The sequence below is a fragment of the Citrobacter sp. Marseille-Q3906 genome, assembly GCF_916618775.1.
Lineage (GTDB): Bacteria > Pseudomonadota > Gammaproteobacteria > Enterobacterales > Enterobacteriaceae > Citrobacter > Citrobacter murliniae.
In genome coordinates this window covers 2,242,626-2,357,968 of the sequence record NZ_CAKAKA010000002.1, presented here as the reverse complement: position 1 = coordinate 2,357,968, position 115,343 = coordinate 2,242,626, and the positions used below count along the sequence as shown (strand labels likewise).

At 48.7% G+C, this 115,343-nt stretch carries 107 protein-coding genes and 1 tRNA gene (2 of these 108 cut by a window edge); 66 read left to right on the top strand and 42 right to left on the bottom strand.

Annotated elements, in window-relative coordinates:
• The 3 genes in view from LG384_RS15535 to LG384_RS15525 are tightly spaced (each overlapping or abutting the next) and all read left to right on the top strand, a layout consistent with a single transcriptional unit that may run on beyond the window.
• Positions 1-1,066: the 3' portion of a heme lyase CcmF/NrfE family subunit gene (locus LG384_RS15535; RefSeq protein ID WP_048221011.1), read on the top strand. Its footprint begins 890 nt before the window's first position; 1,066 of the gene's 1,956 nt are visible here — the last part of the coding sequence; the start codon falls outside the window, past its left edge; its stop codon occupies positions 1,064-1,066.
• On the top strand, positions 1,063-1,620 hold the full coding sequence (gene dsbE / locus LG384_RS15530) for a thiol:disulfide interchange protein DsbE (RefSeq protein ID WP_045445352.1): 558 nt from the start codon (positions 1,063-1,065) through the stop codon (positions 1,618-1,620). The genes LG384_RS15535 and dsbE overlap by 4 nt, the downstream gene beginning before the upstream one ends.
• Positions 1,617-2,666 carry a cytochrome c-type biogenesis protein CcmH gene (locus tag LG384_RS15525; protein WP_045445349.1) on the top strand — a complete coding sequence of 350 codons (1,050 nt, stop codon included), beginning with the start codon at positions 1,617-1,619 and terminating at the stop codon, positions 2,664-2,666. Before dsbE ends, LG384_RS15525 begins: the two co-directional genes overlap by 4 nt.
• Before the next feature lie 88 nt (positions 2,667-2,754).
• Here LG384_RS15525 and narP read toward each other — a convergent pair whose 3' ends face one another.
• Positions 2,755-3,402, bottom strand: coding sequence for a nitrate/nitrite response regulator protein NarP (narP, locus tag LG384_RS15520; protein ID WP_045445346.1), 648 nt, complete (start codon positions 3,400-3,402; stop codon positions 2,755-2,757).
• A gap of 266 nt (positions 3,403-3,668) precedes the next feature.
• Positions 3,669-4,565, bottom strand: coding sequence for a helix-turn-helix domain-containing protein (locus LG384_RS15515; RefSeq protein WP_071828996.1), 897 nt, complete (start codon positions 4,563-4,565; stop codon positions 3,669-3,671).
• Between the two features lie 526 nt (positions 4,566-5,091).
• Here LG384_RS15515 and LG384_RS15510 point away from each other — a divergent pair.
• The 20 genes from LG384_RS15510 to LG384_RS15415 all read left to right on the top strand — a co-directional run bounded on the left by LG384_RS15510 (position 5,092) and on the right by LG384_RS15415 (position 22,801).
• Positions 5,092-5,643, top strand: coding sequence for a fimbrial protein (locus LG384_RS15510; protein ID WP_225761196.1), 552 nt, complete (start codon positions 5,092-5,094; stop codon positions 5,641-5,643).
• Between the two features lie 77 nt (positions 5,644-5,720).
• Positions 5,721-6,272 (top strand): fimbrial protein, encoded by a 552-nt coding sequence (locus LG384_RS15505; RefSeq protein ID WP_225761195.1) that lies wholly within the window; start codon positions 5,721-5,723, stop codon positions 6,270-6,272.
• 47 nt (positions 6,273-6,319) lie between these two features.
• Positions 6,320-8,824, top strand: coding sequence for an outer membrane usher protein (locus LG384_RS15500; RefSeq protein WP_225761194.1), 2,505 nt, complete (start codon positions 6,320-6,322; stop codon positions 8,822-8,824).
• 60 nt (positions 8,825-8,884) lie between these two features.
• Complete coding sequence (locus LG384_RS15495; RefSeq protein ID WP_200010149.1) at positions 8,885-9,619, top strand: fimbria/pilus periplasmic chaperone; 735 nt, start codon at positions 8,885-8,887, stop codon at positions 9,617-9,619.
• Between the two features lie 18 nt (positions 9,620-9,637).
• Complete coding sequence (locus tag LG384_RS15490; protein WP_225761193.1) at positions 9,638-10,132, top strand: fimbrial protein; 495 nt, start codon at positions 9,638-9,640, stop codon at positions 10,130-10,132.
• Positions 10,133-10,233: 101 nt separating this feature from the next.
• Entirely contained in the window at positions 10,234-10,719 is a 486-nt protein-coding gene (locus LG384_RS15485) for a fimbrial protein (RefSeq protein WP_144243077.1), read from the top strand.
• On the top strand, positions 10,716-11,204 hold the full coding sequence (locus tag LG384_RS15480; RefSeq protein ID WP_225761192.1) for a fimbrial protein: 489 nt from the start codon (positions 10,716-10,718) through the stop codon (positions 11,202-11,204). Before LG384_RS15485 ends, LG384_RS15480 begins: the two co-directional genes overlap by 4 nt.
• Positions 11,205-11,211: 7 nt before the next feature.
• Complete coding sequence (locus tag LG384_RS15475) at positions 11,212-11,736, top strand: fimbrial protein (protein ID WP_048221017.1); 525 nt, start codon at positions 11,212-11,214, stop codon at positions 11,734-11,736.
• 20 nt (positions 11,737-11,756) lie between these two features.
• Positions 11,757-12,596: a hypothetical protein gene (locus LG384_RS15470; RefSeq protein ID WP_225761191.1), complete on the top strand. Its 840-nt coding sequence runs from the start codon at positions 11,757-11,759 to the stop codon at positions 12,594-12,596.
• A gap of 252 nt (positions 12,597-12,848) precedes the next feature.
• Positions 12,849-14,510 carry an O-antigen ligase gene (locus tag LG384_RS15465; protein WP_225761190.1) on the top strand — a complete coding sequence of 554 codons (1,662 nt, stop codon included), beginning with the start codon at positions 12,849-12,851 and terminating at the stop codon, positions 14,508-14,510.
• Positions 14,510-14,869, top strand: coding sequence for a cupin domain-containing protein (locus tag LG384_RS15460; RefSeq protein ID WP_136345345.1), 360 nt, complete (start codon positions 14,510-14,512; stop codon positions 14,867-14,869). Before LG384_RS15465 ends, LG384_RS15460 begins: the two co-directional genes overlap by 1 nt.
• Positions 14,847-15,644, top strand: coding sequence for a glycosyltransferase family 2 protein (locus LG384_RS15455; RefSeq protein WP_223307005.1), 798 nt, complete (start codon positions 14,847-14,849; stop codon positions 15,642-15,644). Before LG384_RS15460 ends, LG384_RS15455 begins: the two co-directional genes overlap by 23 nt.
• On the top strand, positions 15,641-17,350 hold the full coding sequence (locus LG384_RS15450; protein WP_225761189.1) for a hypothetical protein: 1,710 nt from the start codon (positions 15,641-15,643) through the stop codon (positions 17,348-17,350). Before LG384_RS15455 ends, LG384_RS15450 begins: the two co-directional genes overlap by 4 nt.
• A complete protein-coding gene (locus LG384_RS15445; protein WP_225761188.1) occupies positions 17,347-17,829 on the top strand; it encodes a hypothetical protein in 483 nt (160 codons plus the stop codon). The genes LG384_RS15450 and LG384_RS15445 overlap by 4 nt, the downstream gene beginning before the upstream one ends.
• Positions 17,829-18,845 carry a WavE lipopolysaccharide synthesis family protein gene (locus tag LG384_RS15440; protein WP_225761187.1) on the top strand — a complete coding sequence of 339 codons (1,017 nt, stop codon included), beginning with the start codon at positions 17,829-17,831 and terminating at the stop codon, positions 18,843-18,845. Before LG384_RS15445 ends, LG384_RS15440 begins: the two co-directional genes overlap by 1 nt.
• Positions 18,846-19,673: an ABC transporter permease gene (locus LG384_RS15435; RefSeq protein WP_075261761.1), complete on the top strand. Its 828-nt coding sequence runs from the start codon at positions 18,846-18,848 to the stop codon at positions 19,671-19,673.
• A complete protein-coding gene (locus tag LG384_RS15430) occupies positions 19,670-20,383 on the top strand; it encodes an ABC transporter ATP-binding protein (protein ID WP_225761186.1) in 714 nt (237 codons plus the stop codon). Before LG384_RS15435 ends, LG384_RS15430 begins: the two co-directional genes overlap by 4 nt.
• 19 nt (positions 20,384-20,402) lie before the next feature.
• Positions 20,403-21,035: a phosphodiesterase gene (locus tag LG384_RS15425; RefSeq protein WP_225761185.1), complete on the top strand. Its 633-nt coding sequence runs from the start codon at positions 20,403-20,405 to the stop codon at positions 21,033-21,035.
• The gene (locus LG384_RS15420) at positions 21,032-21,664 is read left to right on the top strand and encodes an HAD family phosphatase (RefSeq protein WP_225761184.1); all 633 of its coding nucleotides are present in this window, start codon (positions 21,032-21,034) and stop codon (positions 21,662-21,664) included. The genes LG384_RS15425 and LG384_RS15420 overlap by 4 nt, the downstream gene beginning before the upstream one ends.
• A gap of 489 nt (positions 21,665-22,153) precedes the next feature.
• Complete coding sequence (locus tag LG384_RS15415; protein WP_045445298.1) at positions 22,154-22,801, top strand: helix-turn-helix domain-containing protein; 648 nt, start codon at positions 22,154-22,156, stop codon at positions 22,799-22,801.
• A gap of 271 nt (positions 22,802-23,072) precedes the next feature.
• Here the strand turns inward: LG384_RS15415 and LG384_RS15410 are convergent.
• The 3 genes from LG384_RS15410 to LG384_RS15400 all read right to left on the bottom strand — a co-directional run bounded on the left by LG384_RS15410 (position 23,073) and on the right by LG384_RS15400 (position 25,243).
• Positions 23,073-23,149 (bottom strand) — tRNA-Pro (locus tag LG384_RS15410).
• 74 nt (positions 23,150-23,223) lie between these two features.
• Positions 23,224-24,984, bottom strand: a complete 1,761-nt coding sequence (gene yejM / locus LG384_RS15405; RefSeq protein WP_045445137.1) for an LPS biosynthesis-modulating metalloenzyme YejM — start codon at positions 24,982-24,984, stop codon at positions 23,224-23,226.
• Positions 24,985-25,015: 31 nt separating this feature from the next.
• Positions 25,016-25,243, bottom strand: a complete 228-nt coding sequence (locus LG384_RS15400) for a YejL family protein (protein WP_003027506.1) — start codon at positions 25,241-25,243, stop codon at positions 25,016-25,018.
• 134 nt (positions 25,244-25,377) lie between these two features.
• Here LG384_RS15400 and yejK point away from each other — a divergent pair, with 134 nt between their 5' ends.
• Positions 25,378-26,385, top strand: a complete 1,008-nt coding sequence (gene yejK, locus LG384_RS15395; protein ID WP_005129293.1) for a nucleoid-associated protein YejK — start codon at positions 25,378-25,380, stop codon at positions 26,383-26,385.
• A gap of 110 nt (positions 26,386-26,495) precedes the next feature.
• Here the strand turns inward: yejK and rplY are convergent, their stop codons facing one another.
• Entirely contained in the window at positions 26,496-26,780 is a 285-nt protein-coding gene (gene rplY, locus LG384_RS15390; protein WP_045445132.1) for a 50S ribosomal protein L25, read from the bottom strand.
• A 124-nt stretch (positions 26,781-26,904) separates the two neighbouring features.
• The gene (locus tag LG384_RS15385) at positions 26,905-28,665 is read right to left on the bottom strand and encodes a DEAD/DEAH box helicase (RefSeq protein WP_045445129.1); all 1,761 of its coding nucleotides are present in this window, start codon (positions 28,663-28,665) and stop codon (positions 26,905-26,907) included.
• A gap of 152 nt (positions 28,666-28,817) precedes the next feature.
• Here LG384_RS15385 and rsuA point away from each other — a divergent pair, with 152 nt between their 5' ends.
• The 3 genes from rsuA (at position 28,818) to LG384_RS15370 (ending at position 31,410) form a co-directional block, all read left to right on the top strand.
• Complete coding sequence (gene rsuA / locus LG384_RS15380; RefSeq protein WP_045445126.1) at positions 28,818-29,525, top strand: 16S rRNA pseudouridine(516) synthase RsuA; 708 nt, start codon at positions 28,818-28,820, stop codon at positions 29,523-29,525.
• A 15-nt stretch (positions 29,526-29,540) separates the two neighbouring features.
• Complete coding sequence (locus LG384_RS15375; protein ID WP_045445122.1) at positions 29,541-30,737, top strand: Bcr/CflA family multidrug efflux MFS transporter; 1,197 nt, start codon at positions 29,541-29,543, stop codon at positions 30,735-30,737.
• A 328-nt stretch (positions 30,738-31,065) separates the two neighbouring features.
• Positions 31,066-31,410 (top strand): YejG family protein, encoded by a 345-nt coding sequence (locus tag LG384_RS15370; protein WP_045445119.1) that lies wholly within the window; start codon positions 31,066-31,068, stop codon positions 31,408-31,410.
• Between the two features lie 3 nt (positions 31,411-31,413).
• On the opposite strand, the gene yejF is transcribed toward LG384_RS15370, so the two are convergent.
• The 9 genes from yejF to LG384_RS15325 form a co-directional block, all read right to left on the bottom strand.
• Positions 31,414-33,003: a microcin C ABC transporter ATP-binding protein YejF gene (gene yejF, locus LG384_RS15365; protein WP_225761183.1), complete on the bottom strand. Its 1,590-nt coding sequence runs from the start codon at positions 33,001-33,003 to the stop codon at positions 31,414-31,416.
• Between the two features lies 1 nt (position 33,004).
• The gene (locus LG384_RS15360) at positions 33,005-34,030 is read right to left on the bottom strand and encodes an ABC transporter permease (RefSeq protein ID WP_045445114.1); all 1,026 of its coding nucleotides are present in this window, start codon (positions 34,028-34,030) and stop codon (positions 33,005-33,007) included.
• Positions 34,030-35,124 carry a microcin C ABC transporter permease YejB gene (locus tag LG384_RS15355; RefSeq protein ID WP_045445111.1) on the bottom strand — a complete coding sequence of 365 codons (1,095 nt, stop codon included), beginning with the start codon at positions 35,122-35,124 and terminating at the stop codon, positions 34,030-34,032. Before LG384_RS15355 ends, LG384_RS15360 begins: the two co-directional genes overlap by 1 nt.
• Complete coding sequence (locus LG384_RS15350; RefSeq protein ID WP_045445108.1) at positions 35,125-36,939, bottom strand: extracellular solute-binding protein; 1,815 nt, start codon at positions 36,937-36,939, stop codon at positions 35,125-35,127.
• Positions 36,940-37,051: 112 nt separating this feature from the next.
• Complete coding sequence (locus LG384_RS15345; protein WP_045445105.1) at positions 37,052-38,608, bottom strand: cyclic di-GMP phosphodiesterase; 1,557 nt, start codon at positions 38,606-38,608, stop codon at positions 37,052-37,054.
• A 184-nt stretch (positions 38,609-38,792) separates the two neighbouring features.
• Entirely contained in the window at positions 38,793-39,362 is a 570-nt protein-coding gene (gene mepS / locus LG384_RS15340) for a bifunctional murein DD-endopeptidase/murein LD-carboxypeptidase (RefSeq protein WP_045445102.1), read from the bottom strand.
• A gap of 413 nt (positions 39,363-39,775) precedes the next feature.
• The gene (locus LG384_RS15335) at positions 39,776-40,489 is read right to left on the bottom strand and encodes a phosphatase PAP2 family protein (RefSeq protein WP_045445099.1); all 714 of its coding nucleotides are present in this window, start codon (positions 40,487-40,489) and stop codon (positions 39,776-39,778) included.
• Between the two features lie 33 nt (positions 40,490-40,522).
• A complete protein-coding gene (locus LG384_RS15330) occupies positions 40,523-41,509 on the bottom strand; it encodes a GTP-binding protein (RefSeq protein ID WP_225761182.1) in 987 nt (328 codons plus the stop codon).
• A 267-nt stretch (positions 41,510-41,776) separates the two neighbouring features.
• On the bottom strand, positions 41,777-43,243 hold the full coding sequence (locus tag LG384_RS15325) for a mannitol dehydrogenase family protein (protein WP_225761181.1): 1,467 nt from the start codon (positions 43,241-43,243) through the stop codon (positions 41,777-41,779).
• Between the two features lie 202 nt (positions 43,244-43,445).
• Here LG384_RS15325 and uxuA point away from each other — a divergent pair, with 202 nt between their 5' ends.
• The gene (gene uxuA / locus LG384_RS15320) at positions 43,446-44,636 is read left to right on the top strand and encodes a mannonate dehydratase (RefSeq protein ID WP_048221030.1); all 1,191 of its coding nucleotides are present in this window, start codon (positions 43,446-43,448) and stop codon (positions 44,634-44,636) included.
• 42 nt (positions 44,637-44,678) lie between these two features.
• Here uxuA and LG384_RS15315 read toward each other — a convergent pair whose 3' ends face one another.
• On the bottom strand, positions 44,679-46,154 hold the full coding sequence (locus LG384_RS15315) for a PLP-dependent aminotransferase family protein (RefSeq protein ID WP_045445087.1): 1,476 nt from the start codon (positions 46,152-46,154) through the stop codon (positions 44,679-44,681).
• 166 nt (positions 46,155-46,320) lie between these two features.
• Here LG384_RS15315 and torC point away from each other — a divergent pair, with 166 nt between their 5' ends.
• Genes torC through torD form a run of 3 tightly spaced genes read left to right on the top strand, consistent with a single transcriptional unit; the run spans position 46,321 to position 50,584 of the window.
• The gene (gene torC, locus LG384_RS15310) at positions 46,321-47,460 is read left to right on the top strand and encodes a pentaheme c-type cytochrome TorC (RefSeq protein WP_045445084.1); all 1,140 of its coding nucleotides are present in this window, start codon (positions 46,321-46,323) and stop codon (positions 47,458-47,460) included.
• A gap of 3 nt (positions 47,461-47,463) precedes the next feature.
• On the top strand, positions 47,464-49,962 hold the full coding sequence (torA, locus tag LG384_RS15305; RefSeq protein WP_225761180.1) for a trimethylamine-N-oxide reductase TorA: 2,499 nt from the start codon (positions 47,464-47,466) through the stop codon (positions 49,960-49,962).
• Positions 49,952-50,584, top strand: a complete 633-nt coding sequence (torD, locus tag LG384_RS15300; protein ID WP_200010121.1) for a molecular chaperone TorD — start codon at positions 49,952-49,954, stop codon at positions 50,582-50,584. Before torA ends, torD begins: the two co-directional genes overlap by 11 nt.
• 55 nt (positions 50,585-50,639) lie before the next feature.
• Here torD and yeiP read toward each other — a convergent pair whose 3' ends face one another.
• Positions 50,640-51,212 carry an elongation factor P-like protein YeiP gene (gene yeiP / locus LG384_RS15295; protein ID WP_045445067.1) on the bottom strand — a complete coding sequence of 191 codons (573 nt, stop codon included), beginning with the start codon at positions 51,210-51,212 and terminating at the stop codon, positions 50,640-50,642.
• Between the two features lie 281 nt (positions 51,213-51,493).
• On the opposite strand from yeiP, the gene LG384_RS15290 reads away from it, so the two are divergent.
• Positions 51,494-51,748 (top strand): YkgJ family cysteine cluster protein, encoded by a 255-nt coding sequence (locus tag LG384_RS15290; RefSeq protein WP_045445064.1) that lies wholly within the window; start codon positions 51,494-51,496, stop codon positions 51,746-51,748.
• 19 nt (positions 51,749-51,767) lie between these two features.
• On the opposite strand, the gene setB is transcribed toward LG384_RS15290, so the two are convergent.
• Positions 51,768-52,949, bottom strand: coding sequence for a sugar efflux transporter SetB (gene setB, locus LG384_RS15285; RefSeq protein WP_048221037.1), 1,182 nt, complete (start codon positions 52,947-52,949; stop codon positions 51,768-51,770).
• Positions 52,950-53,317: 368 nt separating this feature from the next.
• On the opposite strand from setB, the gene fruB reads away from it, so the two are divergent.
• From fruB to fruA, 3 genes are read left to right on the top strand one after another with little or no spacing between them, the layout of a single operon-like run.
• Positions 53,318-54,448: a fused PTS fructose transporter subunit IIA/HPr protein gene (gene fruB / locus LG384_RS15280; RefSeq protein WP_048221038.1), complete on the top strand. Its 1,131-nt coding sequence runs from the start codon at positions 53,318-53,320 to the stop codon at positions 54,446-54,448.
• On the top strand, positions 54,448-55,386 hold the full coding sequence (gene fruK / locus LG384_RS15275) for a 1-phosphofructokinase (protein WP_003027446.1): 939 nt from the start codon (positions 54,448-54,450) through the stop codon (positions 55,384-55,386). Before fruB ends, fruK begins: the two co-directional genes overlap by 1 nt.
• A 16-nt stretch (positions 55,387-55,402) precedes the next feature.
• On the top strand, positions 55,403-57,091 hold the full coding sequence (gene fruA, locus LG384_RS15270) for a PTS fructose transporter subunit IIBC (protein ID WP_045445055.1): 1,689 nt from the start codon (positions 55,403-55,405) through the stop codon (positions 57,089-57,091).
• A gap of 109 nt (positions 57,092-57,200) precedes the next feature.
• Here the strand turns inward: fruA and LG384_RS15265 are convergent, their stop codons facing one another.
• Both LG384_RS15265 and LG384_RS15260 read right to left on the bottom strand, forming a co-directional pair.
• The gene (locus LG384_RS15265) at positions 57,201-58,499 is read right to left on the bottom strand and encodes an anaerobic C4-dicarboxylate transporter (protein WP_225761179.1); all 1,299 of its coding nucleotides are present in this window, start codon (positions 58,497-58,499) and stop codon (positions 57,201-57,203) included.
• 77 nt (positions 58,500-58,576) lie between these two features.
• The gene (locus LG384_RS15260; protein WP_045445049.1) at positions 58,577-59,296 is read right to left on the bottom strand and encodes an aspartate/glutamate racemase family protein; all 720 of its coding nucleotides are present in this window, start codon (positions 59,294-59,296) and stop codon (positions 58,577-58,579) included.
• 339 nt (positions 59,297-59,635) lie between these two features.
• Here LG384_RS15260 and hypT point away from each other — a divergent pair, with 339 nt between their 5' ends.
• Positions 59,636-60,541, top strand: coding sequence for a hypochlorite stress DNA-binding transcriptional regulator HypT (gene hypT / locus LG384_RS15255; protein ID WP_075261762.1), 906 nt, complete (start codon positions 59,636-59,638; stop codon positions 60,539-60,541).
• Between the two features lie 47 nt (positions 60,542-60,588).
• On the opposite strand, the gene nfo is transcribed toward hypT, so the two are convergent.
• Together nfo and LG384_RS15245 are read right to left on the bottom strand one after the other, a co-directional pair.
• Entirely contained in the window at positions 60,589-61,446 is an 858-nt protein-coding gene (nfo, locus tag LG384_RS15250) for a deoxyribonuclease IV (RefSeq protein ID WP_048221041.1), read from the bottom strand.
• Between the two features lie 65 nt (positions 61,447-61,511).
• A complete protein-coding gene (locus tag LG384_RS15245) occupies positions 61,512-62,561 on the bottom strand; it encodes a YeiH family protein (RefSeq protein WP_048221042.1) in 1,050 nt (349 codons plus the stop codon).
• 131 nt (positions 62,562-62,692) lie between these two features.
• Here LG384_RS15245 and yieE point away from each other — a divergent pair, with 131 nt between their 5' ends.
• Both yieE and lysP read left to right on the top strand, forming a co-directional pair.
• A complete protein-coding gene (gene yieE / locus LG384_RS15240; protein WP_045445036.1) occupies positions 62,693-63,574 on the top strand; it encodes a DNA-binding transcriptional regulator YeiE in 882 nt (293 codons plus the stop codon).
• A 207-nt stretch (positions 63,575-63,781) separates the two neighbouring features.
• A complete protein-coding gene (lysP, locus tag LG384_RS15235) occupies positions 63,782-65,251 on the top strand; it encodes a lysine-specific permease (protein WP_045445033.1) in 1,470 nt (489 codons plus the stop codon).
• Between the two features lie 106 nt (positions 65,252-65,357).
• Here lysP and LG384_RS15230 read toward each other — a convergent pair whose 3' ends face one another.
• Both LG384_RS15230 and fghA read right to left on the bottom strand, forming a co-directional pair.
• Entirely contained in the window at positions 65,358-67,343 is a 1,986-nt protein-coding gene (locus tag LG384_RS15230) for a ligand-gated channel protein (RefSeq protein WP_225761178.1), read from the bottom strand.
• A 460-nt stretch (positions 67,344-67,803) separates the two neighbouring features.
• Complete coding sequence (fghA, locus tag LG384_RS15225; RefSeq protein WP_045445026.1) at positions 67,804-68,640, bottom strand: S-formylglutathione hydrolase; 837 nt, start codon at positions 68,638-68,640, stop codon at positions 67,804-67,806.
• 321 nt (positions 68,641-68,961) lie between these two features.
• Here fghA and folE point away from each other — a divergent pair, with 321 nt between their 5' ends.
• From folE to mglC, 6 genes are all read left to right on the top strand, one after another.
• Entirely contained in the window at positions 68,962-69,630 is a 669-nt protein-coding gene (gene folE, locus LG384_RS15220) for a GTP cyclohydrolase I FolE (protein WP_043000121.1), read from the top strand.
• A 15-nt stretch (positions 69,631-69,645) separates the two neighbouring features.
• Positions 69,646-70,803: a DUF418 domain-containing protein YeiB gene (yeiB, locus tag LG384_RS15215; protein ID WP_225761177.1), complete on the top strand. Its 1,158-nt coding sequence runs from the start codon at positions 69,646-69,648 to the stop codon at positions 70,801-70,803.
• Between the two features lie 144 nt (positions 70,804-70,947).
• Positions 70,948-71,970 carry an HTH-type transcriptional regulator GalS gene (galS, locus tag LG384_RS15210; RefSeq protein WP_045445018.1) on the top strand — a complete coding sequence of 341 codons (1,023 nt, stop codon included), beginning with the start codon at positions 70,948-70,950 and terminating at the stop codon, positions 71,968-71,970.
• 296 nt (positions 71,971-72,266) lie between these two features.
• The gene (gene mglB / locus LG384_RS15205) at positions 72,267-73,265 is read left to right on the top strand and encodes a galactose/glucose ABC transporter substrate-binding protein MglB (RefSeq protein WP_045445015.1); all 999 of its coding nucleotides are present in this window, start codon (positions 72,267-72,269) and stop codon (positions 73,263-73,265) included.
• A gap of 195 nt (positions 73,266-73,460) precedes the next feature.
• The gene (mglA, locus tag LG384_RS15200; protein ID WP_045445012.1) at positions 73,461-74,981 is read left to right on the top strand and encodes a galactose/methyl galactoside ABC transporter ATP-binding protein MglA; all 1,521 of its coding nucleotides are present in this window, start codon (positions 73,461-73,463) and stop codon (positions 74,979-74,981) included.
• A gap of 15 nt (positions 74,982-74,996) precedes the next feature.
• Positions 74,997-76,007: a galactose/methyl galactoside ABC transporter permease MglC gene (gene mglC, locus LG384_RS15195; protein ID WP_003027393.1), complete on the top strand. Its 1,011-nt coding sequence runs from the start codon at positions 74,997-74,999 to the stop codon at positions 76,005-76,007.
• 59 nt (positions 76,008-76,066) lie between these two features.
• Here mglC and preA read toward each other — a convergent pair whose 3' ends face one another.
• The 7 genes from preA to LG384_RS15160 all read right to left on the bottom strand — a co-directional run bounded on the left by preA (position 76,067) and on the right by LG384_RS15160 (position 81,998).
• Positions 76,067-77,302: an NAD-dependent dihydropyrimidine dehydrogenase subunit PreA gene (gene preA / locus LG384_RS15190; RefSeq protein WP_200012777.1), complete on the bottom strand. Its 1,236-nt coding sequence runs from the start codon at positions 77,300-77,302 to the stop codon at positions 76,067-76,069.
• The gene (locus LG384_RS15185; RefSeq protein WP_225761176.1) at positions 77,296-78,537 is read right to left on the bottom strand and encodes an NAD(P)-dependent oxidoreductase; all 1,242 of its coding nucleotides are present in this window, start codon (positions 78,535-78,537) and stop codon (positions 77,296-77,298) included. Before LG384_RS15185 ends, preA begins: the two co-directional genes overlap by 7 nt.
• Positions 78,538-78,782: 245 nt before the next feature.
• Positions 78,783-79,022: a DUF2542 family protein gene (locus LG384_RS15180; protein WP_048221049.1), complete on the bottom strand. Its 240-nt coding sequence runs from the start codon at positions 79,020-79,022 to the stop codon at positions 78,783-78,785.
• 2 nt (positions 79,023-79,024) lie between these two features.
• Complete coding sequence (gene sanA, locus LG384_RS15175) at positions 79,025-79,744, bottom strand: outer membrane permeability protein SanA (protein ID WP_045449709.1); 720 nt, start codon at positions 79,742-79,744, stop codon at positions 79,025-79,027.
• A gap of 130 nt (positions 79,745-79,874) precedes the next feature.
• Positions 79,875-80,759, bottom strand: coding sequence for a cytidine deaminase (gene cdd / locus LG384_RS15170; RefSeq protein WP_045444996.1), 885 nt, complete (start codon positions 80,757-80,759; stop codon positions 79,875-79,877).
• Between the two features lie 148 nt (positions 80,760-80,907).
• Positions 80,908-81,603 carry a CidB/LrgB family autolysis modulator gene (locus LG384_RS15165; RefSeq protein WP_045444993.1) on the bottom strand — a complete coding sequence of 232 codons (696 nt, stop codon included), beginning with the start codon at positions 81,601-81,603 and terminating at the stop codon, positions 80,908-80,910.
• On the bottom strand, positions 81,600-81,998 hold the full coding sequence (locus LG384_RS15160) for a CidA/LrgA family protein (protein WP_045444991.1): 399 nt from the start codon (positions 81,996-81,998) through the stop codon (positions 81,600-81,602). The genes LG384_RS15165 and LG384_RS15160 overlap by 4 nt, the downstream gene beginning before the upstream one ends.
• A 217-nt stretch (positions 81,999-82,215) precedes the next feature.
• Here LG384_RS15160 and dusC point away from each other — a divergent pair, with 217 nt between their 5' ends.
• Positions 82,216-83,154 carry a tRNA dihydrouridine(16) synthase DusC gene (gene dusC, locus LG384_RS15155; protein WP_225761175.1) on the top strand — a complete coding sequence of 313 codons (939 nt, stop codon included), beginning with the start codon at positions 82,216-82,218 and terminating at the stop codon, positions 83,152-83,154.
• A 122-nt stretch (positions 83,155-83,276) separates the two neighbouring features.
• Here dusC and yohP read toward each other — a convergent pair whose 3' ends face one another.
• Both yohP and LG384_RS15145 read right to left on the bottom strand, forming a co-directional pair.
• Complete coding sequence (gene yohP / locus LG384_RS15150; RefSeq protein ID WP_015572324.1) at positions 83,277-83,360, bottom strand: small membrane protein YohP; 84 nt, start codon at positions 83,358-83,360, stop codon at positions 83,277-83,279.
• A gap of 71 nt (positions 83,361-83,431) precedes the next feature.
• On the bottom strand, positions 83,432-84,166 hold the full coding sequence (locus LG384_RS15145; RefSeq protein WP_225761174.1) for a class I SAM-dependent methyltransferase: 735 nt from the start codon (positions 84,164-84,166) through the stop codon (positions 83,432-83,434).
• Between the two features lie 169 nt (positions 84,167-84,335).
• Here LG384_RS15145 and mdtQ point away from each other — a divergent pair, with 169 nt between their 5' ends.
• Positions 84,336-85,775, top strand: coding sequence for a multidrug resistance outer membrane protein MdtQ (gene mdtQ, locus LG384_RS15140; protein ID WP_200012774.1), 1,440 nt, complete (start codon positions 84,336-84,338; stop codon positions 85,773-85,775).
• A gap of 37 nt (positions 85,776-85,812) precedes the next feature.
• On the opposite strand, the gene LG384_RS15135 is transcribed toward mdtQ, so the two are convergent.
• Complete coding sequence (locus LG384_RS15135; RefSeq protein ID WP_225761173.1) at positions 85,813-86,382, bottom strand: DedA family protein; 570 nt, start codon at positions 86,380-86,382, stop codon at positions 85,813-85,815.
• A 163-nt stretch (positions 86,383-86,545) separates the two neighbouring features.
• Between LG384_RS15135 and LG384_RS15130 the strand changes: the two genes are divergently transcribed.
• Complete coding sequence (locus tag LG384_RS15130) at positions 86,546-87,133, top strand: Yip1 family protein (RefSeq protein ID WP_225761172.1); 588 nt, start codon at positions 86,546-86,548, stop codon at positions 87,131-87,133.
• 179 nt (positions 87,134-87,312) lie between these two features.
• Complete coding sequence (gene pbpG, locus LG384_RS15125; protein ID WP_045444975.1) at positions 87,313-88,260, top strand: D-alanyl-D-alanine endopeptidase; 948 nt, start codon at positions 87,313-87,315, stop codon at positions 88,258-88,260.
• Between the two features lie 66 nt (positions 88,261-88,326).
• Here the strand turns inward: pbpG and dld are convergent, their stop codons facing one another.
• The gene (gene dld / locus LG384_RS15120; protein WP_225761171.1) at positions 88,327-90,066 is read right to left on the bottom strand and encodes a D-lactate dehydrogenase; all 1,740 of its coding nucleotides are present in this window, start codon (positions 90,064-90,066) and stop codon (positions 88,327-88,329) included.
• Positions 90,067-90,297: 231 nt separating this feature from the next.
• On the opposite strand from dld, the gene bglX reads away from it, so the two are divergent.
• From bglX to LG384_RS15095, 5 genes are all read left to right on the top strand, one after another.
• Positions 90,298-92,595 (top strand): beta-glucosidase BglX, encoded by a 2,298-nt coding sequence (gene bglX, locus LG384_RS15115; RefSeq protein WP_225761170.1) that lies wholly within the window; start codon positions 90,298-90,300, stop codon positions 92,593-92,595.
• A gap of 197 nt (positions 92,596-92,792) precedes the next feature.
• Complete coding sequence (locus LG384_RS15110) at positions 92,793-93,710, top strand: ABC transporter substrate-binding protein (protein ID WP_225761169.1); 918 nt, start codon at positions 92,793-92,795, stop codon at positions 93,708-93,710.
• A 72-nt stretch (positions 93,711-93,782) separates the two neighbouring features.
• Entirely contained in the window at positions 93,783-94,892 is a 1,110-nt protein-coding gene (locus LG384_RS15105; RefSeq protein ID WP_200012780.1) for an ABC transporter permease, read from the top strand.
• Positions 94,885-95,832 carry an ABC transporter ATP-binding protein gene (locus LG384_RS15100; RefSeq protein WP_225761168.1) on the top strand — a complete coding sequence of 316 codons (948 nt, stop codon included), beginning with the start codon at positions 94,885-94,887 and terminating at the stop codon, positions 95,830-95,832. The genes LG384_RS15105 and LG384_RS15100 overlap by 8 nt, the downstream gene beginning before the upstream one ends.
• A complete protein-coding gene (locus LG384_RS15095; protein ID WP_225761167.1) occupies positions 95,816-96,547 on the top strand; it encodes an ABC transporter permease in 732 nt (243 codons plus the stop codon). The genes LG384_RS15100 and LG384_RS15095 overlap by 17 nt, the downstream gene beginning before the upstream one ends.
• Here LG384_RS15095 and LG384_RS15090 read toward each other — a convergent pair.
• Together LG384_RS15090 and mlrA are read right to left on the bottom strand one after the other, a co-directional pair.
• A complete protein-coding gene (locus tag LG384_RS15090) occupies positions 96,528-96,635 on the bottom strand; it encodes a protein YohO (protein WP_003027354.1) in 108 nt (35 codons plus the stop codon). The genes LG384_RS15095 and LG384_RS15090 overlap by 20 nt on opposite strands.
• Before the next feature lie 51 nt (positions 96,636-96,686).
• Positions 96,687-97,418: an HTH-type transcriptional regulator MlrA gene (mlrA, locus tag LG384_RS15085; protein ID WP_045449701.1), complete on the bottom strand. Its 732-nt coding sequence runs from the start codon at positions 97,416-97,418 to the stop codon at positions 96,687-96,689.
• 225 nt (positions 97,419-97,643) lie between these two features.
• Here mlrA and LG384_RS15080 point away from each other — a divergent pair, with 225 nt between their 5' ends.
• Genes LG384_RS15080 through LG384_RS15070 form a run of 3 tightly spaced genes read left to right on the top strand, consistent with a single transcriptional unit; the run spans position 97,644 to position 100,562 of the window.
• The gene (locus LG384_RS15080) at positions 97,644-99,329 is read left to right on the top strand and encodes a sensor histidine kinase (protein ID WP_225761166.1); all 1,686 of its coding nucleotides are present in this window, start codon (positions 97,644-97,646) and stop codon (positions 99,327-99,329) included.
• On the top strand, positions 99,326-100,045 hold the full coding sequence (gene btsR, locus LG384_RS15075) for a two-component system response regulator BtsR (protein WP_045444954.1): 720 nt from the start codon (positions 99,326-99,328) through the stop codon (positions 100,043-100,045). The genes LG384_RS15080 and btsR overlap by 4 nt, the downstream gene beginning before the upstream one ends.
• A 46-nt stretch (positions 100,046-100,091) precedes the next feature.
• Positions 100,092-100,562: a DUF1456 family protein gene (locus LG384_RS15070; RefSeq protein WP_045449699.1), complete on the top strand. Its 471-nt coding sequence runs from the start codon at positions 100,092-100,094 to the stop codon at positions 100,560-100,562.
• 66 nt (positions 100,563-100,628) lie between these two features.
• Here LG384_RS15070 and metG read toward each other — a convergent pair whose 3' ends face one another.
• Entirely contained in the window at positions 100,629-102,662 is a 2,034-nt protein-coding gene (gene metG, locus LG384_RS15065; protein WP_225761165.1) for a methionine--tRNA ligase, read from the bottom strand.
• 164 nt (positions 102,663-102,826) lie between these two features.
• On the opposite strand from metG, the gene apbC reads away from it, so the two are divergent.
• The 6 genes from apbC (at position 102,827) to LG384_RS15035 (ending at position 109,529) form a co-directional block, all read left to right on the top strand.
• Entirely contained in the window at positions 102,827-103,936 is a 1,110-nt protein-coding gene (gene apbC, locus LG384_RS15060) for an iron-sulfur cluster carrier protein ApbC (protein ID WP_200041992.1), read from the top strand.
• A gap of 261 nt (positions 103,937-104,197) precedes the next feature.
• Positions 104,198-104,479 (top strand): DUF2574 family protein, encoded by a 282-nt coding sequence (locus LG384_RS15055; protein WP_045444945.1) that lies wholly within the window; start codon positions 104,198-104,200, stop codon positions 104,477-104,479.
• A gap of 274 nt (positions 104,480-104,753) precedes the next feature.
• On the top strand, positions 104,754-105,290 hold the full coding sequence (yehD, locus tag LG384_RS15050) for a fimbrial protein YehD (RefSeq protein WP_225761164.1): 537 nt from the start codon (positions 104,754-104,756) through the stop codon (positions 105,288-105,290).
• Positions 105,291-105,355: 65 nt separating this feature from the next.
• On the top strand, positions 105,356-106,036 hold the full coding sequence (locus LG384_RS15045; protein WP_045444939.1) for a fimbrial assembly chaperone: 681 nt from the start codon (positions 105,356-105,358) through the stop codon (positions 106,034-106,036).
• 14 nt (positions 106,037-106,050) lie between these two features.
• Entirely contained in the window at positions 106,051-108,534 is a 2,484-nt protein-coding gene (locus LG384_RS15040) for a fimbrial biogenesis outer membrane usher protein (protein ID WP_045444936.1), read from the top strand.
• A gap of 11 nt (positions 108,535-108,545) precedes the next feature.
• Positions 108,546-109,529 (top strand): fimbrial protein, encoded by a 984-nt coding sequence (locus LG384_RS15035; RefSeq protein WP_225761163.1) that lies wholly within the window; start codon positions 108,546-108,548, stop codon positions 109,527-109,529.
• Positions 109,530-109,596: 67 nt separating this feature from the next.
• Here LG384_RS15035 and LG384_RS15030 read toward each other — a convergent pair whose 3' ends face one another.
• Both LG384_RS15030 and tdcA read right to left on the bottom strand, forming a co-directional pair.
• Positions 109,597-109,929: an RcnB family protein gene (locus LG384_RS15030; RefSeq protein ID WP_144243075.1), complete on the bottom strand. Its 333-nt coding sequence runs from the start codon at positions 109,927-109,929 to the stop codon at positions 109,597-109,599.
• 170 nt (positions 109,930-110,099) lie between these two features.
• Positions 110,100-111,038 carry a transcriptional regulator TdcA gene (tdcA, locus tag LG384_RS15025; RefSeq protein WP_045444927.1) on the bottom strand — a complete coding sequence of 313 codons (939 nt, stop codon included), beginning with the start codon at positions 111,036-111,038 and terminating at the stop codon, positions 110,100-110,102.
• 288 nt (positions 111,039-111,326) lie between these two features.
• Between tdcA and LG384_RS15020 the strand changes: the two genes are divergently transcribed.
• The 3 genes from LG384_RS15020 to LG384_RS15010 are packed head-to-tail and all read left to right on the top strand — an operon-like array spanning position 111,327 to position 113,782.
• Positions 111,327-112,163: a DUF3100 domain-containing protein gene (locus LG384_RS15020; protein ID WP_045444924.1), complete on the top strand. Its 837-nt coding sequence runs from the start codon at positions 111,327-111,329 to the stop codon at positions 112,161-112,163.
• A gap of 2 nt (positions 112,164-112,165) precedes the next feature.
• On the top strand, positions 112,166-112,624 hold the full coding sequence (locus LG384_RS15015; protein WP_225761162.1) for a hypothetical protein: 459 nt from the start codon (positions 112,166-112,168) through the stop codon (positions 112,622-112,624).
• Between the two features lie 18 nt (positions 112,625-112,642).
• Positions 112,643-113,782 carry a M20 family metallopeptidase gene (locus LG384_RS15010; RefSeq protein WP_048221063.1) on the top strand — a complete coding sequence of 380 codons (1,140 nt, stop codon included), beginning with the start codon at positions 112,643-112,645 and terminating at the stop codon, positions 113,780-113,782.
• Positions 113,783-113,891: 109 nt separating this feature from the next.
• On the opposite strand, the gene LG384_RS15005 is transcribed toward LG384_RS15010, so the two are convergent.
• The gene (locus tag LG384_RS15005; protein ID WP_225761161.1) at positions 113,892-114,779 is read right to left on the bottom strand and encodes a hypothetical protein; all 888 of its coding nucleotides are present in this window, start codon (positions 114,777-114,779) and stop codon (positions 113,892-113,894) included.
• Between the two features lie 471 nt (positions 114,780-115,250).
• Between LG384_RS15005 and LG384_RS15000 the strand changes: the two genes are divergently transcribed.
• On the top strand, positions 115,251-115,343 hold the beginning of the coding sequence (locus LG384_RS15000; protein ID WP_225761160.1) for a glycogen synthase. 114 nt of this gene lie beyond the right edge of the window; the window shows 93 of its 207 coding nt (coding positions 1-93); it begins with the start codon at positions 115,251-115,253; its stop codon lies off the right edge, out of view.

Below are 115,343 nucleotides of genomic sequence, written 5' to 3'. Positions count from 1 at the left end.
CGTACTGGTGTCGGTACATGCATTCGCCTCCGATCCGTCGCGCGGGATGTTCATTCTTGCCTTTATGGTCATGGTGATCGGTGGATCTCTGCTGCTCTTTGCCGTGCGTGGTCATAAAGTTCGCTCCAGGGTGAATAACGCCCTCTGGTCACGTGAATCGCTGCTATTGGGGAACAACGTTCTGTTGATTGCCGCCATGCTGGTGGTGCTGCTGGGCACATTGTTGCCGCTGGTGCATAAACAGCTGGGGCTAGGCAGTATTTCGATTGGTGAACCGTTCTTCAATACCATGTTCACGTGGCTGATGGCACCGTTCGCACTGCTGTTGGGGATTGGACCGTTGGTTCGCTGGGGTCGTGACAGACCGCGTAAACTAAAAACATTGCTGATTATCGCGTTTGTCACCACATTTGTACTGTCGCTGCTGCTGCCGTGGCTGCTTGAAGACCGCATTGCCGCGATGACGGTAGTAGGTCTGGCAATGGCATGCTGGATATTTGTGCTGGCGATGTCTGAAGCATTCTTGCGTATTTCACGCGGAACGAAGTTGACGCCAAGTTACTGGGGGATGGTGTCAGGCCACGTGGGGCTGGCGATTACTATCGTGGGGATTGCCTTTAGTCAGAACTACAGCGTTGAGCGTGATGTGCGTATGAAGGCTGGCGATAGCGTGAGCATACATAATTATCAGTTTACATTCCGTGAAGTTAAAGATATCACCGGGCCTAACTACCGTGGTGGCGTGGCGATTATTGGTGTAACACGTGACGGTAAACCGGAAGCGACGCTGCATGCGGAGAAACGTTTTTATAACAGCACCAGTTCCATGATGACCGAAGCGGCAATTGACGGTGGTTTTACGCGTGACCTGTATGCTGCGTTAGGCGAAGAGCTGGACAATGGCGCATGGGCCGTGCGTCTGTATTACAAACCGTTTATTCGCTGGATTTGGGCCGGAGGGTTGCTGATGGCGCTGGGCGGATTGTTCTGCCTGTTTGATCCACGCTATCGCCAGCGCGTGCGTCCACGCACAGCTGAGCAAAAAAACGCGCCGGAGGCTGTATGAAGCGCAACGCACTCTTAATCCCTTTTATTATTTTTCTCGTTATTGCGGCAGCGCTGCTGTGGCAACTGGCGCGTAACGCCCAGGGAGATGATCCCACCAATCTTGAATCGGCATTGATCGGTAAACCGGTACCGACGTTCCGCCTTGAGTCGCTGGAGAATCCGGGGCAGCATTATCAGGCCGATGTACTAACGCAGGGTAAACCGGTGTTGCTCAACGTATGGGCGACATGGTGTCCGACCTGCCGTGCTGAACACCAGTATCTGAATCAGCTGTCTGCAGAGGGCGTGCGGGTGGTCGGTCTGAACTATAAAGACGATCGTCAGAAAGCGATTGTCTGGCTGAAAGAACTGGGTAATCCATATGCGCTTAGCCTGTTTGATGGCGATGGCATGCTTGGATTGGATCTGGGCGTATATGGCGCGCCGGAAACTTTCCTGATCGACGGTAAGGGAATTATTCGCTACCGCCACGCTGGCGATTTGAATGCCAGAGTGTGGGCAAGCGAGATCAAACCGTTGTGGGATAAGTACAGTAAGGAGGCTGCGCAATGAGATTTTTACTGGGCGTATTGATGCTGGTGATCTCTGGTTCGGCGCTTGCCACCATCGACGTAATGCAGTTCAAAGACGAAGCGCAGGAGCAACAGTTCCGCCAGCTTACTGAGCAATTGCGCTGCCCTAAGTGTCAGAACAACAGTATTGCCGACTCTAACTCGATGATTGCTACCGACCTGCGTCAGAAAGTCTATGAGCTGATGCAGGAAGGGAAAAGCCAGAAAGAGATCGTCGATTATATGGTGGCGCGCTACGGCAACTTCGTCACTTACGATCCGCCGCTGACGCCGCTGACGGTTCTGTTATGGGTGATGCCCGTCGTGGCGATCGGCTTGGGGGGCTGGATTATTTTTGCCCGCTCACGCCGTCGTATACGATTGAAACAGGAAGAATTTCCAGACGATATCACTCCGGATGGAAAACGTGGTGGATGGTGGCTGTATGTGCCAGGCGTTGTAGTCGCATTGGTGGTTGGCGCGGTGAGCTATTATCAAACGGGTAATTACAAGCAGGTTAAAATCTGGCAACAGGCTACAGCACAAGCTCCGGCGTTGCTGGAACGGGCACTGGATCCGAAGGCTGAACCACTGAATGAAGAGGATATGACACGCCTTGCGCTGGGACTGCGTACGCGACTGCAGGCCGATCCTGGAAACGTTGAAGGCTGGATTATGCTCGGACGCATTGGAATGGTATTAGGTAATGCCAGCACGGCGACAGAAGCCTATGCCAACGCCTACCGACTGGATCCTAAAAATAGCGATGCGGCGCTGGGTTATGCGGAAGCGTTGACCCGTTCCTCCGATCCAAATGATAACCGTCGGGGAGGGGAGTTATTGAGTCAGTTGGTCAGGGGCGATCATGCTAACGTGCGTGTACTGAGTATGTATGCTTTTAACGCCTTTGAGCAGCAGCGCTTCGGTGAGGCGGTTGCGGCCTGGGAGATGATGCTGAAGTTATTACCCGCCAACGACACTCGCCGGGCGGTGATTGAACGCAGCATTAAACAGGCGATGGAGCAGTTGTCGCCGCAGGAGAAATAAGAGCGGAAGATGCCGGATAGCGACCCTAAGAGTCTTATCCGGCCTGCGCATAAGCCCGATAGCATAGCGCTACCGGGCATTCTGCGTATTACTGTATTCCACGCGTTTGCAGAAACAGGATGGTGGCGGCAACACGAGAGCGCACGTTGAGCTTGCGCAGCAGGTTGCGAATATGCACCTTCACCGTTTGTTCCGAAATATTCAGTACGGACGCAATCTGCTTGTTTGACAAGCCCTGAGCCAGTTCATGTAAAACATCCAGCTCGCGTTCGGTAAGTATACTGAACGGATCTTCTTCCGCACCAAACAGTTCACGCTCTCGCAGGTATTCGCTGACGCGTGCGCTGAAGGCTTTACCGCCTTTAGCACCACTGCGAATGGCTTCAAGCAGAACTTCTGGGTCGCTGTCTTTCAACAAATAGCCATCAGCGCCGGCATCAATCAATGCGTATACATCGCTTGCGGAATCTGACACGGTAAGAATGATGATTTGCGCAGTGATGCCATCCCGGCGCAGCGCATTCAGGGTATCAAGTCCGCTCATTCCCTTCATATTGAGATCCAGCAGGATCACATCAAGGTCAAGACGGTTTGCCAGATCGATTGCACTTGCACCATCACCCGCTTCGGCGACGACTTCAAATGCGCTATCCAACTGTAGCAACTGACTAATTCCTCGTCGCATCAGTGGGTGGTCATCGACAATAAGCACCTGAAAAGGCATTGCTTCAGGCATACTATTCTCCTGAGTATTTATTAGTATCATTATTGTTTTCAGCACGTAAATCGTCCAGATTCATCGAGCTGATGAGAGAATAAATTTTACCCTAATTTGTGCATGGGTAAGTAGCAAAACCGTCAAAGTTTAAAACGGGCAGGGGTGGGAGAGAGATGAGGTCTACTGCCAGGGCGCTGCTATAAAGACCAACTGCATGGCAAAATGAACATACCACTGGCCAGTGGCTATGTAAGCAGCTCCCTTGCTGGACATCCCTCATCGAGCTAGGAGGGTTCCGACGTACGAGTTAACAGCATATCAATCAACTTTTCATCGAACAGAACAGGGACATAGACAGTGTGAGTATATTCTAAAGCATCAGGAGGATGTGTGTATTCAAAAAGCTCAATATCATGGCCGTCGCGTCGGGTGATGCAGTGTTGGGCCATGTATTGCTTGTAGACGTAGAGTATTCTGTCTGATGTCGAACCCACTTTTTTAGTAAATGTAAAACGCAGATAATCCCCGGAGATAACCGGTAAAGCGGGTAGTTCTTTCTCCTTGCTAAACTCCGCAGTGACACCAATGTGGTAGTCGAAACTAATTTTATCACATTTCAAATTTACGGGTTTGCACAATGTATAAACCTTGTCGGGAATAGTGAGGAGCAAACTGGAGAATGTTTTTTCAAGTTCTGCTCTCTGCATGGTATGGGCTTTACCGATGTGATAAAAATCACATTCATACTTTCCAGAGACGCCATAGAGTTCAAGGTGCGGAATGTAAATATAACTCACGTCCAAATCCATGAGTGCGCCGTTTACTTTATGACCCCAGGCCGGAATTTTTCCAAATATAACTTCACTGTTGCTTCTGAATTCAACGGGCGTTGTACCAAAGCACTCTTTGAAGTATCGAGTGAAAGCTTGTTGGCTTGAGTAAAAGCAAAGCTCTGATATTTTTTTCACGGAGAGACCGGAGAATTTTAGGGCGAGTGAACACCGGTACATCTTGATCCCCATAATATAGTTTTTGATAGAACACCCCATCCTGGATCTAAATATCCTGTGGAGTTGAGCACTGCTGTAGCCTGAGCGAGATATAATGGAGGGGATGCTGATATTCTCATCCTGGCCTTCATCGATAAGCCTGAGCAGTTGCGTTATAAATTCATCGCTCAAAGGTCCTCACTTACATCTGGTTATAGCGAATCAAGTATAAGATCCTGTTTTAGAATATTACATTCAGATAATCAATAGCATAATCACAGAGTGATATTATTTGGTGGTAATAATCCAAAAAAAGAGTAATAAAGATAACTCGTTACAATTAATTAACGCAGATGGCGTTGCTGAGCGTAAAATTACTGGAAAACGCTGTGCAAATAATAACGTCTGGTATTATACTCGCCGTGAGTTTACTGGCACCATGATAACGCTGATGAATGATTATTGATTGCTTTATACAAATAAATAATTTAATTAAATTTTATTTGTTATGTTTTTGTTGTTTTTGTTTATTTATTCTCATGATTGTTTATTTGAATTGCGCTCTAAAGTTCGTTGAGCTGATAATCTTACGGTAACGCGCTGGTGCTATAAAAATGTCATGAGTAGATACTCTCTATATATGCCGATGTTTCTCAAGACACCTGCCGTTGCGCTTATATATTCAATATTAAGTCATTTTATTTTAGGAACGGAATAAATGAAATTAACAAAAATTGCAGCGGTGGTTATTCTGGCTGGCACTCTGTCTTCATTCGCACAGGCGGCCACGCCAGCACCAACTGATTCGGGCCATGGTTCTGTCACCTTTACGGGGTCAATTATTTCTGCAGCGTGTTCTATTGCGAATGATAAGCAGGATGTTTATCTGGGGGAAATCTCCAATGCGGCGTTGGAGGCGGATGATAACTCGGGAAGATCAACACCGGTGAATTTCACCATTAATCTGCAAAATTGCGATACCGGTCCCGGTAATAGTACTGTATCTACAACGTTTACTGGCGCAACTGATGCAAACGATCCCGATGGCGCACGCCTGGGTATCACAGGTACGGCTTCCGGTGCGGGTATTGTATTAACTGATGGTGCGGGCAAACCTATTGCCTTAGGTACTGCGACAGATCCTCAGGGCATTCAGGATGGTAACAATAGCCTGTTGTTCTCTGCGTACCTGCAGGGTGATGGTGCCTCTGCCACCATAGTCCCTGGGGAATTCACTGCGATTGCAGACTTTACCCTGGCTTATAATTAATCATTCCCTGGTATAGTGCCTGTTACTGTACGCCCGCCTGTGCGGGCGTATGGTGGTCAATTTGCTGAAGTGAGTTCATGATTGGAATAATACGTTATACCTGTATTTTTATTTTTCTCTTAGCATATTGCTCTATCGTTACTGCGGGCAGCGTCCGGTATAACAGAATGCATTTTCATGGGGTTATTAAAGCACGGGCATGTAATATTTTCATGGCAGGAGGGGAACAGCAGATTGATATGGGGGAGTTAATTGAAAAACAGCTGGAATATAATAAAAAAACTCTTTCAGAGCGATTCTCTATTCATCTTGAACATTGCGTATTTGATGTTAACTCAAAAAATGATACGCCATGGCAGTATTTCCGCGTTACGGTAGATAGCGTTGATGCAGACAATTTTGCTGAACCGGATGCCAACGCGGGAAACATTATCTTGCAATTATTAAATAAAGGTATGCGAGCAAGTAATAAGGGTGAAAAGGTTGGTAATTACACAAAAGTAAGCAATACAGATATGCGTCTTGACTATGCCTTATCGTTTAAAGAGAGAAATGTCTTTGGCCCTGCGGATAACCTGCCATTGATACCTTCTTCATTTATCGTTGAATATAAGGTGAGTTACTTTTAGTTTTTTATAAATCATTCGCAAGAATAACTGACAACGATGGAACTGGAATGTATAGCTCTATAATGTTGCCGTTAACCAGGCGCATAATTTTTGGCATGTGCTTGTCTTTTGTTTTTTTACAGTGCGGTGTATACGCGGCTGATTATGTTGATTTCAATACTGATATTCTGGACGTTAATGATAAAAAAAACATCGACTTCAGTCGTTTTGAAAGCAGCGGGTATATTATGCCGGGAGATTACAGCTTTAAGTTAAAAATCAATCAGAATGAAATAGATGAACAGCCTATATCTGTTTATAACAAAGATGATGATAAAAAAGAGACAGAAGCTTGTTTCAGTAGTGAGCTGGTGAAGCAATTCGGGCTAAAAGAAGAGTTCTTACAAAAAATTAGCATGTGGCACCAGGGTCAATGTGCTGATATTACTTCGCTGGAAGGCGTAATTGTCAGCCCTGATATGGGGGCTGCGGTGTTGAATATCAGTATTCCCCAGGTCTATCTGGAGTATGTTTCCAACGACTGGGTGCCAATCAGTATGTGGGATGAAGGAATTCCTGGGTTGCTAACAGATTACAACCTCAACTTTCAGAGCAATACACAGGAGAGTGAAGGTAGCACCGATCGTACGTTGTCGGGTAACGGAACGAGTGGATTAAATATTGGGGCATGGCGAGCACGCGCAGACTGGCAGACGAATTACGCTAGCGGTTCAAGCGGAAATAGCGGAAGAAAAAAATGGGCATGGGATCGCAGCTATGTCTATCGTGCTATGCCTAAATTAGGCGCTAAGCTGACATTAGGTGAGGACTATATGAATTCTGATCTGTTTGACAGTTTTCGCTTTGTTGGCGCCAGTATGATATCTGATGACAATATGCTGCCACCCAATTTACGTGGCTATGCGCCAGAAGTCTCTGGTGTGGCAAAAACGAACGCCAAGGTGACTATTTCACAACAGGGGCGAATTATTTATGAAACGCAGGTCGCTGCCGGCCCTTTTTCAATACAAGATTTAAACAGCGCTGTATCAGGAACGCTGGATGTGCGCGTTCAGGAACAGGATGGATCGGTGCAGCAATATAAAGTCAGTACCGCATCAATACCCTATTTGACACGCCCTGGAAGTATCCGTTTCAAGGTTTTTTCAGGTCGACCGACCAATGAAAGTCACCAGGCAACAGGTGAAACTTTCAGTTCTGGTGAAATGTCATGGGGGATTAATAACGGATGGTCGCTTTATGGAGGATCCACAGTTAGTGATAGCTATCGTTCACTGGCTGTTGGCGTCGGGCGAGATCTTATGATGTTGGGGGCGCTCTCATTTGATGTTACACGTGCAGATGCCAGGCTAAATAACTATCAAAGCGAAGATAAAATAGGGCGTTCCTATCGCCTGAGTTATTCGAAACGATTTGACGACACAGGGAGCGAGATCACCTTTGCGGGATATCGTTTTGCAGAAAAAGATTTCATGAGTTTTAGCGATTTTCTTAATTATGTATCAACAACGGATGCATTTCAGGAAGATAAAGAAATGTATACGGTGACGTTTAGCCAGCAGTTTGTTGATTCAGGAACGAGTCTGTATGTGAACTACTCACACCAGACCTACTGGAATAGCCCAGAAGAAGATCGCTATAATCTCTCGTTGTCGCGTTTTTTTGATATGGATAAGTGGAAGAATATTAATATTTCATTGACGGCATATCGGAATAAATTTGAAGGCAATAATGACGATGGCGCTTATATATCGGCGTCAATACCGTGGGGCGACACCGCAACCGTAAGTTATAACTCAACGTTTAGTGATTCGAGTAACTCGCATCGTATTGGCTATTATGACCGTCTGGAAAATGGCGATAATTACCAGATTGCTACCGGGAGTGGTAACGAAGGGATGAATGTGAGTGGCTATTATGATCATTCTGGAGATTTATCAGATGTCACTGCAAACCTGGATTATGAGCAAAATCAGTATCGTTCAGCTGGCTTAACGTTGCGGGGAGGCATTACTGCCACAGCCAAAGGCGCTGCGTTGCACAGAGTGAATTCACTTGGTGCTACCCGTGTACTGGTCGATACCGTCGATGCTGCAAATGTCCCCGTCCATGGTTATGGCGATACGGTATTAACGAACCATTTTGGGAAAGCGGTTATTACAGATGTTACACAATATATCAAAAATAATTTAAGTATCGATATCGACAATATGCCGGATGATGCGGAAGCGACGTATTCTGTTGCATCGGCAACATTGACTGAAGGGGCAATTGGGTATCGCAAATTTAACGTGATATCGGGTATGAAAGCATTGGCTGTTATACGCCTTGTCGATGGTAGTTTTCCACCCTTTGGTGCCAGCGTACACAATGACGGGAATCAGGAAGTTGGTATTGTTGGCGGAGATGGTCAGGTTTATCTGAGTGGTTTAAACCCAGGAGCCAGCCTGCAGGTAGTATGGAGTGAGGACGACAGTTGTAAAGTAGTGATTCCGGAAAAACTGGGGCAATTGGATCTTACCGATACATTGCTTCTACCGTGTATCCATTAGAGATAAATAAATTTCGTTAATTTAAATTGGGTTGAGAAGATGAAGAGATCAAGATGTAGAATGTATTTTGCCGTTACGTTAACGGGTATCGCCTGTTCAATGCTGTCATCATATGTAAATGCGGCTATTTCACTGGATCGAACCCGGGCGATTATTAATGGTGATGATAAATCCATCAGCCTGAGTATTAGCAATGAAAATAAAAACCAACCTTACCTGGCTCAGGCATGGATTGAAGATCGGCAAGGGAAAAAGATTTCTTCTCCTTTAATTGTGTTACCTCCTGTTCAGCGTGTGGAACCTGGTGCGAAAAGTCAGGTAAAAATTCAAGCCTCTCCTGCATTGGCACAATTACCCCAGGATCGGGAATCGCTGTTCTATTTTAATCTGCGTGAAATACCGCCGCGCAGTAAAACACCGAATACATTGCAAATTGCGTTGCAAACCAGAATCAAGCTTTTTTACCGACCAAAAGCGATCGCCATGGATAAAACCCAGGCAGCGGATGGTGATTGGGTAGAGAGCACAACTCTGCAGCGTCAGGGGGACAAATTTATTTTGAATAACCCCAGTCCTTATTTTTTAACAGTGGTTATTGCTCAACCTGGTGTAAAAGGGAAAACGGTTAAATTTAAACCAACAATGATTGATCCACATGGACAGGCAACGCTGGAAGCATCGGCCAGTGAGTTGGGAAACCATCCGGTATTGACCTATATTAATGATTACGGTGGACGTCCGCAAATTCAGTATACCTGCAGTGGCAATACATGCCCGGCAAAATTATTGAAATAAATGCCACAGAAGGGAGTTATGGAGAAAATTCGACTCGTTGTAATTTTTATTGTCTTTTTAATAATGAACTCGGCGTATGCGGATCGATATACCACAATGATAACGGTTTCGGTTAAAGTTGTAGAACCGGCATGTGTGGTGAATGAAAACAAACCGATCAACGTGGATTTTAGCGATCATGTTGCTGTGACAGATGTCGCGGCAGGTTTGGCCGTAAAAGACATTGAGTACACGCTGCAGTGTTATGATGCAAATCCGTCGTCGGTGCCTGTTAATATGTATATTAATGGTTACGCGCAAGGATTTGATAAGGGTAGCGTGCAGACATCACTAAATTATCTCGCAATAAAGATAAAAGCGGATGGTGTGGATTTTCCATTAAATACAGATTTGACTATTAATTCCGGTGGTCCTTATCCTAAGTTGACGGCTACCTTAATTAAGGCGCCGAATCATGACCTGCAGACGGGTGAATTCACCGCTGAGGCAACAATGGTAGTCTATTATCCATAATACGATTCACCATGTTGGTAAGTAAAAGCAGGTACCAGTTTCTGATATTTAACTGAGGATCAGAATCCTTTATTTGTGTCACCAATAAATGTAGGCGATAAGTGAAAATAAATATTTGGCTGTTCGGTATAGCGCTTTGTGCAAGGGGCGGTGTGGTGAATGCTGATAATAATGTACACTTTACTGGTGCATTAATATCAGAACCTTGTGAAATTAATGGCAACCAGCAGATTAATGTTGATTTCGGTGATAATGTTATTACAACAGATGTCTCTGCTGGTCTGGTAACGAAAGATATTACTTACACCTTGGACTGCAGTAATGCTGGCTCCACGAGCAATTTAAGCATGGAAATATCAGGGACAATTGTTGATTTCGATCAGTATGGCGGAAGCCTCGAAACATCAATTCCAGAGCTGGCGATTAAGCTAAAACATGATGGTGCAGATTTTCCGCTTAACAAGAGTCTGCCTTTTACTGCAGGTAGCCAGCCTGTTCTGTCAGCATTGTTGATTCAGGAACCTGGTTCACACCTGCCTACAGGCCAATTCAGCGCATCAGCAACAATGACGGTAGACTACCCATGAAATTTTCTCTGTTACTCTTATTATTCTTTGTTCTCCAGCCCTGGGGAATGGCTCAGGCCGCTGGCCCTAATATGTTTTTCAGCGGGACCCTGGTGATGCCCCCTTGTACCATCAGTAAGGGCGCAAAGGTAGAAGTTGATTTTGGTGAGGATCTGGGGGTCAATAAAATTGACGGCGTGAATTATACCAAGACTGTTGATTATACGGTGGACTGTGACGAGGATTATGTGGCTAACCAGTTGGCGATCGTTATCGAGACGACGAGTCCAACCATTTTTGATCCGTCGGCAGTTGCAACTGACAAAAACGGGCTTGGCATCAAGGTGATGATCGGCACGCAACCAGTTACTTTTGCCCAACCAATTGCTGTCGACGATCCCACATCCCCGCCGGTTATCAGTGTCGCTCCGGTTAAAGATCCCGCTATTACGCTGGAGGAGGGCGCCTTCGAAGCTTTCATGACTCTACGCACGGATTACATATAGGTAAGCCATGAAGCTCAATATTCTTCTGTTCAGTGTGCTTTTACTGTTGAAATACAATCCGCTCTATGCTGATGGCAATGTCCATCTTTCAGGGGCGCTGGTTTCGGAACCATGTACGCTGCCTGACGGTAGTGACAATATTCCGCTTAATTTCGGGACCGTGGTGGATAAAGATCTCTACGCGCACGAGCGTACTGATAGCAGTGCGTTTACGATTCATTTGGCAGATTGCGATCCGTCTGTATTGTCGACGGTCAGCGTTACGTTTCAGGGAACAGAAGAAACAGAGTTACCGGGTTTGCTGGCGATAGATCCCGCCAGTACGGCAAAGGGTATTGCGATTGGTATTGAAGGCGATAATGGGACATTACTGCCTTTGAGTACGGCGAGTCCCTACGCTAACTTGATACCGGGAAATAACGATTTAAATTTTCAGGCGTTTGTCCAGGCCACGCCGACAGCGATGGCTAATAAAGCCCTTGTTGTCGGTGAGTTTTCGGCGACAGCCACCTTTGTTCTGGGTTACCAATAAATATTATCGTCGAGGTTTAAATGCGCTATTTATTATCCAGCCTGTTGTTAATTATCTCTTCAGCGACGGCAAGCCAATACCCGGTGATAAGTTCTATCACTACTGATACACAGGACGCTGAGCATATAGTTTACCATATTACTCAGCATTTAATTAATTACCCGGACCCTGCGATTGATGCGATACCGCCTGCGGGCTATATGTATGCAACTTTGGCAATGAAGCATCCAAAATATATCTATGATGGTAACCCTCAGACATTAGTGATGCCGGGTTATGTAAGAACATCGAGTAGCAAAAGTTACAGCGAATCAGCGCTGGAAGCATACAATAGTCAACAAGGTATCACTACGTTTATTTCACCGTCGGTATCCGAACCGTTAAAACCGGGCCAGGATTGTATAGGCTATTTCTTTACTCCGTCTTTAGACCCGAATATGGGCTCGTCTGCGATTAAAGCGCCTGCAGGGTGTGTGGGCATACCGCCTGCACAAGAGTGGTGTAAGATAGTAACGCCAGAACTGGTATTCGATCACGGGGTAGCTACGTTGGAAGATGCTGAAGATAACAACATAGCTGATAAAACGGCAAATCTTCGAGTGAGTTGTACTGCCGATATGCAGGTGACTTTTAACCTGATGAATACGGATACTGGTGGCTATGAATCTGAGTCGATTAATTTAACTCCATCTGGCAGAGCATTTATTTCTGTTGATAATAAGGCGCTTAATAGCACTCGTAATATTCCTATTTCTCTAAAGGCTGGAAATAATGACCTGCCAGTAATTAGCCGAATATCTGATATTAACGCCACTGGCGTTTATTATGGAAGCAGTGTGTTGATAATGGAACCATATTAACTCTATTTGTTTCTGAAGTGTTAATAATTATCTTTTTATATCATGGCCTGATGATTATATAGATTCTGTTTGCGGGTGCGGATATCCTGTAGCATATAGGGCTATCGCATCTTTATTATTTATTAATATTGTTTTTTATTACTGTGAGCCAGTATGAACTCTCGCACGATTGTAAAATTTTCCCTACTGATGCTATTTATTCTTTTTGTCGGAATTTTATCATGGCCATGGAAAACGCTCTCTGGATACGGAATGGATATCACGCTCAATATTCTGGTCTGGATCTGGGTAGCTCTGTGGGGAGCTGCTCTTTCAATTCTGCTATGGCGTAAGAATATTAAGGGGAGTCTGCCTTTGGTACTTCTGCTCGCGGGCGCGATCCTGATGAGTTTACCACTGGCATGGACACCAATGAGTTCATGGGGAGAATCACTTACCCGTCTGGGGGGGATCTGGGCAATGGCTCTGCTAATGGGGCTACTTTTACAGTTTCCCCTGCGGGGACGCGAACGTCAGTGTATTTATATGATTATTATTGCAGCAGGGATTATTCAAACAGGGATTTCCTGTTGGCAAATTCTGGCACCGGAAAATGCTGCTGCCTGGACGGAGTATTCCTTTGCCGGCCAAAATGGCCGTCCTGCAGGCACGTTTCTGCAAATCAATCTGTTAGGTTCTTTTTTAGCAACCGCTTTCCTGTGTGCACTGTGGCTAATGTCTTCAGGACTGACGCCAGGTTTGCGCAAAGCATCCATGCTGTGTTCTGTGCTGTTGTGTGCCGGTGTCATTATTACTCAGTCCCGTTCAGCGCTGCTCAGTGCCATAGCAGGTGGTGTTTTGATGTGCATTTTTAATCGCAAGAAGCCTTTTATTCTTGCGGTTTTGGTGGTGACTTTGCTGGGGTCATTCGTGGGTGAGGCAACTCTCAATCAACGCGTCAAGCTGTTACCGCAAACACTAGATACCGCTATGGGGAATTTAACGGGGACAAACCACGACGAGCGTCCTCGTGATATCGACTTGAGAACAGACTGGAATCGCCAGCATTCTGATGCTGAACGTTTCACTTTACTCAAAGGCGGGATGGCGCTGATTTATTCGCATATTTTTAAGGGGAGCGGACTTTCTTCTTTTGAAACTGCTTTCCCCAAGGCTTTGGCCAGTGAGGGAATAACCAATCCTTTTACTGTGACGGTTCGTTACCCACATAACGAATTAATTTATGTCTGGTGCGAAGGCGGAATACTGGCATTAACAGGGATCTTACTTTGGTTGTCTCTTGTGATTGCGCCGTTTCGGGCAATTAAAGCACGTAATGTCTGCTCGCGTGGGGCATTACTATTACCTCTGTTGCTACATATTATGACGGAGTATCCCTTGTATTTATCTGCTGTACATTGCGTGTTATTGGTTATATTGCTGTGGCTGGCACTTCCAGTGACGATCAAAAACAGTGAGAAACGCTGGCAACCTTCATTTCCATTACGCTTGGGAATACAGGCAGCAAGTTATGTTCTCTGTCTGTCAGGCACCCTATTTATGGTGACCGCACTGCAGTCTGCTAAACAACTGCGTCAGGCAGAGGATTTTTGGTTAAGCGATCCTTCATTATTGGCCGTTTCTGGTAATGATTATGCACAGGCAGACCATTTGTTGTTTGATCGGGCAGCTAGCGACCTGGCGCTTTTCAATATTAATTCTGATGTCTCGTTACTTATACAGTTTCAGTCTCAGGCCGGAGAGTGGCTGAAGTGGCATAACGATTCAAACATGATGGACTCAATGAGAAAAATTGCCTTGTATTTTAATAATTCACCACAAGCGCAATACTGGAATTATCGTGGTTGTTTGAGTTTTCCACAGGATACTCGCTTTTCATGTACAACATCTGTAATGCAAGGGAAACCACAATAATGAATGAGTCCAAAGCGCTACAACCCGTATCAGCGGTGCAAATTACTCATCTGGATGAAATGGTTGGCGGCTGGTTTATTGGTGCATTTACACCTGCTGCTTATTCGACGAATGATGTTGAAGTTGCTGTAAAACATTTTCCTGCTGGAGTGGTTGAAAAGGCGCATGTCCACCGGATTGCTACAGAAATAACATTGCTGCTACAGGGACGAGCACGGATGGCTGACAGGGAACTGAACGCAGGCGATATTATCACTCTGGCACCGGGAACCGCCAGTGCATTCGAGGCTCTGGAAGCGTGTATTACCGTGGTAATAAAACATCCCGGTGCGCTTAATGACAAATATTTTGAGAGTTAATGTGATGCTGAATATTGTGATTCCAATGGCAGGTCGTGGAAGCCGGTTTGCGCAGGTGGGTTTTACTGATCCAAAACCCTTCATCTCCATTGCCGGTGTGCCGATGATTGAACTGGTTATTAATAATTTACGCCCGAGCTGCCCACACCGGTTTATTTTCATTTGTCAGCAAGCACATCTGGAACGCTATGATTTTGCTGCGCGTCTGGAAAGTCTGGCTCCAGACTCTCTGGTTATCAGCGTCGCTGATATTACTGATGGCGCACTTTGCTCTGTTTTGAGTGCCGCAGCGTTAATTGATAACAGTTCCCCTTTGATGATTGCCAATTCCGATCAGTGGGTAAATATCAATATTGACGACTATTTAGCAGAAATCGAACGCCGCGACCTCGATGGCTTTATTATGACAATGTCGGCAACTGATTCTCGTTGGTCGTATGTTAATTATGATGAAGAAGGGTGGGTATCTCAGGTCGTCGAAAAAGAAGTTGTTTCCAGTGAGGCGACTGTTGGCATCTATAATTTTCGCTCTGGTCGTGATTTCTGCCGTCTGGCGCGATCGATGGTTGCACGCAACGAACGCAGCCAGGGGGAATTTTATGTCGCCCCTGTGTATACCCATATGTATCGTGAAGGGTTATTTCGTATCGGTACTTATAATATTGGCTGCAATGGGAAAGGGATGCATGGTCTGGGTACACCTGAAGATCTTGCGCAATTTATGAAGAGTAAGGCCCTGAAAAATGCCCTGGAGAAATGTGAGGCAACGGTATGAGACTTATTGCCTGCGTACACCGGAGAGGATTACGTTGGCCTGTATGCCGGGTATTGCAGGATCCTGAACGCTGTTTTTCCCGACTTCCTGATAATACAACTGTCATTACATTTGCGCGGGTTAAGAGTGCTCCAGTACATAAACTGACAGCAGTAGATCGCTTTTTAGACATCACTAGCGCTAATGTTGTTTGTTCACACTGGGATTTTTCCCCATTGGCGGCTCAGTTACTATGGGATACTGCACATCTTATTCCTGTGGGTGGTTGTCTCTATTTACTTGAATCGGAAGGCGTAGGGGAATTACTCTCCAGGTCCTATTATAAAAATAGATTCGTTGAGATCACATCAGCAATCCCGGGTATTCGTTGTTTCCAAAAAAAGAGTCTATTACCAGCCGAAAATGATCGTGGTCTGGATGCCTGGAGTTTCTGTATTCCGGTTGGTGGCACCGATGCAGACATGTTAAATGCTTGTGTGGAACGGATTCTCTCTTTGGGGGTGAAGCAACAAGAGATCATTCTATGTGGCCAGGTACCTGAAGACTTTAGCTATTTTAGTAAAGTGAAAATTATTGGTGAAGCATTACCCGAATATCCAATACATATTACCAAAAAGAAAAATATGCTGGTAAAAGCGGCTACTTTACCTAATTTATGTATTCTTCACGATCGTGTTCTGTTGCCCGTTAACTTCAAAGACGCAATCAAGCGTTTTGGTGATAATTATCCCTTCGTTGGTTTTCAGTCATTCTGGTTTGCTGATCAGTGGCAGGCTACACCGCGTCGTTATTCCGACTTTGGTACGATATCGTCAGTACCTGAGGCTTTAATAAAAGCTGAGCGTTTACGTCGCACAGAAATTAAAGAATTTAACCCGATGAAAATGGCTGCGCAACATCCCGTTCGCTCTCATTTTGGTCATGATTATCTGACCGGCAGCCTCTATTTGTGTAAGCGAAGCGTTTGGCATTGCTTGCCACAGAATGAGAACCTGTTCTGGGGGGAGTTTGAAGACGTAGAGCAGGGAATTCAAGCGGCAGTAGCTGGTATACCTTCTCGTGTAAATCCTTATTCACTGACAGAATCGCAGCGCTATCGCAGCATAATGCATGGATATGGCGTGCTATCTGGAGTGGTGAAAAATGGTTGTATCAGACAAGAACGATCTCCAATGGAATGGTGGGGATTTACACGCAAACCTGCACTGGATATTACTCATCAGGAAGGGATAAAGCGTCTCGCGGCTTTTGCTCAACGCTATACGGGAAGCGATATTCTGGTTCGTCAGATACAACATCGCCCCTTAACCGGAGTGCGTCGCTTTTGTCTGATAGCGAAATTATTGTGGCAAACGCAAGGTAATACCAAACATCTGGTAGAAGATTGGTTCAAGGAGGTTTTATGTGAATCTTATGATCCGGTCTCGAGAGAATCATTTCAGTTTGTACTGAATAGTGCAGCAAGTGTCGCGGATAAAAAGCTTTTTTTCCTTAAGCATATTAGCCTGACGCGCCAGTTATTTAATAATTTTTTCTCTTCACCTTTCATTATGCCCGATAAAACTCAAGAAAAAACAGGGATCAATAAATTTATAGGAACATTCATTGCCGCAGTCTGGTTGAAGTTCTTTAGTCGACATACGGCTTTCCCTATATCGTTACTGCAGCTCTGGCGTATCTTACGCAATCACAGAGGTGTTGTATGACACAAATTAATGTACTGAATGCACCGCTTACCACCGTACATTCATGGGCAGAAGGAAATAGCGAAGCGCTGTTATCATTATCTGGCATTAATGATACTTGTACTGTCTGGATTACACTGTGTGATGACCGGATAGTTGAAACCAGAGAAATGACGGAAGCCGGGCCTACATATCCGCTGGTTTTCATTATTTATCAGAATGGGATGCAGGAAGCACCAGAAAAGATTTGGCCAATGTGTCTCCATTATATCAATGCGGTCGCGCGCAATACACAGCAAGTGGATCTCATTCTCACAGGCGAAATGATCTCTCATCGGTATGCTGCGTGGGTAAACTGGTTGAATTTTGTTTCTGATACACCATTACCATTGCGTCGGCTGCTCCTCTTAAGTGTTTTGAAAATAATAGCCTATGGCAATGGGTTTTTTATTCAAAATAGAGCCGTACAATTTGTATCCCGCTTATTCAGGAAAATGTAATGAAACAACTAAGCCTCGTTATTCAGGGGCCTGTGCAAACTAAAGAACAAACTCTTGAGCAGTTTTTATGGCAGCTGCAACGAGTGCGGGATACATTTCCTTTAGCTGAAATTATTGTTTCATCCTGGGATATGGCTGATGCCGGGAACGAGTTTCTCGCCGACTTGTTATCACATATGGATATTACGTTGGTTCTCAGTGACGATCCTGGTCCCATTATCGGCTGGGAGTCAGCAGGTAAGCATTTGACAAATGTTAATCGCCAGCTAGTTTCTACTCGCGCGGGGTTGAATGCTGCAACCCGGGAACTGGTAATTAAGCTACGTACTGACTGTTATCTCACCGATCGATCTATTGTGAGGTTACTGGAACAGCATGTTGCTGCGGATGATGGCTTCATTCGTGATAATACGTTTAGTGTATTTTCTCAGCGCGTTATTACTGCCAGTTGGATCGCTCGTGATGCCAGAGGGAGCCTACCTTTTCTGTTTCATCCGGGTGATATTTTTCTTGCAGGACGCACGGAAGATATTAAAGTATTTTTTAATTCACCACTAGCCACTCGAGATCTCTTCATGCCCACTATATTTCCTGGGGGCCTGTGGTGCGCATGGCGTTATGTACCTGAGCAATGGCTGTGGGTTCATGCCATTAAAAAAGTTACGGGTAAATCTGTTTTTGATGGCAATTCCCAGCGCTCGGAACAATTAATATCTCTTTCGGAACAATATTTTCTGGCAAATTTTATCGCTTTTAATCCTGAACACCTTGGGTTGCGTTGGCCTAAGTTTCAGAGAAAATATAAATGGCGAGGTGCCTTCAGTGTTTATTCTTATTCACGATGGTTACGTTTATATAAACGCTATAATGGAGTGAAGGCATTTACTCCTCGAGCGCTTGTCAGTTATCTTATAACACGGGTATGGCGTTGGGGATATATTATACGTGCAAGGTTGCTTTGCTGCGAAGCAATACGTCGCGTAGTCTTATCTGTCTTTATTCATCGGAGCGAATAGATGAGTATCGTTAATGGTTTTATTTCTGATGTAAACAGGAGAGCGACGATATATGAGGTCTGGCAGTCGAGGCACCTGATTGTACAACTAATAATACGTGATTTATCCGTTCGCTATAGCCAGACTCTGTTGGGATGGCTATGGGCATTTTTAAATCCAGCCATGAATATGGCAATGTATTACGCTATTTTTGGGGTGATGGTACGGTTTTCACCACCAGAATATCAAGTATCTTATAGCTGGGTGCTGTTATGTGGGTTGATTTTATGGATGCTGTTTGCCTCCACGCTTAATGCCGTATCCGAATCTCTTATTAATAATATACAATTGGTTAAGAAAGTGTATTTCCCGCGGGTTGCACTGACATTTTCTTGCATAGGTGTTAACAGTATTGATTTTCTCATTACTATGTTCTGGTTAATTTGTATGCTCCCTTTTTTAGGGACTGACTGGTCTGTCTATCAATTGCCATTATTGTTTATTTGTAGTGGGGTGATGGTGCTAACCGGGTGGGGAGTAGGGTGTTTGATGGCGATACTTAGAACTCGTTTTCGCGATTTTCGCCATATTATCCCCCTGTTAACTCAGTGCTTGTTTTACGCAACACCTGTTGTCTGGACGCCTGGTTTACTGCCTGAACGTTTTTACTTTCTGACAGTATTAAACCCACTGAGCGGTATTATTTCTCTTTTTCGTTATGTCTTACTTGGCGGGGCTTGTCCTTCCTTTATCTTGTTGATTATCAGTTTTTCGGGGTGCGGATTAATCATTCTGGCGGGTTATTTTTGTTTTAATCACTATGAAGCATTAATTGTGGACAGAGAATGATCAGATTCGAAAATGTCAGTAAATGTTATCTCCGACATCAGCTACAAGGAAACTCGCTGCGTACGGCACTGGCGTTCCAGCGCAATAACGAGCATGAGTATTGTAATGCGTTAACCAGCGTCAGCTTTAATCTGGTGCAGGGTGAGTCTTTAGGTGTCCTGGGACGAAATGGTTCAGGTAAATCAACCTTGTTAAAACTCCTGACGCGAGTGACTCGCCCTTCGTCAGGACGCATTTTTGTTCGCGGACGTCTGGCCTCTCTTTTGGAGGTTGGTGCTGGATTTCATCATGACCTGAGTGGCCAGGAGAACATTTTCTTGGCAGGGGCAATTTTAGGTATGCGTAAATCGGAAACGCAAAAAAAAATCAAAGAGATTGTCGAATTCGCAGACATTAATGATGCACTTTACCAACCAGTGAGAACATATTCTTCGGGGATGTTTTTACGTCTCGCATTTTCGGTTGGTATCCATTTGGACTGCGATATTTTAGTTATTGATGAAGCGCTGGCCGTAGGGGATATGCAGTTCCAAAAACGTTGTCTTGAGAAGGTAAAAAGCTTCCAGCAGGAAGGGGGAACCTTAGTGTTAGTCAGTCATGATGCTGAGCAATTACGTGCAGTATGTCAGCGGGGTCTGGTCCTTGAGAAGGGATATCTGCTACATGATGGCTCCTTATCTGACGCTTTGAAATATTACTCAACGTTATAAAGAGATTAAGGATATTCACATGCAAATTTTGGCTCATCGAGGGGCCTGGCTCACATCCACAGAAAAAAACTCCCGCGGAGCGTTAGTGTATGCGCTTAAGTCAGGATGGGGAATTGAGACAGATATTCGTGACTTAGACGGAGAGTTGGTGATCAGCCATGATATGCCCCGACGAGGGGTATTGCCTCTGGAAACGTTATTTAAAGATTATGTGAATAATAGCTGTTCAGGCACACTGGCTTTAAATATGAAGGCTGATGGCCTGGCGAATGAATTGAAAGTATTGCTGACCCGGTATCAGATTACACGTTATTTCTGTTTTGATATGTCTGTGCCGGACTCTATGGACTATTTTTCAGCAAATATGATCACCGCTGCGCGTCTTAGTGAATATGAACCTGAAGGAGAACTGAGCCAGCGTGCGTCGGTTTTATGGGTGGATGGTTTTAGCTCTAATAAAGTCGAAATTGTTCTTATTAAAAGATGGCTGGCGTCAGGAAAGAGCGTGAGTTTTGTTTCACCAGAACTACATCAACGTGATCATGAATATTTTTGGCAAAGTCTGAGATCATTGCCTGAAGAATTGCTCAGTCACCCTAACATGATGTTGTGTACCGATTTCCCTGAGCAAGCAGAGGCATTATTAAAATGACACAGATTCGCGCCGTAGTGTTTGACATGGATGGGGTGCTAATTGATGCCAGGGATTGGCATTACCAGGCATTGAACCAGATTTTAGCGATGTTTGGGGTGGCGATTAACCATCAGGATCATCTGCTTGAATTTGATGGTTTACCGACTAAAGATAAACTGACTTTGCTGACAAAACGTTATGGGTTACCTGAGTCATTGCATCCTTTTATTAATGAGATGAAACAGCGTTATACCATGCAATTGATTCATCAACATTGCTGGCCAGTGTTTGAACACCAGCTCACGTTAGCCTGGCTTAGGCGTCAGGGTTATCAGGTGGCTGTTGCGTCTAATTCTATTCGCGACAGTATTGAAACAATGATGAGGAGAGCCCAGCTTTTACCCTATCTGAATTTTTTTCTGTCAAATGAAGATGTTACCTGCGGAAAGCCTGATCCGGAAATTTACAACAAAGCCTTTCAGATTTTAGGGATTACACCCGCGGAGTGTGTCATTGTCGAGGATAATCCACACGGTATTATGGCTGCGAAAGCTTCGGGGGCGCACGTTTTAAGCGTTAAAGAACCAAAAGATGTTACTCGAGATCTGGTACGTAACTTTATTAATCAATGTGAGTCTATAAGATAATGAAGCCTATTTTATTATGTATTAACACCGTCGCTATGAATAGTGAAGATATATTTTCTTCGATTATTAACTGCGTGTTTCAAACTGGAGTACACCATAAGAATATAGATAACATATGTTATCTACCATCAAATAATATGACACCGCTATGTCAGGCGCTGTATGCTGCAGCCGATATTCCAGACCATGTGCCTGTACTGATAACAACAAGTGAACGCCTTCCGGGTTTCTTTCCTGCAGAGATATCATTATCTGGATTAGTTGCAGGGGATGACGGGTGGCTTTTTTTTCATCGAGCCGATTTTTTTCGTCATTGCGCTATGAATGCTATTCGGGCTTATGACCCAACCAGCAATATAATAACTCTGACGGATTGCTGGAATCAGGCTCTGCTCTCTACCGAATATCATTTATAGCCACTGTTATATCGACTCTTTATCTAAATGACTAATGTACTAGCGTTATTATTTCCATTATCTGGAGGTGGTTATGCCACATTTCACTGATGAATTTCATTTGCTGTATGCATCTCAAGTCAGTTCTCTTATAGGTGAGTTATCTTTGTTTGGGGTAACAAAAAAGATTAAACGAGAAGAGATTATCAGGTTTTCTCAGCCGGGACGTTCCGTTGTATTATTAATATCTGGATTTTTTTCAATCTATCATATGCAGGACAATCTGTTTATAGCTTATCAGTCCCCGCAGTCCATTTTCGGTTTGTTGGGGTTAGTTACGGATGTTGACAGTATCTATCTGAAGGCTGAGACGGATGCAGAAATAGTTTTAGTTGATGTTGATGTTGTGCGTGAAAAAGTGGAGGAGAAAAAGTTGTGGAAAGCAGTAGCCATTAATCTTGTCCACATGCTCGCTTTAGCGATTCATCGTGATAGCAAGACGCTCAATAAGACCACCTATCAGCGAGTTTGCTTATCAATTTTAGAGTATGAAAAATTACCTTCAGAAATAAAAAAAAGAGTCGTGCTCAGCAAATATATTATTACGCGAACAACATTATCTCGTTCGTTGGTGATGAGTATTTTAGCAAGACTAGCTAAAGAGGGACGCGTTATGATAAAACGTGGACGATTGCTTTATGTTGACTCTTGTTTAGCGAATTTAAGGGAGTGCAGACACTAATTTATTTGTCAGGTATGTAACGCAGTATCACCCTTCATTTTTCTCGTATGCACGAGGGAGGACGATGATGCAGACATCAAAGAACTCTCTTAAGAAAGGCTCTTCCAAAATTTTTCTCAGGTACACCCCAACAGTTGAGGGATGCTCTTACATCAACTGGAAATAATGAGCGTTTGATATGGCTATAGGCAACAAAAAGCAGCGAGTTTTGCAACTCGCTGCTTTAGGGGGGCTATGAACGAGTTTTGATGACTTGTTCATAAAATTTGATTGGTCGGCACGAGAGGATTTGAACCTCCGACCCCCGACACCCCATGACGGTGCGCTACCAGGCTGCGCTACGTGCCGACGCTATGGCTGCTAATACTACTGCTTTCCACCACGAATGCAAGGGGAGACCTTGCTAACTGATTTATAATTAATCAGTTAGCAATAAATCGTTTCTCATCCGTCAATACCTGCAGCAGCAGACTTAGCTGTGGTTTCTGATCTTTGATTTTCTCGCCGTGCAAATTATACGTCTGGTAATTACCGTTGCTGTTGAGCACCAGCGTCATCTCCGGTGTGGTAATCGCCAGCGTATTGCCGTCGGCTGCTGTTACCCAATAATGGCGGCGCGTGGCATTGAACAGATCCTGCCCCTGAGAATATTCGTTCGCAGGCGTACTGACGTGCAGCAGGCGTTGCATGAGCGTGGTCATCAGGTCGGTATGATCGGTCAGGCTATTAATACGCTGTGCGGGTGTACCAGGCCAGTGAATCACCAGCGGAACCTGTAGATGACCACGAGACCAGTCGAAGTTGTTCTCTTCCTGAGACAGCGGTACACCGCGACCCGCGGTAATGATGACAACCGTATTGTCCAGCTTACCTGATTCACGCAGGGCGCTAAGGATACGGTTAATGTTCGCGTCTACGTCCTGAGCCGCGTTGGCGTACCGTTTAACAAAATTCTTCTGGTTGCTGTCGTCAATGTTGGTACCGTTAAAGGAGACCCATGAGAACCAGCGGTTATCTTCCTGCGCGTAGCGGCCCAGCCAGTTGATCCATTGGTTTGCCGTTTGTTCGTCAGATTGTGTTTGCACGCTCGGCATGGAGAAATCCGACAGTAGCGCCTGACGATAAAGCGGGCTGGTGAAGCCATCAGAAGAGAATAACCCCAACTGATAACCTTGTTGATTCAGCGCGGAGATCAGAGCAGCAGGCGTTCTGGTCGCCAAAATGCCATCCATATAGCTTGGCGAAACGCCATAAAACAGGCCAAAGATACCGTTATCCGAGGTGTTCCCTGAACTCATGTGGCGCGTGAAAGAGATATTCTGTCCGGCGAATTCAGCCAGTGCTGGCATCTGCTTTTCAAAGCGTGAGTAGTTCAGGCCGTCGACAGTGATCAGCAGGACATTCTGGCCGGTTCCCATATCACGATAACGTAGTTCGCTAAGTGGATACTGCACAGAAACAGCTTCCGGGTTTCCTTGCTCGATCAGACGGCGCTGATACTCTTGCGCGTCCAGCAGACCATGTTTTTCCAGAAACTTACGCGCTGTCATCGGATAGGAAAGTGGCAGGTTAGCGCGCTGCATGGTAATTGGGCGATAGAAGTTAGCATCTGCCCAGATATACACCACATGGGAGGCGATAAATGAAACGAAAAAGAATGCTGCTAACGGCTTAGCGAAATGACGGCGACGCGTCAGACTGCGCAGCTTCTGCCAGCTCCAGGTCGCAAACAGCATTTCTATTAGCAGAATTATCGGCACGCTGATAAACATCAGCTGCCAGTCGCGTGCAGCTTCGTTCTGGTCAGGGTTAATGACCAGTTCCCAGACAATGGGATTGAGGTGCAGGTGGAAACGAGTGAAAACTTCGCTGTCAATTAACAGCAACGTCATACCTACCGTTGCCAGGATGGCTGATAAGAATCGCATCAGCCTCTGGGACATGACGATAAACGTCAGGGGAAACAGTATCAGCAGGTAGGTGGCAAACACCAGGAAGCTAAAATGCCCGACAATGCTCAGGTAAGAATAGACACGACCTGCAAGCGTAGTCGGCCAGTCGGCGACAAACAGGTACCGACTACCGAGCACCATGGCCAACAGAATGTTGAACAGGGCAAACCAGTGTCCCCAGCTAACCATCTGGGAGACTTTCTCACGGTAGCGCTGACGATGAGTTAGCATAAACTGTTGTTCGTTTCCCCGGAGCAGGCTCTCAATGCGCTTGGTCGTCGTTTACCGAAGACTGTAATGCGCGGGCAAAAGAGTTTGCAATCGCCTGGCGCTGGGCCGGAGCGATGCTTGTATTGATAAGGTTAGTGACCATGTTTCCCAGCACCATCAGGGAAAGATCGGTCGGCGCCTTATGTTTTTCCAGTACGTTGAGCATCTCATTCAACAATTGTTCAACGTGTTCATCACTATAGCGGGAAATTTGTGGCATAAATCGAAATCAGTCTGTTCATGAAAGGGCAACATATTACCGTAGCGACAGTTTTTTTTCTGCTTTTTTATCTTCTATTGCGTCACTGCCCGGCAGGTGGTTGAATACCGCCCGGTCTTAAAGGAGAGTTTATCATGAGTCTGGATATCAACCAGATTGCCCTGCACCAGCTTATCAAGCGTGATGAGCAGAACCTTGAGCTGGTCTTGCGCGATTCATTACTGGAACCGACAGCGACCGTTGTCGAGATGATGGCTGAACTGCATCGGGTGTACAGCGCTAAGAACAAAGCGTATGGCCTCTTTAGCGAAGAGAGCGAACTGGCGCAAACCTTGCGTTTGCAGCGCCAGGGAGAAGAGGATTTTCTAGCGTTTAGTCGTGCTGCGACGGGGCGTTTGCGTGACGAACTGGCGAAATATCCGTTTGCCGACGGTGGGATCGTACTGTTCTGCCATTATCGCTATCTGGCGGTAGAGTACCTGCTGGTCGCAGTGCTGAACAATTTGAGCAGCATGCGCGTCAATGAAAACCTGGATATCAACCCGACGCACTATCTGGATATCAATCATGCAGACATCGTGGCACGCATTGATTTAACCGAGTGGGAGACTAATCCCGAGTCCACACGCTACCTGACTTTCCTGAAAGGTCGGGTAGGGCGTAAAGTTGCTGATTTCTTTATGGATTTTCTTGGTGCCAGCGAAGGGCTGAACGCCAAAGCGCAAAACCGAGGCTTACTGCAAGCTGTGGATGACTTTACCGCCGAAGCTCAACTGGACAAAGCCGAGCGCCAGAATGTGCGTCAGCAGGTTTACAGCTACTGTAACGAGCAGCTCCAGGCGGGTGAAGAGATTGAGCTGGAGTCACTGTCGAAAGAGCTTTCCGGCGTCAGTGAAGTCAGTTTCAGTGAGTTTACTGCTGATAAAGGGTATGAGCTGGAAGAGAGCTTCCCGGCGGATCGCAGTACACTGCGCCAGTTAACCAAGTTTGCCGGGAGCGGCGGTGGGTTGACGATTAACTTTGATGCCATGCTGTTGGGTGAGCGTATCTTCTGGGATCCGGCAACGGATACCTTAACCATCAAAGGTACTCCACCGAATCTGCGCGATCAGCTACAGCGTCGGACTTCGGGCGGAAAATAAGTGGATGCCGGGCTGTGATGTAAACATCTCCCCGGCCTGTGTCATCATCGTTCACAAGATGCCATAAAAAAACCCCGCCGAGGCGGGGTTTTTCTTCAACTTGTTGGCGATTACGCGCGAACGAAGTCGATGTGAGCCAGTTTTGGCTTGAACGGATGACGCTGTACTGCCTGAGCTTTAACTTTAACTTCTTTACCGTCAACAACGATGGTCAGAACTTCGCTGTAAAATTCAGCTTTAGCTTGCATGTTCATGATTGAATCGTGATCCAGTTCGATAGCAATCGGGGCTTCTGCGCCACCGTAGATGATTGCCGGGAACTTGTTAGCGGTACGCAGGCGGCGGCTCGCACCCTTACCCTGCTCTTTACGTACTTCTGCATTGATAGTAAACATTTAAATCTCTCTTAATTAAGTCCTGTTACAGGCGACCCAGCAACAGGTAAGTGATCTGCTTTGCGTATGCAAAAGCGGGCGAGATTCTATACTCAAACGGCTGGTACATCAATCAAAAGTACAATTAACCACGTAATTCATGTGCTCGCCGGAAGCGGCCTTCATAATCGAAGACCTTTTCTCGGACTTGCCAGTACTGACCTTTCATGCGTGCGACCACAAAATCGGGATACCGTAACAGGGCCTGTTGCGCAAGAATATCGGCGGCGGTTATCCAGCGTAATGGAATACCCGGTGTTCGGGTGTGAGGGCGAATAAATAGCTGCTCAAACGCAGTGCGTTGAGCGGGAGTGTGCAAGCGAAAGCGCTCGCTGACATCTGCGCCATCTTCATCGTAATAGGTGATTTTCAGCCATTCGCCTTTGTCATCCTGACCATTCTGTAGCACCATTCCGCTACAACGCAGGACCAGCGCATCTTTGAGCCTCAACGCCGCCTTTAGCATATCATCCGGGTCGACCAGGACGGTATCGCACTCACGACAGCGCCGGGCGGCGATGTCATTTTCAGCATTGCATTGCGGACAATTTTTAAAGCGGAAACGAAAATCGCACTGTTCACGATGGCCATCATCATCTTCAAACCAGCCCTGACAGCGTCGGCCAAAATGTTCAATCAGCGTGCCATCGGCGGTCATCTTTCCCCAGAAGGTGTTTGCAAACCCGCAGGCTGGACAGAAAACCTGTACCGGGACATTGTCGCTTTTCCCTTTCGGCGCGCCGACTTCCGGGGCGTACAAATCGTGTGGATTACCTGCGTAGTCGAGGATCAGACAATCGGTCTTGCCTGGTGCCAGTCGTAACCCGCGCCCGACAATCTGTTGGTAAAGACTAACTGACTCGGTAGGGCGCAGGATCGCAATGAGGTCGACGTGCGGGGCATCAAATCCGGTGGTTAATACCGCCACGTTGACCAGGTAGCGAAAGCGTTGTGCTTTAAAGTTTTCAATAAGTACGTCGCGCTCGCTTCCTGGTGTATCGCCAGTAATGAGAGCAGCATCGTCAGCAGGTAACAGCCCGAGAATCTCTTTAGCGTGCTCAACGGTGGCGGCGAAAATCATTACCCCTTTGCGCGTCTGGGCAAACTCAATAATCTGGCTGATGATATGCGGCGTTATTCGCTGCTGCTTTTTCAGCTCCCGGTTAAGGTCAGCTTCGCTAAACAAGCCATTACTCTGCGCCTGCAGGCGACTAAAGTCATACTGGACTACTGGCATATCAAGGCGTTCTGGTGGCGTCAGATAGCCATGTTTAATCATGTAGCGCAGCGGTAATTCGTAAATGCAGTCACGAAACAGCGCCTTTTCATCTCCGCGCACCATGCCATGATAATGAAAATGGTAAATCCAGCCTTTACCGAGACGAAAAGGTGTGGCGGTAAGACCGAGCAGGCGCAAGTGAGGGTTTACTTTGGTCAGGTGAGTAAGGATTTGCTGATACTGACTTTCTTCATCATCACCGATGCGATGGCACTCATCGACGATTAACAGGGAAAACTCAGCCTGAAACGCCTCAAGATTGCGTGCGACTGATTGCACGCTACCGAAAACCACTTTTCCATGACTCTCTTTACGCTTCAGACCCGCGGCAAAAATATCAGCTTCCAGCCCTAGTGCGCAGTACTTTGCGTGGTTTTGCGCGACCAGTTCTTTTACATGTGCCAGCACTAACACGCGCCCACGCGCCACGCGAGCCAGTTCGGCAATCACCAGACTTTTACCGGCTCCGGTTGGCAGGACGATTACCGCAGGTGTGCGGTGGTGACGAAAGTGGTTGAGCGTGGCATCCACGGCTTCTTTTTGGTAGGGACGAAGTGTAAAAGTCATGGTCTCACTGTGATAAATGGTAACGATGAATAGTATGCCACGAATCTTTTTCCCTTGAGGGAAGTTGTTAGCTCGTTATACTGGGCGGAAAACGGCTCCACTTTTCGGGCATAACGCTCGATTTCCGTATTGTTACAGGCAAAATCACACTCATGCGACTTGATAAATTTATCGCTCAGCAACTCGGCGTCAGCCGCGCTATTGCCGGGCGTGAAATCCGTGGTAACCGTGTTACCGTTGATGGTGAAATCGTCAGAAATAGCGCGTTTAAACTGCTGCCAGAACATGACGTTGAATATGACGGCAATTCCCTGGTTCAACAAAATGGCCCGCGCTATTTTATGCTTAATAAACCTCAGGGCTATGTTTGCTCAACGGATGACCCGGATCATCCGACGGTGCTCTATTTCCTTGATGAGCCTGTTGCCTACAAACTGCATGCGGCAGGGCGTCTGGACATTGATACCACCGGGCTGGTACTGATGACCGATGATGGACAGTGGTCACATCGCATCACTTCTCCGCGTCACCATTGTGAGAAAACCTATCTGGTGACGCTGGAGTCGCCGGTGGCAGAAGATACCGCCGAACAGTTTACCCGGGGTGTTCAACTGCATAATGAGAAAGATCTCACTAAACCGGCGGTGCTGGAAGTCATTACGCCTACGCAGGTCCGTTTGACCATCAGTGAAGGGCGCTATCATCAGGTTAAACGTATGTTTGCTGCCGTGGGGAACCACGTTGTGGCGCTGCATCGTGAGCGAATCGGTGCCATCAAGCTTGATGACGATCTTGCGCCTGGTGAGTACCGTCCATTGACCGAAGAAGAAATTGCCAGCGTTAACTTAACCCCTCGTTAATTTCAGGAGCTAAATGTGACCACCCGGCAGAACTCTTCAATTGCCATTGTTTTTATCCTTGGCTTGTTGGCCATGTTGATGCCGTTGTCGATCGATATGTATCTTCCGGCTCTGCCGGTGATTTCAGCTCAGTTTGGCGTGCCTGCGGGCAGTGCGCAAATGACTCTCAGTACCTATATTCTGGGATTCGCGGTAGGGCAGCTGCTCTATGGCCCAATGGCGGACAGCATTGGGCGCAAGCCGGTGATTTTGGGTGGAACGCTGGTTTTCGCCGCGGCGGCCGTTGCTTGTGCGTTGGCGCAAACTATCGATCAATTGATCATTATGCGTTTCTTCCACGGCCTGGCGGCAGCGGCAGCGAGCGTGGTTATCAATGCTCTGATGCGCGATATTTATCCGAAAGAAGAATTTTCGCGCATGATGTCATTCGTCATGCTGGTCACGACAATTGCTCCGTTGATGGCCCCGATCGTGGGGGGCTGGGTGTTAGTATGGTTAAGCTGGCACTACATCTTTTGGATCCTGGCCGTAGCAGCAATTCTGGCCTCGGTGATGATTTTTACCCTTATCAAAGAGACTCTGCCCGTCGAGCGCCGTCAGCCTTTTCGCCTGCGCACGACAATGGGGAACTTCGCCTCGTTGTTTCGACACAAGCGGGTCTTGAGCTACATGCTGGCCAGTGGGTTTAGTTTTGCTGGGATGTTCTCATTCCTTAGCGCCGGACCCTTTGTCTACATTGAGATCAACCATGTTTCGCCACAGAATTTCGGCTATTACTTTGCGCTGAACATCGTCTTCCTGTTTGTGATGACAATTATCAACAGCCGATTTGTCCGTCGGGTTGGGGCATTAAATATGTTCCGCACCGGGCTATGGATCCAGTTCGTTATGGCTGGCTGGATGGTATTCAGCGCGTTGTTCGGGCTAGGGTTCTGGGCGCTGGTGGTTGGTGTTGCTGCGTTTGTCGGTTGCGTGTCGATGGTGTCATCAAACGCGATGGCAGTCATTCTGGATGAGTTCCCGCATATGGCAGGTACGGCGTCATCGCTGGCCGGGACTTTCCGCTTTGGCATTGGCGCTATTGTTGGTGCGCTGTTGTCACTGGCGACCTTTAATTCAGCCTGGCCGATGATCTGGTCGATAGCATTTTGTGCTACCAGTTCAATTCTTTTCTATCTCTATGCCAGCCGTGCAAAAAAAACGGTGATCTAATACACAACCTGGAGGCCACAAGGCCTTCAGAGTTGATGTACATCAACAGCAAATCTATCATTTCCCCAGCTTATGTTTATTTTATGTAAAATCAATTTATGTAAAAAGTCACACCATTGTAGTTAAAAAGGTTGAGTTAGATCGCAGAAACGAGTACATATAGCCCGCAAAGATGTCCGAATTGATAAATAAATTTAAATACCTGGCTAAGTAAGCCGCATACGGACTGGATGTAAACGTTTACTAACTCTCTAAAGACGTGATGTCAATGATGTGTTAATATTGGTGTAAAATAATTGTGAAGTAATTGTGCTTCCGGGGAATAAAAGTGACTACATTACAACTCTCAATCGTTCATCGTCTGCCGCAGTGCTATCGTTGGTCGGTGGGTTTCGCAGGTTCAAAGGTTGAACCGATTCCGCAAAACGGTCAGAGCACGGAGAACAGCCTGGTGGCGCTCAAATTGCTCAGTCCCGACGGTGACAGCGCGTGGTCGGTAATGCATAAACTCAGTCAGGCGCTCAGCGACATTGAGGTTCCTTGTTCCGTTCTGGAATGTGAAGGGGAACCGTGCCTGTTTGTAAATCGGCAGGATGAATTTGCCGCAACCTGCAGGCTGAAAAATTTCGGTGTGGCGATAGCGGAACCTTTTTCAAACAACAATCCATTTTGAGCGTCAGCTTAGCGCGAGCAGCTGACGCGTATATTCCTGTTGTGGTGCGTTAAATACGTGCTCGCATTGCCCCTGTTCCACGACCTCTCCCTGCCTTAGCACAATCACCTGATGGCACAACGCACGTACAACATGCAAATCGTGGCTGATGAAGATATAAGCCAGGCGATGCTTTTCCTGTAATGACTTCAGCAGCGTCAGGATTTGCGCCTGTACGGTTCTGTCGAGTGAGGATGTTGGCTCATCCAGAATGATAAGTGATGGTTTTAAAATTAAGGCTCTGGCAATTGCGATGCGTTGGCGTTGACCACCGGAAAATTCCGCAGGATAGCGATGTCGCGTTTCAGAATCCAGCCCCACTTCTGCCATGACTGCTTTCACTTGTACTTCGCGTTGTTCTGCCGAAAGGGTTGGCTGGTGAACCCGCAATCCTTCTTCAATGATCTGTAAAACACTCAAACGCGGATTCAGTGAAGAATTTGGGTCCTGAAAGACAACCTGAATGCGATGGCGCACCGGCAACAGCTGACGACGATTTAACGTATGCAGCGCGTGACCATCAAATACAATACTCCCTTGTGATGCGATTAGCCTCAGTAGAGCCAGGCCAGTGGTGCTTTTGCCTGAGCCTGATTCACCTACCAGCCCTAACGTTTCCCCAGCTTTCAAAGAAAAGCTGACGTTATTAACCACCACATTATGGTCCACGACGCGTTTAAGGATACCTTTGCGAACGGGAAAACCGACACAGAGACGCTCAACTTCCAGCAAGGGAGATTGTCCGGCCGGTAACGGTACCGGCTCGCCAGAAGGTTCGCTGTTTAATAATTTTTGCGTGTAGGGATGGGAAGGGGATGAAAGCAGTATCCCGGCCTGATTTTGTTCAACACACTGACCGTTTTGCATAACTGCAACGGAATCTGCCAGTTTTTTCACAATGCTGAGATTATGGGTGATAAACAGCAGACCCATGTTCAATTCGCGCTGCAATTCCCGTAGCAGTTGCAGGATCTGTGCCTGCACGGACACATCCAGCGCGGTAGTGGGCTCATCGGCAATTAACAGCTCCGGACGTGTTAGTAGCGCCATCGCGATCATGACGCGCTGGCGTTCGCCGCCGGAAAGCTGGTGCGGATAGTCCGCCAGACGTTTTGCCGCCTGACGTATCCCTACGCGATCCAGACAATTCAGGATTTCTGCCCGTGCAGCCTCCCGACGCATTCCCCGGTGAAGTGACAGCACCTCATAGAGTTGTTTCTCCAGACTATGGAGCGGGTTCAGCGACACCATCGGCTCCTGAAAAATCATTGCGATTTTATTTCCCCGTACGCCGCGTAGCGTCTGCTCGTTAGCGTGGAGTAATGGTTCACCGTGAAAACGGATATCGCCGGAGAGGTATACCGCCGGAGGGGAGGGCAATAAACGTAAAATCGACAGCGCGGTGACGCTCTTACCCGAGCCAGATTCACCCACCAGTGCCAGGGTTTGACCTGCTTCAACACGCAACGAGACATTATTGACCACGGTACGCACGGTTTCCTGCTGGCGAAAACCAACCGACAAATTCTCAATGGCTAACAGAGGTTGTGTCATCTTATATCGCCTTGTTGGGGTCAAACGCGTCACGCACCGCTTCACCAATAAAAATCAGTAGCGAGAGTAAGAGGGCTACGGACACAAAGGCTGTGATCCCAAGCCACGGCGCCTGCAAATTGTTTTTACCCTGTAAAAGGAGTTCTCCCAGCGATGGTGAGCCGAGCGGTAAGCCGAATCCCAGAAAATCCAGTGATGTGAGCGTAGTGATTGAGGCGCATAATATAAACGGTAAAAAGGTCAGGGCGGCGACCATTGCATTCGGCAACATATGGCGCAGGATAATGTTGCGATCGCTCACGCCTAGAGCCTGAGCGGCGCGAATGTAATCAAAGTTTCGCGTGCGTAAAAATTCGGCGCGTACCACACCAACCAGACTCATCCAGCCAAACAGTACCGTGATGGCCAGCAGCCACCAGAAGTTCGGTTGTACGACGCTTGATAGCAAAATAATCAGAAACAGCGTCGGCATACCTGACCACACTTCAATGAATCGTTGCCCCCACAGATCCACTTTTCCGCCGTAGTAGCCCTGTAGCGCACCCGCCATAACGCCCATGACGCTGGAGCACAGGGTTAACATCAAACCAAAAAGAATCGAAATACGTGTGCCATAGAGGATCCGTGCCAGCACATCGCCACCATTTGCATCCGTACCCAGCCAGTTTTGTACCGACGGTGGAGAAGGGAAGGGCTTGTCGGTGGCAAAGTTAATGCTGGTGGCTCCAAAGCGTACGGGAGCCCACAGGATCCATCCCTGACTTTCCAGACGCTGCTGTAGCCACGGATCCTGATAATCGGCTTTGGTTGCCAACGGTCCGCCGAAGTCGCTTTCGCTGTAGTTTTTGACGAGAGGGAAATACCAGCCGCCTTCATAGCGCACCAGCAATGGCTTATCGTTCGCAATCAGTTCGGAGCACAAGCTGAGCCCGAACAGCACCAGAAAAATCCATAGCGACCAGTAACCGCGACGATTATGGCGAAAACGTGCCCAGCGGGCCTGATTGACGGGGCTTAATCGCGGCATTAGCGTCCCTCAAAATCTATACGAGGATCGACCAGTGTATAGCTGATATCACTCAGGATATTGAGCAGCAGGCCGATCAGGGTGAAGATGTAGAGTGTGCCAAACATCACCGGGTAGTCGCGTGACACGGTAGATTCATAACCTAGTAATCCCAGGCCATTAAGCGAAAACATCACTTCAATAAGCAGCGAACCGGTGAAAAACATGCTGATAAAGGTAGCTGGGAAGCCTGCTATCACTAACAGCATGGCGTTACGGAAAACGTGTTTCCACAGAATATTCTTTTCGCTAACGCCTTTGGCTCGTGCGGTGACAACATACTGCTTACGAACCTCATCCAGAAATGAGTTTTTGGTCAGCATGGTCAGCGCGGCAAATCCGCCAACCACCGTTGCCAGCACCGGTAAGGTGATGTGCCAGAGATAGTCGGTTACCTTCTGATACCAGGGCAGTGTGTCAAAATTAGCGGAAACCAGGCCCCGTAAGGGAAAGAGGTCGTAGTAACTGCCGCCAGCAAAGAAAACGATCAATACAATAGCAAACAGGAAGGCGGGGATCGCATAGCCGATAATAATGAATGCGCTGCTCCACACGTCAAAGCGGCTACCGTTATACACCGCTTTACGGATCCCGAGTGGAATCGACACCAGGTAGATGATGAGCGTACTCCATAACCCCAGAGTAACTGAAACAGGCAGGCTGTCTTTAATCAACGTGATTACCGAGGCACTACGAAACAGGCTATCGCCAAAGTCGAAACGAACATAGTCCCAGAGCATTTTGAAATAACGCTCGTGAATGGGCTTATCGAATCCGTAACGGCGGGTAATTTCGGCGATCACTTCCGGATCAAGGCCGCGTCCGCCTCGATAATTACTGTCACTGATATTCCCGACGCCAGTTTGCGCATGACTGGCGCGAACTCCTTCACTACCCGCGCCTGGCAATGCCCCGGACTGACCGAATTCAATGGCGGCAACGGCCTGCTCGACTGGGCCGCCAGGTGCAATCTGCACGATAAAAAAGTTGATAGTAATGATGGCCCAAAGTGTCGGGATCACCAGCAGCAGACGTCGTATCAGATAAGCGCCCATTTATTCTCCCTGTCGTCTGGCTGCGGGAAGTTTTGCCGCTTTGTTAACGTCATACCACCAGGTATCCAGACCAATGGTATAAATGGGGCGGATGGCCGGATGTGAAAATTTGTCCCACCAGGCCAGGCGATCCTCTGCCATAAACCACATCGGCAGCATGTAATAGTTCCAGGTTAATACCCTGTCCAGCGCGCGTCCCAAAGGGATCAGCTTTGCTTTATCACCCTGTGCCGCAATGATTTGGTTAATCAACTTATCAATGACCGGGCTTTGCACGCCAGGGGCGTTATAGCTGGAATCGATATATTCTGAGGCCCAAAGGATTTGCAGATCCGAACTTGGCCATGGCGTCGCGCGATATAACCTCGGCATCATGTCATAGTCGCGACTGCGCAAGCGGTTAGTGATTTGCGAGTTATCAACCTGGCGGATATTCATGGTAATGCCTAGCCGTTGCAGGTTGTGTTGAAACGGTAATACCCACTGACTGTTACTGCCTGCCGGGAGTAACAGTTCGAATGCCAGTGGTTTGCCGTTGGTGCTGTTAATCCTCCGCTGGCCCTTCAACACCCATCCAGCCTGATCCAGTAACGCACTAGCTTTCAACAAATTCTCACGATCGTAACCATCGCCTTGAGATACCGGGGGCTGATAGATTTGATTGAAAACCTCGGTTGGCAGATCTTTCTTCATTGGTGCGAGTATGACCAGTTCATCCGCGTCAGGGTAATTTCTCGCGGCATACTCCGTATTCTGAAAATAGCTGTTTGTTCGGCTCCAGGCATTATAAAACAGAGCTTTATTCATCCATTCAAAATCAAAAGCCAGCGTAATGGCTTCACGCACACGCCGGTCATTGAATACCGGACGTTGGATATTAAAGGCTAACCAGCGAGTATCCTGTGCGGATTCGTTTTTTTGTTCATCTTTGACGATGTGGTGATTAGCAAAGTTTTTACCGGTATAGCGTGTTGCCCAGTTTTTAGCATCGCTCTCAAGGCGCAGGTCAAAAGCCCCGGCTTTAAACGCCTCAAAGGCGACGTTGTCATCAAGATAGTAATCGTATCGAATGGTATTAAAGTTCCAGCGCCCGCGATTGACCGGCAGGTCAGCGGCCCAATAATCTTTGACGCGCGAATAGACTATATACTGTCCCATTTTCCACTGGGTGATGCGGTAAGGGCCGCTGGCGAGTGGAGGGGAGGGCAACGGGTCGCTGAGCTTGTGATCTTTCCAGTACTTCTCTGGCATAACGGGTAATGAAAACAGGCTGAGCATGTCTTCTTTGCCTGGCTTGGCTAATTCAATCCGTACGGTTAACGGGGCGATTGCTTTGACGGTCGTGCCTTTGTAGACCAGACGAAACTGCGGCACGCCTTCTGTCATAAATTTCTGGAAGGTGAATGCGACGTCTGCGGCGGTGATGGGTGAACCATCGTGAAATCGCGCGCGTGGATTAATAGTGATTTCTACCCATGAGTAGTTGTCAGCATAGCGTGCGCTATCGGCGATGAGCGGGTAGTAGCTGCCTGGTTCATCGTCAGACGTGGTAAATAAGGTGTCATAGAGCGTTTCGGTGCGCGCACCGGGATTGCCACGCACTGAATAGCGGTTAAAGTTGTCGAATGTACCAATGGCTGAGAGGGTGATCTGTCCCCCTTTGGGGGCTGCAGGATTAACATAATCGAAGTGATTAAAATTGAACGCGTATTTTGGTTCGCCCAGCACAGCAAACGCATAGCTTTCTTTGATGGTTTGGGCCTGTACGCTAAAACCAATCAGGGCGATGAAAAGTAATAATACGCGTCGGATCATATGAAGATGGTTTCCTTTTCCAGTCACCTGTCGCTATCCAACAGATATCATGCCTGAACAATAAGGGATTCGTCGGCTATTGTATCGTGTTTGTACACATTACATGACGCCATCACCATTTTGGCATATCGGGTTTAGCCATCCAGCGTACGAAATTATCAAGAGTCAGCGGACGGCTGACCCAATATCCCTGAAAAAAATTAACCCCATGGGCGCGTAACCAACGGGCTTGCTCCAGGGTTTCCACCCCTTCAGCAACCGTCAGCATATTGAGGCGTCTGGAGAGAGTCAATACGGCGTCCAGTACCGGGGATGTTACGGTTTCTGTACCAATAGCTTTGACGAAACCGCGATCGATTTTCAGGTAATCGACGGTGAAACGTTCCAGATAGATGAGTGCGCTATGGCCGGTGCCAAAATCATCAATGGCAATTTCGAACCCGGCGGAATGCAACCACTCAAATATTTGAGTCGCTCCATGCTGATCAAGCATATCGCGTTCGGTAATTTCCAGGACTATTTGAAAATGCTGCGCAGGCATCGAGGATTTCAGTTGCTGAATATCGTCTTTAAAACTTTCGTCGTGCAGATGAGTCGGTGCAATATTGATCCCTAATTTGGCCCCAACAGGTAACACTTTTTGCAGCACAGGCGCATCCCGGGACACCAGTTCGAACAGGTGCTGGGTCAACGGCACAATCATCTGCTGTGATTCGGCATAGTGAATAAACGCATCGGGGGGAATTTCCCCTGCGGTAGGATCGCGCCAGCGCAATAATATTTCGACACCTTTAACTTCCAGCGTCTGCATATCCATAACGGGCTGGTAGACCACATAAAACTGATTGTGCTTGATAGCTGCCAGGATCTCTTTACCCGGTCGTAAACGGACTGAGTAAATGTAATAGCAGAGTAAAGCGGCAATGACCCCGCCCATGCAGCCCAACATGACGGCATACCATACGTCGTTGTATGTCCACTCATCGGTATACAACCGTATCTTTAGCGGCAGGTCACCTATTGCCACCTCACGTGAGGGGGTATCGGGGAGATCGGCAAGCGTCATTAATCGAGCAGAAAATGTCGAGATTGCGGTGTTGCCGATGAGCAGGGCAAAACCTTTAAAATCATCCTGCCGGGCAGTATAGAGAAGGTAAGGGGCCAGGTTGATATTCAGAGAGGCAAATACGCCACTATTATCCAGTGATGGATGAGGGTACCAAATCATTATGGCTGGTTTGGTCGGCATCATCGGTGTACCAGACTGGATCTCCATATCGATTTTTTTACTGATATCCAGGCCGGGTATCAATGACTGAATAGGGGAGTCCATCGCTCCGGTCGCTGACGAGCAGAACGCGATGCCGTCTTTTACCAGCAAAAAAGCGCGAACATTCAGGCTAAAAGCCGCACTGGAAGTGAGCTTAGATGAAACTTGCTGACAGCTTTTGGGGATCAGAGGCTGTAGTGCCTGGGCAGTATAGCTGAGTTCTGCGAAGTATTTTTCCACATGATGCTGTATATCGGACGCCAGCGTATCGTACTTAACTTCTCGATTATGCCATGACATGAAAAATTGCAGAATGCTGACGAATAATGCAACGATTAACCCCGTTAAAACACAGGTGAGCAGGATTTTCCGACCGGAAGAAGAGGCGCGTTTGAACATAGTTCCTGATGTTTACCCGAAGTAACCGCTTATTATTAAACCGCTTAATCTGTATGACTATAACCTGGAATGACTCACATAGTGAGATTTTTCTTAAGTGAAGGCGTAAAGCAAAAAGCACTGCCTAAGCAGTGCTTTTTAAAAGTCTCATCAGGATAGCCAAGGGATAGCTGCCAAACGAAAATTAACTGCGGCTCAGGACCCGGCGAGCTTCGTTGTAGCGTTTTTTCCAGTAAGGCTCATTCATACTGGAGATAACAACGCCACTACTGGTCGAGGCGTGGACAAACTGATTGTTACCGATATAAATACCGACGTGACGGCCAGTGGAGCCAGCACGGAACAGAACCAGATCGCCTGTGCGCAGATTGGTGCGCGAAACGGATTTACCCGTTTCCTGTTGTTCGTAAGTTGAGCGAGGAAGCTCTAAACCAAATTGTTCACGGAATGTACGCTGTACAAAACTCGAACAATCGATGCCTTTTTTAGTGCTGCCGCCAAGGCGGTAACGCACACCTTTCCAGTCAGCATATTGATCCATGATTCGTGATTTAACATCGATATTACGGACCATATTTTCAAATTCATCCTGAGAGGCTTGCAGTGAAGAGTTATCTCCATTGCCCACAGCATGCGTCTCAGAATGCATATTCTTGGCGGTGTTCGTTGTGCTACATGCAGAAAGCAGAACCGCAACTGCTATCGCGGGTATACCCCGCAAGATATATCTCAAAATCGGTTGAGATTTGACCATTTTGTTTGTTTTCCCTTGAAGTCCTTAACGATAAATATCGTTATAAAAAATGCCAAACGTGACGAGACTAATTACCCACGCACGATGAGACAATTCTTTAAGGTCAAATCTGTGGCAGAACGCACAAATTTATTCATAAAGAGAATAATTATCCCGCGAGGCAAAACGAGTTCGAGATTACCCGATCGCTACGGTCATTGCGAGTCATTTTATGTGATTTTTTATAAGAAAAAGTGATACAGAAAGTGAATAAACGGCATTGGTCAAAATAAGAACAATCAGGGTGGGAAACATGCAATCCATTCATTTTCAACAGGAATAAGATGACAGGAGAATGACAGTTAAAATGATGAATTATCGTTCAACATCATCAGGGAATCAGAAGTATCCCTGATGATGTTAATTACTTTGCGTTATTTGTTTAAAAAATGTTTGTTTTTACCCGGAAGATAATTAGCAAAAAGAGTCACCATCCGGTCGCTTAATGGCGTCATTAGCCACCAGGGCAGTCCAATCAATACTACCGTCATTGAACCGACCACGATATCAGTGAGCCAGTGAGCGCCGATCATTACACGCGGAAATGCAAAAACCACAGCGATAATAAGGCCGATTAATCCTGCGACTTTTCCGAAATAACGCAGCATAAATGCGGAAAAAATAAGCAGCATCATACCGTGATCGCCAGGGAAACTGTCTCTTGACGCATCTTTGGTTGGAATATGCAGCAGTTCACTGACGCGATTAATATTATCCAGCATCAGGGTGGGGCTGGCGCGTTTAACCGGAATAAGCGCCTGGCCCAACTGGTTTAATACCACCGCAGTGAGCAGCATCACCAGGCCAATAGCGACAATACGCCGGCGCCCGGTTGGTGTTTCTTTTAACCAGAAACTCAGCATTAGTGCGCCCATCGCCAACAATGAGCAGCCGTCAAATGCCCGATTGTTGGTGATTGCAACAATCCACAGGAAGAGCGGGCTTTCAACCAGTTTCTGATTAAAGAAGTGGAAGACGCCATAATCAATAGAAAACCAGAAACCATGCCCGGTCGGAATGTACCATGACAGAAACAGCGCCAGGCCAGCGATGTTGAGCATAAGGATAAGAGGGTATCGAGTTTTCATCGTCGTTTTCCATTGCTAAAAACGCAGGCAACCTTACGCGCAACCGTCTAAACGAAGCCTCAACAATGCGCTCTGTAACGCATTCCAGTCGGTCTCAGTGTCTGAGATGAGTTCAATACGGCTGTCCGGCGGTGCGACATTTTGTGTCTCAATATGCCAGTCGTCGCCCTGACGATTAATCCGCACCAGTCCTTCTTTAATACGCATAACGCCCTTTACGCGCCCGACCGGGGCAAGACGTGACCATTCCAGCAGGCCGATGGTATCGAACACGGTATCAGCATCAAAAATCCAGCCGCAGGCCTGATGACCCTGCCCACTGTTCAGGCTACGACGCCAGCGTTGTTGTGCAGGCAGACTCAGCGCCGCCAACCCCTTTTTGTCAGCATGTTGGTGGGTGTGCGCTGCGCTGGAGGGAAGTTCAGCCAGATTCAGTCGTGGTAAATCCAGTAACTGCCCGTCAATTTTTCCGTGCTCGGCATGAATCAACTGGCGATTTCCGCCGTAATGCTGCCACCAGGTTTGCAGGGCATTCTTGCTTTCCGTTGTGGCGCGATCTGATTTGTTGGCGACAATGACATCTGCGGCAGCTAGCTGATCGCGGAAGTTATCATTAGCGACGCTTTTTTCGTCCAGTAACAGGCGTGGGTCAAGGATGCAGAGCGTGGCGCGCAGATCGATCCATGGTTCGTAAACCGGAGCGGTGAGTAAGTCCAGAATCTGTTTTGGGTGCCCAAGACCGGTAGGTTCGATCAGCAGCCGGTCAGGTTTTCCCTGGCGCAACAGCGTATTGAGACCAACCTGCATCGGTAAACCGTTAACGCAGCACATGCAGCCACCGGGGATCTCCTTTAGCAGCGCTCCGCTGTCAGCCAACAATGCACCGTCAATGCCGACTTCACCAAATTCATTGACCAGCACGGCCCACTTCTCTGCGGGATCTTTGTTCGCCAGTAAATGAAGAATCGAGGTGGTTTTGCCACTGCCGAGAAAACCGGTAATGAGGTTGGTTTTAGTCACGTTTGCTCCAGAATTATAAAATGCCGTGATAGCGTTCAATAATCCTGGCGAAAAAAAATGAAAAAGAGAAGGGGAGAGAGGACGAAGGAATGCTTCGTCCTGTTTAGAGCCTATCCCATTAGGCTATTTTATTTGTCATTTTGTATCCGGGCAGTGCTCATAATCCTCACGTACTGCATGCACGCTTCGGTTGTTCCGCGCTGTTCGTATCCAAACTGACTGCAACAATCTACGCCTAATGGGATAGGCTCTTAATGGCAGAGATCGTTAATTTTTTAACGTATCAATTACTGCCTGGTGCGCACCGTGCTGGGCAATACGTTGCCATGCCTGCTCAATGGCGCTGACAAATTGCGAATTTTGCACCAGATCGGTGGCAAAAATTTCGTGCAAGGAAAGTAATGCGGTGACACGTTCTGATTCCGTACTGCGCTCGACAATTGTGCGGATTTTTTCACTCATCGGGTCGCGTATATCTATGGCTGAGCCTGCATCGTCCACCCCGCTAACGTAACGCATCCAGCCCGCAATACCGAGTGCCAGCAAGGGCCATTCGCTTTGGCGCGCTAAATGTACGCGGATGCTTTCCAGCATGCGCTGCGGTAATTTCTGGCTCCCGTCCATCGCGATTTGCCAGGTTTTGTGCTTTAGCGCCGGGTTGGCAAAGCGTTCCAGCAGGCCGGTGGCGTACAGGTCTAAATCAACGTCGGTGATTTGCAGCGTGGGGGCCTGTTCATTGAGCATCAGGCAGTAAGCGGCTTTACGAAACGCACTGTCTTGCATACAGTCGCTGATGTGTTGAAATCCGGCCAGATAACCGAGATAGGCCAGAAACGAATGGCTGCCGTTGAGCATTCGCAGTTTCATTTGTTCCCACGGCAGAACGTCATCGACCATCTGTACGCCCGCGCGCTCCCACTGGGGGCGACCAGAGACAAAGTTATCTTCGACGACCCACTGGATAAAAGGCTCGCAGCTGATTGCACAAGGGTCGGCAACGCCCAATTCATGGGCAATTTCATCCAGTGACTCTTCGGTCGCGGCCGGGACAATGCGGTCTACCATGGTGCCAGGAAAACTGACATGCTCTTGTATCCACAGCGCCAGTTCAGGCGATCGTTTTTCTGCCATTCCCAGTACGGCATTTTTTACCACATGGCCATTGTCCGGGATGTTATCGCAGGAGAGTACGGTAAAAGGAGGCACTCCTCGTTCGCGTCGGCGGTGCAGGGCTTCAACAATGATACCTGGTGCTGAGTGCGGTTCATCCGGCGTCTGTAAATCGTGAACAATGCGCGGGTTGGAGATATCAAGCGTCCCTGTCGCCGGATCAATACAGTAACCTTTTTCGGTGATGGTTAAGGAAACAATAGCCACCTGTGGCTCGCAGAATTTTTCAATAATGGCTGCCAGTGAATCCAGCTTAGCGTTCAGACACTCTTTGACGGCGCCAATAACAATTGACTGATTGCCATGCGCGCCTTTTTCTAACACGGTATATAAATGATCCTGCTCACGAAGTTGACTCATCAGTCGATCGCCACTGAACAGACTGATCTCACAAATTCCCCAATCGCCACCCTGTGCATTCAGTACCCGATCGGTCAATAAGGCCTGATGAGCACGGTGAAATGCCCCGAAACCAAAATGTACGATCCGCGTTTTTAATTGTTGTCGATCGTACTGAGGCATCAGTACATTTTCCGGGAGTTGGGCGGAGGCAATAGTTTTCATTAAATACACCTGATTAACCATTAATTAACAATGCCAGTATAAAGTTATATGACAGCAAATTAAATTGGTGTGCCTTATTTATCCGGGGAATGTGAGCTTGATCAATCAATCATCGGCGTTCTGTTGATCATTCAGCGGATGCCTGTATGGTAGTCGCCATTCGCGCAACTTAATTTGGTATAACAACTTATGAGGTGAACCAATGGAACAAACCTGGCGTTGGTACGGACCTAACGATCCGGTATCGCTTGATGATGTGCGTCAGGCTGGCGCAACTGGTGTTGTGACCGCCTTGCACCATATTCCCAACGGTGAAGTGTGGCCCGTCGAAGAGATTCAAAAACGCCAGGCCATTCTGGCTGAAAAGGGGCTGACCTGGTCGGTGGTGGAAAGTATTCCGGTTCACGAAGATATCAAAACGCTCTCCGGGCAATATCAAACGTGGATTGCGAATTATCAGCAAAGTATCCGTAATCTGGCGACCTGCGGCATTGATACCGTGTGTTATAACTTCATGCCGATTCTCGACTGGACGCGTACTGACCTTGAATATCAGTTGCCGGACGGCTCTAAAGCGTTGCGTTTTGATCAGATAGCGTTTGCAGCCTTTGAGTTGCACATCCTGCAACGTCCAGGTGCTGAGGCGGATTACACCGTGGAAGAGCAGCGCCAGGCCCGGGACTATTTCAATTCCATGAGCGCCGCTGATATTGAAAAGCTGACCCGCAATATTATCGCTGGTCTGCCAGGTGCTGAAGAAGGTTATACCCTGGATCAATTCCGCGCGCGTCTGGCGGAATACGACGGCATCAGCAAAGATGATCTGCGTAATAATATGGCTGTTTTTCTGCGCGCGATCGTACCGGTAGCAGAAGAAGTTGGCGTGCGCCTGGCCGTACATCCTGACGATCCGCCACGCCCGATCCTCGGCCTACCGCGTATCGTTTCTACGATTGAAGATATGCAGTGGCTGAAAGAAACGGTAGACAGCATCTATAACGGTTTCACCATGTGTACCGGATCATACGGTGTGCGTGCGGATAACGATCTGGTGAAAATGATTGAAACCTTTGGCGATCGTATCCACTTTACGCATTTGCGCTCAACCTGCCGTGAAGAAAACCCGAAAACTTTCCATGAAGGCGCACACTTACAAGGTGATGTGGATATGGTATCGGTAGTGGCTGCCATTCTGACCGAAGAACAGCGTCGTAAGAAGGCGGGCGATCTGCGTCCAATCCCGATGCGTCCGGATCATGGACACCAGATGCTTGACGATCTGCACAAAAAAACCAACCCAGGCTACTCTGCTATTGGTCGTCTGAAAGGGCTGGCTGAAGTTCGTGGTGTTGAACTGGCACTGAAACAAACACAGTTCCGCGATCTGTTGTAATGTCGCTAACAGGGATTGAGCGTCAGGCTCGATCCCTGTTCATCACCAGGGCTGCAATAATGCCTGCTCCAGCACCGTCAGTACCTTGTTTATCTGCTGTATTTGCAACCCACCAAAACCGAAAAACATGACAGCGTCGCTGTTCTCTTTACGCCAGGCATCTTCCGAACCATTTTCAATGTTCTCCAGCGTATCAAAACGGATACCTGCCTGCAGACAGCGCGCTTGCAGTTTTGCGATAACCTCGGGTGATCTGGCTATGCGCAAAGAGAGGTGCAGGCCTGCCGTCGCACCATCGATTTTCCCTTCAGGAAACAAAACTGAAAGGCCGTCACGCAATAGGGTAAGACGTGCTGCATAGCTGCAGGCAAGTTTGCCAAGATGGGTATAAAACACCTGATTTTGCATGAGCTCAGCTAAAAACTGCTGCAATAACCACTGGCTGCCGTTGTTATTTAGCGCTTTCATATTCTGTACAGCCGGTAGAAGCTCATCAGGACAAACGAGATAGCCGAGACGCACCCCCGGCCCCAGCGTTTTTGAGAATGTCCCCATATAGATAACCCGATCGTGATAGTCCATGGCTTTCAGTGCCGGAAGAGGATTCTCTCCGTAGGTAAAAACGGCATCATAGTCATCTTCAATGATGTAGGCTCCAACGCGCTGTGCCCAGGTCAGTAATGACTTTCGTCGTTCTAACGACAGAACATTTCCCATCGGGTATTGATGAGCTGGTGTCACATAACAAAGCTGGGTTTCAACTTCGGGTAAATTATCAGTGCGTAGGCCATGGCTATCGACTGCAACAGGGGTAATATCCGCACCGTAATAATTAAACAGGTGCCATGCGCCAGAATAACAAGGGGATTCGGTCACAACATGACACTTTTTTTTCTGTGATACAGCATGATGAATAATAAATATTTGGCTAAGCAGAGATAGTCCTTCCTGAATCCCATTGGTAATAATGATGTTCTCTGCACGAGTATTAATACCTCGGGATAAATTAAGGTATCTGACCATTTGATCACGTAATGGAAATAATCCATTTGGTGAATGATAACGAGTAAGCAATTGTTCCTTAAGTACACTGGGAGCATTATTCCATTTTCGCCAACTTGCCCAGGGAAAGGCATTGGGATCGGGAACGCCCATCCGGCAATAGAACTCTCTACCCATCTCACCGTAGACATCGGTGGAAGCCCCCGCAGGCTTGGGCTTTACTGGCGGAGAGCCTTCTGCAGAGGTCACGTGTGTTGGGGGGCTACGCACAGGAGCCGTAAAGATCACTTCATAACCAATACCCTGCCGGCTCTTAATAAAGCCCGCCGTCATGAGCTTTTCATACGCCATAACTATCGTAATCTTGGCAACATTTAACGTCTGGGCTTGCTCACGGATAGAGGGCAGTTTGTCACCGCAAAGCAAATCTCCCTGCTGAATAGCCTGGAAATAAAATTGAAAGATCTGCAATTGCAGTGGAGTACGGCTTTCTCTGTTGAGAGACAGTGTCAGCATGAGAAATTCCTTATTAAAACATTATTGGCATATTACGACTTTCGGCTTTCCACTATTTTGACGCGCCTCATAGAGTCGGTGCTGTTCCTACGCCCCACCTTCAGTGTCTCTATTTTTGATTTTTATTATCCCTTAGCGTGTCGCTATTAAAATAATGGAGGCAAGTATGTCGTGGATAAGAAAAAACGCGCTTTGGTGCGTATTCGGCGGAGCAGTAGCAATGTCTTTCGTCATTTGGGGAACGTGGCAGGGCGTACATTACACCAGCACCACTGAGTTTTGTTTATCGTGCCACGCGATGGGTACTGCAGGGGAGGAATATAAAACCAGCGTGCATTTTCGAAATGCCTCTGGCGTTCGCGCGGAATGTAAGGATTGCCACATTCCACCGGGTATTGTTCCAACCCTGATACGTAAGACGGAAGCGTTAAACGATCTATACCACACCATTATCTCTCCTTCGATCGATACGCCTGAGAAATTCAATCTAAAGCGTGCGGAACTGGCGCAACGGGAATGGGCGCGCATGAGCGCTAACAATTCCGCGGCCTGTAAATCGTGTCATAGCTATGAAGCGATGGATCACGCTAAACAGTCTGCTAATGCGGTGGCACAAATGACGGCGGCTGCGGCAAAGAACAGTAACTGCATTGACTGCCACAAAGGCATTGCACATCACAAACCCGATATGAGCAGCGGTTTTCGCGATCGTTACAAGCAATTGCAGAGTCAGGGTGAACAATTACCCAAGGCGACGACGCTGTATTCGTTAGGTGAAAAATCACTGGCTGCCACAGCAGAGAGTGCTGCAGGTAAAGCCATGCTGTACCCGGCAACGGAAGTGCGTGTGCTGAAAAGAGAGGGGAAAAACGTTCAGATAGAACTGACCGGCTGGCGGGAAAGCAAAGGACGTGGTCGGGTGATAACTCAGTATATGGGCAAACGCGTTTTCGCTGCCGTATTAGATGCTTCGCTGATGAATAATGTGAAGATTCAGCAAACTCAGGTTGATCCTGAGTCACATCAGGAATGGCAACTGGTGAGCGTGATTGCCTGGAGTTCTGCGGATGGTTTTACCGACAATGTTGACTCCATCTGGCAATACGCCGATCAGATGTTGCAGTCCACCTGTAGCGCCTGTCATAGCACACCGCCAACGAGTCGTTATACCGCTAATGGCTGGATCGCCGGCTTGAAATCCATGTCCACCTACTACCGGCTTAATCCGGTGGAAGATCGCACGCTGTTGAAATATCTCCAGACTCACGCCAGCGATGTACCTGAATCTAACAATACAAAAGGATAATTTATGGATATTCATGATTTTAACCCGTCACGTCGACGGTTTTTGACCGGAATGTTAGCCGTTGGCGCCGTCAGCGCATTAGGGCCGAATCCCCTGATCTCAAAGGTCTGGGCTGCAGGTGAAAATCCTGAGCAATGGATCCAGTCAGGTTCGCACTTTGGCGCTTTTGAAGCCAAAGTCGTGAACGGTGAATGGATAGATACCCGTCCATTCAAACATGATAAATATCCCTGCGATATGCTCAATGCCGTTCGGGAAGTGGTTTATAACCCATCGCGCGTGCGCTATCCGATGGTGCGGCTGGACTGGTTACGCAAACGTGAAAAGTCAGATCGCAACCAACGTGGCGATAACCGTTTTGTCCGTGTGAGCTGGGATCAGGCGTTGGATCTGTTCTATGAGGAGCTGGAGCGGGTGCAAAAGACCTCTGGTTCTTCGGGCGTATTTACCGGACTGGCGGACTGGCAAATGGTTGGAAAATACCATAAGGCCGGCGGCGCGATGGACCGGGGACTTGGCTTGCACGGTAGCTATGTCACTACCGTTGGCGACTATTCAGCTGCAGCGGCGCAGGTGATTTTGCCTCACGTGATTGGCTCGCTTGAAGTCTATGAACAGCAAACTTCGCTCCCGTTGGTTATCGAAAATACCAATACAATCGTGCTATGGGGTTGCGATCCTATCAAGAACTTACAGATCGAATTCCTCGTTCCCGATCACGACGCATTTGGGTACTGGCAGCAGATTAAAGAGGCCGTCGCGCAGGGTAAAATGCGGGTTATCAGCGTCGATCCCGTACGCAGCAAATCGCAAAACTATCTTGGCTGTGAACAACTGGCGATAAGACCGCAAACTGATGTTGCTTTGCTACTGGCGCTCGCACATACCTTGTACGAAGAAAAACTATACGACGCCGCGTTTATCAGCGATTACACCGTTGGGTTCGAGCAGTTTTTGCCGTACCTGACGGGAGAGAGCGACAAACAGCCGAAAAACGCTGAGTGGGCGGCGGAAATTTGCGGCCTGACTGCGGAGCAAATTCGCGATTTTGCCCGTTTGCTGGTGAAGGGGCGCACACAATTTATGGGTGGATGGTGCGTGCAGCGTATGCACCATGGCGAACAATATCCCTGGATGCTGGTGGTACTGGCCAGCATGGCCGGACAAATTGGGCTGCCTGGTGGCGGTGTGGGCTTTGGCTGGCATTACAACGGTGGCGGTACAGTCACCTCTGCGGGCCCCGTACTGAGTGGCCTCGGCAGTATCAACAACCCGCCTGCTGCGAAATACAAAGCGGACTTTCGCGGCGCTTCGGAGCATATTCCTACCTCACGAATGATCGATTGTCTGCTGGAGCCGGGCAAGAAGATCGCTTTCAATGGTGAAACATTAACTTTTCCTGACATCAAAATGGCGATTTTCAGCGCGGCCAATCCGTTCCATGCCCAGCAGGATCGCAACCGGATGATCGATGCCTGGAAGAAGCTGGAAACCGTGGTAGTTCTCGATCATCAGTGGACGGCATCTTGTCGTTTTGCAGATATCGTCCTGCCCGTGACAACGCGCTTTGAGCGTAACGACATTGAGCAGTTTGGTACACATTCGAATAAAGGGCTGATGGCCGTCCGCCAGGTTGTCAAACCCCAGTTTGAAGCGCGACACGACTTTGATGTCTTTGCCGGTCTGTGCAAACGCTTTGGTCAGGAAGAGACATATCGCGAAAAGCGCGATGAAATGCAGTGGATAAAATCCATTTATGAAGAGGGCGTGAAAACCGGGTCATCACTTGGCGTCAGTATGCCGGACTTTGAAACCTTCTGGCAGGGCGAAGGATACATTGAATATCCTGTCGGGAAGCCGTGGGTGCGTCATGGAGAATTTCGCGAACAGCCGGATATCAATCCGTTAGGAACGCCTTCCGGTCTGATTGAAATCTACAGTAAGACCATCGCTGGTTTCCAGTATCAGGATTGTCCTGGACATCCGGTGTGGATGGAGCCATTTGAGCGCAGCCATTCTGGTAAGGAAGATAAATATCCGCTGCATTTGCAATCCTGCCACCCGGATAAACGCCTTCATTCCCAGCTCTGTTCCAGCGATGCATTTCGTAATACCTATGCGGTTGCTGGAAGAGAGCCGCTGTACATGAGCGAGGCGGATGCCCGTGTGCGTGGCTTAAAAGCCGGGGATATTGCGCGCGTATTTAATGCCCGTGGTCAGGTGCTGGCGGGCGTGGTAATCAGCCCTGACTACGCGCCTGGCGTTATCCGAATTCATGAGGGAGCGTGGTATTCGCCGCAAGAAGGTGGGAAATCGGGCACGTTATGCACCTATGGCGATCCGAATGTGCTGAGTGCGGATGTCGGTACATCGCAACTGGCGCAGGGACCTTCAGCGCATACGGTACTGGTCGAGGTGGAACGATACCAGGGGAGTGCCCCACAGGTCACGGGTTTCGGTGGTCCGGAGGTCATGAAAGAGGAGAAGGTTAGTGCAGCATAATCACATTTTTCAGCAGCGTGCAGCGGTATACCAGTGGTTTTCGCAACTGCTGTTCCGTGAGCTGAACGAGGAGCAACTCACCAGCCTGGAAAGTGGGGAAAACCGAAAGTGGCTGGCGTCGCTAACGGCGATCCCTGGGTTGTCTTTTGATATCAAAAATCTGGAACGCAGCCTTGCCCGGGTGCTGCGCCGTGAAGACCGACAACTGGAGCTGGCGGCGGATTTTGCCTCGTTGTTTTTGCTGGCGCCTCCCGGCGGTGTTTCTCCCTATGCGGGACATTATCCACATACGACGGCGGCCGAAGAACGCAGGGAAATGAATGTGCTGTTAGTTGAGTATGGGCTGACACCGCATGAAAATGAGACTGCCGACCATATTGCTGTACAGTTGTCATTGATGGCGAGAATGGTTGCCAATAAAGAGAAGCTGTCCGCGCAATATTACTTTTTGCATCATCACATCATGTGCTGGGCACCGCTGTTACGGGAAAGCTGCTTGCACCGGGACGAAGAGGGATTTTATCCTCAGGCGGTTAATGTCATAACGCATTTTATGCGTGAAGATGAGTTGTATCTGGAATCTCTTTTGATGGACGATTTTTACCTCAGCAGCCAGAGCTGAAAATAACAAAGGGACAGCAGATGCTGTCCCTTTTAACTTGTGTCGCTGCGAAAAGTTAGTCTGCACGGCCCATATAGCGGCGTTCTTCAATGTGAATACGGATTTTTTCACCCGCACTCAGATATTCAGGAACCAGGATCACCAGACCAGTGCTCAGAGTGGCGGGTTTGTTACGCGCACTTGCTGAAGCGCCTTTGATGCCCGGTGCCGTTTCAACGATCTCCAGATCTACGGTCTGTGGCAGTTCAAGCGCCAGCAGTTGGCCGTCCCAGGTCAGAACCTGCATGTCCGGCATCCCGCCTTCCGGAATGAACAGCAGCTCTTCTTCAATCTGGTCTTTGGTGAAGGTATACGGGGTATAGTCTTCTTTATCCATAAAGACATATTCGTTGCCATCAACGTAGGAAAAATCAACGCCACGGCGGCTCAGCGTAACGGTATCTACGATATCGTCGCCTTTGAAGCGCTCTTCAACTTTCAGACCGGTACGGACATCAGAAAAACGCATTTTGTACAGCGTAGCTGCACCGCGTGCGGTTGGTGATTGAATATCAATATCTTTTACAATCAGCAGTTTGCCGTTGTAGTTCAGTACCATACCTTTTTTAATTTCGTTCGCTCTTGGCATCGAAAAAATCCTGTAGTGGGGAGTGTCTAAAATATCGCGTCAAACTACTCGCGCCGGGCCATTCAGGCAAGCGGAATTGTCACTTTTGCTGGTGCAAAAAAGGGGATACACACATCATCCTTGACGTTGCCTCTTTGTTGGCTGCGCTTATAACTCCAGGGGCGTCTTACGTGTACGCTTCCGGGACTCATTCACTTGCTGCCCCGATGCTTATTGAGTGATTGTGTGTATACTGTTCACTACCTGCACCATCCGATGGTTTACGTTAAAGAGAATACTGTATGGAATGCCGTCCGGATTGTGGTGCATGTTGCACTGCGCCTTCTATCTCCAGCCCTATCCCTGGCATGCCTGATGGCAAGCCTGCCAATACACCGTGCGTTCAGCTTGATGAATCACTGCGCTGTAAACTCTTTGGTTCTGAGTTGCGCCCAAAAGTGTGTGCAGGTTTGCAGCCCAGCGCGGAAATGTGCGGGCAAACAACGCACCAGGCAATGCTGTATCTTATTGAACTCGAAGCGCTGACCGCACCCTAGAGCCAGTCCCATCAGGCTCTTAAACGTCTTTGATGCGCGCGAGGCAAAATACGGTGGCGATAATCATCACCAGCGCGAACCAGAACACGGCATGATAATTCCAGATTTCAGCGGCAATGCCCGCCAGCGAACCTGCAATAATCCACCCCACGCGGATGGTGTTCGTATACAGGGTGGTAGCTGAACCAGCCTGTCCCGGCATTAAATCCTGAAAATAGAGCATCCCAATTCCGCCGAGAATGCCGATGTAAATCGCGTTCAATAGTTGCAAACCGAGCAAAATAACCGGTGAGTGCGCCAGCAGCATACCGGCATAAAATAAAAAACCGGCGACTACAGCGATCCGCATTAACAGGCGTTTGCCCAGCCGTTTAGCAAAGTATCCGGCGATCAGCATTGTCGGTATTTCCAGCCCGGCGGCGGTACCCATCATGATGCCTGCGAGTTTTTCCGGCAGGTGCAGTTCGTTGATGATGAACAGCGGCATATTAATAATATAGAGGCTGTTGGTGCCCCACATTAATGTGCAGATTGCAAAAAGCAGAAGCGTATCACGACGATTACGCCTTGGAGCCTCGACTACGCCGGTTGCCAGTGGGACGTTTTTGTTCATGGACGGTAAGAACAGCCAGACCATGACGCCGCAGATAATAAATGCGACCGCAGCGCTGAGATACATCACCGTAAAGCTGAACCCCATCGCCAGTGCGTAGGCCAGAGGGGGACCGATCACCCATGCCAGTGAAACCTGTGCGCGTAAAATTGAGCTGAACATCACGGCTTCCCGGCCTGTGCGGTCGGCATGCTCGCGGGCGAGGGCAAACATTTGTGGGTTAGCGGTAGAGCCAAAGCTACTGAGAAAAACACCGACAAACAGCAAAATAAAATAGTTACGGTTCCAGGCAAACAACACGCAGGCCAGCATCCCCAGCACACAGCAAAAAACAATCAGGTTCTTGCGATCGCCTTTTTTATCAGAGCGCCCCGCCAGAAACTGACTTACCAGGATGCCGATGACGGCACTGCCGGTAAAAAAGAAACCCACCATCCCTGGGCGGGCATGGACTTCATCGGTCAGAAAAAGGCTGAGTGTAGGAGTCTGCAATGCGCCAGCAATACCCGTCAGAAAAGCGACAAGCAAAAACGCCGAAGACGTTAAATCAAACGCCTTTGGTGTGGCGGCTACGGGGGTGTTATGCATGTTTCGATATCAGTGGTGTGAAGAGAGGCGGAGTTTACGCTGCTTGTCAGAAAACAAACAAGGAGCTAAATCAAAATCAGCATGAAAAATCAAAATCGCATTTCAGTCTGAGAAAACAGCATGCTGACGATGCTGAACCTGATAGGGTAACCCTATTTTTTGCGTGAGCAATTTCCACACATAGAAGAAAAAATGTGCGTTACATCTAAATTCAGCAAGCAAATCTACAACTTTACTTGCGTGCTGAAGCAGAAAGAGCAAAACTTCTTGAAACGTTTCAGCGCTATCAGATTTTAAATGATGGAGTCGGGTGGCGCCTTTTTTCTCATGTTAGCTGAATCGTTTCAATTCGGCAGGAGAGGAGAACCATGTTCCAGTTATCTGTTCAGGATATACACCCGGGCGAGCAGGCCGGAAACAAAGAAGAGGCCATTCGTCAGGTTGCAGCCGCGTTAGTACAAGCGGGCAACGTCGCGGAGGGCTACGTCGATGGCATGCTGGCACGCGAACAACAGACATCCACTTTCCTTGGCAACGGTATTGCTATACCTCACGGTACAACGGATACGCGCGACCGCGTGCTGAAAACCGGTGTGCAGGTATTTCAGTTCCCGCAAGGCGTGACCTGGGGTGAAGACCAGGTCGCGTATGTGGCTATCGGTATTGCAGCCAGCTCGGATGAACACCTCGGTTTACTGCGCCAACTGACGCACGTGCTGAGTGATGATTCGGTGGCTGAGCAACTGAAATCAGCCACTACAGCAGAAGAACTGCGCGCCTTACTGATGGGCGAAAAGCAAAGTGAACAGCTGAAGCTTGATAATGACATGCTGACGCTGGACGTTGCCGCCAACTCTCTGATGACGCTGCAGGCGCTGAATGCTGCACGGCTGAAAGAAGCTGGAGCGGTCGATGCGACATTCGTCACCAGAGCGATTAACGAACAACCGATGAATCTCGGTCAAGGGATTTGGCTGAATGACTGTGCTGAAGGCAATGTGCGCAGCGCTATCGCGGTCAGTCGTGCGGCCAACGCATTTGAGGTTCAAGGTGAAACGGCTGCGGCGTTGATTACCGTTGCTATGAATGATGAGCAGCCCGTTGCGGTGCTGAAGCGCCTTGGCGATCTGTTGTTGAACAATAAAGCTGACCGTTTACTGAAAGCTGACGCAGCTACCGTGCTGGCGCTGCTGACCAGCGATGACGCATTAACTGACGATGTATTAAGCGCTGAGTTTGTGGTGCGCAATGAGCATGGTTTACACGCCCGTCCGGGCACCATGCTGGTGAATACGATTAAACAATTTAACAGTGAAATTACCGTGACAAATCTTGATGGAACCGGAAAACCGGCAAATGGACGTAGTCTGATGAAAGTCGTGGCCTTAGGCGTGAAGAAAGGACATCACCTGCGCTTTACCGCACAGGGTGATGATGCTGAACAGGCGCTGAAAGCGATTGGCGATGCTATCGCGGCAGGTCTTGGGGAGGGCGCGTAATGAGCAGACGTGTTGCAACTATCACCCTGAACCCGGCTTACGACCTTGTCGGTTTTTGCCCGGAAATTGAACGCGGTGAAGTAAACCTGGTTAAAACGACCGGTCTGCACGCGGCTGGAAAAGGCATCAACGTCGCGAAAGTTCTGAAAGATCTGGGTATCGACGTTACGGTTGGCGGTTTCCTGGGTAAAGACAACCAGGATGGCTTTCAGCAACTGTTCAGCGAATTGGGTATTGCTAACCGTTTTCAGGTGGTGCAGGGGCGTACCCGTATTAACGTCAAACTGACTGAAAAAGACGGCGAAGTTTCAGACTTCAATTTCTCTGGTTTTGAAGTCACCCCAGCCGACTGGGAACGCTTTGTGAATGACTCCTTGAGCTGGTTGGGGCAGTTCGACATGGTGTGTGTCAGCGGCAGCTTGCCAACCGGTGTTAGTCCGGAAGCATTCACCGACTGGATGACGCGCCTGCGCAGCCAGTGTCCATGCATTATCTTTGATAGTAGCCGTGAAGCACTGGTCGCGGGTCTGAAAGCGGCGCCGTGGCTGGTAAAACCTAACCGCCGCGAGCTGGAGATCTGGGCTGGCCGTAAACTGCCGGAAATGAAAGATGTTATTGATGCTGCACATGCACTGCGCGAGCAGGGTATCGCTCATGTGGTGATTTCACTCGGTGCGGAAGGTGCGCTGTGGGTTAACGCTTCAGGCGAATGGATTGCGAAACCGCCATCCGTTGAGGTGGTCAGCACCGTAGGTGCGGGAGACTCAATGGTCGGCGGCCTGATTTACGGCCTGCTGATGCGTGAGTCCAGTGAACACACCTTACGTCTGGCGACCGCTGTTGCTGCACTGGCCGTAAGTCAAAGTAATGTGGGTATTACCGATCGTCCTCAGTTGGCCGCAATGATGGCGCGTGTCGACTTAAAACCGTTTAACTGACAGCAGGAGAGGCATAATGAAAACGCTGCTGATTATTGACGCTAATCTCGGCCAGGCTCGTGCTTACATGGCGAAAACCCTGCTTGGAGCGGCGGCGCATAAAGCGCATCTGGATATTATTGATAATCCTAATGATGCTGAGCTGGCGATTGTTCTGGGCGACAAACTCCCGAATGACACTTCGCTGAACGGAAAAAATGTCTGGTTGGGTGATATTGGTCGTGCGGTTGCTCATCCTGAGTTATTCCTTAGCGAAGCGAAAAGTCATGCAAAACCCTACAGCGCGCCAGCTGCTGCCGCACCTGTGGCAAGCAGTGGTCCGAAACGTGTGGTTGCGGTAACGGCCTGTCCAACGGGCGTAGCGCATACTTTTATGGCTGCTGAAGCCATTGAAACCGAGGCCAAAAAACGCGGCTGGTGGGTGAAGGTTGAAACCCGTGGCTCTGTTGGGGCGGGTAATGCCATAACCCCGGAAGAAGTTGCCGAAGCTGATCTGGTGATCGTGGCTGCTGATATTGAAGTGGATCTGGCGAAATTTGCCGGAAAACCGATGTACCGTACCTCGACCGGTCTGGCACTGAAGAAAACGAAGCAAGAGCTGGATAAAGCCGTCGACGAAGCGACCCTCTACCAGCCTGCGGGGAAAGGACAGTCTACAGCGACACAGGGTAAGAAAGAGAGTGCTGGCGCATACCGTCACCTGCTGACGGGCGTTTCTTACATGCTGCCAATGGTGGTTGCCGGTGGCCTGTGTATTGCGCTGTCTTTCGCGTTTGGTATTGAAGCATTTAAAGAGCCTAACACGCTGGCAGCGGCGTTGATGCAGATTGGCGGTGGCTCAGCCTTTGCGCTGATGGTTCCGGTTCTGGCGGGGTACATTGCGTTCTCTATTGCCGACCGTCCTGGCCTGACGCCGGGTCTTATCGGCGGTATGTTGGCGGTAAGCACCGGTTCCGGTTTTATCGGCGGGATCATTGCCGGTTTCCTTGCGGGTTACCTGGCGAAGTTAATCAGCACTAAGCTGAAACTGCCGCAAAGTATGGAAGCGCTGAAACCGATCCTGATCATTCCACTGCTCTCGAGCCTGGTGGTGGGTCTGGCGATGATTTACCTCATTGGCAAACCGGTTGCTGGCATCCTGGAAGGTCTGACTCACTGGCTGCAAACCATGGGGACGGCGAATGCGGTACTACTCGGTGCAATTCTTGGCGGTATGATGTGTACTGACATGGGGGGACCGGTAAACAAAGCCGCATATGCTTTCGGTGTGGGTCTGCTGAGTACACAAACGTATGCGCCAATGGCTGCAATCATGGCTGCGGGTATGGTGCCACCGCTGGCACTGGGTCTGTCTACCCTTGTTGCGCGTCGTAAATTCGACAAAGCACAACAGGAAGGGGGGAAAGCCGCTCTGGTTCTGGGTCTGTGCTTCATTACCGAAGGGGCGATTCCGTTCGCAGCCCGTGACCCGATGCGTGTTCTGCCGTGCTGTATCGTCGGTGGTGCGTTGACCGGAGCAATCTCCATGGCGGTAGGTGCTAAGCTGATGGCTCCGCACGGTGGTCTGTTCGTACTGCTGATTCCTGGCGCAATTACACCGGTTCTTGGATATCTGCTGGCAATTATCGCAGGTACGCTGGTTGCGGGTCTGGCCTATGCGTTCCTGAAACGTCCGGAAGAGGACGCTGTCGCTAAAGCGGCATAACCCTCCTCTCATCAAAGGGCAGAGATTTCTCTGCCCTTTTTTTATGCTTAAAGCGTTATCCATTGAAATTCTATGGGGCGAGGCATAACGAATCCTTTTGCTATGCGGTTCAGGCAATCATGGGTGCAATGATAAAGCCAAAGGCAACACCAGCAATAATGCCGCCTAACCCTGGCAACATAAACGGATGGTTTAAGACATACTTGCCAACCCGCGTTGTCCCTGTGGTGTCGAATTCCATTGCTGCCAGCGACGTGGGATAAGTTGGCAGAACAAACACCCCGGTTACCGCGACGTACGAAGCCAGTATGGCCCAGGTTGGTACACCGAGGGCGACGGCAAGAGGGATAATCAGTGGCGTGGTTGCTCCTTGTGAATAGAGGAGCGCGCAGGTACCAAAGAGTACCAGTGCTAACAGCATCGGATAGGCCTGCAGAATATCGCCCGCGATACTTTTAATCTCCGCCAGATGCGCATCAATAAATGTTGTGCCCAGCGTTACGATCCCGAGAATTACTGCCAGTGAGCTCATGCCCGCGCGAAAAGTGGATGTCAGCACAATGGAATCTGTGGATGTTTTACACAACACTACCATCAGGCAAGCTGCGGACAGCATGCAGATAATAATGATATCCCGCGTATTCATTGGGCTACCGATGTCGAAGCCGGGGCGTAGCTGAGGACATGCGGCAAGAATAACGATGACGACTGTTGCCAGCATAAACAGGCCGACAGAAAGCCTGGCTCCCGGCGTAGTGCTGTGCTGCCCTTCATATTTACGGACCAGACCTTTTTGCAGACGCTCCAGATATACTTCGTCATCTTCCAGCTCGCATCCCTGGCGTGAAGCGATTAATGCGGCAACCATCGCGGCAACGAATGAGGCCGGAAGACAAACCGCCATTACCTGAATAAAGCTGACGCCATTCCCTTCCATGATCGTCAGCATCGCGGCCATGGCGGCGCTAATCGGCGAGCCAGATATCGCAATTTGGGAGGCGACTACGGAGCCAGCTAGCGTGCGAGAGGGACGTATGCCGGATTCTTTTGCCACTTCTGCAATTACCGGCAAGGTAAAAAAGACGATAAACCCGGTTCCCGCCATAATGGTCATCGACCAGGTAATAATTGGCGCAATAATATTAATATATTTTGGATTTCGTCGCATAAAATTGCCGGCGATGCGTACCAGATAATCCATGCCTCCTGCGGCCTGTAGTGCAGATGCTGCTACAACAACCGTCATAATAATAAGAATAACATCTACGGGCGGGGAACCGATGGAAAGACCAAATCCCAGCGTCAGAATTGCCAGTCCCAGTCCACCGCATAAACCAATGCCAATCCCGCCGAGACGAATACCAAAAAATATTGATCCTAATACCACGATAATTTCTAGCCAAATCATAATGATCTCCGCCAGACAATAATTTGTCGTTAAAGGTGAGTGTTTAGTTAATATGTTTATTTAGTTAGGTTTGTTTTTTATTGCGCCAGGAGATGGTGCTTTCCTACTCTTTTTTCGTACCACTTAATACCTGCACGAACTAATGATCCGGTTGAATCAATATATTTATCCGGTGACTGTTTAACCGCTTCGGCAAGGATCACAGGAACTTCCGTACAGCCCAGAACGATAACTTCAGCACCGCGTGAGAAAAGTATTTCGGCTTGTTCAAGCATCATTTTTTGCGCGTGCTTAAGATCACCTGCTTTTAAGCAATAAATACTTTCCATCACTTTTTCCTGACTGGACGTATCAGGACTGATGCAGCTTAAGCCAAGAGATTCTATACCTTTTTGATAAAGTCCCATGTAGAGTGTGGCGTTGGTTGCCAGCAGCCCAATACGGGTTTTTCTGCATTTTTCAACCTCATTCATCGTTGTATCAACAATGCTTAGCAGGTCTATATGGCAGGAATCTTTTAATTCATTGAACCAAAAATGGGCGGTATTACAGGGAATCACAATACACTCCGCCCCGGCATCTTCCAGTTTATGCAGATAATCACGCATAGCGGGAAGAGGGGAGCGACCATGATGCATCAGAGCATCGGTCCGGTCGGGAATATCAGGAATAGATGAAATAATTAATGGAATATGTTCCTGATCGCACTGTGCTGCCGTATAAGTGACAAATTTATTAAAAAGATCGACGGTTGCAGCAGGACCCATTCCGCCAAGTACGCCAATTAAACCTTTCACGATTTATACCTCATTTAACCGTTAATAAATAATCTGTATTTTTTCTTTCGCTAATGTTTAACAGCTGATGACGGCGATGAGAAATGCAATAATGTTTGCTGTAATGCAAAAACCGCATGATTGTGAGTGTTGAGTCAGGGGCAGAATGCCAGCGCCCGGCAAAGAGTATGGGTTCTGGTCAGAATCGAGCGCGAACATATGGGAGAAACCATCAGGAGGTTAATGTCAAAAACGAAGGTGTCATGCAAAAAACGAATCACTAATTGCTGAGAGTCAATGATATGTCCTGAAATTCTCAGGCATGATGTTATATGCTCATGGACATATTTAAATACCTGTGTGACCGATATGAAAAACATCGAGACAAAATGGTTATATGATTTTTTGACACTGGAAGCCTGTCGTCATTTTTCCCAGGCTGCTGAGCAACGTAATATATCTCAACCAGCATTTAGCCGACGGATCAAAGCGCTCGAGTCGGCGGTAGGAGTCATGTTATTTGATCGCACCACTTCGCCGTTGCAACTTACGGAAGAGGGGAAGTTGTTTCACTCGCAGACACGAAGCTTATTGCAACAGCTGGAATGTAATCTGGATGAGCTAAGCGGTCATAACTTGCTAGGAGTGCCGAATATTAAAGTTGCGGCGGCACATTCGCTGTCGCTTACCATGCTACCCAGATTAGTTCACTCGATGGCAGCCTACGGCGAAGAATTTGTTTATCACGTTGAGGCCATTGATGTTGTGCAGGCGGTTAACACCCTGCGAGAAGGGAAAAGTGATTTTATTATCTCATTTCGCGATGAAGACCTGATGCAGTCACCTTTTTGTGGTCTGAAAGTTTTTGAATCAGAGCTGTACCCTGTTTGTGCTGCTGATGAGCAGGGTAAACCGTTGTTTGATATCTGGCAGCCGCAGGTGCCGATATTGAACTACACCAGTACATCTTATATGGGGCGGTTGGTTAACCGCCATCTGGCGGAAGTGGGCGGTATTACGGGACGCACGTTATTTATGTCTTCGATGAGTGAGTTGCTGAAAAATATGGCGCTTGATGGACATGGTATCGCCTGGTTACCCGCATGGTCGATTGTTAACGAACTGCGCACAAAACGGTTGGTTTCACTGGCGGTACCGGAGCTAATGGTGCCAATTCAGGCCTATATTTACAGGATGGATACCCGGTTGAATAAAACAGCTGAAAATTTCTGGGGCATCTTGCGTAACCATATGCCAGAGCTTTGATTTTCACTTCTGAGGCGCGCCAGTTAGTCTGGCGCGCGGGAACGATGTTACGCGACTGCTTTTTCTGTTTGCTGGGCTTTCAGCCAGGCTATCTCTTCTGCCCAGATATCAGGGTTGATGGTCTCAAGTACCAGTGGAATACCGTCAAAACGCTTGTCCTGCATGATCCAGCGGAAGGCATCGTGACCGATGTTGCCTTCGCCTAAGCTGTGGTGGCGGTCAACACGGCTGCCAAATGTGCTCTTGGCATCGTTGAGATGCATCCCGCGTAAATAATTAAAGCCGACGATGCGTTCAAATTCCGCAAAGGTCTTTTCGCACTCGGCAGTAGTGCGTAGATCGTATCCGGCAGCGAAGGCGTGGCAGGTATCGATGCAGACACCGACACGGGTTTTATCTTCTACGCCATCAATAATGGCCGCCAGATGCTCAAACTTAAACCCAAGATTACTGCCCTGTCCGGCGGTATTTTCAATGACTGCCGTCACGCCCTGAGTCTGAGCGAGGGCAATATTGATCGACTCCGCGATCCGCGCCAGGCACTCATCTTCCGGGATCTGCATCAAATGGCTACCAGGGTGAAAGTTAAGCAGAGATAAGCCAAGCTGCTCACAGCGCTGCATTTCATCAATAAAGGCATCGCGTGATTTTTCCAGCGCGTCGCTCACCGGGTGTCCGAGGTTAATCAGGTAGCTGTCGTGAGGCAGGATTTGTGCCGGAGAAAAATGGTACTTCTCGCAGGCTGACTTAAAGTCATCTATGACTTCGGTCGTCAACGGCGCGGCGCGCCACTGGCGCTGATTTTTGGTGAACAGGGCGAATGCGGTCGCTTCGATTTCCGCGGCTCGAATAGCGGCGTTAGCCAGACCGCCAGCGGCGCTTACGTGCGCTCCAATATATTTCATAAGTTAAACCCGCCATACTCAAAAGGGGAGAGTATAGCGGGTTAACAAGGGTTAGTCGTGATCGATCATGCCATCAGCGCGTGGATGGCAACGTTAATCGCACCGCCGCCCACAATCAGCCAGACAAACAGAACAAGCGCCATCAGTAAGGGTTTAGCACCTGCTTTCTTCAGTGCACTGACGTGAGTGGTAAGCCCAAGTGCGGCCATCGCCATCGCCAGCAGAACTGTATCCAGCGTAACCAGCATGTCCACTACGGATTTCGGTAGCAGGTGGAACGAGTTGAAAATCGCAACCACAATAAACAGGATGGCAAACCACGGAATAGTGATTTTACTTTTTTCCCCTCCGGTCGCCGGAGACAGCTGTTTCACACGGGCAGCCAGGATGATGAGGAATGGAGCCAGCATCATAACGCGCAACATTTTTGCAATCACTGCCGCGTTTTCTGCATCCGGGGTAATTGCATGTCCGGCGGCGACAACCTGTGCTACTTCATGCATGGTAGAGCCAATGTAAATCCCATAGGTTTCCGGGCTAAACCAGTGCGCCAGCAGTGGATACATTGCCGGGTACAGGAAGATTGCAATCGTACCGAAGATAACCACAGTTGCGACAGCGACTGTCACTTTACTGGCTTCTGCTTTGACTACCGGTTCTGTTGCCAGCACCGCGGCTGCACCGCAAATGCTGCTCCCGGCACCAATGAGCCAGCTGGTGTGCCGATCCAGGCCAAACACTTTCTGCCCAAGGAAACAGGCAAGCATAAAGGTACTGGTCAGCGTCAACACATCGATCACGATACCGCTGACGCCAACGTCAGCAATCTGCGCGAATGTGAGGCGGAAGCCGTAGAGGATTATCCCCAGGCGTAATAAATGTTGTTTGGCAAACAGTACGCCACCGTCACAGCTTTTCCAGATGTGTGGATAGACGGTATTACCGAGAACCATCCCCAATAAAATGGCTAAGGTGAGGGCGCTGAACCCGGCACCCGCTACGGCGGGAATGGAACCACCCCACAAAGCGGCCCCGGTGATAACTGCACTCAGGGCAAGCCCCGGAATAAAATGCCACACTGTACGTCGATGATTCTGTAGGGCGAGTTCTGTCATGACCCCTCCTGTGAATTGGAATGAAATCTTTGACAAAATAGTAAGGTGAAGTGGCTTAAAAATAAAATTGATTATATATTTATAATTAATCTTTATAAGTGGTAAGCACGGCTACCTGGTGGAAAACGACTATGCATATCACCCTACGACAACTTGAAGTGTTTGCTGAGGTACTGAAAAGCGGCTCGACGACTCAGGCATCTGTGATGTTGTCATTGTCGCAGTCGGCGGTTAGCGCCGCGCTTACCGATTTAGAGGGGCAACTTGGTGTCCAGCTATTTGACCGCGTGGGTAAGCGCCTGGTCGTTAATGAGCACGGGCGATTACTCTATCCTCGCGCGCTGGCGCTGCTTGAGCAAACAACTGAAATTGAACAGCTTTTTCGTGAAGATAATGGCGCTATTCGCGTATACGCCAGCAGCACCATTGGTAATTACATTCTTCCTGCCATGATCGCCCGCTACCGGCAGGATTTTCCTGATTTGCCACTGGAGCTGAGCGTGGGCAACAGTCAGGATGTTATCAACGCCGTACTGGATTTTCGGGTAGACATTGGGCTTATCGAAGGCCCTTGCCACAGCACGGAAATTATCTCTGAACCGTGGCTGGAAGATGAGCTGGTGGTCTTTGCTGCGCCGTCTTCGCCATTAACGAAGGGGCCCGTTACGCTGGAACAACTGGCAGCGTCGCCCTGGATCCTCCGCGAGCGTGGTTCCGGTACGCGTGAGCTTGTTGATTACCTGCTGTTGTCGCATTTGCCGAGGTTTCAAATGGCCATGGAGCTGGGTAATTCAGAAGCGATTAAACATGCTGTGCGTCATGGATTAGGTATTAGCTGTCTGTCGCGTCGTGTCATTGAGGAACAGTTGCGGGCCGGAACGCTGAGCGAAGTTCCCGTGCCACTACCGCGGTTAGTTCGCACCCTCTGGCGTGTCCATCATCGTCAAAAACACCTCTCCAATGCGCTGCTGCGTTTTTTACGTTATAGCGATCAGGTGGAACAGGCCGGGTAAGACGCAGGTGTGTCGGAAGCAGGTAGTGCCGACACGCTCTTACCTGATGGCGCTATGTTTATCTGGCCTGCACGCTTTCAAATCTCTGCTTTACTTATAATCCGCGGCCAGTCATGAAGGTCTCTTATAACAGCGCATTTGTGCCGGAAGAATGCCGTTTCGTCTGCTACAATCGCGCCTCATTTTTTGGATGGATAGCATTTTCACATGGTTTCCGAAACTAAAACCACAGAAGCGCCCACGCTACGTCGTGAACTGAAAGCGCGTCACCTGACGATGATTGCCATTGGTGGCTCCATCGGTACGGGTCTTTTCGTTGCATCTGGTGCAACCATTTCTGCGGCGGGTCCTGGCGGCGCGCTGTTTTCCTATATTCTGATTGGTCTGATGGTGTACTTCCTGATGACCAGTCTTGGTGAATTAGCCGCGTATATGCCGGTTTCCGGTTCGTTCTCCACCTACGGTCAGAACTATGTAGAAGAAGGCTTTGGCTTCGCGCTGGGCTGGAACTACTGGTACAACTGGGCGGTAACCATTGCCGTTGACCTTGTGGCTGCACAACTGGTGATGAGCTGGTGGTTCCCGGATACGCCCGGCTGGATCTGGAGTGCGTTGTTCCTGTGCGTCATCTTCCTGCTGAACTACATCTCGGTCAGGGGTTTTGGTGAAGCGGAGTACTGGTTCTCGCTGATCAAAGTTACCACCGTTATTATCTTCATTGTGGTTGGCGTGATGATGATCGTCGGTATCTTTAAAGGCGCTCAACCGGTGGGCTGGAGCAACTGGACGACAGGTGAGGCTCCTTTTGCCGGTGGTTTTGCGGCGATGATTGGCGTGGCGATGATCGTCGGTTTCTCTTTCCAGGGCACCGAGTTGATTGGTATCGCTGCAGGCGAATCTGAAGATCCTGAGAAGAACATTCCTCGCGCTGTGCGTCAGGTGTTCTGGCGAATCCTGTTGTTCTATGTGTTCGCTATTTTGATCATCAGCCTGATTATTCCATACACTGACCCAAGCCTGCTGCGCAATGATGTTAAAGACATCAGCGTCAGTCCGTTCACGCTGGTATTCCAGCACGCCGGCCTGCTTTCTGCGGCGGCGGTGATGAACGCCGTTATCCTGACAGCGGTATTGTCGGCGGGTAACTCCGGGATGTATGCGTCAACGCGTATGCTTTATACCCTGGCATGTGATGGTAAAGCGCCGCGTATTTTCGCTAAGCTGTCTCGTGGCGGTGTACCGCGTAATGCGTTATATGCGACCACGGTGGTGGCAGGGTTGTGCTTCCTGACTTCAATGTTTGGCAACCAGACTGTGTACCTGTGGCTGCTGAATACCTCCGGGATGACGGGCTTTATCGCCTGGCTGGGGATTGCCATTAGCCACTATCGTTTCCGTCGTGGCTATGTGCTGCAGGGGCATGATGTGAAGGATCTGCCGTATCGTTCAGGTTTCTTCCCGCTGGGTCCGATCTTTGCTTTCGTGTTGTGCCTGATTATTACGCTGGGACAAAACTACGAAGCATTCCTGAAAGATACCATTGACTGGGGCGGTGTGATGGCAACCTATATCGGTATCCCGCTGTTCCTGATTATCTGGTTTGGCTACAAGCTGACAAAAGGGACCCATTTTGTTCGCTACAGCGAAATGCACTTCCCGGGGCGAGTGAAGAAATAACCTTTTAGACAGACCTGTCCGGATCCAGCATTTATGCCGTCATCCGGCAGACAAAATAACAAAAACCCCGGCATTATTCGTGCCGGGGTTTTTTATTGCACTGTACTTAGAAGTTGTAAGTCAGGCCAACGGTATAGCGACGACCATCGAGAACGGTGTCGTAGGTATCGTAATTGATTTGCTTATCCAGAACGTTATACACGCCAGCAGTCAGCAACAGATCTTTGTTGGCGTAGTAACGCAAGCCGACGTCAACCTGAGTATAGGAAGGGGTTCCTTGTGCCATTGAGGTACGGCTCAGGTACTCGGATGTTTTACCGCGCAAGTTCAGACGGCTCCAGAAGCCGATATCCTGCGTAGCCTGCCAGTCCAGCGTAGTGTTAAACATATGTTTTGGCATTTTATTCAGCGGCTGACCAGAGAACTGACCGCTTTTCTGCTCAGACTCGGTGTAGGTGTAGTTAGCTGTCCAGTTGAGGTCAGAGGTAATCTTCCAGCCGAAGGTGGACTCTACGCCGCGCATGTTGGCTTTATCAACGTTAACCCGATCGCTGACAAAATCGTAACTGGTTGTGCCGATGGTGCAGGCAGGATCGGAACTGCTGTTACAGCGGCGAACTTCGGTAATTTTGTTTTTGAAGTCAGTGTTGAACAGAGTGACGCCTGCGTTGAGGTCGTTACCGTTGTCCCACAGCAACCCGATTTCTTCACTCAGGCTTTTCTCCGGTTTCAGATCCGGGTTGCCTACAATGATACCGTTCAGGCGACCACCGCCGGTGACCTGTCCCCAACTGGCAGATGACTGACGCAGGTCTGGTGCACGATAGCCTGCTGAAACACCGCCTTTTAAGGTCCATTGATCGCTAAGATGCCATACGCCATAGCCACGCGGTGTCCAGTTATCACCGTAGTTTTCATCTTTGTCCATACGCAGACCACCGGTCAGCGTAAAGGTATCGGTAACGGCCCATTCATCTTCGGCAAACAGCGCCCAGCTCCAGCGAGTTAGCTTGTTCAGACCATCTGCCGCTTGCAACTGGTTACCGTTATCGCGCAGTTTTTCATAACGGTACTGTCCACCCGCCGTCAGGGTATGTGCCCCGAGGAAGATCTGGTTCTGGTTATTGAAGATGGTGTTGTAGGACTTCATCTGGCGACCGGGATTCTCGCTCTCTTCCTGCTGAACATAGCTGGTGGTATTGAAGTCGTCATAGTAACCGCTGTGGGTTAATGAATAGGTGGTGTGCACATACTTGCTTTCGCTTTTGCTGTTTGGCTTACAGGTGCCGTTGCGGCAGCTCTCTGCGGCCATTGACTTGCCTGGCGTGCTGTCGCGATCCTGCAGTTCACGTGCGTAATCGAAGTCAATATCGTTTTTATCATCCGGCGTAAAGTTCAGGGTTAATCCCCCGCTACGCATACGCTGCTCATTGTAACCATTGACGATTTCATCTTCCGCACGGTGAGAGAATAAACCGGTGACTTTTGCGCCGAGTAACCCGTCAATCAGCGGCCCGGAAGCATAAGCGTTAGTCTGGTAAATATCGCCAGAATCCCGGTCTTCCTGGAAAGTGGCATCGCCATGCAAGGAGCCGGTCCAGGCTTTGGTATTCGAGACTTTTTTGGTAATTACGTTGATGACGCCGCCCATCGCATCAGAGCCGTAGAGCGAAGACATAGGGCCACGGATCACTTCGATACGTTCGATGGATTCCAGCGGCGGGAGCCAGCCTTGCTCAATGCCAGAGTTATCGCTGTTGGGACGTGTACCACGCGTGCTGATACGGTTACCGTTTACCAGGAAAAGCGTGTATTTCGAAGCCATCCCGCGAATGCTGATATCGCTGCTGCTACCCCCACCTGTTACGACGACGCCAGGTACATCTTTTAGCGCATCGGTGACATCACGGTAAGCTTTATCCTCTATCTGCTGCTTGGTGATCACAGAAATAGAGGCGGGGGCGGCCTGAATTTTTTTCTCAAACCCCGTGGCTGTAACAACGACGGTATCCTGGTCAGCAGCATAGACGAGTGATGGGAGACTGGCGACGCATACTGCGGCAGCAACAGCCTTAACGTGAGGTATAGTCATTTGTATCATTCCATTTAAATGAATTTACCCGTAATACTTCAAGTTGCAGGTGTGCTGACTAAGCTCGTTCACCCCAGGAACGTACTTATGTGCGTTCCTGGGATTTACTCCCCTGCCGCATGATCCGGCAAGAGAGCCTCACCCCTTCGGGGCCAGCACTGTTCAAAATGCAATTGCATTTTGTCCTACAACTCGAATTCTTAGGGTAACGATCAACTCGTCATGACAAAGGCCATGACAATTATATGTATTTGTCTTTTAAGGACTCTTTTAAGTAAAGAAGCTAGGAGATTGTACAAAAGTGTGAATGTTTGTAAACACAAATGATAATTGGAATCATTTGTGTTTGATATGATTGGCAAGGAAAATCTTTTTCAGTCAATGAGATAGCGGCAAAATAAAAATGGAGAAAAAATGAGGAAATGATGGAGAAACAAAGAGGGCGGACGCCCTCAGTGCGTTACTTCAACAGATATTGTGCGTGGAAGCGCAGATGATCTTCAATGAACGACGCAATAAAATAATAGCTATGATCGTATCCGGGCTGAATGCGTAACGTCATCGGCCACGCCGTCTGACGAGCCGTTTCTGCCAGCACCGCAGGTTGAAGTTGATCGGCAAGGAACTGATCGCTGTCACCCTGATCGATGAGTGTTGGAATGGCATCTTCTGGCTTACTGGCTAACATTAACGCGCAGCTATCCCATGCGGCCCAGGTCGTCTTATCATCGCCCAGATAGGCACTAAATGCCTTTTCTCCCCACGGAACACGGCATGGGTTTACGATTGGCGCAAACGCGGAAACACTGGTGTATTTACCGGGGTTTTTCAGCGCCATAATCAGTGCGCCGTGACCGCCCATGGAGTGTCCGCTGATGGCGCAGCGATCGCCGACGTTAAACTGTGACTGAACCAGCGCCGGAAGCTCATCGCGCAAGTAGTCATACATGCGGAAATGCGAAGCCCATGGCTGCTGTGTGGCATTGAGATAAAATCCGGCACCTTGACCTAAATCGTACCCGTCATCATTGGCCACCTGTTCACCGCGCGGGCTGGTATCTGGCATCACCAGAACAATCCCCAACTCAGCTGCAATACGCTGCGCGCCTGCTTTGGTAGTAAAATTCTCATCATTGCAGGTCAGACCCGACAACCAATACAGTACCGGAGGCGGGGTGTTATCGCGCGGCGGAGGGAGAAAAATGCTGAAAGTCATGGTGCAATTTAACGTAGCGGAGTCGTGACGCCAGCGTTGCTGCCAGCCTTCAAAACAGCGGTGCTCTTCAAGCATTTCCATGCGTGGCTCCTTGTTGTGTCGAATCTGAATGTGTTTGCGAACCCATCATAATACAGATTATTCATTGCACTGTGAGTAACTTTCACTTCCGCATTGGGCAAACATACTTCATCATCTATATAACTTTACATTAACACTCATACTCACCGGGTTGAACGGCAAGTAGGATCTGTGCATTAACAGGCTGCACCAATTTCAATAATTATCGCGGTGAATACTGGATTATGTGCGCCGCCTCACGCACAATGTTCTGGCTGTGACACAGCCTAAAAACTTTGCCCCACGCAGGGCAGAGGCGCCACACCTGCAGGAGAAGAAGAAATGTCATCACTCAGTAAAGAAGCGGCCCTGGTTCATGAAGCGCTGGTCGCACGTGGTCTCGAAACCCCGTTGCGCCCGCCCGTGCATGAGATGGATAACGAAACGCGCAAACGTCTTATCTCCGGCCATATGACCGAGATTATGCAATTGCTCAATCTTGATTTGAGCGATGACAGTCTGATGGAAACCCCACATCGCATCGCTAAAATGTATGTTGATGAGATTTTCTCCGGTCTCGATTACGCGAACTTCCCGAAAATTACCGTCATTGAAAATAAAATGAAGGTTGATGAGATGGTCACGGTTCGTGATATTACGCTGACCAGCACCTGTGAGCATCACTTTGTCACAATCGATGGCAAAGCGACGGTGGCGTACATCCCGAAAGAGTCTGTGATTGGCCTGTCGAAGATTAATCGCATTGTGCAATTCTTTGCGCAGCGTCCACAGGTACAAGAACGTCTGACTCAGCAAATTTTGACCGCGCTGCAAACGCTGCTCGGTACTAATAATGTGGCGGTTTCAATTGATGCGGTGCATTACTGCGTGAAAGCGCGCGGTATCCGTGATGCGACCAGTGCGACCACTACCACCTCGCTTGGCGGGCTGTTTAAGTCCAGCCAGAATACGCGTCAGGAATTCCTGCGCGCCGTGCGTCACCACAACTGATTAGGGCAGGGAACCATGGAGCGTAATGTCACGCTGGATTTTATTCGTGGCGTTGCCATCCTTGGTATCCTGCTTCTCAATATTAGCGCCTTTGGTTTGCCGAAGGCGGCATACCTGAACCCTGCCTGGTATGGCAACATTACCCTGTCGGATGCCTGGACCTGGGCGGTGCTTGATCTCTTCGCGCAGGTGAAGTTCCTTACTCTTTTTGCGCTGTTGTTCGGCGCAGGCCTGCAAATGCTGTTGCCGCGCGGCAAACGCTGGATCCAGTCGCGACTCACTCTGCTAGTTTTGCTGGGTTTTATTCACGGCTTATTATTATGGGATGGCGATATCCTGCTGGCATACGGCTTAATTGGTCTTATCTGCTGGCGGCTGATCCGCGACGCTCCTTCGGTCAAAAGCCTGTTTAATACCGGTGTGCTGCTCTACCTCGTAGGTATCGGCGTATTGCTGCTGCTTGGCGTTATTTCCGGGAGCGAAACCAGCCGGGCCTGGACGCCGGATGCCTCTGCACTGCTGTATGAAAAGTTCTGGAAGGTTAACGGCGGTATGGAAGCGGTCAGTAACCGCGTGGATATGCTGTCGAACAGCCTGCTGGCACTGGGGGCGCAGTACGGCTGGCAGCTTGCGGGAATGATGCTGCTCGGCGCGGCATTGATGCGCAGCGGCTGGCTGAAAGGACAATACAGTTTGTCGCATTATCGTCGTACCGGCGCGTTGTTGGTCATCATCGGAATGGCGATTAACCTGCCGGCTATCGTCGCCCAATGGCATCTGGAGTGGGCATATCGCTGGTGTGCTTTTCTGTTACAAGCCCCGCGAGAACTGAGCGCACCGTTTCAGACTATCGGTTACGCCGCATTGATGTTTGGTTTCTGGCCGCAACTTAACCGCTTTAAATTTGTTATTGCCATTGCCTGCGTAGGACGCATGGCATTGACCAATTATCTTCTGCAAACGCTCATCTGCACCACACTGTTCTATCAGTTTGGTCTGTTTATGAAGTTTGACCGGCTGGAACTGCTGTATTTCGTTATCCCTGTTTGGGCTATAAACCTTCTTTTCTCCGTCATTTGGCTACGTTTTTATCGGCAAGGTCCGGTGGAGTGGCTGTGGCGTCAACTAACCCTGCGTGCCTCAGGGGCGTCATTGCCGGGAACATCCAGATAACGATCTGGATCACATTCATTAACAAAATGGATGTAAGCGTTTTCATTCCTGTGACATGACTCACGCAGTGCTATTCATCGTGCTGACAAAATACACAATCCAGGGTGTCTGTGGGCAACCGCAATCTCAAACAGGGTAGTGAATATGATCACCATACGTGATGTGGCACGTCAGTCTGGCGTTTCTGTGGCGACCGTTTCCCGCGTACTGAATAACAGCGCGTTGGTGAGTCCAGATACTCGCGAAGCGGTAATGAAGGCAGTGACTCAGCTAGGCTATCGGCCCAATGCTAATGCGCAAGCGCTGGCCACGCAGGTGAGTGACACTATTGGTGTAGTGGTGATGGATGTTTCAGATGCGTTCTTTGGTGCGCTGGTGAAAGCCGTAGATATGGTTGCCCAGCAGCATCAGAAGTATGTGCTGATTGGTAACAGTTATCATGAAGCAGAAAAAGAACGTCATGCCATCGAAGTCCTGATCCGTCAGCGTTGTAACGCGCTGATTGTTCACTCAAAAGCGTTGAGTGACCAGGAACTGGGGGAGTTTATGGATCAGATCCCCGGAATGGTATTGATCAACCGTATTGTGCCGGGCTACGCCCACCGTTGTGTCTGCCTGGACAATATCAGCGGGGCCAAAATGGCGACCCGCATGCTGCTCAATAACGGGCACCAACGCATAGGGTATCTGGCGTCAAGTCATCGTATTGAAGATGACGCGATGCGTAGAGAAGGGTGGCTAAGCGCGTTGAAAGAAAACGGAATTACTCCGGCAGAAAGCTGGGTTGGCACCGGTTCGCCCGATATGCAGGGCGGAGAATCAGCGATGGTGGAACTGCTGGGACGTAATTTGCAACTGACGGCGGTCTTCGCTTACAACGACAATATGGCCGCCGGGGCGCTTACTGCGCTAAAAGACAACGGCATCGCCATTCCGTTACATCTGTCTATCATTGGTTTCGATGATATCCCTATTGCGCGTTACACCGATCCGCAGCTGACGACCGTGCGCTATCCTATTGCATCAATGGCAAAAATGGCGACAGAGCTCGCACTACAAGGCGCTGCGGGTACGTTGGATCCTGCGGCGACCCATTGCTTTATGCCAACGCTGGTGCGTCGTCATTCTGTGGCGTTGCGGCAGAATGCGGCACCGATCACTAACTGATAATGTCACTCGATGTAACCGTTTTCAATATGTGAGTAAATTCACAGTATCTTAACAATGCCATAGCTATGATGACACTGTTTGTTGCGCTGTAACTACTATGTAACGGTGAATAATCACTTTCATCGAGGTATAGGCGTCTTAAACAAAAATTAAAGCCTGTTTTTGGAGCGTTGCCAGACACGGAAGAAATATTTTTAAAAGTGAGCTTCGGCGTTCAGTAACAGTTTAGTAACGTTCTGCCCTGCCGAGCATTTATCTCAAGTACTACCCTGCATAATAAAACCGGAGATACCATGAATAAGAAGGTGTTGACCCTGTCTGCTGTAATGGCAAGCATGTTATTCGGCGCGGCTGCGCACGCTGCTGATACCCGCATTGGTGTGACGATTTATAAGTATGACGATAACTTTATGTCTGTGGTGCGTAAGGCTATTGAGAAAGATGCCAAAGCGGCGCCAGATGTCCAGTTGCTGATGAACGACTCCCAGAACGATCAATCCAAGCAAAACGATCAGATTGATGTATTGCTGGCAAAAGGCGTTAAAGCACTGGCTATCAACCTGGTTGACCCGGCTGCAGCAGGCACGGTAATTGAGAAAGCTCGTGGCCAGAACGTACCGATTGTGTTCTTCAACAAAGAACCTTCACGTAAAGCGCTGGACAGCTATGACAAGGCCTTCTATGTCGGTACCGACTCTAAAGAATCTGGCATCATCCAGGGTGATTTGATTGCTAAACACTGGGCAGCAAACCCGAACTGGGATCTGAACAAAGACGGTAAAATTCAGTTTGTTCTGCTGAAAGGCGAGCCGGGACATCCGGATGCTGAAGCACGTACTACCTACGTGATTAAAGAGCTGAACGACAAAGGCATTAAAACTGAGCAGCTGCAGTTAGATACCGCCATGTGGGATACCGCTCAGGCGAAAGATAAAATGGATGCGTGGATGTCCGGTCCAAACGCCAACAAAATTGAAGTTGTGATTGCGAATAATGACGCAATGGCAATGGGTGCAGTTGAAGCGCTGAAAGCACACAACAAAACCAGCGTTCCGGTATTTGGCGTGGATGCGTTGCCTGAAGCTCTGGCTCTGGTGAAATCTGGTGCAATGGCCGGTACCGTGCTGAACGACGCCAATAACCAGGCGAAAGCAACCTTCGATCTGGCGAAAAACCTGGCTGAAGGCAAAGGTGCGGCAGACGGCACAACCTGGAAAATTGAGAACAAAATTGTTCGCGTTCCGTATGTAGGTGTCGATAAAGACAATCTGGCTGAGTTCACCAATAAATAAGTCTATACACACCATACATCAAGTTGCCTGTGCGTTGGTTGTGCTCGTTCACCCCAGTTACATAGTTATCTATGTGGCTGGGGATTCACTCACTCACCGCCTTCCTGCAACTCGAATTTTTTAGTGTATATGTCTGTGGGCGCAATTCTGTTGCGCCCTCAATTACGCACTCAGCAAGGCCAACAAGGTATAATTATGGTCAGCACTAATACTCAGTCGTCAGGCGAATACTTGTTGGAAATGAGCGGCATCAACAAGTCCTTTCCCGGCGTTAAGGCTCTTGATAATGTCAATTTAAAAGTCCGCCCACATTCTATTCACGCCTTAATGGGGGAGAATGGAGCTGGAAAGTCAACATTATTAAAATGTCTTTTTGGAATCTATCAAAAAGATTCCGGTAGTATTTTATTTCAGGGTAAAGAAATCGATTTTCATTCTGCTAAAGAAGCGCTTGAAAATGGTATCTCGATGGTACACCAGGAATTGAACCTGGTATTACAACGTTCCGTAATGGACAACATGTGGCTAGGGCGTTATCCCACCAAAGGCATGTTTGTCGACCAGGATAAAATGTACCGGGATACCAAAGCGATATTTGATGAACTGGATATTGATATCGATCCGCGTGCGCGCGTCGGTACATTGTCAGTTTCGCAAATGCAGATGATAGAAATTGCTAAAGCGTTTTCGTACGATGCCAAAATCGTCATCATGGATGAACCTACCTCGTCTTTGACGGAGAAAGAGGTTAATCATCTGTTCACGATTATTCGTAAACTGAAAGAGCGTGGATGCGGTATCGTTTATATTTCTCACAAAATGGAAGAAATCTTCCAGTTGTGCGATGAAATTACCGTGCTACGTGATGGTCAGTGGATTGCGACCCAGCCACTGGAAGGGCTGGATATGGATAAGATCATCGCCATGATGGTGGGACGTTCGCTGAACCAACGTTTCCCGGATAAAGAGAACAAGCCTGGCGAAGTGATTCTGGAAGTGCGTAACCTGACATCTCTGCGTCAGCCGTCGATTCGTGATATCTCTTTTGACCTGCATAAAGGGGAGATCCTTGGCATTGCCGGTCTGGTTGGTGCAAAACGCACAGATATTGTTGAAACACTTTTTGGTATTCGTGAGAAATCATCAGGTACGATTACGCTACACGGCAAAAAAATTAATAACCACAGTGCGAATGAAGCCATTAACCATGGTTTTGCGCTGGTGACGGAAGAACGTCGCTCAACGGGCATTTATGCTTATCTGGATATCGGTTTTAACTCGTTAATATCCAATATCCAAAACTATAAAAATAAAGTTGGCCTGTTGGATAATACCCGTATGAAAAGCGATACCCAATGGGTAATTGACTCCATGAGGGTGAAAACACCAGGTCACCGTACACAAATTGGTTCACTGTCCGGTGGCAACCAGCAAAAGGTAGTTATTGGCCGTTGGTTGTTAACACAGCCAGAAATACTGATGCTGGATGAGCCAACACGTGGGATCGATGTTGGTGCAAAATTTGAAATTTATCAGTTAATTGCGGAGCTGGCGAAAAAAGGGAAGGGGATTATCATTATTTCCTCCGAAATGCCGGAGCTGTTAGGTATTACCGATCGTATTCTGGTTATGAGCAATGGTCTTGTGGCTGGAATTGTTGAAACTAAAACGACAACGCAAAACGAAATTCTCCGTCTTGCGTCTTTGCACCTTTAAGATTAGGGGCTCCTCATGAGTGCGTTAAATAAGAAAAGTTTTCTTACTTACCTGAAAGAAGGCGGAATTTACGTTGTTCTTTTAGTTTTGCTGGCGATTATTATTTTCCAGGACCCTACTTTCTTAAGTTTGCTGAACTTGAGTAATATTCTGACGCAATCCTCGGTGCGTATTATTATCGCACTGGGCGTTGCCGGACTGATTGTCACCCAGGGGACAGACCTGTCTGCAGGTCGTCAGGTTGGTCTGGCTGCGGTGGTCGCGGCTACCTTGCTGCAGTCGATGGAGAATGCCAATAAGGTGTTCCCGGAAATGGCCACCATGCCGATCATCGTGGTGGTGCTGATTGTCTGTGTTATCGGTGCCATTATTGGTCTGGTGAACGGTATCATCATTGCGTACCTGAATGTGACCCCGTTTATTACCACTCTCGGTACGATGATCATCGTTTACGGTATCAACTCACTGTATTACGACTTTGTCGGGGCCTCGCCAATTTCTGGCTTTGACAGCGGATTCTCCACCTTTGCGCAGGGCTTTATTGCGCTGGGTAGTTTCCGACTCTCCTATATCACTTTCTACGCATTGATTGCAGTGGCCTTTGTTTGGGTACTCTGGAACAAGACCCGCTTTGGTAAAAACATTTTCGCTATCGGCGGTAACCCCGAAGCGGCGAAAGTATCTGGCGTTAACGTCGCGCTGAACCTGCTGATTATCTATGCGCTGTCTGGCGTGTTCTATGCTTTCGGTGGCTTACTGGAAGCCGGACGTATCGGCTCTGCGACCAACAACCTCGGCTTTATGTATGAGCTGGATGCGATTGCGGCGTGCGTGGTCGGCGGCGTGTCGTTCAGTGGTGGTGTCGGTACCGTATTTGGTGTTGTGACCGGTGTTATTATCTTCACCGTTATCAACTACGGTCTGACCTATATCGGCGTGAACCCTTACTGGCAGTACATTATTAAGGGCGGCATTATCATCTTCGCGGTGGCGCTGGACTCACTGAAATACGCACGTAAGAAGTAACGTAACTATGCAAAAGCCCGGTGCAGAGAAATCTGCCCCGGGCTTTTCTGTTCTTCGTGTTACAGCGTTAGCGCATGTTCTTTCTCACCGGCTTTAAATTTTACCTCCCCTAAATCGATACAGGCTACCGGGCAGACGTGACCGCACAGCAGACAACCCACGCATTTTTCGGTGTTGCAGTGTGGTGTACGGGTTTCTTCATTCCATTCCATCGCCTGATGTCCACCGTCATAGCAGGAGATGTAGCAGCGCCCGCAGCCAACGCATTTATCGAGGTTGATATGTGGGTAGACAATATAACTGCGGTCAAGATCCTCGGCGGGAATGATATTGGTATTGGCAAGGCCAACCATATCCTCCAGCGAATCAAAGCCCTGATCGGCAAGATAGTGCGACAGCCCGCTGGTCATATCCTCCACAATCCGATAGCCATACTGCATGATCCCGGTAGTGACCTGCAGCGTAGCGGCACCCAGGAGCAAGAATTCAGCAGCATCTTCCCAGGTTTCAATGCCACCAATGCCGCTAATCGGAAAATCTTGTAGTTCAGGGTGGGTACGCAGTTGTTGTATAAAACGTAGGGCGATGGGTTTTACTGCCTTGCCGGAGTAGCCGGAAATACTGGATTTGCCGTTGACTACTGGCATGCCGATTTTCCGGTTCAGGTCGATATTGGTGATAGATTTTACGGTATTGATGGTGGCAATACCGTCGGCACCTCCGCGTTTAGCCGCCAGAGCCACTTCACACATATCGCCAATATTGGGTGTCATTTTGGCTAACATTGGCAGTGAAGAACCGCGTTTAACTGCCCGACAATATTTCTCGACCAGCTCCGGGCTTTGTCCCACATCGCTGCCCATCGCATGAGATGTCATCTGCGGACACGAGAAGTTGCACTCGATCATATCCGCACCCGCTTCTTCGACCAGGTGTGCCAGCTCCTGCCATTGCTGCTCATTTTCCCCCATGATCGATGCGATTAGCACTTTATCCGGGTAATTTTGCTTCAGCCTACGAATGGCGGCCAGATTCTCTTCCAGTGGGTGTTCAGCAATTTGCTCCATATTTTTGAAGCCAATGAAGCCAGTATCTTCTTTGGTCAGATGGTCAAAGCGTGGGGAGACTTCATTGGCGATAAAGAAACCAATTGTTTTAAAAACAATTCCGCCCCAGCCGGTATCGTAGGCTTTGGCGCACATCTCATAACAGTTACCCACCGGAGAAGAAGAGAGGCAAAACGGGTTGGGAAATTTTACGCCGCAAAAAGTAATAGAAAGATCTTTTGTTAACATGAGCAAGCTCCCTCTAAATAGTGATGAATAGCCTGAGCGGCTTCTTTCCCGGTTTTCACGGCATAGACGACGGTTTTATCGCCTTTAACGATATCGCCCGCGGCAAACAGAACCGGATCGGCGGTTTGATAATTTTGCGTATCGATAAGATTACGCTCTGGCTTTAATGCCGCGAAACCATCAAGTTGAGCGTGTTGGCCAACGGCGAGAATAATCTTTTCGGCTTCAAACGTGAGTTCTCCTGGCTGACGAACATGCTTAAAGGTGACTCTATTCCCGGTAACCTCTACGGGTGTGAAGCCGTCAATGATCGATACGTCTAACGCTTGCGTACTGGTGAACTCTTTGTCGCTGGCGGGGAGTTCAGCGAGTTCTTCACGTGCGACACAGGTGACTGACGGACAGCCAAGGAGTTTTAACGTACTGGCGACATCCATTGCCACATCGCCGCCACCGATGATCAACGCACTTTGCGGTACAGCAATATCGCCGCCGGACTGGCGGGCACGTTGCAGGAAATCGACGGCAATCTCGACATTATTTGCATTGTTAAACAATGGCAGGGTCGAGCCGTAGGACATGCCTACGGTAAGCAGTACAGCGCGATTTTCCGCTTTAAGTTGCTCAACGGAGAGGGCGTTGCCGACTTCACAATGGCATTTAATGGTGACGCCCATTTCAACGATACGAGCAATCTCGACATCCAGAACAGATTGCGGCAGCCGAAACTCAGGAATGCCATAGCGCAGCCAGCCGCCTGGCTGAGGCTGTTTTTCGTAAATTGTCACGTCGTAACCCAGATTGCTCAAGGTTACACTGGCCTGCAACCCTGCCGGGCCTGCGCCGATAATGGCAATCTTGCCCAGCGTTTTTGTTCCGGGTTGATAAATTTTCATTGCCGTCTGCTGTTCAAAATCGGTAATAAAACGTTGCAGACGTGCGATATCGATAGGTTTATCAATTCCTGAACGCGTACACCCGCGTTGACATAATTTTTCGGTTGGACATACCCGGGCGCATACGGCTCCGAGCGCATTATTTTCACGGATCGTTTCGGCTGCGCCTTTAAAATTGCGAAAATAAATAGAGCGAATAAATTTCCCGGGATCGGTTTGCGCCGGACAATCCTGGCTACAGGGGGCATCGTGACATAATAAACAGCGGGAGGCCTCTTTTATTGCTAATAATGGCGTAAAAGCAGGCGTCAGCTCATCCAGATAATTTTGTTGTGGCATATTTTCTTCCTTAATGCTTGAGTAAATTAAGGCGAACCGTTAATAACAAAATATAAAATTAGAAAAAATAATTTCTAAGGCTATTCTCAAGGCTAGCACTGCAGGAAGAGTATTCTGTGAAAGGATTCACAAATAGAGGACAGTGTCAGGGAAATGCTGGTGGACAGCATTTATCCCTTATATTGAAATAACAATTGTTCTCATAATATTAGTTATTCTCAAACACTAATATTACATAAATGTCCTTATCGATAAAAGACTAAATAAATAACCATCCCAAAAGATAAGCATCCGCACCCGGCATAAACAAGAACGTAACACCAGAATTGCAGTGGATCTTCATTGCGGTAGGCATATACCGGTTCACGTGCGTTCTTCTTTATTTTATCAACGGCCCCAGAGCGCCAGCCTTTCCATGCTTCACGAAAGCAAAACACAGGGATGAGAAGAAAGGCCAAAACGACGAAGAGTGTTTGCACATCCATGCTTATTTTCCTTGTTTCTTTTGTAATTCAAGTAACTGTTCTGGCGTTACCGCCGGATAACCCTGAGCATCATCCGGTACCTGATGCATTGTCGGGATCGGCACCAGCGGGCCTAAAAAACGAGGCTCGCGCTTAAAGAGATAGAGATCGGCCAGCGCCCCAAAACGGGCGCCGAATTCACGTACCCGTACGGTCAGCATATCTTTAGGTGAAGGCACCGCGTAGCACTGGGCTTGAATGCCCATATGAAGTGCAATAAACAAGGCGCGTTCACAGTGGAATCGCTGGGTAATGATGATGAAATCATTGGTATCAAACACTTTGCGGGTCCGCACAATGGAGTCGAGCGTGCGGAATCCGGCATAATCGAGCACGATGTCGGCAGGATCGACGCCTGCGGCAATCAGATCTTTACGCATCGTCATCGGTTCGTTATAGCTTTGCTGTGCGTTATCGCCGCTGAGTAGCAGGTAATTCACCTTACCGCTGTTATAAGCGTTTAATGCGCCCTGAATGCGGTAGCGGTAATACTGGTTAATGACGCCGGTACGGTAGTATTTCGCTGTGCCTAATACCACGCCGACCTGGCGATAGGGTAAATCCTGCAATTCGTCGTAGATGTAAGGTGCTGTCTTCCAGCTCATCCATCTGTCGAGACCAAGCACAGTTAACAGCAGCAAGCCGATCAGGACTAACAAGCTGTAAAACACGCGCTTTAACATGCGGAAAACTCGATAATTGGATGGAATTTCAATCAGGCTACTGTACCCGACGGCGTAGCGCAAGAAACAGCAACCTGATTGAGGGGATTTTCAACAATCCAGCCGTGATAAGCGTCGAGCCATCAGGAAATTAACCCAGCAGTACGCGACTGATGTTATTGCATCCCAATGCTTTCAGGGTAGCGGAAGTGGCGTCCCACTGGATTAATGGCGCATCGGCTTTTTCTGCCAGCACCGCGCGTTGAATGTCCGGGTAATCATAGCCGTTGAGGTTCAACAGGTTTAATGCGCCCTGCAGCGGAGGCAGAGTTGGGTTGAAGGCGGCGTTTTCAGCATAGCTGCCACTGAAGATTTGACCATCTTTGCACTCCAGCGCAACACCGCTCGGGGAGCGACTGTATGGCATATGACAATGATTAGCGGCGGTAATCGCCGCCTGGGTCAGCGTATCGCCTTCCAGCGCGAAGCCGTGATCCTGCTCATCCATCAACAAGGTTTTGATGTCTAAATCTTTCGGGCCGAAAGCATCCGGCAGATAGTCGCGCAGGGCGTGCGGCTCACGTCCTGGCAGGTGAATGCGTAAATCCAGCCCGCTGTTCAGTTCATTCATAAACTGACGGCAGTGACCGCAAGGGGTGTAGTTTACGGTGATGGCGGCGAGTCCCTTTTCACCGCGTAACCAGGCGTGACTGATGGCGCTTTGCTCGGCATGAACAGTTTGCTGCATCGTCGCGCCAAGGAACTCCATATTCCCACCGAAATACCAGGTACCACTGATACCACGCGCAATTGCGCCAACGTTAAAATGGGAGAGATCGGTACGAGCGCAGGCAGCAGCCAGCGGCAGCAGAGCGAATGCCAGCGCGTCTTCGTCCAGTCCCGATTCGCGTTTAAGCACAGAGACCTGCTCAGCAGTTAACATGGCGGGGAAATGAACATCCGCCAGAAGGGGAGCCAGGGCTGATTGCAAGTTATCCGCGAGTTGGGCAAAAGAAGTTTGAAAACGTGGATGCATGGCGATGCCTCATAACAATGTAATGGAATCGTAGTTTACGGGCCTGTTACGCCTTTATATGTGATTCATATCTCATTATGTATGCAACTTATGAAACTTAAATTAAAAATGTGCAACGCATCGCAAATAAATGACCTAAAAATCAGGATTAGCCGAACAGTGCCAGAATAACCGGGAACAGGAACGGAGCCACCAGTGAAGTGATTATCCCGCAAATGACCAGCGCCAGAGAACTAAATGCGCCTTCCTGGTAGTCAAGCTCAGCACAGCGTGCGGTGCCCAGGGCGTGCGAGGCAGTACCCATTGCCAGCCCACGTGCAGCCTTGGTGCGAATCCGCATTGCATTCAGCAGAGTATGGCCAAATACGGCACCGAGGATGCCGACAAAAATAACACAGACAGCGCTGATTGCCGGGATGCCGCCGATACTTCCACCTACCGCCATGGCGATAGGTGTTGTCACTGATTTAGGCATGATAGACGCGGCAATTTCCGGTGAAGCCCCCAGTAGCAAAGCAATAGATGTGCCGGTAACCATCGCCACTACGCTGCCTGCGAAACAGATAGCAATAATGGACTTCCAGCGGGCGCGGATTTGGTGCAATTGCTCATACAGCGGATAGGCCAGCGCGACCACCGCAGGCTGCAGTAAATCGTTGAGAACCTCGCTGCCTTTAAAATAGTGATCGTAGGGAATACCGGTCAGGATCAGAAAGGGAATAATGACCACCATGGCGACGAGCAGTGGATTCAGCAGCGGCATTTTGATCCGCATAGCCAGCTTACGAGCGGCAAAAAATACCGCCAGCGTGAGGGGTAACGACCACCAGATATACGACATCATTCTTTAGATCCTTTCTGCCCAACGATTTTTCGTTCACCGTGCACAAGATGCGAGCTCCAGCTCACTACCAGGAAAACGACCAGTGTACTAATGGTGCAGGACACCACCACCGGACCAAATTGCGCACGGAGCAAGTCAAAGTACTGCATGATCCCTACACCAATTGGGACAAACAGAAGGGCCATATAGCGAATCAGGACATAGCAACCTGGATTAACCCATTTCGCAGGCAAGATTTGCAGCGCCAGCAGGACAAACAGGATTAGCATGCCGATAATGCTGCCCGGAATAGTTATGGGGAGCAGGGAAGCAAGAAAAATACCTGCATAGAGGCAGGCATAAATCAGTACGAAAGCGCGTATATATTGCCAGATAATATTCAGTGACTTGCTCATAGTAGAAACCCTTGACGAGACTGATTCATCATACAATTAAACTTTAAAACGTGCTACCGATCACATCATGAATTCTAAGCATAGTGGAAATAGATAACGGGAACATCGGCTAAACTCTGCGCTGAATACAGAATAGCGGTAAGTAACAGCTTCTCTGTGCTTTAAACCCTATCTCAGAGAAGTTACCATAGCGCCTCTCTTTTTTGCGGGTAACAATATGCGTGTTTTACTGGCGCCGATGGAAGGTGTGCTCGACTCACTGGTTCGCGAGTTGCTGACTGAAGTCAATGACTATGATCTCTGTATCACCGAATTTGTCCGGGTGGTGGATCAACTCCTGCCGGTAAAAGTGTTCCATCGCATTTGTCCTGAGTTGCTCAACGCCAGCCGTACGACATCCGGCACACGGGTGCGCATACAACTGCTGGGGCAGTATCCGCAGTGGCTGGCGGAGAATGCGGCCCGCGCGGTTGAACTGGGCTCGTTTGGTGTCGATCTGAACTGTGGCTGCCCGTCGAAACTGGTTAACGGCAGTGGCGGCGGCGCAACGTTATTAAAGGATCCGGAGCTTATCTACCGGGGGGCAAAAGCGATGCGCGAGGCCGTTCCGGACCATTTGCCGGTGACGGTAAAAGTTCGCCTCGGCTGGGACAGCAGCGACAGACAGTTTGAAATTGCCGATGCCGTTCAGCAGGCAGGTGCCAGCGAGCTGGCGGTTCATGGCCGAACCAAAGAGCAGGGCTACAAGGCTGAGCACATTAACTGGCAGGCTATTGGTGAAATTCGCAAACGTCTCACTATCCCGGTTATCGCTAATGGAGAAATCTGGGACTGGCAGAGTGCCCAGGATTGCATGGCTATTACCGGATGTGACGCCGTGATGATAGGACGTGGTGCACTCAACATCCCTAATCTTAGTCGTGTGGTGAAATACAACGAACCGCGTATGCCGTGGCCTGATGTGGTGACGTTGCTGAAAAAATATACCCGGCTGGAAAAACAGGGCGATACCGGTCTATACCACGTGGCGCGTATCAAACAGTGGCTGGGATATTTACGTAAAGAGTATTCAGAGGCGACAACGTTGTTTCAGGAAATTCGCGCATTAAATAATTCACCGGATATCGCGCGTGCGATTCAGGCCATTGACTGTTAACTGAGCGCTGATACCTCTGTTTAGTAAGCCGGATATGGCGGTTATGCCACCATCCGGCATCAGAGTTAAGATATTGCCTGATGGCAATTCGCTTATCAGGCGTGTTGGATCCGGAATCGACATCAGAAAATCATCTTAAACACACCCGTCACCACCAACAGCCCAATCAGAAAAATAATTAAAATAACCCACAGCAGAATTTTCATTAACTTTCCTTATTTTTGGTAAGTTCAGGTTGAGTATAGGAAAGCATCAGCAATTCTGCCTGGCGGTTTCATTACTCCGGCTTACGTGCGCTGAGAAGAAATATCATTGGACGCTCTTTCTCTTCATCCAGCGCCGGGCTAGCGGCAATCTGTTCAGCAGACGGACCCCATTCATTAAGGCTTATGATCTGAAAACCGGCGGCAATCAGCGCATTAATCCACGTGGCCAGTTTACGGTGTTGTTTTTTGACGCCTTCGGCGAACCAGTTGCTGATGCGTTCGCCTTCCTGCTGATAGTGATTAACCGGCCAGGATTGTTGACCGGTTTTATCTTTGATCCAGCCCTGGGTCAGTGGTGCGGTATAAATAGGGTGCTCGGCAGAAAATACCAGCATTCCGCCCGGTGTTAGTGACTGATAAATCGTTGTCAGTAATCGTTCAATATTATGCAAATAGTGCAGGGCGAGTGAGCTATAGACCAGATCAAATGAGCCCGGCGAGAGTGTGAGTGTTTCAAGATCTTCGCGCTGGTACACGATCCCATCGCCATGGGTCATACTGCGCGCCTTGGCTAACATCTTCTCTGAAATATCCAGACCCACAACGCTTGTTGCGTGGTTATTTCTCGCGTAGCGGCAAAACCAGCCATATCCGCAGCCTAAATCAAGAATATTTTTACCCTGTAGCGGAGGAAGCAGCGTTTGTATTGTTGGCCATTCTGGTGCACCGTCGAGCCCCTTTACTGAACGATCCAGTGTGGCATATCCGGCAAAGAACTCAGGATCATCATAGATATTTTGTGACATATCGGCTCCATTCATAAATTATTAGAATAATATTATCCATAATATTTAACTGGTATATATTTTTCTGATTATATATTTTAATTTCCAAAGATGTATTGCCACGCGTAACTAAAAAAGCGAGTGCGACAAGTCGTAATCTCTGCACCTCTTTTCTTATCTGCGTACCTCCATGAATCGTAATTCTGTTCTTGTCGCTACGGCATGTTTGCCGCTTTTTATTCTGATGGCGGGCTGCGCCCCTATGCACGATAACCGCCAGCTACTGTCACAGCAGACCCCCTCTGCAAACGTTGATTCCACATTACCAGCGGCATTGAAAAACGGTTGGCCAGATAGCCAGTGGTGGAAGGCGTATCACGATCCACAGCTTAATGCGTTGATTGACAGTACGTTACAGAACTCTCCTGATATGCAAGTGGCGGAGCAGCGTATTCAGCTGGCGGAAGCGCAGGCTCAGGCCATAGAAGCGCAGGATGGACCGCAGATTGATTTTTCCGCAGGCGTTGAGCGTCAGAAAATGTCCGCCGAAGGTGTGATGGGACCGTTTGCCATTACCGATCCCGCTGCTGGTACTACGGGGCCGTGGTACACCAATGGAACATTTGGTTTAACCGCTGGCTGGGACCTGGATCTATGGGGAAAAAACCGGGCAGAAGTCGCGGCGCGCATTGGTGAGGTTAAAGCGCGTGAGGCCGAGCGTGAGCAAACCCGACAACTGCTGGCAAGCAGTGTGTCTCGTCTGTACTGGGAGTGGCAGACACAGGCGGCGCTGAAAACCGTGCTAACGCAGATTAAAAATGAGCAACAGAATGTCATCACAGCGGATCGCCAACTGTATCAAAACGGTATTACCTCTTCGGTGGAGGGGGTAGAAACCGATATCGATTCCAGCAAAACAGAGCAGCAACTGAACGATGTCAGTGGAAAAATGAAGGTGATCGAGGCGCGACTGCTCGCCCTGACCAATACACAATCCACCTCCCTGAAGCTTAATGCCGCGACTATGCCGGTGGTGGAAAGTCGGTTGCCGTCCCGGTTAGGTTACTCACTACTGGCTCGCCGCCCTGATTTACAGGCTGCACACTGGTATATTGAATCGTCGATGAGCAGTATTGATGCGGCGAAAGCTGCGTTTTATCCCGACGTTAACCTGATGGCATTTTTACAGCAGGACGCGTTACATCTGAGCGATCTGTTCCGTCATTCCGCGCAACAAATGGGGGTGTCTGCCGGGCTGACGTTGCCTGTCTTTGATAGTGGCAGACTGAATGCAAATCTCGATATGACCACCGCGCAAAGCAATCTGACGGTTGCCAGTTACAACAAAGCCGTAGTGGACGCGGTGAATGATGTGGCACGTGCGGCAACGCAGGTGGAAACATTGGCGCAGAAGAATCAGCAACAGCAAAAGATTGAACATGACGCGCAGCGTATAGTGGGACTCGCCCAGGCACGGTTTAATGCCGGTATCATTGCGGGGTCCCGCGTCAGCGAGGCAAAAATTCCGGCATTACGTGAGCAGTGTAACGCTCTGATTTTACAAGGTCAGTGGCTGGATGCTTCTATTCAGTTAACCAGCGCCCTGGGTGGCGGATACCACGCCTCCTGACTTTCCGGCCCGGCAGATATTTGTTGTCGGGCCAGTTTCATTGCTTTTTTTGTTTATTTCGCTGCTTCATCCACCAACGGGCAGCCACCACCAGGCCGACAACCAGAACCAGCCATATTCCGTGTTTAATATGCTGGTCGAGGCTGTGCAGCCACGGGGCAATCACTTCACCACCCACGTAACCGAGCGAAGTGAACAGCAGTGCCCAGACGAGCGCTCCCAGAATATTCAACGGTAAAAAGATTTTTGGTGGCAGGTGGCTGGCGCCAATCAGCAGGGGACCAATGACGCGGAATCCGTACATAAAACGTGTCCCGACCACAAAGAGGTAGGGACGTCGTTGGATCATTTTCTGTGCGTAATGAATTTTTGCCTGATGACGCGAGAAACGACGTAAAATTTTGCCGCCATAACGCCGTCCAAGTAAATAAAGTAACTGATCGCCTATCATCCCACCCAGCGCGACGGAGATGACAACCAGTGGAAATTTGAGTAATCCCTGATGCGCTGCAACGCCACCTAACAGGGTAATTGTTTCACCTTCGGCCAGGCTGCCAATAGTTAGCGCCGCATAGCCGTACTGCGCAATAAGACTGTTTATATCCATACGTCTGTATGACCTCCACAACTCTTAGCATACACCCTATAAATTGTTGATGCCGGAAAAGCCTCAGCGTAGCGCATCGGTATTTTTGTTGTGTACATAAAATAATCAAAAGGTGAATTATACTTGAAGTGTTGAGGTCCGGAGCTGACAAGAAGGGGGCGGTATGAACCATGTCTGGGGGCTGTTTTCCCATCCCGATCGTGAAATGCACGTGATCAACAGCGAAAACGAAAGTGTTTCGCATCACTATACTCACCATGTACTGCTGATGGCGGCAATCCCGGTTATTTGTGCCTTTATTGGTACGACACAGATCGGCTGGAATTTTGGCGACGGAAACATACTGCAACTATCCCTGTTTACCGGATTTGCGATGGCAATTCTGTTCTACGGTGTGATGCTGGCGGGCGTGGCCGTTATGGGCCGGGTGATCTGGTGGATGGCACGCAATTATCCGCAGCGTCCATCGCTGGCGCACTGTATGGTCTTTGCCGGATATGTTGCCACGCCGCTGTTTTTAAGCGGGCTTGTAGCGCTTTATCCGTTGGTCTGGTTGTGCGCCTTAATTGGGACTATCGCGCTGTTTTACACCGGATATTTACTGTATCTCGGCATTCCAACATTCCTGAATATCAGCAAAGAGGAAGGTCTAAGTTTTTCCAGTTCGACACTGGCGATTGGTGTGCTGGTGCTGGAAGTTCTGCTGGCGATTACGGTGATCCTGTGGGGTTACGGCTATCGGTTATTCTGACGTTCAAACCTGTCTAAGCTGCGTTGCTGCTGTAAAAGCCAGCAACGCAGCATTTCGAGATGATTATCCAGTAGCGGTGACGCTGTCGGGTCGTTATGATGCCTGAGCTAGCCAGAGGTAACCCTTACTTCTGGCGGTGTGCGTTGTGACGTGCGTGAACCATTATCAGAAATCTCATCATGCTGAAATTCCGAGTTTCATTATTAAGTCTTGCCCTGGTGCTGGCCGTTCCTTTTGCACCTCAAGCCGTGGCGAAAACGGCGACTACCGCGAGCGCCTCTCAACCTGAGATTGCGTCTGGTAGTGCGATGATTGTCGATCTGAATACCAACAAAGTGATCTATTCGAACCACCCGGATCTTGTGCGTCCGATTGCGTCGATTACCAAATTAATGACGGCGATGGTGGTGCTTGATGCACGACTGCCGCTGGATGAAAAGCTAAAAGTTGATATCAGCCAGACGCCGGAAATGAAAGGCATCTATTCCCGCGTGCGCTTGAACAGTGAAATCAGCCGTAAAAACATGCTGCTGCTGGCGCTGATGTCATCAGAAAACCGAGCGGCGGCAAGCCTGGCGCATCATTACCCTGGCGGGTATAACGCATTTATCAAAGCGATGAACGCTAAAGCAAAAGCGCTGGGTATGACCCAGACACGTTTTGTGGAGCCTACAGGGTTATCCATTCACAACGTTTCGACCGCCCGTGACTTAACTAAACTACTGATTGCCAGCAAACAATATCCGCTGATTGGTCAGCTAAGTACGACGCGTGAAGACATGGCGACCTTTGCTAATCCGGCTTATACGTTGCCGTTCCGCAACACTAACCATCTGGTTTATCGCGATAACTGGAATATTCAGTTAACCAAAACAGGTTTTACCAATGCTGCAGGCCACTGTCTGGTGATGCGTACGGTTATCAATAACAAACCGGTTGCGCTGGTGGTGATGGATGCCTTCGGTAAATATACCCACTTTGCCGATGCCAGCCGCTTACGTACCTGGATCGAGACCGGTAAAGTGATGCCGGTTCCGGCGGCGGCGCTGAGCTATAAAAAACAGAAAGCCGCACAGATGGCGGCAACTGGTTCGGCAACGGGCGAGCAAACTGCGCAGAACGATTAAATAGCGTGGGATGGTAATAAAAAGAGGCCTGATAGCATAACGCTGCCAGGCCTTTTTACAGAAAAATCAATCAGAAAGTTTTGTTTCGTCCGAAACGTTTTCTTTCCAGAACTTCTGCTTACTTGTCTTACCGATACCCGGATTCATGCTGTTGGTAGGGTCGTTTTCGCGGTAAAAACGAGCCAGTGTTTCCGGTGCTTTGTACAAATGTCCCACATTATGTTCTGCTGGGTACTGCGCCCCGCGCGCATGCAGTAATTCAAGCATTTGCTCTTTCAACGCATGAGCATCCACGCCTTTCTTCACAATGTAATCCTGGTGGAAGACGTAGCACATAAAGTGACCGTAATAGAGTTTGTGTACCAGCTTACTGTCAATTTCTGCCGGCAGATGTTCGTACCATTCGGTGTCATTACGGCGCAATGCAATATCCAGCGCCAGAATATCTTCCACCTCATCCGCATGAACGGCCTGGTAGCGGATTGCCGCGCCAGCCGCCGCGAAGCGATGCAGAAAGGCTTTGCTACCTTCTTCCGGTGTACAGGCAAAGAAGTCACCTTCGGCGGTTTTGAAAAACTCGGTCAACCAGTTTTGCGCTTCTGCTACACCGCCACCTGCCATTTTAAGCAACAGGTGGTGTTCGTACTTATCGCGCCAGCTTTTCATTCTTGCCGGTAAATGGCTGGGGAATAAATGGCCAAACTTCTGCATCGCCCGGTCGGTGAAGTGCGGGCGGAAAATTTTCACTTTTTCCAGCATCGCATCGGTACGGCCCTTCAGAGTAAAGAAGAACGGCATTTTATCGGTGCCGAGCTTGTCGATCATCAGGAACGTATCTTTGCCGTACTTCTCTGAGATGTCGTAAATATCGCGGTGCATATATTCACCCGCGACCGGCAGATGCTCAAACTTTGCCAGAATATGGCGGCGGATTTCTGTCAGCACTTCTGGCTGATTGGTGCCGATATAAAAGACCTGCTGATTTTTCTCGGCCTCGAACGTATCCAGACGCACGGCGAATACCGCCAGTTTTCCCGCACAGCCGGATGACTCAAACAGACGATCCGGATCTGCGTTATAACGTGCCGGGGTATCGGCCTCAATATCTCTGACGCGAGTGACGTAATCATGATCGTGTGCATGACGGCCATCATGACGTACATCGTTATCTTTGATGCGTTCATCATCAAGGTTGCTGAGGATCTGTTCCGGTGTCTGGCCCAGTTCGATACCCAGATGGTTTACCAGCTGTAATTTTCCCTGCTCATCAATGCGTGCAAACAGCGACATTTCAGTGTATGCCGGACCACGTTGCACCAGCGAGCCGCCGGAATTGTTGCAGATGCCGCCAATAACAGATGCGCCAATGCACGAAGAACCGATAACCGAATGCGGTTCACGACCAAAAGGCTTAAGCGCTTTTTCCAGCGAGTAAAGCGTGGTGCCCGGATAGGCCAGCACCTGCTCGCCTTTGCCAATGACGTGTAGCTTGTCGAGGCGCAGGGTACTGATAATGACAATGTCGCGATCGTAGTCATTACCACTCGGCGTAGAGCCTTCTGTCAGACCGGTATTGGCGGCCTGCATCAGAATAATTTTGTCGGCGTTGACGCAGGCGTTCAGGACACGCCACAGTTCTAATAACGTACCCGGAAAGACAACGGCTAATGCGTCGCCCTGACCGGAGCGAAAGCCCTTGCGATAGCGGGCGGTTTTAGCAGGTTCGGTGAGCAGGTGAGAATGACCCACCAGGCGGGTTAGTTCATTCAGAAAAGCTTTATTTTCAGTTGTTGTAATGGAAGACATTCTCCACTCCTTGTGGTGGGACTCAATATCAGGAACAAGCATAGCGCTTTGTATGACAATACGCTTTCTCATTCAGCTTGTCTCTGGGTTGGCCGTGTTCATTCACCACGGTTTTGAAAATTCAGAGAATAACCTTAGCTTTCTTTGCCTCTCACGTTTAGGCTTACGGCAAACTGCGGTTTTTGTTATATTTTCGCTGCCTCATCGGGAAAAAATAAAGAGAGAATCAACATGAAATGGCTATGTTCTGTAGGTGTCGCGGTGAGCCTGGCGTTGCAGCCAGCGCTGGCGAGCTCCCTGTTTGGTAACCATCCACTGACGCCTGACGCGCGGGATGCCTTTGTTACCGATTTGCTCAAACAGATGACCGTGGATGAGAAGATCGGGCAATTACGTTTAATAAGCGTCGGGCCTGATAACCCGAAAGAAGCCATCCGCGAGATGATCAAAGACGGGCAGGTAGGGGCGATTTTTAACACCGTTACGCGCCAGGATATCCGCAAAATGCAGGATCAGGTGATGGAACTCAGTCGCCTGAAAATCCCTCTCTTTTTCGCCTATGACGTATTGCATGGCCAACGTACCGTATTCCCGATAAGCCTCGGCCTGGCATCGTCTTTTAATCTGGATGCCGTCAGAACGGTGGGGCGTATTTCCGCCTATGAAGCCGCAGACGATGGCCTGAATATGACCTGGGCGCCGATGGTCGATGTTTCGCGCGATCCACGTTGGGGACGCGCTTCTGAAGGTTTTGGGGAAGATACCTATTTAACCGCCACGATGGGGAAAACCATGGTGGAAGCGATGCAGGGTAAAAGCCCGGCCGATCGCTATTCCGTGATGACCAGCGTCAAGCACTTTGCCGCCTATGGTGCAGTAGAGGGCGGCAAAGAATACAACACCGTGGATATGAGTCCGCAGCGTTTGTTTAACGACTATATGCCGCCGTACAAAGCCGGACTTGACGCCGGGAGCGGTGCAGTGATGGTGGGACTTAATTCACTTAACGGCACGCCTGCGACTTCCGATGCCTGGCTGCTAAAAGACGTACTGCGTGACGATTGGGGCTTTAAAGGCATCACCGTTTCCGACCACGGTGCAATTAAAGAGCTGATAAAGCACGGCACCGCGTCCGATCCTGAAGATGCTGTGCGCGTGGCGATCAAGTCCGGCATTAACATGAGCATGAGCGATGAGTATTACAGTAAGTATCTGCCAGGCCTGATTAAATCAGGAAAAGTCACTATGGCAGAACTGGATGATGCTGCGCGTCACGTGCTGAATGTGAAATACGATATGGGGTTGTTTAACGATCCTTACAGCCATCTGGGGGCAAAAGAGTCAGACCCGCAGGACACAAACGCCGAAAGTCGTTTACACCGTAAAGAAGCGCGTGACGTGGCGCGTGAAAGCCTGGTGCTGCTGAAAAATCGTCTGGAAACGTTGCCGCTGAAAAAATCAGGTACCGTTGCTGTTATCGGGCCGCTGGCGGACAGCAAACGTGACGTGATGGGAAGCTGGTCCGCTGCCGGTGTTGCCGATCAGTCCGTGACGGTGCTGACAGGTATTAAAAATGCACTGGGTGAGAAGGGCAAAGTGGTGTATGCCAAAGGGGCGAATATCACCAACGATAAAGGTATTGTCGACTTCCTCAATCTGTATGAAGAGGCGGTGAAAATTGACCCGCGCTCGCCGCAGGCGATGATTGATGAAGCAGTCAATGTGGCGAAGCAGTCCGATGTGGTTGTCGCAGTGGCCGGCGAGGCGCAGGGTATGGCGCATGAGGCATCCAGTCGTACCGATATCACTATCCCGCAGAGTCAGCGCGATCTGATTACCGCGCTGAAAGCAACCGGTAAACCGCTGGTACTGGTGCTGATGAACGGTCGTCCATTGGCGCTGGTGAAGGAAGATCAGCAGGCCGATGCGATTCTGGAAACCTGGTTTGCCGGAACGGAAGGCGGTAACGCCATCGCTGACGTGCTGTTTGGCGATTACAACCCGTCTGGCAAATTGCCGATGTCCTTCCCGCGTTCTGTCGGGCAGATCCCGGTCTATTACAGCCACCTGAATACCGGGCGTCCATATAACGCTGATAAGCCAAATAAATATACCTCGCGCTATTTTGATGAAGCGAATGGCCCGTTGTATCCATTTGGCTATGGTTTGAGCTACACCACGTTTACGGTTTCTGATGTGAAGCTCTCTTCGCCGACGATGAAACGTGACGGAACAGTAACGGCCAGCGTGCAGGTGACCAACACCGGTAAGCGCGAAGGTGCGACGGTGATCCAGATGTATTTACAGGATGTTACCGCGTCAATGAGCCGTCCGGTAAAACAACTGAAAGGGTTTGAGAAAGTGAACCTTAAACCTGGCGAAACTCAGACCGTCAGTTTCCCGATTGATATTGAGGCACTGAAATACTGGAACCAGCGCATGAAATATGATGCTGAACCGGGCAAATTTAACGTCTTCATCGGTGTTGATTCCGCCCGGGTGAAACAGGGTGAGTTTGAGCTACTGTAAGGATTAGAGATGAATAAAGGGCCGGGAAACCGGCCTTTTTTATGGGCGCAGATATTGCGTCAGGGGGGGATGAATCACCGGGTTAGTGCGAATAATTTCCTTCGTGACCTCTTAGCTGGCAGGTTAATGCCAGATTTTTCGTCTATGCTTTTTCCTCAAGTCTCTGAAAAGGGCAATAAAAGGATGAGGAGAGCAGCATGACAATCTCAAAGGTATGGGCGGGATCGCTGGTGTTGTTAGCTGCGGTGAGCTTACCCTTGCAGGCCGCGTCACCCGTAACGGTCGGTTCAAAAATTGATACCGAAGGGGCGCTGCTCGGCAATATTATTTTGCAGGTACTTGAAAGCCACGGCGTGAAAACTGTCAATAAAGTGCAACTGGGTACCACACCAGTGGTACGTGGGGCAATAACGTCTGGTGAGCTGGATATTTACCCGGAATATACCGGAAATGGTGCCTTCTTCTTTAAAGATGAAAATGATCCGGCCTGGAAAAATGCTCAGGCTGGATTTGAAAAGGTCAAAAAGCTGGATGCAGAACAGAATAAACTGGTCTGGTTAACACCAGCGCCTGCTAACAATACCTGGACCATCGCGGTACGTCAGGACGTTGCTGAAAAGAACAAACTCGTTTCACTGGCCGATCTGGGGCGCTACCTGAAAGAGGGCGGAACATTCAAACTGGCTGCCTCCGCGGAATTTATTGAACGGACTGACGCACTTCCCGCCTTTGAAAAAGCGTATGACTTCAAGCTTAATCAGAACCAGCTTTTATCGCTGGCTGGGGGAGATACGGCGGTGACAATTAAAGCCGCTGCGCAGCAGACATCGGGCGTTAATGCAGCAATGGCTTATGGAACCGATGGTCCCGTTGCCGCGCTGGGATTACAAACTTTAAGTGATCCGCAAGGTGTTCAGCCAATTTATGCTCCTGCGCCAGTCGTGCGTGAATCGGTATTGAAGACTTATCCGCAAATGGAGGAATGGCTGCGACCGGTATTCGCCAGCCTGGATGAAAAAACGCTGCAACAACTTAATGCCAGTATCGCCGTTGAAGGGCTGGATGCGAAAAAAGTTGCAGCAGACTACCTGAAGCAAAAAGAATGGGTGAAGTAACGGATTTTGCAGCAGGTGAGTGTGGTGTCAAAGATATCAGTCAACCGGGTGCTGTTGCTGCTGGTTCTTCTTATGATGGCTGCCGCGGCGCTTCCTTTCATCAGCTATGCCCCTAATCGCCTGGTCTCCGGCGAAGGTCGCCAGCTCTGGGATATCTGGCCCGCAAGTGCGTGGGGGCTGGTGGTTCTATTTTTACTGCTGCTTTTTTTGTGCTTGCAACCCGGTAAGTCCGGCAGCGTATTCACGCTTGTCGTCATGCAACTGCTGGTGATTGCTGCACTCATGACCGCCGGGAAAATAGCAACCTGGCTTGCTCAGACGGGAAGCCCGCTGGCCAGAACCAGCCTCGGTAGTGGGTTCTGGCTTGGACTGGGGTTAATGCTGCTGGCATGCAGTGACGCCATTCGCCGTATCACATCTCAGCCACTCTGGCGTTGGATTCTGCATACACAAATTGCTGTTGTACCGCTGGCGCTGCTGTTCTTCGGCACATTCAACGATCTTTCTCTGCTCAAAGAGTATACCAATCGCCAGGACGTCTTCGATGATGCACTGGCGCAGCATCTGACTATCCTGGTTGGAACCGTTGTTCCTGCGCTGTTGATTGGCGTGCCGCTGGGGATTTGGTGCGCTTTATCTGCATCGCGGCAGGGGCCGGTATTTGCCGTACTGAACATCATTCAAACCATTCCTTCTGTGGCGTTGTTCGGCCTGCTGATCGCACCGCTCGCCGGTCTGGTTAATCATTTTCCCTGGCTAGGCAGGCTTGGGATTGCGGGAACCGGTCTGACACCGGCACTCATTGCTCTGGTGTTGTACGCATTATTACCGCTGGTGCGCGGCGTCGTGGCAGGACTGAACCAGGTTCCTCGTGATGTACTGGAAAGCGCCAGGGCAATGGGGATGAGTTCGCGTCAACGTTTTAGCGCGGTACAGCTCCCGCTGGCGCTGCCCGTTTTCTTGCGCAGTTTGCGCGTGGTGATGGTGCAGACGGTGGGGATGGCCGTCATTGCCGCACTGATTGGCGCGGGGGGATTTGGCGCGCTGGTTTTTCAGGGACTACTCAGTAGCGCTGTAGATTTGGTGCTGTTGGGCGTGATTCCGGTAGTTGTGCTGGCGGTGTTGATTGATGCGTTGTTTGATTTAGGCTTAGCTCTGCTGAAGGTGACAAACGATGATTGAATTTAGCCATGTCAGTAAAACCTATGGTCAACAAACGGCGGTCAACGATCTTAACCTGCATTTTCGCGAAGGCAGCTTTTCAGTATTAATTGGCACGTCAGGTTCGGGGAAATCCACCACGTTGAAAATGATAAATCGACTGGTGGAACATGACAGCGGTCAGATCCGCTTTGCCGGGGAGGAGATCCGCAGTCTGCCGGTGCTGGAGTTAAGACGGCGTATGGGGTACGCCATTCAATCTATCGGATTGTTTCCACACTGGACTGTCGCGCAGAATATTGCCACCGTACCACAACTGCAAAAATGGTCGCGTTCGCGTATTGATGAACGAACAGAAGAACTGATGGCTTTACTGGGACTGGAAGCAGAGTTGCGTCACCGATATCCGCATCAGCTTTCCGGTGGGCAGCAGCAGCGGGTGGGGGTGGCACGTGCTCTGGCGGCGGATCCTCAGGTTCTTTTGATGGATGAGCCTTTTGGCGCGCTGGATCCGGTGACGCGCGGTGCCTTGCAGCAAGAGATGACCCGTATTCATCGCTTGCTTGGTCGCACTATTGTGCTGGTGACACACGATATCGACGAGGCGTTGAGGCTGGCGGAACATCTGGTATTGATGGATGCGGGGGAGGTCGTGCAGCAAGGAACACCGCTGTCGATGTTGACCGCTCCGGCTAATGATTTCGTTCAAACATTTTTTGGTCGCAGCGAACTTGGCGTGCGGCTCCTGTCGCTGCGAACTGTGGGCGATTTTATGCGACATGATACGCAACTGTGCGGGGAACCACTGGTCGATGAGATGACGTTACGTGATGCGCTCTCCGTTTTCGTGGCTCGCGGTTGTGAAGTCTTACCGGTGGTTAATTCACAGGGCGTTGCCTGCGGTACGCTTCATTTTCACGATTTGCTTACGGAGATACCGTACCGTGAAACGTCTGTCTGACCCGCTGCTCTGGCTTATTGCGCTTTTTCTGTTCCTGCTGGCAGGCTTACCGCACAGCCAGGCACTGTTTGGCGCGCTGTTTCCACAGTTACCTCGTCCTGTTTATCAGCAGGAAAGTTTTATGGCACTGGCGCTGGCCCATTTGGCGCTGGTGGGGAGCTCCAGCCTGGTTGCCGTGATCATCGGTACAGGTGCGGGGATAGCGGTAACCCGTTCATGGGGGACTGAGTTTCGCCCCCTGGTGGAAACAATCGCCGCCGTGGGGCAAACTTTTCCACCGGTAGCTGTACTGGCGATCGCCGTACCCGTAATGGGTTTTGGTCCGGAGCCTGCCATTATTGCGCTGACCTTGTATGGTGTGCTCCCAGTTTTACAGGCAACGCTGGCGGGGTTGGGGGGAATTTCTGGCAGCGTGATGGATATCGCCCGCGGAATGGGGATGAGCGATGGGCAGAGACTGCGTAAAGTGGAGCTTCCGCTGGCGGCTCCGGTCATTCTGGCGGGAATTCGCACGTCGGTGATTATTAACATTGGCACCGCGACAATTGCTTCGACCGTTGGGGCAAACACGCTGGGAACGCCGATTATCATCGGACTAAGCGGATTCAATACTGCTTATGTAATTCAGGGAGCGCTGTTGGTCGCGTTGGCCGCAGTCATTGTCGATCGCGGGTTTGAGCGCTTATCGCACTACCTTACCCGGCACGTAAAATAAAGGTATAGCCTGCCAGCATTACACCGCCGATACCGCCGATGGCCATCAGCAGGAAGAGGGTTATTACACCGATTTTAGCTGCGCTCATTATGCACTCCTTATGTTGATTAAAGGATTGTACACGTTTGTTAATAGAATATTAAATGCCAAGTGGATAAATATCGTGGCCCAGCGCCCGCCATTCATCCAGTTGCTGTTGCTGAGCGGGGGTTTGACTTTCTCCACACCAGATGAGTAAAGTCCGACCTTCAAACAGTTCCGGTCGTAGCTGGTTTAGCGAATGTGCCAGCACATCAACCCGCCATCCCTGCTGACTGGCAACCCAACCCTCCAGCCATAATCGGGTGGTATCGTGAATATTCCAGCCGACGACCAGTGCATCTTTCCCCTGTTTTTTACGCGCCGACGCAAGGCAAATAGCAATGTAGTTGATGAGGACGCCATCAAGGATACCCAGTAACGCCTGGAGTACAGGCTGCTGACATTGCAGACGCCGCCGCAGAGGAATGAATAAATGTGTGTTAAGCGTCTGCGCGGGATAATCCTGGCCACGCTCCTTTATCCATACTCTGAGGCTATGCAAATTATTACTTTGCAAATAGCTCAATAAGGTTTCTTGTTGTTCACGCCAGCCGTTATGCACATCAATATTTTCATTACTGAGCAACATTTTTACTTTGCTGACCTGTACCCCATTATTTATCCAGCGTTTGATTTCGCGGATCCGGTCGATGTCAGCATCGTTAAACAGGCGATGACCGCCGTCTGTCCGTTGCGGTTTTAGTAATCCATAACGTCTCTGCCATGCGCGTAAAGTGACAGGATTGATATCACAAAGCAAAGCCACTTCACCTATTGTGTAAAGCGCCATCGTTGTCTCACTCATGCTCGCGAGGTCCCAGTTTTACTTTAGACGCTCTTTTGCGAACCAGGTAGTTTTGATTGTTTTTTGATCACAACGTGGGTGATATTGTGTCCGGACGGGCGCTTTTGAGTGATCGTTCTCACAAATTCTTTTTTTTTTGCAACAGTTCAAAGAAAGTTAAGCGTAGCCCATGTATGTTACGCCCTTTTAAGTGAAGTGTGGTTGGCGGGTATGTACGAGTTTAATCTGGTGTTGCTGCTGCTTCAGCAGATGTGTGTGTTTCTCGTTATCGCGTGGCTGATGAGCAAAACACGCCTGTTTATCCCGCTGATGCAGGTCACCATCCGGCTGCCTCACAAACTCCTCTGTTATGTTACCTTCTCCATCTTCTGCATTATGGGCACCTACTTTGGTCTGCATATTGAAGACTCGATTGCGAATACCCGAGCTATCGGTGCGGTGATGGGCGGCTTATTGGGTGGCCCGGTTGTCGGAGGTTTAGTTGGGCTGACCGGTGGCCTTCATCGTTACTCGATGGGCGGAATGACGGCCCTCAGCTGTATGATTTCGACCATCGTGGAAGGCCTGCTCGGAGGGCTGGTACACAGCGTGCTTACCCGCCGCGGTCGCACTGATAAAGTATTTAGCCCGCTGACGGCAGGTGCGATTACCTTTGTTGCTGAACTGGTACAGATGCTGATCATTTTATTGATTGCGCGTCCTTTTGAAAATGCGTTGCACCTTGTCAGTAACATTGCCGCACCGATGATGGTCACCAATACTGTGGGTGCGGCGTTGTTTATGCGTATTTTGCTCGACAAACGAGCCATGTTTGAAAAATACACTTCAGCGTTTTCTGCCACTGCGTTAAAAGTTGCTGCCTCGACGGAAGGTATTTTGCGTCAGGGGTTCAACGAGGTTAACAGCATGAAGGTCGCCCAGGTGTTGTACGAAGAGCTGGATATCGGCGCAGTGGCGATTACCGATCGCGAAAAGCTCCTGGCGTTTACCGGCATTGGCGACGATCATCACCTGCCAGGCCGGCCCATTTCATCCTCGTATACGCAACGGGCGATTGATACCGGAGAGGTGGTTTATGCCGATGGTAACGAAGTGCCGTACCGCTGCTCGCTGCATCCGCAATGCAAATTAGGCTCTACGCTGGTGATCCCGCTACGTGGTGAAAATCAGCGGGTGATGGGGACCATTAAACTGTATGAAGCCAAAAATCGTCTTTTTAGCTCAATTAACCGCACGCTGGGAGAAGGGATCGCCCAACTGCTGTCGGCGCAGATTCTGGCCGGCCAGTACGAGCGTCAAAAAGCGATGCTCACGCAGTCAGAAATTAAGCTCTTGCATGCTCAGGTAAATCCACATTTTCTGTTTAATGCGCTCAATACCATTAAAGCCGTAATTCGACGCGACAGCGAACAGGCCAGCCAACTGGTGCAGTATCTCTCGACCTTCTTTCGCAAAAATTTAAAACGGCCATCAGAGATTGTGACGTTGGCCGATGAAATTGAGCACGTTAATGCTTATCTACAAATTGAAAAGGCGCGATTCCAGTCACGCTTGCAGGTGACCCTAACGGTTCCGGAAGAGCTTTCTCACCAGCAATTACCGGCTTTTACCTTGCAGCCGATAGTGGAGAATGCCATTAAGCACGGTACTTCACAGCTACTTGATACCGGTGAGGTGTCGATTACTGCCCGACGAGAAGGGCAGTATCTGATGCTGGATATCGAAGATAATGCCGGATTGTATCAGCCCACAACAGAAGCCAGCGGACTGGGTATGAATCTGGTAGATAAACGACTGCGGGAGCGGTTTGGTGATGATTTTGGCATCAGCGTAGCCTGCGACCCCGACCATTTTACCCGAATCACTTTACGACTTCCTCTGGAGGAACTGGCATGATCAAGGTGTTGATTGTGGATGATGAACCGTTAGCGCGGGAGAATCTGCGGATCCTGTTGCAGGAGCAAAGTGACATTGAGATTGTGGGGGAGTGTTCGAACGCGGTTGAGGCCATCGGTGCAGTACATAAATTGCGCCCGGATGTATTGTTCCTCGATATTCAGATGCCGCGGATTAGTGGCCTGGAAATGGTCGGTATGCTTGATCCGGAGCATCGTCCGTATATCGTTTTTCTGACCGCTTTCGATGAATATGCGGTTAAAGCTTTTGAAGAACACGCCTTTGATTATTTGCTCAAGCCGATAGAGGAAACGCGGCTGGAGAAAACGCTGATCCGTTTACGTCAGGAACGTACCAAGCAGGATGTGTCGCTGCTGCCGGAAAACCAGCAGATGCTTAAGTTTATTCCGTGTACTGGCCATAGCCGTATCTATCTGCTGCAAATGGATGATGTGGCGTTTATCAGCAGTCGTATGAGCGGTGTCTATGTCACCAGCAGCGATGGTAAAGAAGGCTTTACTGAACTTACATTGAGAACACTGGAAAGCCGTACTCCGCTGTTGCGCTGCCATCGACAATACCTGGTTAACATGGCGCAATTACAGGAGATCCGCCTGGAAGATAACGGCCAGGCAGAATTGATTTTACGCAACGGACTGACGGTCCCGGTAAGTCGTCGTTATCTTAAAAGTCTAAAAGAGGCGATTGGACTGTAAAACTGATACACTGCGCGCCATTGCATCACCGACAGTTGAAGGCTCTATGCTAAGTAACGACATTCTTCGTAGCCTGCGCTACACCCTGAAAGCGAATAATAATGACATGGTGCGTATTCTTGCGCTCGCCGACATGGAATCCACCTCCGCAGGTTTCGACACCTGGATGACGAAAGAAGATGAAGAGGGTTTTGTTCGCTGCCCTGATATCATCCTCTCCGGTTTTTTAAACGGCCTTATCTACCATAAGCGCGGTAAAGATGATTCTGCACCTGAACTGGCACTTGAGCGCCGCGTTAATAACAACACGGTGTTGAAAAAGCTGCGTATCGCCTTTTCACTGAAAACCGATGACATTCTGGCCATTATGACCCAGCAGAAGTTTCGCGTGTCGATGCCGGAGATCACCGCGATGATGCGCGCGCCGGACCACAAAAACTATCGTGAGTGTGGGGATCAGTTCCTGCGTTATTTCCTGCGTGGTTTGGTGATTCGCGAACACGCAAAGAAAGCGTAGCGCGTATTTATCTGTACTGAACCGCGATATAAAAAACGCTGCCGAAGCAGCGTTTTTTTATGCGGATTATTTCACCTGCTGACCAGGTTTTGCACCTTCGTCAGGACTTAACAGGAAGATATCTTTCCCGCCAGGGCCTGCGGCCATTACCATCCCTTCCGAAATACCGAAGCGCATTTTACGCGGCGCCAGGTTAGCAACCATCACGGTCAGACGACCAATCAGCACCTGTGGCTCCGGATAAGCAGAACGAATACCAGAGAAGACATTACGTTTTTCACCGCCCAGGTCCAGCGACAGGCGCAGCAGCTTGTCGGAACCTTCAACGAACTCAGCGTTTTCAATCAGCGCTACGCGCAGGTCAACTTTGGCAAAATCGTCAAAGGTGATGGTTTCCTGAATCGGGTCATCCGCCAGCGGACCGGTAACCGGTGCAACTGCGGCTTTCACCTCTTCTTTGGACGCCTCAACCAGCGCTTCAACTTGTTTCATGTCGATGCGGTTGTAGAGCGCCTTAAAGGTGTTGACCTTGTGGCCGAGCAGAGGCTGCTGAATGGCATCCCAGCTCAGTTCTGTGTTCAGGAACGCTTCGACACGCTCGCTCAGCGTTGGCAGAACCGGTTTCAGGTACGTCATCAGTACACGGAACAGGTTGATCCCCATAGAGCAAATCGCCTGCAGGTCGGCGTCACGGCCTTCCTGTTTCGCGACAACCCACGGAGCCTGTTCGTCGACGTAGCGGTTTGCTACGTCTGCCAGCGCCATGATTTCTCGAATGGCTTTACCAAATTCACGGCTGTCCCATGCTTCACCAATAACTGATGCGGCGTCGGTAAAGGTTTTGTACAGAGCCGGATCGGCCAGTTCTGCCGCCAGTACGCCATCAAAACGCTTACTGATAAAACCTGCGTTACGAGAAGCCAGGTTCACCACTTTATTGACGATATCGGCATTAACACGCTGAACAAAGTCTTCCAGGTTCAGGTCGATGTCATCAATACGCGAAGAGAGCTTCGCTGTGTAGTAGTAGCGCAGGCTGTCGGCATCAAAATGCTTCAGCCAGGTGCTGGCCTTAATGAACGTACCACGAGACTTGGACATCTTCGCACCGTTTACCGTGACATAACCGTGTACGAACAGGTTGGTCGGCTTACGGAAGTTGCTGCCTTCCAGCATGGCAGGCCAGAACAGGCTGTGGAAATAGACGATATCTTTACCGATGAAATGATACAGCTCGGCGTCGGAATCTTTCTTCCAGTATTCGTCAAAGCTGGTGGTATCGCCGCGCTTGTCGCACAGGTTCTTGAAGGAGCCCATGTAGCCAATCGGCGCGTCCAGCCAGACGTAGAAATATTTGCCTGGAGCGTTCGGTATTTCAAAACCAAAGTACGGCGAGTCGCGGGAGATATCCCACTGCTGCAGGCCGGATTCAAACCATTCCTGCATTTTATTTGCCACTTGTTCCTGCAGCGCGCCGCTGCGCGTCCATGCCTGCAGCATTTCGCTGAACGACGGCAGGTCGAAGAAGAAGTGTTCGGAGTCACGCATTACCGGCGTCGCGCCGGAAACGACGGATTTCGGTTCGATAAGTTCGGTTGGGCTGTAGGTCGCGCCACATACTTCACAGTTATCGCCGTACTGATCCGCAGCCTTACATTTCGGGCAGGTGCCTTTTACAAAACGGTCCGGCAGGAACATACCTTTTTCCGGATCGTAAAGCTGGGAGATGGTACGGTTCTTAATAAAACCGTTTTCCTTCAGGCGTGTGTAAATCAGCTCGGACAACTCGCGGTTCTCTTCGCTATGCGTTGAGTGGTAGTTGTCGTAGCTGATGTCAAAACCTGCAAAATCAGTCTGATGCTCCTGACTCATTTCACCGATCATCTGCTCAGGTGTGATACCAAGTTGCTGTGCTTTCAGCATGATTGGCGTACCGTGTGCGTCGTCCGCGCAGATGAAGTTAACCTGGTGGCCGCGCATTCGCTGGTAACGGACCCAGACATCAGCCTGGATGTGCTCCAGCATATGGCCGAGGTGGATAGAGCCGTTGGCGTACGGCAGCGCGCACGTTACCAGAATTTTCTTCGCGACTTGAGTCATAGTGGGCAATTACTTCTTTTGTAGTGAAAAGGGCTTTGATAGTACCAAAATGGTAATTACTGCGCCAAGCGATAAGGACATTTATCCACAAATGAATAATTGCGACGGTTGGAGTAAACTACCCGATGACAATCGTATTTTCAGAACAACAAAAAGGAGTCGGGATGAACCCACAATCCCAGGCCAAATCACCAGAAACCCTGCGCGCCATGGTCGCCGGGACGCTGGCGAATTTTCAGCATTCAACCCTGAAGCATAATCTGACGACGCTTAAAGCGTTGCATCATGTCGCCTGGATGGATGACACGTTGCACGTAGAGCTGGTCATGCCATTCGTCTGGCACAGTGCGTTTGAGGTATTAAAAGAGCAGTGCAGTGCCGATTTACTGCGTATCACTGGTGCGAAAGCGGTTGACTGGAAGCTGTCGCATAACATTGCGACGCTGAAGCGCGTGAAAAACCAGCCGGGTATTAATGGTGTGAAGAACATCATCGCCGTTAGTTCAGGTAAAGGTGGGGTAGGTAAATCATCTACTGCCGTTAACCTTGCACTGGCGCTCGCGGCAGAAGGGGCGAAAGTCGGTATTCTTGATGCCGATATTTATGGTCCCTCTATTCCGACCATGCTCGGTGCAGAAAATCAGCGTCCGACCTCGCCAGATGGCACCCATATGGCGCCGATTATGTCTCATGGCCTGGCAACCAACTCCATTGGTTATCTGGTAACGGACGACAACGCGATGGTGTGGCGAGGCCCAATGGCCAGCAAGGCGCTGCTGCAGATGCTGCAGGAGACCTTATGGCCGGATCTTGATTATCTGGTACTGGATATGCCGCCGGGTACTGGTGACATTCAGTTGACGCTGGCGCAGAACATTCCGGTGACAGGGGCAGTTGTTGTGACTACGCCGCAGGATATCGCGCTAATCGATGCTAAAAAAGGCATCGTCATGTTTGAAAAAGTGGAAGTGCCGGTATTAGGCATTGTTGAGAACATGAGTATGCATATCTGCAGTAACTGTGGCCACCACGAGCCGATTTTTGGCACTGGTGGTGCGCAGAAACTGGCAGAACAGTACCATACCCAACTACTGGGACAAATGCCGCTGCATATTACCCTGCGCGAAGATCTCGATCGTGGCACGCCGACGGTTATCAGCCGCCCTGACAGCGAATTCACGGCGATTTACCGCGACCTGGCGGGACGTGTGGCAGCACAGCTTTACTGGCAGGGAGAAGTGATCCCGGGTGAGATTGCTTTCCGCGCCGTGTAATTTACGCTGCACATATTCACCGCATTAATGAATTATTGATGCGGTGAATATTTTAAATAAATAGTCGCGATTTATTGTTTACCCTGAGTTAATAAACCTCAATTTTATCCAAAAATAAATCTGTAACCCATCATTTAAATTGATCAAATCTATTCCCTTAATCTACAATTTCTATTGGTCGGGGCGGATACTTTCGCTCACAGGACACTGAACAAACTGTGTTTATGCCGTTTTACGTTAACTACAGGAATAACGTTAAAAATGAAAAACCGTTTGCTGATGGGGATAATAGTTCTGGGTTATGGAATAGGCTCACCTGCCTTTGCTTCTGATACTGCGACATTAACCATTAGCGGAACGGTCACCGCTCCCACCTGCAGTACCGATGTTGTGGAAAATCAACTCCAACAGCGATGTGGTAATACCACCCACCTTTCCAGTACATCCGATGTCGTTTCAGCGCCAGCCAGAGGCGTGATGACCGAAGTCGTTGCCGTCCAGGGTGATGCAACGCGACAGATTGTGCTAAATCGTTATGACTAATATCTATTTTATTCAGCACATATTATTTCAATGAATAATGTGTGTATTTTTTATTTGCTTAATGGATAATTACGAACAGTTAATTGCATCGATTTATTAATTCTTAATATATTGTTAAATGAAATTTATTTGTTGCAATTATATTGCTGGATTTCATTTGTTTTAAATCAATAAAACAATGCGTTTACATTGCGTTAACGATCTTCCTATGAGAATTTAATTCCCGGAGTTAACAGCTCTTACAAATAGAAATTAATTCATTAAGGAAGATACTATGAAACGTTCAGTTATTTCTGCTGCTGTGCTGACTGCTGTATTTATGAGCGCTGGGGCTTTTTCTGTTGATTCTGACCAGGGCGAGTTGGTTATTACCGGTAAGGTAACAGGAACGACATGTAAATTTGTGGGAGATACTACTGCGACAATCGGCATGAACCAGATTGGTGCTGACCGGTTGAATGCTCTGACTCTGGGGGGAGTTTATGATGGATATTCTAATCAGACAACAACACCTCTGACAGTTGAATGTACGGGTACTGAAGCGCCAAGAATTACTTTCTCCAGTTCTCAATTCGACAGCGCAAATAAGTACATTACACGGAATACGGCATCGAGTAATGGTGCTGGTTTTGCAGTTTACTATGGTAATGATTTTACTCAACAGGTTAACCCTGGCACGGGTATTAATTTAACCAAGACAAGTGATAACAAATATATTCTGAACTTTAAAGCTCGTTATGCGAAAGCTGGCAATGCTGTTACTGCTGGTGATGTTGCTTCTTCACTGACAATGACCGTTGTTACTGATTAATTGATTAATATCCTTTTTGTCGGCGGCTATGGCCGCCGGTTATTTCTGTAGCAAGGATAATTATAATGAAAAAAATATTAGTCTTATTGTTGCTTGGCACAGTATTGCCAGCGTGGGGGGGCATCTATATTTACGGCACCCGTGTTATTTATCCGGCGCAAAAAAAAGAGATTATTGTACAGTTAATGAATGAAGGTAATCGCAGCGCACTTGTCCAGTCGTGGATTGACGATGGTGATACCAGTCTGCCACCAGAGAAAATTCAGGTGCCGTTTGTGATGACTCCGCCGGTAGTTCGTGTCAGTGGCGGTTCCGGTCAGCAACTGAAAATTAAACAACTGGCAAATACTCTACCGAAAGATCGAGAAAGCTTATTTTTCCTTAATGTATTAGATATTCCTCCTAATTCATCAGACTCCGAAAGTAAGAATATAATTAAATTTGCTATGCAAAATCGTATTAAATTTATTTACCGTCCACAAAGTGTTGCTGGTGTAACTAAAGATAGTTTTGCCCATCTGAAGATCAGGTATGTCGGTGTTGGTTTAAATATAAAAAATGATTCGGCTAACTGGATAACTATTCCTGAGTTAATGGGAAATAAAAAAATCAATACAGAAACGTTGATGCTGGCGCCATGGTCGGATAAAACGCTGAATACCACCACTATTGTTAATTATTACAAAGTTACTCTTATTGATGATCACGGCAATTACTTGAGTGAAAATATAAAAGTCGATAAATAGCTCAAGGACTGGCTATGTCAAAGATAAATTCTATTACACTGGCCATTTTGTCAGTGCTAACGAATCCAGCCGTATGGGCTGAAGAGGAATCGTTTGATACTCATTTTATGATCGGCGGTTTAAATGGTGAGAAAATTTCTCACTATCAGATTGATGGCGATAAGCCGATGCCCGGCATGTATGAAATGGATGTCTATCTAAATAAGCAGTGGCGCGGGCATTACGATATCAATATTAAAGCTGACCCGGAGATGACATGCTTATCATGGGTGCAGTTGCAGCAAATTGGTATTCGTACTGAAGGTATTAAAGCTGATAAAAATGAAGATTGCGTACCGCTACGTGCGGCAGTACAGGGTGGTAGCATTGGGTATGATATCGGGCAATTTGTACTGAATTTGAACGTGCCTCAGGCATATGTGAATGAATATGAGTCGGGTTATATGCCTCCCGAAACCTGGGAACGAGGGATTAACGCATTTTACACTTCTTATTATGCCAGCCAGTATTACAGTAATTATAAGCATGGTGGCGATGATAAAAGCAGTTATGTGAGTCTGAACAGCGGATTGAACGTACTGGACTGGCAGCTGCATTCGAATGCTAACTATACGAAAGGCAACGAGGGCAGAGGTGAGTGGAAAAGTAATACCTTATATGTGGAACGTGGTATTCCGTCGATCCTTAGCACGTTGCGCGCTGGAGACATGTATACCAGTTCGGATATTTTTGACGCTGTACGGTTTCGCGGCGTACGTATCTGGCGTGATATGCAAATGTTGCCAAACTCGAAACAGCGCTTTACACCGGTGGTACGTGGCATAGCGCAGAGCAACGCGCTGGTGTCTATTGAACAAAACGGTTTTGTTATTTATCAGAAAGAGGTCTCTCCGGGGCCTTTCGCTATTGATGATTTGCAGCTTGCCGGTGGTGGAGCGGATCTGGATGTTAGTGTGAAAGAGGCCGATGGTTCGATAAGACATTATCTGGTGCCTTATTCATCGGTACCCAATATGTTGCAGGCTGGGGTAGCGAAATATGATTTCGCTGCCGGACGTAGCAATATTGAAGGTGCGAGCAATCAGTCTGATTTTATCCAGGGTAGTTATCAGTATGGATTGAATAATCTGCTAACTGCATATGGTGGTTCAATGTTGTCGGAGAACTACTATTCATTTGTGCTCGGTACTGGATGGAACACGCCGATTGGTGCGATCTCGGTAGATGGAACTCGCTCACACAGTGAACAGGATAACGGCGTTTTTGACGGGCAGAGTTATCAGGTCGCGTGGAACAAATATGTCGCGCAGACCGGAACTCAGTTTGCGCTGGCGGCCTATCGCTACTCTTCGCGGGATTACCGTACTTTCAACGATCATGTGTGGGCGAATAATAAAAATAGTTATGATCGAGACGAAAATGATGCGTATGACATTGCAGACTACTACCAATATGACTTTGGTCGTAAGAATAGCTTTTCCCTCAACATCAACCAGGCATTACCTGATAGCTGGGGATTTCTGGCCGTTAGCGGCCTGTGGCGCGATTACTGGGGCCGTAGCGGAACCGGTAAAGATTATCAGTTGAGCTACTCGAACACTTGGCAACGTATCAGTTATACCTTATCTGCCAGCCAGACGTATGATGAAGAAAACCGTCAGGATAAACGTTTTAACCTGTATATCTCTATTCCATTCTCCTGGGGCGATGGGATTGCCACTCGGCGGCGCGATCTGTTTGTTTCCAATTCAACGACGTTCGATGATGACGGCTATCAGTCGAATAACACCAGTTTAAGTGGGGTGGCGGGTAACCGTGATCAATTCAGCTACGGTGCTAATTTCAGTCATCAGCAGCAGGGAAGTGAGACCGCGGCGAGCGGCAGTTTAGTATGGCGCATGCCAGTGGCGACGCTCGGCGGCAGTTACAGTCAATCGAATCAATATCAACAGGTCAGCGGCAATATTCAGGGAGGGATTGTGGCGTGGTCTGACGGTGTCGCCCTAACTCCCCGACTTTCAGATACTTTCGCCATTATAAAAGCCCCAGGCCTGCAGGGTGCGGCGGTGCAGGGACAGCGTTATTTAACGACGGACAGCAAAGGCTATGCTGTTTATGACAGTCTGACTCCATACCGCGAAAATATGCTGATGCTGGATCTTTCCGACAGCAACAGCGATGTGACATTACTGGGAAATCACAAAGGCACAGTGCCTTATCGTGGCGCGGTTGTGATGGCGGAGTTTGAAACTGACCGGCGTAAATCCTGGAACTTCCGTGCTCAACGGACGGACGGTTCTCCATTATCGTTTGGCTATGAAGTGGAGGATAATACCGGCAATAACGTTGGTTTGGTCGGCCAGGGCAGTCGATTATTTATTCGCACCGACGACATTCCTGCTTCTGTACGTGTTGCGGTTAATAAACAACAGGGACAATTCTGCACAATTATCTTTGAGAAGATGATTGATGAGAGCAAAGTCTATATTTGCCAGTAAGGATGATAAATATGAAAGAGTATATATGTCTAATATTTTTGCTGTTGTCATCCTTTGGGTTACAGGCGAAATGTACTTTTGATAATTCAAACGCGGCAACGCCAGTTGTTAATCTGGATATGACTACAGGAGTTGCGGTAGTGAAACTAAATATCAACGCTACTGGTAATATAAAATGCAATGCCAATAGTGATAATTTATATTACGCCACACCATTGCAGGACTATATTGTTGCTTTTCAGGGTAGTAGTGGTAATAGAGTTTTAATTAAGATTAACTTAATCGGAGATGGTTTTCCTGTAAGCATAGGAAATAGAACGGTTAGTGCCGGAGAAATACTGAATGATAAAGTTTTTACAGTGACGGCATCTTATGTAAATTCAGGAACTGCAAAGCAGACGGTATCTGGCAATGCATTTAATCTGAGCGATCCCGCTGTGAGCATTACCTCAGAAAACACCTGTACATCCAACTGGTTAAGTTATCTCTATTGTTGGATTACAGGACGATTGTCAAACTCTTCAGCCTTTACTCAGAATATTAATTTTACTGTGACACACAAACCTACAACCTGCCGGTTTTCAGAATCTACATACAAAATCCAAATGCCAGAGACCACATTAAATGACATAGTAGGCACAACTAATACCAAATCAGGTACTGCAAATCTGGTATTGAACTGCGATAGTGTGTACAACGTTACTACTAATCCGGTAAGTTTTATCGTTTCACGTGGTGACTGGAACGAGAGTGGTACAATATTGAAAAATACCTTCATTAATGGTGCGAAAGGCGTTGGCTTCCAGATATATAATGGCACTGCGACTACGCCATTAAGACGCGGAGATATATTAATGAACAGGATTGCTAAAATGGCAGCAATCAGTAATCAGTACACGTTTCCGATTATCGCAAAATACGTGCGAGTCGCAGAGGAACCATTGCAACCAGGTGAAATGCAGAGCAAAGTGATATTTGCTGTATCCTATGATTAATTAATATTATTATGACAGTCTGGTGAACTCACGTACTTTCATTCCGAAAGTACGTGTATGCATTTTATCACCGGTGATAAAAAATCTCGCCGTCATAGGCTTTAATGATCTTCCCGTCGGCATCATTAATCAGTACATATGCGCCACCCATATAGGTCCAGTGTGTGCCTGCGGCTGGTGCTGGCAGGTTGCGCTGATTCCACTGCTTAATGGCGTACTCATCAGTACGGTACAGCTGAGGGACTGTGTCTCCTGGCTTGAAATGGGTAAAGTCGGCAATAAAACCACTTAGCTCATACTTATCAATCCCCTTGGGGGCAGCTGTTGCGGCTGGCGCGGCCCAAACAACGCTGGTCGTGAGTAATAATGCACCCAACAACATTTTGTTCTTCATACCCATCCTCTCTACTTATTCGGGTCGTCAAAATCAGTCGTGTATCATTCTCATCGTACAGGGCGTCTGACAAGCACTATTTTGTTATGACTCCCAGAATTTCGTAAAAAGTGTAAATAAAAACGTAGAGATACGCCACTCATGATGTAGGTCGGTAAGGCGTTGAATCGGGCTAATCAGGATGAGGGAGAATTCTCCGTAACATTGAGTCCAGCAAACCGCGACCAGTCATAATTTCGGATAACGGAAACCAGTGCCTCAACACCTGGACTCATTCTTTTATTCCGGGGACAAACCAGGGCGTAACGGGCCTGAGGAAGAATTTCCCTGACAGGTAGCTCCCGCAACTGAAATCCTTCGAAAGGGGATGACATTGCTCGCGCCAGTACCGTGATATACCCAGCATGCATCACCAGATTAAAAATAGTGATCACTGAGTCAGTATGTATTACCCGGTCAGTGTTGACGACGTTATGCTCTAACAACTCGGACAACGCCTGGTAGTATCCCATATCTGTCTGGGGCAATACCCAGCGAGCTTGTCGCAGAGCGTTCAATGTTTCACATGCTGCAAGGGGGTGATCTTGCCGGGAAATGAATGCAAACTCTGCACTAAAGAGTGGCCAGACATACAAATTCTGAACTGGCATATCTGGTGTCACTGTTCCAATAGCGAAATCAAGTCTGCCTTCCCGCAAATCCGGTAGCAGGGATGAGAGTTGGGCTTCCTTCATTGATATCTGAGCAATCGGATAGCGCCGGGTAAACTGCGTAATAATATCCGGCATTGCGGTAAAACCGATCAGAGATGAAAATCCAAAAGCGAGTTCCATAACCGGTTCATCGAGGATCCTGCGCATATCATTGACGGCCAGCGATAAATCTTTAAGAACCGTTCTGGCATGCGGAAGTAATATTTTGCCAGCATCACTTAATTCAATGCCGGTGTTATTTCGGATTATTAGCTCTGTACCAAAATAGTCTTCAATATCATGAATGGTTTTAGTAACCGAGGGCTGTGTGAGTCCCAACGATCTTGCTGCAGCCCGGATACTCCCACAGCGAACGACTTCCTGAAACACGATAAAATATTGTGTCTTTGGCAGGGCATGCATAAATAAGATCTCATACAAAGTAATTATACTTATATTCCCATAAAACAAATGCGCAGACTAAGCAAAAATGGCTTTTTTTATTTTGTGATACAGATAACGATTTGCTTTATAGTGTTGATTTTGTTCGTAAAATAATATCTATTTTTTCTTCGTTTTTGACTTAAATCAAAATAACGGAAACAGTGATAACTTTTTTTTATCACTATAGTTTTTCACAGTCTTATGCTCTGGATTATTTGACTTCATGATAAACCCGTACCCCTTAGTTCTCTATCATGGAGTCTGATCATGAGTTCATATGATAAAAGTGAAAATGAACGTTCATTGGTTAAAATAATAATGGCAGTGTTAATTATCGTGGTTGTATCTGAATGGATTGGAGTGACTTCAATACACATCGGTAAAACAACTATTAATTTTTTACCGATGCTCTACGCCGTTATCCTTGGCGTTATAATAACCCCTGATTTGTTGGGCAACTATATAAAACCACTCGGGAAATTTATTTCTCGTAAAGAAATAAGCATCACCGGCAATGTGGTGATGCTGGCATTGCTTCCCCTGGGCGTTAAATATGGCACTCTGGTGGGACCAAACATTAGGGCGGTGATTAATGCGGGGCCTGCTCTTATCCTCCAGGAAATTGGCAACCTTGGTTCAGTGTTAATCGCCATGCCAGTTGCCCTGATGCTAGGGATGCGCCGGGAATCTATTGGTGCTTGCTCAAGTATTTCTCGTGAACCTTCACTGGGCGTTATTGGCGAAAAATATGGTATCGAGAGTCCGGAAGGAACTGGTGTTCTTGGTACTTACCTCGTCGGCTCGGTTATCGGAACAGTCTATTTCGGGATCATTAGTCCATTAGGGCTGCAAATTGGACTGAACCCCTTATCTCTGGCTGTCGCTTGTGGACTGGGATCCGGAAGTATGATGGCCGCAGCTTCCGCCTCACTTGCCGCCGCCGTACCTGCAATGTCCTCGCAAATTCTGGCATTCGCTGCAACAAGTAACATGCTGGCCGCATTCACGGGTATGTATGCACTGATCTTTCTCGCTCTTCCCCTGAGTAACCTGATGTATCGCGTGTTACCTCATAAAAATACCCAGATCCCAGCGGAGAAATAATCATGATACTTAAAGAACACCTTGCGAGTACCCGCATCATTATTCCGTGCATTGCCCTGGTTCTGGTCGCTCAGTGGGTTGGAAAAGGGATGTCCCCACTGGCTGCAATCCCCGGTGCGTTGATGATGTTGGCCATTATTCTGGTATCACTGCAAATCAAAGCCTGGCTGCCGAGACTGCCGCTTCCTGCATTTGCATGGGCCACACTGATTGCACTCTTACTCAGCATTCCATACTCACCAGTGAGTGAAATATTCATGCGTTACACCAACAGGATTGATTTTCTGGCCACGACTACACCCTTGTTGGCGTTCGCAGGACTGTCTGTTGGAAACAGTCTCGACAAACTGAAATCTCTCAGCTGGCGCATTGTCATCATTTCATTACTGGTCTTTACCACCGCCTTCTTCGGCGCTGCTTTTGTGGCCCAGTTCATCCTGAACATCCAGGGCATTATCTGATTAACAAGCGAGTAAATTATGGAATATCAAACCTACCTTGATTACGGCATCAGCATGCGTCGACATTTTCACCAGTACCCGGAACTGGGCCGAGAGGAATGTGAAACCCGGAGTTTTTGTATTCATCAGCTCAAAGATATGGGGTATACAGTTACTGATTGTTTTCATACGGGTTTTTATGCCGACCTATATGTCGATACGGCTTTCCCAGTGATTGCATTCCGTGCTGATATGGATGCTTTACCGGCAACAGAAAAACCCGGTGAGGTGGTTATCTCTCAGTATCCTGGGGCTGCGCATCTGTGCGGACATGATCTGCATATGGCTATCGCACTGACTGCCGCGAAGATCATGAGCGATCAGCGGATGAACCTTAAGGCTAACATACGCTTTTTGTTCCAACCTTCGGAAGAAATGTTCCGTGGAGGGGCAAAAGGAATGATCGAGAAAGGTTGCCTGGACGGAGTTGATCAGGTTTACGGTTTGCATAATGACCCGCAGATAGATTGCGGTCAGATAGCCATTAGTCCGGGCATCATGTCCTCTAACGGCGATCAGTTCAGGTTGATGATTGAAGGCAAGAGTGCTCATGCTTCTGCCCCCCATCTGGGATTGGATGCGTTGTCGGAAGCCGTCCGTCTGCTGAATGAGTTCAGAGCAATTATTACTGATCACGTTGATCCCAACAAAGCCGCACTGATTTCCACATGTATGCTTAAAGCTGGTGAAGCGCCCAATATTTTAGCCCGAACGGCAGAGTTGCAGGGTTCTATTCGTTCATTTGATAAAGATGTCCAAAAAACAATGATTCGGCATTTTATGGAAGAAATTCAGGAGACTCGTCGGAGAGGGTATACCGCAGAACTTGAAATGAAGGGTTACCCGGCTATCAGTAATCATCCAGCAGAGGCCCAGAAATTGATAGATATTGCCCGTCAGTTCCTTGGGAGTGAAAATGTCCTGACCGGGCATCCGCCAATGGTGGGATCTGAGGATTTCTCGTTTTTCCTGGAAGAAAAGCCAGGTGCCTTTTTCTTTCTTGGCAGTGGCGATCACAGCAAAGGAATTAGCAACCCGCTGCATTCTAATCCCTTTATTGTTAATGAGAATTGCATTCTTACTGGTGCCACACTGTTTGCCATGCTTGCTGGTTTGTGACGCTCCCGGCAACCCACTAATATACTTAAGAGGCTACAATTGTGGCCTCATTTCTCAGTGAAAGTAACGCCGATTTTATTCTCAGAGAAAGCATAATCAGGGGTTTATGTTAATTCAGAATAAGAAACAGTACCGTCACGACTAAAAAAGTGAACCCGGCGATAATGGGAAGATGCAACATACTGGAAGGGGATAGTGTGTTTTCCTGCTGCGTTGCTGGTGGATAAGGGTAATACTCGCCTTTGGGCATTTCACCGTTATGAGCGTTCTCTTCTTTGCGCGTTTTTTGGGCACTATTGCGAGATTCGTACATTTTTGTCTCTTCCTGTTGCATCTTATCCAATATATCGAGCCACTCTTTAGGGCGCTGAGATGGCGTACTTTCGCGTCGTTCTTTGACCAGCACCGTTTGTTCTTTTATCTCTGGAAATTCCGCCGTTCCTGCTTTTTCAGGATTGGCTGAAGGGGATGCCTCCTGAGTGGAGTGAACCTTTATTCTGGAAAATAGTGCCGGAAATTGAATGGGTTGCTGGTTTTCCTCATTCGGGGGGAGCTTCTGAGTACTTTCTGTTGTCACCGACAAACTGTCAGTGGCTATACGAGTCATCGGTGCTTGTGTGGTGACGAGTTCGGGCGAGCGGCGAGAAGCGGCAAGAGTTTCATCTGGTAACCTCAACGTACTGATTTTACCCGTTAACACAATGGGGGCCGCAGTTTGTTCCCGCTTGCCCCCCTCTATGCCAGGTTTTTCAGTGCCAGCGGGTTGGCTGCGGTCTGGCGTTGCGGGTTGTGGCGATATTTTATCTGAAGGAGCAGGGGACCGGTTTGGTAATGTTGGAGCTGTTGGCGGCGGTGCTAATTGCAAACGAGTGGATTTTATCAGCGATGGAGATGCTGAATAATGCTGTTCAGGTTCAGGTTCAGGTTCAGGTTCAGGTTCAGGTTCAGGTTCAGGCTGAATATCCTCATCCAGAAGATATTTTGTCGCTGCCAGCAATACCTCTCTTTTTATCGTTTCCGGTTGAGGCGGTTGTAGCGAAGATTCCGCTATCTCAACAACTGATGTGACGATGGCACTGTCAGTTTGTACGGTTTTATTGCCATTTGCATTTTCTGATGAAAAGGCCGAGCGCAGTGAGCCAACAAATAAACGCTGAGCAATGGCCCTGGCTGGACGAAGTGGTGTCATCATGATTTAAATTTCCAATTTATCTCTGGAAGTAAAACGACAGAACTAGTGGGAAACTTAAAAGCGAGTTGTTTTTAATCTCAAATGAATGAATGGATATGTGAGACGTTGCGAATGTTATTTTTGACGTTCAGGGCGATAAATTTAGGTATTTCGCTTCTTTACTAAGTATCAAAGTGAGTTCGGTAGAACAGAACTGAGAGCCACTGAGCATTTTTCTAAGCCTGACGATGTACTATCAGACTAAGACGCATCATAAAATGTAAGGAAACTGCCAAAATGTCAAAAACGCTCACCGCTGAAAAATTCGACAGTGCCAAAACTTTTACCGGGCTGGATTTCATCGCGCGCAGCCTGGTTATGATGGAATCA

Coding starts and splice junctions, on each gene's coding strand:
- dsbE (WP_045445352.1), top strand. CDS start 1,063: ATGAAGCGCAACGCACTCTTAATCCCTTTTATTATTTTTCTCGTTATT.
- LG384_RS15525 (WP_045445349.1), top strand. CDS start 1,617: ATGAGATTTTTACTGGGCGTATTGATGCTGGTGATCTCTGGTTCGGCG.
- narP (WP_045445346.1), bottom strand. CDS start 3,402: ATGCCTGAAGCAATGCCTTTTCAGGTGCTTATTGTCGATGACCACCCA.
- LG384_RS15510 (WP_225761196.1), top strand. CDS start 5,092: ATGAAATTAACAAAAATTGCAGCGGTGGTTATTCTGGCTGGCACTCTG.
- LG384_RS15505 (WP_225761195.1), top strand. CDS start 5,721: ATGATTGGAATAATACGTTATACCTGTATTTTTATTTTTCTCTTAGCA.
- LG384_RS15500 (WP_225761194.1), top strand. CDS start 6,320: ATGTATAGCTCTATAATGTTGCCGTTAACCAGGCGCATAATTTTTGGC.
- LG384_RS15495 (WP_200010149.1), top strand. CDS start 8,885: ATGTATTTTGCCGTTACGTTAACGGGTATCGCCTGTTCAATGCTGTCA.
- LG384_RS15490 (WP_225761193.1), top strand. CDS start 9,638: ATGGAGAAAATTCGACTCGTTGTAATTTTTATTGTCTTTTTAATAATG.
- LG384_RS15480 (WP_225761192.1), top strand. CDS start 10,716: ATGAAATTTTCTCTGTTACTCTTATTATTCTTTGTTCTCCAGCCCTGG.
- LG384_RS15475 (WP_048221017.1), top strand. CDS start 11,212: ATGAAGCTCAATATTCTTCTGTTCAGTGTGCTTTTACTGTTGAAATAC.
- LG384_RS15470 (WP_225761191.1), top strand. CDS start 11,757: ATGCGCTATTTATTATCCAGCCTGTTGTTAATTATCTCTTCAGCGACG.
- LG384_RS15465 (WP_225761190.1), top strand. CDS start 12,849: ATGGATATCACGCTCAATATTCTGGTCTGGATCTGGGTAGCTCTGTGG.
- LG384_RS15460 (WP_136345345.1), top strand. CDS start 14,510: ATGAATGAGTCCAAAGCGCTACAACCCGTATCAGCGGTGCAAATTACT.
- LG384_RS15455 (WP_223307005.1), top strand. CDS start 14,847: ATGACAAATATTTTGAGAGTTAATGTGATGCTGAATATTGTGATTCCA.
- LG384_RS15450 (WP_225761189.1), top strand. CDS start 15,641: ATGAGACTTATTGCCTGCGTACACCGGAGAGGATTACGTTGGCCTGTA.
- LG384_RS15445 (WP_225761188.1), top strand. CDS start 17,347: ATGACACAAATTAATGTACTGAATGCACCGCTTACCACCGTACATTCA.
- LG384_RS15440 (WP_225761187.1), top strand. CDS start 17,829: ATGAAACAACTAAGCCTCGTTATTCAGGGGCCTGTGCAAACTAAAGAA.
- LG384_RS15435 (WP_075261761.1), top strand. CDS start 18,846: ATGAGTATCGTTAATGGTTTTATTTCTGATGTAAACAGGAGAGCGACG.
- LG384_RS15430 (WP_225761186.1), top strand. CDS start 19,670: ATGATCAGATTCGAAAATGTCAGTAAATGTTATCTCCGACATCAGCTA.
- LG384_RS15425 (WP_225761185.1), top strand. CDS start 20,403: ATGCAAATTTTGGCTCATCGAGGGGCCTGGCTCACATCCACAGAAAAA.
- LG384_RS15420 (WP_225761184.1), top strand. CDS start 21,032: ATGACACAGATTCGCGCCGTAGTGTTTGACATGGATGGGGTGCTAATT.
- LG384_RS15415 (WP_045445298.1), top strand. CDS start 22,154: ATGCCACATTTCACTGATGAATTTCATTTGCTGTATGCATCTCAAGTC.
- yejM (WP_045445137.1), bottom strand. CDS start 24,984: ATGCTAACTCATCGTCAGCGCTACCGTGAGAAAGTCTCCCAGATGGTT.
- LG384_RS15400 (WP_003027506.1), bottom strand. CDS start 25,243: ATGCCACAAATTTCCCGCTATAGTGATGAACACGTTGAACAATTGTTG.
- yejK (WP_005129293.1), top strand. CDS start 25,378: ATGAGTCTGGATATCAACCAGATTGCCCTGCACCAGCTTATCAAGCGT.
- rplY (WP_045445132.1), bottom strand. CDS start 26,780: ATGTTTACTATCAATGCAGAAGTACGTAAAGAGCAGGGTAAGGGTGCG.
- LG384_RS15385 (WP_045445129.1), bottom strand. CDS start 28,665: ATGACTTTTACACTTCGTCCCTACCAAAAAGAAGCCGTGGATGCCACG.
- rsuA (WP_045445126.1), top strand. CDS start 28,818: ATGCGACTTGATAAATTTATCGCTCAGCAACTCGGCGTCAGCCGCGCT.
- yejF (WP_225761183.1), bottom strand. CDS start 33,003: ATGACACAACCTCTGTTAGCCATTGAGAATTTGTCGGTTGGTTTTCGC.
- LG384_RS15360 (WP_045445114.1), bottom strand. CDS start 34,030: ATGCCGCGATTAAGCCCCGTCAATCAGGCCCGCTGGGCACGTTTTCGC.
- LG384_RS15355 (WP_045445111.1), bottom strand. CDS start 35,124: ATGGGCGCTTATCTGATACGACGTCTGCTGCTGGTGATCCCGACACTT.
- LG384_RS15350 (WP_045445108.1), bottom strand. CDS start 36,939: ATGATCCGACGCGTATTATTACTTTTCATCGCCCTGATTGGTTTTAGC.
- LG384_RS15345 (WP_045445105.1), bottom strand. CDS start 38,608: ATGTTCAAACGCGCCTCTTCTTCCGGTCGGAAAATCCTGCTCACCTGT.
- mepS (WP_045445102.1), bottom strand. CDS start 39,362: ATGGTCAAATCTCAACCGATTTTGAGATATATCTTGCGGGGTATACCC.
- LG384_RS15335 (WP_045445099.1), bottom strand. CDS start 40,489: ATGAAAACTCGATACCCTCTTATCCTTATGCTCAACATCGCTGGCCTG.
- LG384_RS15325 (WP_225761181.1), bottom strand. CDS start 43,243: ATGAAAACTATTGCCTCCGCCCAACTCCCGGAAAATGTACTGATGCCT.
- uxuA (WP_048221030.1), top strand. CDS start 43,446: ATGGAACAAACCTGGCGTTGGTACGGACCTAACGATCCGGTATCGCTT.
- LG384_RS15315 (WP_045445087.1), bottom strand. CDS start 46,154: ATGCTGACACTGTCTCTCAACAGAGAAAGCCGTACTCCACTGCAATTG.
- torC (WP_045445084.1), top strand. CDS start 46,321: ATGTCGTGGATAAGAAAAAACGCGCTTTGGTGCGTATTCGGCGGAGCA.
- torA (WP_225761180.1), top strand. CDS start 47,464: ATGGATATTCATGATTTTAACCCGTCACGTCGACGGTTTTTGACCGGA.
- yeiP (WP_045445067.1), bottom strand. CDS start 51,212: ATGCCAAGAGCGAACGAAATTAAAAAAGGTATGGTACTGAACTACAAC.
- LG384_RS15290 (WP_045445064.1), top strand. CDS start 51,494: ATGGAATGCCGTCCGGATTGTGGTGCATGTTGCACTGCGCCTTCTATC.
- setB (WP_048221037.1), bottom strand. CDS start 52,949: ATGCATAACACCCCCGTAGCCGCCACACCAAAGGCGTTTGATTTAACG.
- fruB (WP_048221038.1), top strand. CDS start 53,318: ATGTTCCAGTTATCTGTTCAGGATATACACCCGGGCGAGCAGGCCGGA.
- fruK (WP_003027446.1), top strand. CDS start 54,448: ATGAGCAGACGTGTTGCAACTATCACCCTGAACCCGGCTTACGACCTT.
- fruA (WP_045445055.1), top strand. CDS start 55,403: ATGAAAACGCTGCTGATTATTGACGCTAATCTCGGCCAGGCTCGTGCT.
- LG384_RS15265 (WP_225761179.1), bottom strand. CDS start 58,499: ATGATTTGGCTAGAAATTATCGTGGTATTAGGATCAATATTTTTTGGT.
- nfo (WP_048221041.1), bottom strand. CDS start 61,446: ATGAAATATATTGGAGCGCACGTAAGCGCCGCTGGCGGTCTGGCTAAC.
- LG384_RS15245 (WP_048221042.1), bottom strand. CDS start 62,561: ATGACAGAACTCGCCCTACAGAATCATCGACGTACAGTGTGGCATTTT.
- yieE (WP_045445036.1), top strand. CDS start 62,693: ATGCATATCACCCTACGACAACTTGAAGTGTTTGCTGAGGTACTGAAA.
- lysP (WP_045445033.1), top strand. CDS start 63,782: ATGGTTTCCGAAACTAAAACCACAGAAGCGCCCACGCTACGTCGTGAA.
- LG384_RS15230 (WP_225761178.1), bottom strand. CDS start 67,343: ATGACTATACCTCACGTTAAGGCTGTTGCTGCCGCAGTATGCGTCGCC.
- fghA (WP_045445026.1), bottom strand. CDS start 68,640: ATGGAAATGCTTGAAGAGCACCGCTGTTTTGAAGGCTGGCAGCAACGC.
- folE (WP_043000121.1), top strand. CDS start 68,962: ATGTCATCACTCAGTAAAGAAGCGGCCCTGGTTCATGAAGCGCTGGTC.
- yeiB (WP_225761177.1), top strand. CDS start 69,646: ATGGAGCGTAATGTCACGCTGGATTTTATTCGTGGCGTTGCCATCCTT.
- galS (WP_045445018.1), top strand. CDS start 70,948: ATGATCACCATACGTGATGTGGCACGTCAGTCTGGCGTTTCTGTGGCG.
- mglB (WP_045445015.1), top strand. CDS start 72,267: ATGAATAAGAAGGTGTTGACCCTGTCTGCTGTAATGGCAAGCATGTTA.
- mglA (WP_045445012.1), top strand. CDS start 73,461: ATGGTCAGCACTAATACTCAGTCGTCAGGCGAATACTTGTTGGAAATG.
- mglC (WP_003027393.1), top strand. CDS start 74,997: ATGAGTGCGTTAAATAAGAAAAGTTTTCTTACTTACCTGAAAGAAGGC.
- preA (WP_200012777.1), bottom strand. CDS start 77,302: ATGTTAACAAAAGATCTTTCTATTACTTTTTGCGGCGTAAAATTTCCC.
- LG384_RS15185 (WP_225761176.1), bottom strand. CDS start 78,537: ATGCCACAACAAAATTATCTGGATGAGCTGACGCCTGCTTTTACGCCA.
- LG384_RS15180 (WP_048221049.1), bottom strand. CDS start 79,022: ATGGATGTGCAAACACTCTTCGTCGTTTTGGCCTTTCTTCTCATCCCT.
- sanA (WP_045449709.1), bottom strand. CDS start 79,744: ATGTTAAAGCGCGTGTTTTACAGCTTGTTAGTCCTGATCGGCTTGCTG.
- cdd (WP_045444996.1), bottom strand. CDS start 80,759: ATGCATCCACGTTTTCAAACTTCTTTTGCCCAACTCGCGGATAACTTG.
- LG384_RS15165 (WP_045444993.1), bottom strand. CDS start 81,603: ATGATGTCGTATATCTGGTGGTCGTTACCCCTCACGCTGGCGGTATTT.
- LG384_RS15160 (WP_045444991.1), bottom strand. CDS start 81,998: ATGAGCAAGTCACTGAATATTATCTGGCAATATATACGCGCTTTCGTA.
- dusC (WP_225761175.1), top strand. CDS start 82,216: ATGCGTGTTTTACTGGCGCCGATGGAAGGTGTGCTCGACTCACTGGTT.
- yohP (WP_015572324.1), bottom strand. CDS start 83,360: ATGAAAATTCTGCTGTGGGTTATTTTAATTATTTTTCTGATTGGGCTG.
- LG384_RS15145 (WP_225761174.1), bottom strand. CDS start 84,166: ATGTCACAAAATATCTATGATGATCCTGAGTTCTTTGCCGGATATGCC.
- mdtQ (WP_200012774.1), top strand. CDS start 84,336: ATGAATCGTAATTCTGTTCTTGTCGCTACGGCATGTTTGCCGCTTTTT.
- LG384_RS15135 (WP_225761173.1), bottom strand. CDS start 86,382: ATGGATATAAACAGTCTTATTGCGCAGTACGGCTATGCGGCGCTAACT.
- LG384_RS15130 (WP_225761172.1), top strand. CDS start 86,546: ATGAACCATGTCTGGGGGCTGTTTTCCCATCCCGATCGTGAAATGCAC.
- pbpG (WP_045444975.1), top strand. CDS start 87,313: ATGCTGAAATTCCGAGTTTCATTATTAAGTCTTGCCCTGGTGCTGGCC.
- dld (WP_225761171.1), bottom strand. CDS start 90,066: ATGTCTTCCATTACAACAACTGAAAATAAAGCTTTTCTGAATGAACTA.
- bglX (WP_225761170.1), top strand. CDS start 90,298: ATGAAATGGCTATGTTCTGTAGGTGTCGCGGTGAGCCTGGCGTTGCAG.
- LG384_RS15110 (WP_225761169.1), top strand. CDS start 92,793: ATGACAATCTCAAAGGTATGGGCGGGATCGCTGGTGTTGTTAGCTGCG.
- LG384_RS15105 (WP_200012780.1), top strand. CDS start 93,783: ATGATGGCTGCCGCGGCGCTTCCTTTCATCAGCTATGCCCCTAATCGC.
- LG384_RS15100 (WP_225761168.1), top strand. CDS start 94,885: ATGATTGAATTTAGCCATGTCAGTAAAACCTATGGTCAACAAACGGCG.
- LG384_RS15090 (WP_003027354.1), bottom strand. CDS start 96,635: ATGAGCGCAGCTAAAATCGGTGTAATAACCCTCTTCCTGCTGATGGCC.
- mlrA (WP_045449701.1), bottom strand. CDS start 97,418: ATGGCGCTTTACACAATAGGTGAAGTGGCTTTGCTTTGTGATATCAAT.
- LG384_RS15080 (WP_225761166.1), top strand. CDS start 97,644: ATGTACGAGTTTAATCTGGTGTTGCTGCTGCTTCAGCAGATGTGTGTG.
- btsR (WP_045444954.1), top strand. CDS start 99,326: ATGATCAAGGTGTTGATTGTGGATGATGAACCGTTAGCGCGGGAGAAT.
- LG384_RS15070 (WP_045449699.1), top strand. CDS start 100,092: ATGCTAAGTAACGACATTCTTCGTAGCCTGCGCTACACCCTGAAAGCG.
- metG (WP_225761165.1), bottom strand. CDS start 102,662: ATGACTCAAGTCGCGAAGAAAATTCTGGTAACGTGCGCGCTGCCGTAC.
- apbC (WP_200041992.1), top strand. CDS start 102,827: ATGAACCCACAATCCCAGGCCAAATCACCAGAAACCCTGCGCGCCATG.
- LG384_RS15055 (WP_045444945.1), top strand. CDS start 104,198: ATGAAAAACCGTTTGCTGATGGGGATAATAGTTCTGGGTTATGGAATA.
- yehD (WP_225761164.1), top strand. CDS start 104,754: ATGAAACGTTCAGTTATTTCTGCTGCTGTGCTGACTGCTGTATTTATG.
- LG384_RS15045 (WP_045444939.1), top strand. CDS start 105,356: ATGAAAAAAATATTAGTCTTATTGTTGCTTGGCACAGTATTGCCAGCG.
- LG384_RS15040 (WP_045444936.1), top strand. CDS start 106,051: ATGTCAAAGATAAATTCTATTACACTGGCCATTTTGTCAGTGCTAACG.
- LG384_RS15035 (WP_225761163.1), top strand. CDS start 108,546: ATGAAAGAGTATATATGTCTAATATTTTTGCTGTTGTCATCCTTTGGG.
- LG384_RS15030 (WP_144243075.1), bottom strand. CDS start 109,929: ATGGGTATGAAGAACAAAATGTTGTTGGGTGCATTATTACTCACGACC.
- tdcA (WP_045444927.1), bottom strand. CDS start 111,038: ATGCATGCCCTGCCAAAGACACAATATTTTATCGTGTTTCAGGAAGTC.
- LG384_RS15020 (WP_045444924.1), top strand. CDS start 111,327: ATGAGTTCATATGATAAAAGTGAAAATGAACGTTCATTGGTTAAAATA.
- LG384_RS15015 (WP_225761162.1), top strand. CDS start 112,166: ATGATACTTAAAGAACACCTTGCGAGTACCCGCATCATTATTCCGTGC.
- LG384_RS15010 (WP_048221063.1), top strand. CDS start 112,643: ATGGAATATCAAACCTACCTTGATTACGGCATCAGCATGCGTCGACAT.